The 114869-nt window shown below is 68.6% G+C and carries 98 protein-coding genes and 8 pseudogenes (2 of these 106 running past the window's edge); 59 read left to right on the forward strand and 47 right to left on the reverse strand.

Features of this window, described 5'->3' with window-relative positions:
- A protein-coding gene (locus OG219_RS43675; RefSeq protein ID WP_266836626.1) for a Ku protein crosses the window boundary here: on the reverse strand, window positions 1-570 show its 5' portion. Its footprint begins 300 nt before the window's first position; the window shows 570 of its 870 coding nt (coding positions 1-570); it begins with the start codon at window positions 568-570; its stop codon lies beyond the left edge, outside the window.
- A gap of 650 nt (window positions 571-1220) precedes the next feature.
- On the opposite strand from OG219_RS43675, the gene OG219_RS43680 reads away from it, so the two are divergent.
- From OG219_RS43680 to OG219_RS48215, 5 genes and pseudogenes are all read left to right on the forward strand, one after another.
- Window positions 1221-2036: an oxidoreductase gene (locus OG219_RS43680; protein WP_266836628.1), complete on the forward strand. Its 816-nt coding sequence runs from the start codon at window positions 1221-1223 to the stop codon at window positions 2034-2036.
- A gap of 74 nt (window positions 2037-2110) precedes the next feature.
- The gene (locus tag OG219_RS43685; protein WP_266836630.1) at window positions 2111-3022 is read left to right on the forward strand and encodes an alpha/beta hydrolase fold domain-containing protein; all 912 of its coding nucleotides are present in this window, start codon (window positions 2111-2113) and stop codon (window positions 3020-3022) included.
- Window positions 3023-3096: 74 nt separating this feature from the next.
- Window positions 3097-4110, forward strand: coding sequence for an NADP-dependent oxidoreductase (locus OG219_RS43690; protein WP_266836632.1), 1014 nt, complete (start codon window positions 3097-3099; stop codon window positions 4108-4110).
- Between the two features lie 128 nt (window positions 4111-4238).
- Window positions 4239-4829: a TetR/AcrR family transcriptional regulator gene (locus OG219_RS43695; RefSeq protein ID WP_266836634.1), complete on the forward strand. Its 591-nt coding sequence runs from the start codon at window positions 4239-4241 to the stop codon at window positions 4827-4829.
- Between the two features lie 379 nt (window positions 4830-5208).
- Window positions 5209-5405 (forward strand): annotated as a pseudogene (locus OG219_RS48215) (transposase); the annotation flags it as partial.
- Window positions 5406-5840: 435 nt separating this feature from the next.
- Here the strand turns inward: OG219_RS48215 and OG219_RS43705 are convergent.
- Window positions 5841-6248 (reverse strand): hypothetical protein, encoded by a 408-nt coding sequence (locus tag OG219_RS43705; protein ID WP_266836638.1) that lies wholly within the window; start codon window positions 6246-6248, stop codon window positions 5841-5843.
- A gap of 398 nt (window positions 6249-6646) precedes the next feature.
- Between OG219_RS43705 and OG219_RS43710 the strand changes: the two genes are divergently transcribed.
- The 3 genes from OG219_RS43710 to OG219_RS43720 all read left to right on the forward strand — a co-directional run bounded on the left by OG219_RS43710 (window position 6647) and on the right by OG219_RS43720 (window position 11981).
- Window positions 6647-6991 (forward strand): CU044_2847 family protein, encoded by a 345-nt coding sequence (locus tag OG219_RS43710; RefSeq protein WP_266837910.1) that lies wholly within the window; start codon window positions 6647-6649, stop codon window positions 6989-6991.
- Window positions 6975-11249: a trypsin-like peptidase domain-containing protein gene (locus tag OG219_RS43715; protein WP_266836640.1), complete on the forward strand. Its 4275-nt coding sequence runs from the start codon at window positions 6975-6977 to the stop codon at window positions 11247-11249. The genes OG219_RS43710 and OG219_RS43715 overlap by 17 nt, the downstream gene beginning before the upstream one ends.
- A gap of 519 nt (window positions 11250-11768) precedes the next feature.
- Complete coding sequence (locus OG219_RS43720) at window positions 11769-11981, forward strand: hypothetical protein (RefSeq protein WP_266836642.1); 213 nt, start codon at window positions 11769-11771, stop codon at window positions 11979-11981.
- A gap of 538 nt (window positions 11982-12519) precedes the next feature.
- Here the strand turns inward: OG219_RS43720 and OG219_RS43725 are convergent.
- Window positions 12520-12735: a DUF6243 family protein gene (locus tag OG219_RS43725; RefSeq protein ID WP_266836644.1), complete on the reverse strand. Its 216-nt coding sequence runs from the start codon at window positions 12733-12735 to the stop codon at window positions 12520-12522.
- A 626-nt stretch (window positions 12736-13361) separates the two neighbouring features.
- Window positions 13362-14210, reverse strand: coding sequence for a helix-turn-helix transcriptional regulator (locus tag OG219_RS43730; RefSeq protein WP_266836646.1), 849 nt, complete (start codon window positions 14208-14210; stop codon window positions 13362-13364).
- A 138-nt stretch (window positions 14211-14348) separates the two neighbouring features.
- On the opposite strand from OG219_RS43730, the gene OG219_RS43735 reads away from it, so the two are divergent.
- Window positions 14349-15128 carry an NAD(P)H-dependent oxidoreductase gene (locus OG219_RS43735; protein ID WP_266836647.1) on the forward strand — a complete coding sequence of 260 codons (780 nt, stop codon included), beginning with the start codon at window positions 14349-14351 and terminating at the stop codon, window positions 15126-15128.
- 299 nt (window positions 15129-15427) lie between these two features.
- Here the strand turns inward: OG219_RS43735 and OG219_RS43740 are convergent, their stop codons facing one another.
- Window positions 15428-18637 carry a S8 family serine peptidase gene (locus tag OG219_RS43740; protein ID WP_266836649.1) on the reverse strand — a complete coding sequence of 1070 codons (3210 nt, stop codon included), beginning with the start codon at window positions 18635-18637 and terminating at the stop codon, window positions 15428-15430.
- A gap of 643 nt (window positions 18638-19280) precedes the next feature.
- A complete protein-coding gene (locus tag OG219_RS43745) occupies window positions 19281-20027 on the reverse strand; it encodes a DUF1838 family protein (protein ID WP_266836651.1) in 747 nt (248 codons plus the stop codon).
- Between the two features lie 441 nt (window positions 20028-20468).
- Between OG219_RS43745 and OG219_RS43750 the strand changes: the two genes are divergently transcribed.
- Window positions 20469-20759: a hypothetical protein gene (locus OG219_RS43750; RefSeq protein WP_266836654.1), complete on the forward strand. Its 291-nt coding sequence runs from the start codon at window positions 20469-20471 to the stop codon at window positions 20757-20759.
- A gap of 180 nt (window positions 20760-20939) precedes the next feature.
- Here OG219_RS43750 and OG219_RS43755 read toward each other — a convergent pair whose 3' ends face one another.
- Window positions 20940-22220, reverse strand: coding sequence for a phospholipase D-like domain-containing protein (locus OG219_RS43755; protein WP_266836656.1), 1281 nt, complete (start codon window positions 22218-22220; stop codon window positions 20940-20942).
- Window positions 22221-22482: 262 nt separating this feature from the next.
- Between OG219_RS43755 and OG219_RS43760 the strand changes: the two genes are divergently transcribed.
- Complete coding sequence (locus OG219_RS43760) at window positions 22483-28911, forward strand: RHS repeat-associated core domain-containing protein (RefSeq protein ID WP_266836658.1); 6429 nt, start codon at window positions 22483-22485, stop codon at window positions 28909-28911.
- A gap of 97 nt (window positions 28912-29008) precedes the next feature.
- Window positions 29009-29536: a hypothetical protein gene (locus OG219_RS43765; protein WP_266836660.1), complete on the forward strand. Its 528-nt coding sequence runs from the start codon at window positions 29009-29011 to the stop codon at window positions 29534-29536.
- A 266-nt stretch (window positions 29537-29802) separates the two neighbouring features.
- Here OG219_RS43765 and OG219_RS43770 read toward each other — a convergent pair whose 3' ends face one another.
- Complete coding sequence (locus tag OG219_RS43770) at window positions 29803-30231, reverse strand: ester cyclase (protein WP_266836662.1); 429 nt, start codon at window positions 30229-30231, stop codon at window positions 29803-29805.
- Window positions 30232-30434: 203 nt separating this feature from the next.
- On the opposite strand from OG219_RS43770, the gene OG219_RS43775 reads away from it, so the two are divergent.
- From OG219_RS43775 to OG219_RS43785, 3 genes and pseudogenes are all read left to right on the forward strand, one after another.
- Window positions 30435-30968, forward strand: a complete 534-nt coding sequence (locus tag OG219_RS43775; RefSeq protein WP_323183372.1) for a MerR family transcriptional regulator — start codon at window positions 30435-30437, stop codon at window positions 30966-30968.
- Window positions 30969-30990: 22 nt separating this feature from the next.
- Window positions 30991-31929: a hypothetical protein gene (locus tag OG219_RS43780; RefSeq protein ID WP_266836664.1), complete on the forward strand. Its 939-nt coding sequence runs from the start codon at window positions 30991-30993 to the stop codon at window positions 31927-31929.
- A gap of 207 nt (window positions 31930-32136) precedes the next feature.
- Window positions 32137-32280: pseudogene (locus OG219_RS43785) on the forward strand (class I SAM-dependent methyltransferase); the annotation flags it as partial.
- Window positions 32281-32526: 246 nt separating this feature from the next.
- Here the strand turns inward: OG219_RS43785 and OG219_RS48310 are convergent.
- Window positions 32527-32691: pseudogene (locus OG219_RS48310) on the reverse strand (hypothetical protein); the annotation flags it as partial.
- Window positions 32692-32915: 224 nt separating this feature from the next.
- Between OG219_RS48310 and OG219_RS43790 the strand changes: the two are divergent.
- Window positions 32916-33812, forward strand: coding sequence for a helix-turn-helix transcriptional regulator (locus tag OG219_RS43790; protein WP_266836666.1), 897 nt, complete (start codon window positions 32916-32918; stop codon window positions 33810-33812).
- 23 nt (window positions 33813-33835) lie between these two features.
- On the forward strand, window positions 33836-34855 hold the full coding sequence (locus OG219_RS43795; RefSeq protein ID WP_266836668.1) for an aldo/keto reductase: 1020 nt from the start codon (window positions 33836-33838) through the stop codon (window positions 34853-34855).
- 262 nt (window positions 34856-35117) lie between these two features.
- Here OG219_RS43795 and OG219_RS43800 read toward each other — a convergent pair whose 3' ends face one another.
- The 3 genes from OG219_RS43800 to OG219_RS43810 form a co-directional block, all read right to left on the reverse strand.
- Window positions 35118-35444, reverse strand: a complete 327-nt coding sequence (locus OG219_RS43800) for a hypothetical protein (RefSeq protein WP_266836670.1) — start codon at window positions 35442-35444, stop codon at window positions 35118-35120.
- 153 nt (window positions 35445-35597) lie between these two features.
- Window positions 35598-36953: an aminomethyl transferase family protein gene (locus OG219_RS43805; protein ID WP_266836672.1), complete on the reverse strand. Its 1356-nt coding sequence runs from the start codon at window positions 36951-36953 to the stop codon at window positions 35598-35600.
- A 201-nt stretch (window positions 36954-37154) separates the two neighbouring features.
- Window positions 37155-38156 carry an Lrp/AsnC family transcriptional regulator gene (locus OG219_RS43810; RefSeq protein ID WP_266836674.1) on the reverse strand — a complete coding sequence of 334 codons (1002 nt, stop codon included), beginning with the start codon at window positions 38154-38156 and terminating at the stop codon, window positions 37155-37157.
- A 242-nt stretch (window positions 38157-38398) separates the two neighbouring features.
- On the opposite strand from OG219_RS43810, the gene OG219_RS43815 reads away from it, so the two are divergent.
- A complete protein-coding gene (locus OG219_RS43815) occupies window positions 38399-39982 on the forward strand; it encodes an MFS transporter (RefSeq protein WP_266837913.1) in 1584 nt (527 codons plus the stop codon).
- A 33-nt stretch (window positions 39983-40015) separates the two neighbouring features.
- Here the strand turns inward: OG219_RS43815 and OG219_RS43820 are convergent, their stop codons facing one another.
- Entirely contained in the window at window positions 40016-40942 is a 927-nt protein-coding gene (locus tag OG219_RS43820) for a LacI family DNA-binding transcriptional regulator (protein WP_266836676.1), read from the reverse strand.
- Between the two features lie 220 nt (window positions 40943-41162).
- Between OG219_RS43820 and OG219_RS43825 the strand changes: the two genes are divergently transcribed.
- Window positions 41163-42506, forward strand: a complete 1344-nt coding sequence (locus OG219_RS43825; protein WP_266836678.1) for an aminomethyl transferase family protein — start codon at window positions 41163-41165, stop codon at window positions 42504-42506.
- 84 nt (window positions 42507-42590) lie between these two features.
- Here the strand turns inward: OG219_RS43825 and OG219_RS43830 are convergent, their stop codons facing one another.
- From OG219_RS43830 to OG219_RS43865, 8 genes are all read right to left on the reverse strand, one after another.
- Window positions 42591-43631, reverse strand: a complete 1041-nt coding sequence (locus OG219_RS43830) for a chorismate-binding protein (protein WP_266836680.1) — start codon at window positions 43629-43631, stop codon at window positions 42591-42593.
- Window positions 43632-43690: 59 nt separating this feature from the next.
- Complete coding sequence (locus OG219_RS43835) at window positions 43691-44560, reverse strand: bifunctional 5,10-methylenetetrahydrofolate dehydrogenase/5,10-methenyltetrahydrofolate cyclohydrolase (RefSeq protein ID WP_266836682.1); 870 nt, start codon at window positions 44558-44560, stop codon at window positions 43691-43693.
- Between the two features lie 203 nt (window positions 44561-44763).
- On the reverse strand, window positions 44764-45669 hold the full coding sequence (gene purU, locus OG219_RS43840; RefSeq protein WP_266836684.1) for a formyltetrahydrofolate deformylase: 906 nt from the start codon (window positions 45667-45669) through the stop codon (window positions 44764-44766).
- Window positions 45666-46538: a methylenetetrahydrofolate reductase gene (locus tag OG219_RS43845; RefSeq protein WP_266836686.1), complete on the reverse strand. Its 873-nt coding sequence runs from the start codon at window positions 46536-46538 to the stop codon at window positions 45666-45668. The genes purU and OG219_RS43845 overlap by 4 nt, the downstream gene beginning before the upstream one ends.
- 144 nt (window positions 46539-46682) lie before the next feature.
- Entirely contained in the window at window positions 46683-48026 is a 1344-nt protein-coding gene (locus tag OG219_RS43850; protein WP_266836688.1) for an aminomethyl transferase family protein, read from the reverse strand.
- 165 nt (window positions 48027-48191) lie between these two features.
- A complete protein-coding gene (gene folP, locus OG219_RS43855) occupies window positions 48192-48998 on the reverse strand; it encodes a dihydropteroate synthase (RefSeq protein ID WP_323183373.1) in 807 nt (268 codons plus the stop codon).
- A gap of 178 nt (window positions 48999-49176) precedes the next feature.
- Entirely contained in the window at window positions 49177-50568 is a 1392-nt protein-coding gene (locus tag OG219_RS43860) for a TrkA family potassium uptake protein (protein WP_266836692.1), read from the reverse strand.
- A gap of 599 nt (window positions 50569-51167) precedes the next feature.
- The gene (locus tag OG219_RS43865; protein WP_266836695.1) at window positions 51168-52514 is read right to left on the reverse strand and encodes an aminomethyl transferase family protein; all 1347 of its coding nucleotides are present in this window, start codon (window positions 52512-52514) and stop codon (window positions 51168-51170) included.
- Between the two features lie 341 nt (window positions 52515-52855).
- Here OG219_RS43865 and OG219_RS43870 point away from each other — a divergent pair, with 341 nt between their 5' ends.
- Both OG219_RS43870 and OG219_RS43875 read left to right on the forward strand, forming a co-directional pair.
- Window positions 52856-53470, forward strand: coding sequence for a TetR/AcrR family transcriptional regulator (locus tag OG219_RS43870; protein ID WP_266837918.1), 615 nt, complete (start codon window positions 52856-52858; stop codon window positions 53468-53470).
- Window positions 53471-53646: 176 nt separating this feature from the next.
- Complete coding sequence (locus OG219_RS43875) at window positions 53647-54558, forward strand: LysR family transcriptional regulator (protein WP_266837920.1); 912 nt, start codon at window positions 53647-53649, stop codon at window positions 54556-54558.
- A gap of 398 nt (window positions 54559-54956) precedes the next feature.
- Here the strand turns inward: OG219_RS43875 and OG219_RS43880 are convergent.
- A pseudogene (locus OG219_RS43880) lies at window positions 54957-55112 on the reverse strand (IS256 family transposase); the annotation flags it as partial.
- On the opposite strand from OG219_RS43880, the gene OG219_RS43885 reads away from it, so the two are divergent.
- Window positions 55108-55239 (forward strand): hypothetical protein, encoded by a 132-nt coding sequence (locus OG219_RS43885; RefSeq protein WP_266838002.1) that lies wholly within the window; start codon window positions 55108-55110, stop codon window positions 55237-55239. The pseudogene OG219_RS43880 and the gene OG219_RS43885 overlap by 5 nt on opposite strands.
- Before the next feature lie 763 nt (window positions 55240-56002).
- Here the strand turns inward: OG219_RS43885 and OG219_RS43890 are convergent.
- From OG219_RS43890 to OG219_RS43900, 3 genes are all read right to left on the reverse strand, one after another.
- Window positions 56003-57106 (reverse strand): hypothetical protein, encoded by a 1104-nt coding sequence (locus OG219_RS43890; protein WP_266836699.1) that lies wholly within the window; start codon window positions 57104-57106, stop codon window positions 56003-56005.
- Between the two features lie 642 nt (window positions 57107-57748).
- The gene (locus OG219_RS43895) at window positions 57749-58867 is read right to left on the reverse strand and encodes a DUF4037 domain-containing protein (protein WP_266836701.1); all 1119 of its coding nucleotides are present in this window, start codon (window positions 58865-58867) and stop codon (window positions 57749-57751) included.
- Window positions 58868-58978: 111 nt separating this feature from the next.
- The gene (locus OG219_RS43900; RefSeq protein WP_266836709.1) at window positions 58979-60313 is read right to left on the reverse strand and encodes a cytochrome P450; all 1335 of its coding nucleotides are present in this window, start codon (window positions 60311-60313) and stop codon (window positions 58979-58981) included.
- Between the two features lie 278 nt (window positions 60314-60591).
- Between OG219_RS43900 and OG219_RS43905 the strand changes: the two genes are divergently transcribed.
- The 3 genes from OG219_RS43905 (at window position 60592) to OG219_RS43915 (ending at window position 62883) form a co-directional block, all read left to right on the forward strand.
- Window positions 60592-60999, forward strand: a complete 408-nt coding sequence (locus tag OG219_RS43905; protein WP_266836710.1) for a YciI family protein — start codon at window positions 60592-60594, stop codon at window positions 60997-60999.
- Between the two features lie 8 nt (window positions 61000-61007).
- Window positions 61008-62153, forward strand: coding sequence for an RNA polymerase sigma factor (locus OG219_RS43910; RefSeq protein ID WP_266836711.1), 1146 nt, complete (start codon window positions 61008-61010; stop codon window positions 62151-62153).
- Window positions 62154-62394: 241 nt separating this feature from the next.
- The gene (locus OG219_RS43915) at window positions 62395-62883 is read left to right on the forward strand and encodes a DUF4265 domain-containing protein (RefSeq protein ID WP_266837923.1); all 489 of its coding nucleotides are present in this window, start codon (window positions 62395-62397) and stop codon (window positions 62881-62883) included.
- A gap of 790 nt (window positions 62884-63673) precedes the next feature.
- Here OG219_RS43915 and OG219_RS43920 read toward each other — a convergent pair.
- Window positions 63674-64285 (reverse strand): DUF998 domain-containing protein, encoded by a 612-nt coding sequence (locus tag OG219_RS43920; protein WP_266836712.1) that lies wholly within the window; start codon window positions 64283-64285, stop codon window positions 63674-63676.
- Window positions 64286-64827: 542 nt separating this feature from the next.
- On the opposite strand from OG219_RS43920, the gene OG219_RS43925 reads away from it, so the two are divergent.
- On the forward strand, window positions 64828-65208 hold the full coding sequence (locus OG219_RS43925; protein WP_266836713.1) for a RidA family protein: 381 nt from the start codon (window positions 64828-64830) through the stop codon (window positions 65206-65208).
- 206 nt (window positions 65209-65414) lie between these two features.
- Here the strand turns inward: OG219_RS43925 and OG219_RS43930 are convergent, their stop codons facing one another.
- Window positions 65415-66263, reverse strand: a complete 849-nt coding sequence (locus OG219_RS43930) for a helix-turn-helix transcriptional regulator (protein ID WP_266836714.1) — start codon at window positions 66261-66263, stop codon at window positions 65415-65417.
- A gap of 193 nt (window positions 66264-66456) precedes the next feature.
- Here OG219_RS43930 and OG219_RS43935 point away from each other — a divergent pair, with 193 nt between their 5' ends.
- From OG219_RS43935 to OG219_RS43950, 4 genes are all read left to right on the forward strand, one after another.
- Complete coding sequence (locus OG219_RS43935; protein ID WP_266836715.1) at window positions 66457-67332, forward strand: helix-turn-helix transcriptional regulator; 876 nt, start codon at window positions 66457-66459, stop codon at window positions 67330-67332.
- A gap of 507 nt (window positions 67333-67839) precedes the next feature.
- Window positions 67840-68679 carry an SDR family NAD(P)-dependent oxidoreductase gene (locus OG219_RS43940; RefSeq protein ID WP_266836716.1) on the forward strand — a complete coding sequence of 280 codons (840 nt, stop codon included), beginning with the start codon at window positions 67840-67842 and terminating at the stop codon, window positions 68677-68679.
- Between the two features lie 42 nt (window positions 68680-68721).
- Window positions 68722-69504: an SDR family oxidoreductase gene (locus OG219_RS43945; protein ID WP_266836717.1), complete on the forward strand. Its 783-nt coding sequence runs from the start codon at window positions 68722-68724 to the stop codon at window positions 69502-69504.
- Between the two features lie 314 nt (window positions 69505-69818).
- Window positions 69819-70763 carry a hypothetical protein gene (locus OG219_RS43950; protein ID WP_266836718.1) on the forward strand — a complete coding sequence of 315 codons (945 nt, stop codon included), beginning with the start codon at window positions 69819-69821 and terminating at the stop codon, window positions 70761-70763.
- Between the two features lie 301 nt (window positions 70764-71064).
- On the opposite strand, the gene OG219_RS43955 is transcribed toward OG219_RS43950, so the two are convergent.
- Window positions 71065-72957: a S9 family peptidase gene (locus OG219_RS43955; protein ID WP_266836719.1), complete on the reverse strand. Its 1893-nt coding sequence runs from the start codon at window positions 72955-72957 to the stop codon at window positions 71065-71067.
- A 562-nt stretch (window positions 72958-73519) separates the two neighbouring features.
- Between OG219_RS43955 and OG219_RS43960 the strand changes: the two genes are divergently transcribed.
- A complete protein-coding gene (locus OG219_RS43960; protein WP_266836720.1) occupies window positions 73520-74173 on the forward strand; it encodes a GPP34 family phosphoprotein in 654 nt (217 codons plus the stop codon).
- Window positions 74174-74613: 440 nt separating this feature from the next.
- Here the strand turns inward: OG219_RS43960 and OG219_RS43965 are convergent, their stop codons facing one another.
- Entirely contained in the window at window positions 74614-74907 is a 294-nt protein-coding gene (locus OG219_RS43965; protein WP_266836722.1) for a hypothetical protein, read from the reverse strand.
- 349 nt (window positions 74908-75256) lie between these two features.
- Here OG219_RS43965 and OG219_RS43970 point away from each other — a divergent pair, with 349 nt between their 5' ends.
- On the forward strand, window positions 75257-75511 hold the full coding sequence (locus tag OG219_RS43970; RefSeq protein WP_143638266.1) for a hypothetical protein: 255 nt from the start codon (window positions 75257-75259) through the stop codon (window positions 75509-75511).
- Between the two features lie 320 nt (window positions 75512-75831).
- Here OG219_RS43970 and OG219_RS43975 read toward each other — a convergent pair.
- Window positions 75832-75972: pseudogene (locus OG219_RS43975) on the reverse strand (IS1380 family transposase); the annotation flags it as partial.
- 99 nt (window positions 75973-76071) lie between these two features.
- A complete protein-coding gene (locus OG219_RS43980; protein WP_266836724.1) occupies window positions 76072-77601 on the reverse strand; it encodes a glycosyltransferase family 39 protein in 1530 nt (509 codons plus the stop codon).
- 128 nt (window positions 77602-77729) lie between these two features.
- Here OG219_RS43980 and OG219_RS43985 point away from each other — a divergent pair, with 128 nt between their 5' ends.
- The 5 genes from OG219_RS43985 (at window position 77730) to OG219_RS44000 (ending at window position 81421) form a co-directional block, all read left to right on the forward strand.
- Window positions 77730-78410 carry a response regulator transcription factor gene (locus OG219_RS43985; protein WP_100599310.1) on the forward strand — a complete coding sequence of 227 codons (681 nt, stop codon included), beginning with the start codon at window positions 77730-77732 and terminating at the stop codon, window positions 78408-78410.
- Window positions 78397-79872 carry a cell wall metabolism sensor histidine kinase WalK gene (locus tag OG219_RS43990; RefSeq protein ID WP_266836728.1) on the forward strand — a complete coding sequence of 492 codons (1476 nt, stop codon included), beginning with the start codon at window positions 78397-78399 and terminating at the stop codon, window positions 79870-79872. The genes OG219_RS43985 and OG219_RS43990 overlap by 14 nt, the downstream gene beginning before the upstream one ends.
- 155 nt (window positions 79873-80027) lie before the next feature.
- Window positions 80028-80240, forward strand: coding sequence for a transposase family protein (locus tag OG219_RS48315; RefSeq protein ID WP_353962416.1), 213 nt, complete (start codon window positions 80028-80030; stop codon window positions 80238-80240).
- Between the two features lie 114 nt (window positions 80241-80354).
- A complete protein-coding gene (locus OG219_RS43995; protein ID WP_266836730.1) occupies window positions 80355-80621 on the forward strand; it encodes a hypothetical protein in 267 nt (88 codons plus the stop codon).
- A 92-nt stretch (window positions 80622-80713) separates the two neighbouring features.
- Window positions 80714-81421, forward strand: coding sequence for a TetR/AcrR family transcriptional regulator (locus OG219_RS44000; RefSeq protein ID WP_266836732.1), 708 nt, complete (start codon window positions 80714-80716; stop codon window positions 81419-81421).
- A 438-nt stretch (window positions 81422-81859) separates the two neighbouring features.
- Here the strand turns inward: OG219_RS44000 and OG219_RS44005 are convergent, their stop codons facing one another.
- From OG219_RS44005 to OG219_RS44025, 5 genes are all read right to left on the reverse strand, one after another.
- A complete protein-coding gene (locus OG219_RS44005) occupies window positions 81860-83299 on the reverse strand; it encodes an FAD-binding oxidoreductase (RefSeq protein ID WP_323183374.1) in 1440 nt (479 codons plus the stop codon).
- A 76-nt stretch (window positions 83300-83375) separates the two neighbouring features.
- Window positions 83376-84137, reverse strand: coding sequence for a MerR family transcriptional regulator (locus tag OG219_RS44010; protein ID WP_266836736.1), 762 nt, complete (start codon window positions 84135-84137; stop codon window positions 83376-83378).
- Window positions 84138-84171: 34 nt separating this feature from the next.
- Window positions 84172-84621, reverse strand: coding sequence for an HIT family protein (locus OG219_RS44015; RefSeq protein ID WP_266836738.1), 450 nt, complete (start codon window positions 84619-84621; stop codon window positions 84172-84174).
- A gap of 23 nt (window positions 84622-84644) precedes the next feature.
- Window positions 84645-86150: an amidase gene (locus OG219_RS44020; protein ID WP_266836740.1), complete on the reverse strand. Its 1506-nt coding sequence runs from the start codon at window positions 86148-86150 to the stop codon at window positions 84645-84647.
- A 738-nt stretch (window positions 86151-86888) separates the two neighbouring features.
- Window positions 86889-87245 carry a hypothetical protein gene (locus OG219_RS44025; RefSeq protein WP_266836742.1) on the reverse strand — a complete coding sequence of 119 codons (357 nt, stop codon included), beginning with the start codon at window positions 87243-87245 and terminating at the stop codon, window positions 86889-86891.
- A 598-nt stretch (window positions 87246-87843) separates the two neighbouring features.
- Between OG219_RS44025 and OG219_RS44030 the strand changes: the two genes are divergently transcribed.
- The 3 genes from OG219_RS44030 (at window position 87844) to OG219_RS44040 (ending at window position 90018) form a co-directional block, all read left to right on the forward strand.
- A complete protein-coding gene (locus tag OG219_RS44030) occupies window positions 87844-88407 on the forward strand; it encodes a GrpB family protein (RefSeq protein ID WP_266836744.1) in 564 nt (187 codons plus the stop codon).
- Between the two features lie 134 nt (window positions 88408-88541).
- A complete protein-coding gene (locus OG219_RS44035; protein ID WP_266836746.1) occupies window positions 88542-89057 on the forward strand; it encodes a transposase in 516 nt (171 codons plus the stop codon).
- A gap of 19 nt (window positions 89058-89076) precedes the next feature.
- On the forward strand, window positions 89077-90018 hold the full coding sequence (locus tag OG219_RS44040) for a transposase (RefSeq protein WP_266836748.1): 942 nt from the start codon (window positions 89077-89079) through the stop codon (window positions 90016-90018).
- 29 nt (window positions 90019-90047) lie between these two features.
- Here OG219_RS44040 and OG219_RS44045 read toward each other — a convergent pair whose 3' ends face one another.
- On the reverse strand, window positions 90048-90899 hold the full coding sequence (locus OG219_RS44045; RefSeq protein ID WP_266836750.1) for a thioesterase family protein: 852 nt from the start codon (window positions 90897-90899) through the stop codon (window positions 90048-90050).
- Window positions 90900-91379: 480 nt separating this feature from the next.
- Window positions 91380-91943 (reverse strand): transposase, encoded by a 564-nt coding sequence (locus tag OG219_RS44050; RefSeq protein WP_266837925.1) that lies wholly within the window; start codon window positions 91941-91943, stop codon window positions 91380-91382.
- A 42-nt stretch (window positions 91944-91985) separates the two neighbouring features.
- Here OG219_RS44050 and OG219_RS44055 point away from each other — a divergent pair, with 42 nt between their 5' ends.
- The 5 genes from OG219_RS44055 (at window position 91986) to OG219_RS44075 (ending at window position 95984) form a co-directional block, all read left to right on the forward strand.
- A complete protein-coding gene (locus tag OG219_RS44055; protein ID WP_266836752.1) occupies window positions 91986-92333 on the forward strand; it encodes a hypothetical protein in 348 nt (115 codons plus the stop codon).
- A gap of 158 nt (window positions 92334-92491) precedes the next feature.
- Window positions 92492-93169 carry a DUF3159 domain-containing protein gene (locus tag OG219_RS44060; RefSeq protein ID WP_266837928.1) on the forward strand — a complete coding sequence of 226 codons (678 nt, stop codon included), beginning with the start codon at window positions 92492-92494 and terminating at the stop codon, window positions 93167-93169.
- 25 nt (window positions 93170-93194) lie between these two features.
- The gene (locus OG219_RS44065; RefSeq protein WP_266836754.1) at window positions 93195-93326 is read left to right on the forward strand and encodes a hypothetical protein; all 132 of its coding nucleotides are present in this window, start codon (window positions 93195-93197) and stop codon (window positions 93324-93326) included.
- 108 nt (window positions 93327-93434) lie between these two features.
- The gene (locus OG219_RS44070; protein WP_266836756.1) at window positions 93435-94028 is read left to right on the forward strand and encodes a TetR/AcrR family transcriptional regulator; all 594 of its coding nucleotides are present in this window, start codon (window positions 93435-93437) and stop codon (window positions 94026-94028) included.
- 291 nt (window positions 94029-94319) lie between these two features.
- Window positions 94320-95984 (forward strand): MDR family MFS transporter, encoded by a 1665-nt coding sequence (locus OG219_RS44075; protein ID WP_266837930.1) that lies wholly within the window; start codon window positions 94320-94322, stop codon window positions 95982-95984.
- On the opposite strand, the pseudogene OG219_RS44080 reads toward OG219_RS44075, so the two are convergent.
- The 6 genes and pseudogenes from OG219_RS44080 to OG219_RS44105 form a co-directional block, all read right to left on the reverse strand.
- Window positions 95923-96245, reverse strand: a pseudogene (locus OG219_RS44080) (NADP-dependent oxidoreductase); the annotation flags it as partial. The gene OG219_RS44075 and the pseudogene OG219_RS44080 overlap by 62 nt on opposite strands.
- A 25-nt stretch (window positions 96246-96270) precedes the next feature.
- Window positions 96271-96618, reverse strand: coding sequence for a leucine zipper domain-containing protein (locus OG219_RS44085; protein ID WP_266836758.1), 348 nt, complete (start codon window positions 96616-96618; stop codon window positions 96271-96273).
- 135 nt (window positions 96619-96753) lie between these two features.
- Window positions 96754-97926, reverse strand: a complete 1173-nt coding sequence (locus OG219_RS44090; RefSeq protein ID WP_266836760.1) for an ABC transporter permease — start codon at window positions 97924-97926, stop codon at window positions 96754-96756.
- Window positions 97927-97937: 11 nt separating this feature from the next.
- Complete coding sequence (locus OG219_RS44095) at window positions 97938-98651, reverse strand: ABC transporter ATP-binding protein (RefSeq protein ID WP_266836762.1); 714 nt, start codon at window positions 98649-98651, stop codon at window positions 97938-97940.
- Window positions 98648-99865 carry an efflux RND transporter periplasmic adaptor subunit gene (locus OG219_RS44100; RefSeq protein WP_266836764.1) on the reverse strand — a complete coding sequence of 406 codons (1218 nt, stop codon included), beginning with the start codon at window positions 99863-99865 and terminating at the stop codon, window positions 98648-98650. The genes OG219_RS44095 and OG219_RS44100 overlap by 4 nt, the downstream gene beginning before the upstream one ends.
- A 14-nt stretch (window positions 99866-99879) precedes the next feature.
- Window positions 99880-100398 (reverse strand): hypothetical protein, encoded by a 519-nt coding sequence (locus OG219_RS44105; RefSeq protein ID WP_266836766.1) that lies wholly within the window; start codon window positions 100396-100398, stop codon window positions 99880-99882.
- A 130-nt stretch (window positions 100399-100528) separates the two neighbouring features.
- Here OG219_RS44105 and OG219_RS44110 point away from each other — a divergent pair, with 130 nt between their 5' ends.
- On the forward strand, window positions 100529-101185 hold the full coding sequence (locus OG219_RS44110; RefSeq protein ID WP_190072163.1) for a response regulator transcription factor: 657 nt from the start codon (window positions 100529-100531) through the stop codon (window positions 101183-101185).
- Entirely contained in the window at window positions 101182-102378 is a 1197-nt protein-coding gene (locus OG219_RS44115) for a HAMP domain-containing sensor histidine kinase (protein ID WP_266836768.1), read from the forward strand. The genes OG219_RS44110 and OG219_RS44115 overlap by 4 nt, the downstream gene beginning before the upstream one ends.
- A gap of 167 nt (window positions 102379-102545) precedes the next feature.
- On the opposite strand, the gene OG219_RS44120 is transcribed toward OG219_RS44115, so the two are convergent.
- A complete protein-coding gene (locus OG219_RS44120) occupies window positions 102546-102692 on the reverse strand; it encodes a hypothetical protein (protein ID WP_266836770.1) in 147 nt (48 codons plus the stop codon).
- Between the two features lie 960 nt (window positions 102693-103652).
- On the opposite strand from OG219_RS44120, the gene OG219_RS44125 reads away from it, so the two are divergent.
- The 4 genes and pseudogenes from OG219_RS44125 to OG219_RS44140 form a co-directional block, all read left to right on the forward strand.
- Window positions 103653-105206 carry an MFS transporter gene (locus OG219_RS44125; RefSeq protein ID WP_266836772.1) on the forward strand — a complete coding sequence of 518 codons (1554 nt, stop codon included), beginning with the start codon at window positions 103653-103655 and terminating at the stop codon, window positions 105204-105206.
- Window positions 105207-105260: 54 nt separating this feature from the next.
- The gene (locus OG219_RS44130) at window positions 105261-105758 is read left to right on the forward strand and encodes an FBP domain-containing protein (protein ID WP_266836774.1); all 498 of its coding nucleotides are present in this window, start codon (window positions 105261-105263) and stop codon (window positions 105756-105758) included.
- Window positions 105759-105866: 108 nt separating this feature from the next.
- Entirely contained in the window at window positions 105867-106292 is a 426-nt protein-coding gene (locus tag OG219_RS44135) for a hypothetical protein (RefSeq protein ID WP_266836776.1), read from the forward strand.
- 236 nt (window positions 106293-106528) lie between these two features.
- A pseudogene (locus OG219_RS44140) lies at window positions 106529-106924 on the forward strand (hypothetical protein); the annotation flags it as partial.
- Between the two features lie 241 nt (window positions 106925-107165).
- On the opposite strand, the gene OG219_RS44145 reads toward OG219_RS44140, so the two are convergent.
- A complete protein-coding gene (locus OG219_RS44145) occupies window positions 107166-107708 on the reverse strand; it encodes a TetR/AcrR family transcriptional regulator (RefSeq protein WP_266836778.1) in 543 nt (180 codons plus the stop codon).
- A 93-nt stretch (window positions 107709-107801) separates the two neighbouring features.
- Between OG219_RS44145 and OG219_RS44150 the strand changes: the two genes are divergently transcribed.
- From OG219_RS44150 to OG219_RS44165, 4 genes and pseudogenes are all read left to right on the forward strand, one after another.
- Entirely contained in the window at window positions 107802-108548 is a 747-nt protein-coding gene (locus OG219_RS44150; RefSeq protein ID WP_266836780.1) for an alpha/beta fold hydrolase, read from the forward strand.
- 12 nt (window positions 108549-108560) lie between these two features.
- A pseudogene (locus tag OG219_RS44155) lies at window positions 108561-108668 on the forward strand (amino acid ABC transporter ATP-binding protein); the annotation flags it as partial.
- Window positions 108669-108898: 230 nt separating this feature from the next.
- Window positions 108899-109417 carry a hypothetical protein gene (locus OG219_RS44160; protein ID WP_266836782.1) on the forward strand — a complete coding sequence of 173 codons (519 nt, stop codon included), beginning with the start codon at window positions 108899-108901 and terminating at the stop codon, window positions 109415-109417.
- A gap of 145 nt (window positions 109418-109562) precedes the next feature.
- Window positions 109563-109820 (forward strand): hypothetical protein, encoded by a 258-nt coding sequence (locus tag OG219_RS44165; RefSeq protein WP_266836784.1) that lies wholly within the window; start codon window positions 109563-109565, stop codon window positions 109818-109820.
- Window positions 109821-109871: 51 nt separating this feature from the next.
- Here OG219_RS44165 and OG219_RS44170 read toward each other — a convergent pair whose 3' ends face one another.
- Window positions 109872-110888, reverse strand: coding sequence for a hypothetical protein (locus OG219_RS44170; protein WP_266836785.1), 1017 nt, complete (start codon window positions 110886-110888; stop codon window positions 109872-109874).
- A 167-nt stretch (window positions 110889-111055) separates the two neighbouring features.
- Here OG219_RS44170 and OG219_RS44175 point away from each other — a divergent pair, with 167 nt between their 5' ends.
- The 4 genes from OG219_RS44175 to OG219_RS44190 form a co-directional block, all read left to right on the forward strand.
- The gene (locus OG219_RS44175) at window positions 111056-111361 is read left to right on the forward strand and encodes a hypothetical protein (protein WP_266836786.1); all 306 of its coding nucleotides are present in this window, start codon (window positions 111056-111058) and stop codon (window positions 111359-111361) included.
- Between the two features lie 221 nt (window positions 111362-111582).
- On the forward strand, window positions 111583-112254 hold the full coding sequence (locus OG219_RS44180) for a response regulator transcription factor (RefSeq protein WP_266836787.1): 672 nt from the start codon (window positions 111583-111585) through the stop codon (window positions 112252-112254).
- Window positions 112251-113561 carry a sensor histidine kinase KdpD gene (locus OG219_RS44185; protein ID WP_266836789.1) on the forward strand — a complete coding sequence of 437 codons (1311 nt, stop codon included), beginning with the start codon at window positions 112251-112253 and terminating at the stop codon, window positions 113559-113561. Before OG219_RS44180 ends, OG219_RS44185 begins: the two co-directional genes overlap by 4 nt.
- Window positions 113558-114869: the 5' portion of a glycoside hydrolase family 9 protein gene (locus OG219_RS44190; protein ID WP_266836791.1), read on the forward strand. 623 nt of this gene lie beyond the right edge of the window; 1312 of the gene's 1935 nt are visible here — the first part of the coding sequence; it begins with the start codon at window positions 113558-113560; its stop codon lies beyond the right edge, outside the window. The genes OG219_RS44185 and OG219_RS44190 overlap by 4 nt, the downstream gene beginning before the upstream one ends.

The following is a 114869-nucleotide window of genomic DNA, read 5'->3' on the forward strand; positions in this document are numbered from 1 at the left end:
TTCTTGGCCGCGGCCTTCTTCTTCGGCAGCTCGTGCACGGTCGGCGTCGCCGCTCTCGCCCCGAGGGGCCTTCGCTTTGGCCACGGACTCTTGGAGCGCCGCCATCAGATCGAGCACCTGCCCCTTCGCCTCCGCGGCCGTCGGCGCCACAGGCGGCTCCCTGTACTCCCGCTTCGCCTTGATGATCTCGGCGACAGCGTCCGTGTACCGGTCGGTGAACTCCTCGCCGACGAGGTCGTCGCGGGACAGGCGGTCGATGAGATGCTCCGCCTCGGCGATCTCTTCGGCAGTGAGCTCGACAGCCTCGGGGACCAGCTCGGCGGGGTTGCGGATCCCGTCGTCACACTTCATCCGCGTGCAGCACGATGACGCCGTCCCGCACCCGGAGCAGGCCGAGACGCTCTTGGACCAGGCGAACTTCGCCACGGCCACCTTGCTGCTCCGCTCCAAGGCCTGGACGAGCAGTACGTACGGCTTCGCTGCGACCTGCCCGTCGGGCTGGAGGTAGTAGCCCTCGCCGATCCGGATCGGGTCGATGCTTTCAGCCGGCACGAAGGCTTGGATCTCCATGGCCTTCGCTGTCGGCAGCACCACAGGTTGTTCGACGAACGGACAGCCTTTCCTGGACCGCTCGCCGCTGCAGCTTGACTTCAAGCGACGTGAGGCGTCTTACCAATCTCGCTCTGCGTGACCTCGCGATCCTCGACCGCACAGTACTTGCGGATGCGCACCCGCGACATGTCGTCGAGGTGGACCCGTCGCCGGGCTGTAACTGGCCCACCTTGACCAGTTCGCCTTAGATGCGATTCGCGCCGGTTCCCGGCTTCACGGAAAACGTGTCACGGCCCGGGACGAGTTGCAGGCGTTATTCGACGCCACGGACCGCCCGCAAGTCGCCGGACCACTCGTCCGCCGGCGTCGACCCTTCGTCGCGTACGGAGTGACGGCGTCAGCACGTGAAGCTGTGCGCGGCACGCCGGTGACCCGTCTCGCATCTCGTGCCGCCCGTCATCGGTGCAGCACGCGCCTTCTCCGCGTGCCCGGACAGGCAGTACCGGGCCGTATCGGTGACCTGCCGCCTTCGTCGCCCCCGTTCCCTCCCGCAACAAGCCGCAGGTTCCCGCGATCGCCGAAGCCGCTCCTTGCCATCCGCCCCGTCCCGCTATAGCCTTACGATCGTACGCTAAACGATCGTAATTCAATGACGTAGGGAGTCTGTGATGGCGACACATCGGCCGGTAGCACTCGTAACGGGGGCGTCATCAGGGATCGGTAACACAACCGCTCGCGCCCTTGTCACAGCCGGGTTCGAGGTGATCGGGACCGGACGAAACACCTCGGGACTCACCTCGCCCGCCGGTGTGACCTTCCTCGACCTCGACGTGACCAGCGACGAATCCGTCACCGCGGCCGTCCAGGAAGTGATCGAACGGTTCGGACGGATCGACGTCCTCGTCAACAACGCCGGTCTCGGCTCGGCCGGCGCCGCCGAAGAGAACTCCGTCGCCCAGGCCCAGAGCCTTTTCAACCTCAACTTCTTCGGTCTCGTCCGCATGACGAAGGCCGTCCTGCCGCACATGCGCGCCCAGGGGCGTGGACGCATCGTCAACCTCTCGTCCGTCCTCGGCGTCATCCCGCAGCCCTACATGGCCCTCTACGTCGCCGCGAAGCACGCCATCGAGGGCTACTCCGAGTCCCTGGACCACGAGGTCCGCGAGCACGGCGTCCGCGTCCTGCTCGTCGAGCCCGGCTATACCCGGACCGCCTTCGACGCCAATGCCGCGCAGCCCGACACCCCCCTGTCGCTGTATGCGGAGCGGCGGCGCGTCTTCGACGAAGTGGTCGCCGCGGCAATGAAGACCGGCGACGACCCCGCCGTCGTAGCCAAGGAGATCGTCACGGCAGCCACCGCCCCGAAGCCGAAGCTGCGCTACACCGCCGGGCCGCTCGCCTCACGCATCACCACCGCGCGACGCCTCGTCCCTGCCGGGATCTTCGACAAGCAGATCCGCAGATTCAACCGGATGCCCGGCTGACGTCGCACCCTGCCCATCGACCTGCAGTGCGCGCGAGAGGCGCGTTCAGCTCTGACCTGACAAGGAGCATCACCATGGGAATCAGCACGGAAGCACAGCAGTTCGCGCAGTTCCTCGAAGGCGTGCGCGCGAAGGCGTCGACACCGGGCCTCGACCTGGCCGTCGTCCGCGACATCGTCGACACACATGCTTCGGCATCGACCGAGCCGGAAGGCGTCACCTACGCCGACGTGGACGCGGACGGCGTCCCCGCCCTGTGGGCCATCCCTGAGGGCGCCGACCCCGACAAGGCGCTGCTCCACTTCCATTTCGGCGGATCGGTCGCCGCCTCGATCACATCGGACCGCAAGGCCGCCGGCCACATCGCCAAGGCGGCCGGAGCTCGCTCACTCGTCGTGGGCTTCCGTCTGGCGCCCGAGCACCCCCACCCGGCGCAGATCGACGACGCCGAGACCGCCTACCGGTGGCTGCTGGCACAGGGCTACGAGCCGCGGAACATCGGCAGCACCGGCCACTCCATCGGAGGCACCCTCGCCATCGCGCTGCCGCTGCGCCTGCTGGCCAAGGGCGAGGCAGCACCCGGGGCGATCATAAGTATCTCGCCGTGGACCGACCTCACCATCAGTAACTCGAAGGTGGACGAGAACGAGGAACTCGACAAGATGCTCAGCCGGGACATCCTCGAGCAGTTCCGAGCGGCTTGGCTGCAGGACCCCGGCGTGGACTTCACCGACCCCGGCATCAGCATCGTGAACGCCGACCTGACCGGCCTGCCGCCCACGGCCCTCCACTACGGCGAGTACGAGGCGCTTGCCGGCGAGGGCGCCGACTTCGGCCGTCGACTCGCCGACTTCAAGATCCTCTCCGAGGTCCGCCCGCTGCCCGAGGGCCAGCACTCGTTCATCCTGGGCGCGGGGCGCGTGCCCGAGGTGGACCGGGGGATCGAACAGATGGGTCAGTGGCTTCGACGGCACCTCGGCAGCTGATGTGGAAGCTGCCCGGACATGCGCATCGTCCGCCGAGAAGGCAACCGAGAAGATCACGCAAAGGGATGGCTGACATGAAGGCATTCGTCGTCGAGAAGTACGGCAAGGACGGCCTACGCGCCGCAGACGTTCCCGAACCCACCGTCGGCGACGGTGACGTCCTGGTCCGAGTGAGCGCCACCAGCATCAACCCGCTGGACAAAATGGTCCGCAACGGGGAGTTCAAACGACTCCTGAGGTACAAGCTTCCGTTCGTGCTCGGCCACGACGTCGCCGGCATCGTGACGCAGGTCGGGTCGGCCGTGCGCGACGTGGCCGTCGGCGACGAGGTCTATGCACGTCCCCGCGACCTGCGGATCGGAAGCTTCGCCGAGTTCATTGCGATCGACCAGGACGACGTCTCGCCCAAGCCGGAGTCACTCACCCTCCACGAGGCGGCCGCGGTGCCGCTGGTGGCCCTGGCCGCCTGGCAGATCCTCGTCGACCGCGCCCATGTGAAGCCGGGCCAGAAGGTGCTCATCCATGCCGGTGCCGGCGGCCTCGGATCGACGGCCATCCAGCTCGCCAAGCACCTCGGCGCCACGGTGGCGACGACCGCGAACACTGATTCCGAGAAGCTGGTCAAGAGCCTCGGCGCCGACATCGTCGTCGACTACACCAAGGAGGACTTCTCGCAGGTGCTGTCCGGCTACGACCTGGTGCTGGACTCACTGGGTGGAGTCAACCTCGAGAAGTCGCTGACCGTGCTGAAGCCCGGCGGCCTGGCCATCAGTGTCGTCGGCCCGCCGGACGCCGCGTTCGCCAGGCAGCTCGGCGCCCCATCCTTCCTGGGCCTGGTCATGAACGTGCTCAGTCGCAAGATCCGCAAGCAGACCAAGGCCCTGGGCGTGCGCTACGGGTTCTTCTTCATGCAGGCGAACGGCACCCAGCTGCGCGAGCTCGCCGCCCTCTACGACAACGGGCAACTCCGCCCGGTCATCGACCGAACGTTCCCCTTCGACCAGACGCTCGAAGCGATGGCGCACGTCGAGCAGGGCCGCACCACGGCCGGAAAGGTCGTGATCTCCATGACGCCCGACAACGATTGAATCGGGCCGGCCGCAGAGAAGGCGTGTCGGTACTCCAATACGCCGTCGGCACACCATTGGAGTACGTTCGCAATCCAATACGATGGCGAAGCGCGGGTGACCCTTCCGGCGCACAAAGGAGCAAGCGCGTGGCGCGTTACGGGAAAGAGCACAAGCAGGCGACGAGGCAGCGGATCATCGAGACCGCCGGCCGCCGGTTCAAGCGGGACGGTATCGACGGCTCGGGCATCTCGACGCTGATGGCGGACGCAGGCCTGACCAACGGCGCCTTCTACGCACACTTCGCATCCAAGGACGACCTCGTGGCCGCCGCGGTCGCGGACCAGTTGCGCGCCCAGTACGCGAACGTCATCGAGCAGGCGGCCCCCGGCATCGCCGGAGTCGAGCAGATCGTACGGTGGTATCTGTCGCCCCAGCACCGCGACAGTCCCGACGACGGCTGCCCCTCCGCGGCACTCCTTGATGAGATCGGGCGCTGCGCGGACGAGACCAAGCAGGCGTACACCGACGGCGTGCTCGCCGTCATCGACGGTATCGCCGCTCGCCTGGCGCCCGCCGATCCGCGCTCGGTGCACACAAAGCTCCTCAGCGTCTACGCCATGATGGTCGGAACGCTGCAGCTCTCCCGCGCCCTGGCCGACCGGCGACTCTCCGACGAACTCCTTGACGAGGGCATCCGCAACGCCCTCACTCTGCTCGGCGTACAGGAGTCCCGCTGACGCGCCGCAGCACCACCCGGCAGCCTCGACAAGCCGCTCCACACCACGCCCCCGGCCGAGCGTCTGCCGCTTCGGCGGGGCCTTGAACTCGGGTCCGGTCGAAGGCGATGTCAACCGGATCGCCAACGGCACCGCGAGCACGCGCGACCTTGCCGGACTCGACGACCTCGTACCTGTCGTGGCACAGGCCATCACACAACACACCGGGAACCTGCGCGACGAACTGACCCGCGTGCGGGACCTGACGACCTCATGCGTGGCACACCCAGCCGCCCCCGCGATCGGCCTGACCTCATTCGCCATGGTCTACCGGCAGGCCAGCGCCGCCGACGAGCTGGTACGGGCCGTACGTCTCGATTCCCGCGACATGGTGGGCGAGCCACGTGTTCCGCCCTACCTCCTCGACGGCCTCCCGGCGGAGTTGCTGGGACAGATGCAGTCGGACCGGGTAATGCGCAGGCCCGCCCGCGTCGGTGGATCTCGCCGCCCCAGGGCGGACGCCCGCCGAAGCACGGCAAGGAGTTCCGCTTCGCCAAGCCCGACACCTGGGGCGAGCCGGACGCGGCCACCACGCAGGGAGTTCTGCCCGGCCTGCGACGCGCACCGGCCCGCCGACCGCGCCTTCATCCGCTGGCACCGCGATGCCGACCGTGGCCCGGCGGCGCTCCCCCAGCTGTTCGAGGACTGGGAGACCGAAACCATGCACGCCCACGGCTGGGCCCGTGCCGAGCCTCCCACGGCTCCTGCCAGTCGGTCGGCCCCGCCCGGCCTCACACCATGCAGACGAGGCTGAACACGACGTCGTAGAAGTCTTCAAGACCCGCTGGCGGCCCTCACGGCATGGTGTGGCCGCCGATGGCCTTGCCATCGTCGCCGTACGCCAGCGGGCCCCGACCGCAGCCACGACGAAGCCCAGTGCCTCTTCATCGCCTCCAGTGCTCTCGACCGTGCCGCCATCACTCACCATCACGGCAGTGCTGGCCCACGTCTGTCTGTGGGAAACGGCCTCTCCTACCGCCTGTCCAGTTGCGTCATCAGCCCCTTCACACAGTGCTGCAACCCCTCCTGACGGGCCAGGGGATGCGTGTCGTTCTGCTCGGCGCTCATACCGCTCCTCCCCAATCTTTTCCTTGAGGTGAGGTTGGTGACCCAGCTGGTATCGCGTACGGGCGTCTGCACCCGTACCTCGGTGGCCGGAGCGCGCATCAGGCGCCAGCTGGTGCGCGCCGCGGTGACAGCGTGGACCGGGACGACGACGGCCCCAGCGCCGCCGGAGCTCCAGTTCACAGTTGGTCCGGCGATCACGGCTTGCAGATCGGTGGTGAGCCCGTGGGCGAAGCCGGTGATCCCGGGCAGCCGTGCGTCGCGGGCGGTGTCGGTCCAGTCCGGCAGGTCGGAGCCGGTGCGCCGGGCGAGCATCTGGGTGAAGTCCCGTACGAGATCGTGGGTTTGATCTAACTCGCGGCAGACATCAAAAACGGCCTCGAGCTGGGGTGGTTTTCGTGAGCGGCCGGGGCCGGTGCGTCGGGCCACTCCAGGGGGCTGCGGGCTCAGTCCCGCAGACCACCGGGGCGTCTTGGATCGGCCCCGATTCGTGAAGATCGCACCCCGCCAAGGTGAAGGGTCGTGCTGGGGGCCGCACCGATAGCACGACGGGGTGCCCGACGGCTCCTGTTTCGGGGGGAAGTCCCTCGGCCGGGCGGCATTGGGCGAACTGGCTTGAGATCGCGGAGCGTGAACGCCTGCAATATCACATACGTCTTGGATGGGGCGCAGCGGACTTGTGGGAGGAACGCAGGGTGGTGTGTGTGGGTGAAATGCTGCTGGATGACGGGCAGATCGTGCTGCTGGAGGTCGCAGAGAGCACTCCAGCTGGCGCTCAGCGTGTCTCCCGCGGGGCTGCTGTTGCCAGCGCGGCCGAAACTCTCCAGCAGGCGCTCGCCCGCGTCCGCCCCGCGCTTGGTGCGCTTCTGGACGGTGCCCGCACCCTGTCGAGACCTCCCGGATCGGTGACCGTCGAGTTCGGCATCACCCTCAGTGCCGAGGCGGGGGTCGTGGTGGCGCGTGGGTCAACCGAGGCCCACTTCACGGTGAGCATGCAGTGGGCGAATCCCGACGAGTCCGCCATCCCGGGGCAGCGTGACGGTGACCACCGTCCCTGATGACGAATTCCCGCAGGGTATTGCCCGGTTCTGGGATGCGGACGGGCAGGTCGTCGGCTGTGGCTTCCTGGTAGCGGAGCGGACGCTTGCCACCTGCGCGCATGTCGTGGCGAGCGCACTGGGCACAGACGAGAGCGACCCGGTCCGCCCGCCGGATGCGGTGATGGTCGACTTCCCCCTGCTGACCCCGCCCTCCGCACGCCTACCGGCAATGGTCTCCCGGTGGCAGCCGGTCGCGTCCGACGGGGGCGGCGACATCGCGCTGCTGACTCTGGAGGAAACCGTCGAGAAGACCGCTCCGGTCCGCTTCGCGGGCGGAACGGCCGTGTGGGACCACGCTTTCCGTGTCCTGGGCTTCCCCTCGCGCACGGATGACCACGGTGTGTGGGTGGACGGCCGGCTCCGCGCTCCGGTGGGCAAGGGCTGGACGTCGATGGAGGCCCGCCCGGACGGGCCTTCCGTCGGACGCGGTTTCAGCGGCGGTCCGGTCTGGGACACCGACCAGGGCGGGGTGGTCGGGATGACGGTGGCCGCCGAGACGGGAACGGGCGCAACCACGGCCTACCTGATCCCGGCGGCGTCCCTGCTCGGCCTCGACCCGAGTCTGTGCCCGTCCCCTTTCCGGGGCCTGGAGCCCTTCCGGGAGCAGGACGCGGACCTGTTCTTCGCGCGGCGGGAGGACAGTGAACGGATCACCCGGGCTGTTCGCCGGCAGCCGTTCGTCCCGGTGGCGGGAGCTTCAGGGGTAGGCAAGTCCTCACTGGTACGCGCGGGAGTACTACCGCTGCTAAGGGAGGCAGGATACTCGGTGACCGACTTCGTCGGCCAGCCGGGGGCCGAGCCGGTGGGAGTCCTACTCGCCACCCTGCGACACCAGTTCCCCAGGGCCGGGCTGCCCGAGGCGACCGGACCACGGCTCAGCCCGCAGGCCGCTGTCCTGACCGGCGCCCGCGTCCTGGACCACTGCGGGCCAGCCGGACACGTCGTCGTCCTCGACCAGTTCGAAGAGACGGTCGGCGCGCAACCGGCCCGTGCCCGTGAGCTCCTGGACACCCTCCTCACCATGGCCACCGCCCGCCACCAGGACGGCCGCCACTTCCGTGTCCTGACCACCCTCCGCTCGGCCTCCCTGGAAGACCTGGCGGCCGGCGGTGATGCCGAACGCCTCAGCGTCACCGTCCAGATGGTCGCGCCGATGACCCCCGCCCAACTCGGCGAGATCGTCCGCCGGCCGCTGCAAGCCGTCCCGGGTATCGAGTTCGAGGCGGGCCTCGCCGATCTCATCGTCACGGACGCGGGCACCGAGCCGGGCGCCCTGCCTCTGGTGGAGTTCGCCCTTGCCCAACTGTGGGAGAACCGCGAACACGGCCGGCTCACCCATGCCTCGTACCGCGAACTCGGCGGAGTGGAAGGAGCGCTGGCCGCGTATGCGGACCAGCAGCTGGCGGAGGTGTGCAAAGCGCCGGACGGTCCGGCAGAGAACGTGGCGCGCCGACTGTTCGAACAACTCGCGCTGCCCGACGGCGACCAGGGGTACGCCCGGGTGGCCCGCGCCTACACGGCGCTGCCGTCCGACCTGCGGGCGGCGGTACAGGCCATGGCCGCCACCCGGCTGCTGGTGATCGGCCGAGACAGCGCAGGCCGGGAGACGGTCGCCCTGGCGCACGAGTCCCTGGTGCGGCAGTGGCCGACGCTGCGGGCCTGGCTGAACGAGTCGAGAGCCTTCCGCGCCTGGCAGGAACGCCTGCGCCTGCGGCTGCGTGAGTGGGAGGACGGCGGACAGCACGCCGATCTGCTGCTGCGAGGACAGGAACTCGCCGCGGCCAGGGCACAGATGAAGGCGCGCTCGGGGGAACTGGACGCAGCGGAAGGCGAGTTCATCGACCGCAGCCGACGGCACCGGCGGCGCACGGCGCGCCGCGGGCGGGCCGGGGTGGCGTTGGTTGCCGTGCTGGCGGTGCTGGCGGGCCTGCTGGTCTTCGTCGTCCGGTGGGAGATCGGCCAGACCGAACGGCGTGAGCGGGAGGAGGCGGCGAACGCACTGGCGGACCGGTCGCTGGACCGGGCCGTCGCAGATCCGGTGGAGAGCGCCGCCCTGGCGGTGCTGGCGCATCGCACGGCACGCACGGACAAGACGAACCGGGCACTGCTGAGCGCCTATCCCGCGATGTCGATGGTGCGCAGTGTCCACGAGGGGTTCCTGGCGGGCCGGGTAGTGGCGCTGGCCGCCTCCGCGGACGGCGGCCGGGTGGCCCTGCTGGAGGAAGCCACCGACGGCGGCGTGCGGGGCTTCGTCGTGACCGGACTGGCGGCCGGGAAGCCAGTGAAGCAGCCAATCACCGGCTTGCCCGAGGACGTCGACGCCGTGGCGGTCAGTGACGACGGGACCCGGGTCGCGGTGGCGGGACCGGAGGGGCAGGGCATGGTCTGGAGCACGGACGCTCACAGCACACTGGACCGCTGGCCCGCCCGCGCAGGGGTGCTGGGCCGGGAGAACCTGGCGCTCGACTTCTCGGCGGACGGACAGCTGGTGCTGCACGCGACGAAGGTGAGAACGGACGGAACCTGCTCGGACAGCGCACCGGGGAAGGACGTACAGCTCCACGTTCGAGACACACAGACGGGGCGGGACGTGCGACTCCCGACCGGTCTCCTGCGGCCCGACATGTGCCTCACGGACGTCGCGCTGCCCGCGGGGCACCGGACGGACAACAGGCTGATCCTCCTCTCCGAAACGACAGACGACTACCCGTACCCCGCCACCGTGCGCGTCCATGCCCTGGACCCAGGCCAGGAGAGGCTGACGTGGGACGAGACCGGACTCGACTCCGTACTGGTCGGTGCCGGCGGCCGGACGCTCGGGATGCAGAGATCCACCGAGTTCGACGGCACGTACAGGGATCCCGCCACCGGCAGAAAGAGAGACACGGCGGGGGCCTACCGTGCGGAGGACCGCCGGGATCCGACGGGACGCTTCGTCGGGGACGACGCGGGGTTCGCCGTCCTGTGGCACGACACCGTCAGCGGAGCGGACCACGTGACGTTGGACCCCTTCCACCGCTCCGCCTTCTACGACACCGACGAGTGCCCCGAGAGCGCCGCGAACCTCGTGACGCGAAGCGCGCGGGGCAGCCCGGTGCTGCACACATGGTGCGGGCGGGACCTGCTGTCCCTCACCATGCGTCCGGCGCGGAGCCTGCCGAGCGCTCACTCGACGGCCCGCGCCGAGTTCGCGCCGTCCGGCAGGTCATGGGCCGTGCTGGGGAGCAGCACGGCCCATGACCTGCCGAAGCGCCAGGACACCGTCTCCGTCTTCACCGGCGAACGCCTCCGGGAACAGCAGGTCGCTCCCGGAAGCGTGGCGTTCTTCGAGTTCGACGGCTCGATCGTCCACAGCGCGGACGGACGGCGACTGGTCGTCTGGGGGGAACTGGGGTGGGTGCTCTACGAGGTGCGAGCCACCGGGCTGGAACCAGTGGCGCACCAATTGGAGGCTCCCGCCGACCCGGAGCCCGATCCCGTCGTCCGGGACGTACGCGCGCTCGGCGGGCAGGACTTCCTGCTCCTGGACAAACACGGTATCCGGCGGCTCCACGGGGACGGCCGGATGTCGTCCGCACACGCGCCCGAATGCGGCGAGCCCAACCCTCGCAGCGTCACCTACTGCCTCGCCGTCGCGGTGTCCCCCAAACAGGACGGCACAGCATGGGTACTGCGGCGAGACGGGACGCTGACCTCGTGGGACCCCGACGACGACGGCGTACGGCGGCACACTGTCACCGTCGGGCTGCCCGCGGACGGATTCAGGCCGCAGGGTCTGCGCTTCCGGGATGACGGGAACCGCCTCGCCGTGGTGGTCCGAGACTGGACGACCGTACTGAACCCCGTCAGCCGGCGGGTCGAGCACCGGATGCCCACCCCGCTCATGACGGGGATCGTCGCCTACGCCGGTAACGGGCACATGGTATTCGTCAAACTGGAGGGAAATGCCACGAACGTCGGGAACGTCGAGGTCTGGTCGGACGACGGCGCCGCGGCACTGGCCGATTTTGGAAAGTTCTGGACGAACGGCGCCTGGCGTTTCGCCCACGGCGCCCTCCACGCTGCCGGCCGCTGGGGCTCCTGGTCCTTCCCACTGGACGACGACACGCTCGTCACCCGCCTGTGCCGGGCCCTCGGCGACTACGACCCGCCACACCTCCACAAGGACGCTCGACCGAACTCCTACCGGGGCTCGCCCTGCGCAGACCGCCAATGAGGACAGTGTCCGGGTGCTCCAGCCTTCAACCACGACCGCTACTCCCCGGCGACCCTGTACCGGTCGGCTACCGGTGCCCCGTGTGCAGGCAGACCCACAGCGCCGAGAGCCAGGAGCGGCGCCGTGCCCGGCAGAGGTGGCGTTCATCGAGGACAAGCGCGCAGCTACTCGAACTGGTCGCAGGCGAGACGCCGGTGGCCGAGGCCGCCGCCGAGGTCGAAGTGTCCTCCACCTCTGCTTCCCTTGCGGCGGGGCTTGTCACGATCTCTGCGAGATCTGTCACCGGCCCTTCAGCGCCGACTATTGATGATGTTTGGGGTCAGCCCGCAACCGGCGGCCGCTGGGCCGTGAGCCTGCCGCATGCTGCTCTTCATCGCGCGCATCGGGGCATGGGGCCGGGCGCGGGTGCTGGCGCTTCCTCACACCCGAGACTTCGAACGCGGCGACTGATTCGCCAATTGCGAAGCAGTCGATCGCGCTCGTCCGCCGGGAGGGATACGGGTAGGTCGAGGAGGACACGTGCCGCGGACCGTGCCGCCGTCGAAGGTCGCTGCGGTGAAGGGCGGACTGCAGCCCGAGTCCATCGGTGACGTCATCACCCGGGCCGGCGAACGCGCCGGGATCGAGATCCGGCTCATCGGCCACAGCCTGCGCCTGGGGCTCGCCATGTCACCCGGCTCAAGGGCCACGACCAGATCGTCATCGCCAAGCAGGGAGACTCCGCTCTCATGAAGTCGTCCTACTTCGTCGGCGGCCCCGGTGGCCCCCGCCCGGCAGAACACGACACCCAGCGAAACGACCCGAACCGGAGAACCGTCCCACTGCGCGACGCAGCCTTGAGTGAGAGTGACCTGCGATAAAGCGGAGTTCGCGCGGCCGCCGGCCGGCTGGAGGTTCCGCGTCGGGCTGTCCATCGGAGTCGTTCTGACCAGCGGGTTTCGTGGTCCTCCCACAGAGGTGTCCACCAATGTTGTCGTGCGACTGTGTCCGCTTCCTCTCCCGCGACGCCGCCCCTGGTTGCGGTGTCGCCCGGGCTGGGCACGGGGAACGTGCTGAGCTGCTGGTACAGCTCGGGGCGGTGGCGGTGACGAGGCTGCCGAATCTGCGGCTGCCCCGGGTGGTCCGGTGAGACGCGGGGGGCCGGCAGAGAGCTGAGCGGGACCGGCCGCGCTCGGTGTGGGCAGCTGAGCCTCGATACGGCGGCAGGGCCCGGCCGCGCGTCGCGGTCCGGGCCCTGCCCCGTGCGTTGCCGCCCTGCGGCGGCGGTGCGTCAGCTCTGTGCGGTGTCGTCGCCCGCCTGCCCGGCGCCCTCAGCTGTGCCTGTCTTCTCGCGCATCTTGCGCACCAGCTCCGCCTTCTGGTCGGCTGCACCCTGGCGGTCGAGGTTGCGGTGCGGACCGTGGTTCTGCCGTTCGGCGCGGGACAGCTTCTTGCGCTGGCCGCCGCCCATGCCCACGGGGTTGTTGATGTTCTTGCTCACGGTCACGGGTTCTCCCGGTAATGATGTGAAGTGATCTACGGATTCATCGGTGGAGGACGGGCGGCGACGTCGAAAGACGTCAGCAGGGGCCCATCACGCGCTCACTCGTAAATCGGCGTCTGGAAGAACATGACAAAGACGTTACCCGGTTCCGTCGGCCCCGCAGACCAACCTGTTCGCCGCCCCGGCGTCGGCCGGGCCTTCAGCGAGCGCCCGGGGTCAGCTGTTTCCTTCCGGGAATCTCAGCACCGCCAGCACCCGCCGGTGGTCGCTACCCGCCCGGGGCAGGTCCAGATGGGCGTTGCTGGGCAGAGACAGGCCCGCTGACCTGCGGGGTGACAGGTGGCATTGCGACTCACAGCACGGAGGGTGCGGAGTTTCCGAAGGGCTGAGGCTGGCGCCGAGTTCGCGTCTCACTGATCTTGGCGAGACCGGTGCTTCCTGGACTGGGCTTTGCCAGGATGGCGAGGCGCTCTGTTCCAGGATTCGCAGTGAAGGTGGCAGTTTCCGGGCTGGTCCGACGGGAGCTGGGTGGTAGGAGACGAGTGTCACCAGCCGCAAAGTAGGCCGGGGACCGGAAAGCCGTCAGTGTTGAGGCATTCCCGGCGGTGGGTGGGCGTCGTTGAGTTGAGTTACTCGCGGACCTGAGCGTTCGCCGTGGAATGCGCGGCACCGCTGTCCGCGCCCAGGCCCGCGAGCAGGCGCAGCCCGTCCTCGGCGGGGCTGCCCGGGGGCGCGGACAGCACCAGTAGCTCCATGCCTGATTCGTTCGGCAGCGCGAAGTTTTCCTGGTGCAGTTCCAGCAGCCCTACCAGCGGGTGTCGGTACGCCTTGCGTCCATGTGTGCGGGCGCGCACGTCTGCGCGGGCCCAGAGGCGGCGGAAGCGCTCGCTGCCCATCGCCAGCTCGCCGATGAGCGTGGCCAGGCGGGGGTCCTCAGGGTATTTGCCGGCGGCCAGGCGCAGGTGCCCGACCACGTCGAGGGTGCATTTCTCCCAGTCCGCGTAGAGGCCGCGCTCGGCCTCCTCGAGGAAGATGTGCCGGGCGGTGTTCAGGCCCGGCATCGGCCGGCCGTAGAGGAGGACGGCGAGACGGTTCCCGGCGAGCACGTCCAGGCGGTGGTCCATGATCAGCGCGGGTGCGTCGGTGACCAGGTCGAGGACGCGCAGCAGCTCCGGCCGGACCTGCCCGCCCGGTGCCTTCGCGCGGCGGTGGCGTTGCCGGGAGAGCCGGTAGAGGTGCCCGCGTTCGGTCTCGTCGAGGCCGAGGACGCGGGCGAGCGCGTCGAGGACCTGCTCGGAGGGCTGGGTCGCGCGGCCCTGTTCCAGGCGTACGTAGTAGTCGACGCTGACTCCGGACAGGTGCGCGACCTCTTCGCGGCGCAGCCCTTCGACCCGGCGGCGGCTGTCGGTGGGGATGCCGGCGGCTCCCGGGTCGACCCGGGAACGCCGGGTCCGCAGGAAGCTCGCAAGGTCGTCCATGTCCCCAGTATGGCTTCGGTGTTGCCCGTGAAGGTGGCCCTGCCGATACCAGGAAGTCCCGGCCGACGGTAGAGGCGTCCCTGAACGCCGGGCGTCGCGGTGCCCAGTATCGAAGGCATCCGATCTGAAGGAGTTCCCATGAAGACGCTGATCGTCTACGCCCACCCGGAGCCGAAGTCGCTCAACAGCTCGCTGAAGGACCTCGCGGTGTCCACATTGGAGAGCGCCGGGCACGAGGTACGGGTGAGCGATTTGTACGCGATGAACTGGAAGGCGGTCGTGGACGCCGCGGACTACGGCCCCGACGCCTCAAGTCCGCTGAAGGTCGCCCTGGATTCGGGCCGGGCCTTCGACGCCGGGACGCTCACCCCGGATGTCCTCGCCGAGCAGGAGAAGCTGCTGTGGGCCGACACGATCATCTTCCAGTTCCCGCTGTGGTGGTACACGATGCCCGCGATCCTCAAAGGCTGGGTGGACCGGGTGTTCACCTACCACTTCGCGTACGGCGTCGGCGAGCACAGCGACATCAGGTACGGCGAGCGCTTCGGCGAGGGCACCCTGGCGGGCAGGAAGGCTCTGCTGTCGGTGACCGTCGGCGGCCCGCAGTCGCATTACGCCGCTCGCGGGATCAACGGCCCCATCGACGATCTGCTGTTCCCGATCCACCACGGCATCCTCTACTACCCGGGCATCGAGGTGCTGCCGCCGTTCGTGCTGTACGGCACCGACCGGTTGACCGGTGAGGACTACCCGGACGTCGCCAAGGCATGGGAGCAGCGCCTGCTCACCCTGGAGTCGACCGAGCCGATCGCGTTCCGGCGGCAGAACTTCGGGGACTACGAGATCCCCTCGCTGCACCTCAAGGGGGGACTGGAGCCCGCGGGCCGCACGGGTTTCGGGTTGCACGTGCGCGGCTGACCACCGGCCCGACACCCGCGGGTCATGCCGAAAGACGGCGTGCTGCTCAACTGACAGCTGGGGATGGTCTCGTCAGTGGGGCGAGGCGAACAGGCCGGTGGGAACGATGACTTCGGGGTAGGTGGCCATCTCGATCCGCTCTTCGGAGGGACGGTCGAGATCGCCGCACGCGTCCTCGTCCAGCACGCCGAGCCTGCGGTTCCAGCCTCTTGGAGCCAGGCCACCTCAAACCGGCCGCCGTCACGCCCGTACCCGGCCGATCCGCATGGCAGGCCGAGGCCGGCCATGCGGACGCGGGGTCACTTGGTGCGGTAGCCGTCGATGATCGTCTGGGTGAAGGTGTTGCCCTGACGGTCTCTCACCTTGGCGCGAAGGGAGACCGAGCCGCCCGCGGGAGGGTTGTCGACGGTGATCGCGCCGTGCCGTACGGCTGCCGGGTGCCAGGTCGTACCGCCGTCGTAGGACACGGACACCGTCAGTGAGGCGAGGTTGCGGCCGGCGGCCGAACCCTGGACGGTTACGGGCACCTTCTGCCGTACGCCGGCCGCCGCCGTGGAGTCCAGGGCGAGTTCGGGCGTGTAGCGCACCACGCTCGCCGGGACGGAGGCGGCAGCCGTCGTGTGGGCCGAGGTGAACTGCGCCTGCCAGGTGACCTTCGAGGTGACCGAGGCGATACCGGCCGCGGCGCGGCCGATGGTGGTCACCAGCCGGTAGTGCGCCTTGTCCGGCGGCAGTTCGAAGCTCGTGGCGTCGAGCGGGCCGCTCGCGGTGGCAAGGAGCTTGCCGTTGCGGTAGAGCGTGGTCGACGCCGACGCGGCGTCGTACAGACTGCCCCCCGCGTGCCCCGCTCCGTCGGTGAACGGTGCGATCGTCCCGGTGAGCGTGTCACCGGTCCTCACGAGCCCGCCGCCAGTGCCGATCGCCGGCCCGAACACACCGGAGTTGACCGTCTCGGTGAAGCTCGATCCGGCGGGGTAGATGCGGGCCGGGATCTCGTACTGGGCCTGGAGGCCGCCGTTGGTCGGGTTGATCTGCCGGGTGAGCGCCGCCCAGGAGTAGTCGCCCTGCACGTACACCGTCCGGGTGCTCGGCAGGTCGCTGTAGAAGCCGACGGACAAGCCGCCCGACCCAGGCAGCACGGTCCAGTTCACTCCCAGGGCGCCGGGGATCGAGGCTCCTTGGTGGAGCGTCAGTTTGGCGAGGTCGTCCTCGGTCACATGCTGGACGTGTCCGGTGTAGAAGGCGTCCGGGAGGGTGTGGGCGATGTGGTACTCGGTCGTGCCGTTGTACCAGTTCGAGGCGAGGTACGAGGTGACCTCCCCCGGCGGCGGCGGATCGCCGAACGTCCCGGTGCGGGCGCCTTGCAGACTGGAGGCCAGCCCGATGGCGGTGGAACTCTCGGCGCCGCCGGAGCGCACCACGGTCGACATGAGCGTGGAGTATCCGATGGCTTTCGGGTCCGGCAGGGTGACCTCGACGGGCCGTGTGTCGCGTGCGTCGAAGGCGAGGGTCATGTCGTGGTCGACCGTCACCTTCGGGGCGATGAGGGTGTCGATGCCGTCGTCGGCGAAGTAGCGCCCGGCGACGATGTAGTCACCGGCCGGAAGCTCCACGGTGGCGGTGCCGTCCGCGCCCCTGACAAGTTCGAACACGTCGCTGCCGATACCGGTGAACCATGCGGCCCAGCTGAAGTAGTCGGGCGGCAGGCCGTCGCGTCCGGTGGCCTTGACGGTGACTTCGTAGGTGTTCCCGGCCCGTTCGACACCGCCGACGCTGCGGATGGTCTGGCCGCCGCCGGTGGCCACCAGCGTCACGCTGTACGCGCCACTGGCGTCGCCGCCGACGCGGGTGTCCGCGGTCACGCCGACGCCGGCGGTGCCGCCCGCGGGGACGGTGATCTGGTCGGCCCCGAGCGTGAAGAGACCCTCGGGGACGGCAGCCCCGCCCGAGCCGGCGGTGGTGGCGCTCAGGTTCAGGGTGACCGGCTGGTCGCCGTAGTTGCGGTAGGTGACCGTGCGGGTCTGCGGCTCGTCGTCGGTGTGCGGCCACTCCACCTCGCCGAAGTTCAGCGAGCCGGGCTCGGCCACGACGGTCTGCGCGGTGGCCCGGGTCAGGTCGATCCGCCCCGTGCCCTGTTCGTAGGCGCTGTACCCGGCGGGCTTCGCCGATCCGGTCAGCAGGGCCTTGATCCGGCTGCCGCTCCAGTCCGCGTGCTTCTGCATGAGCAGGGCGGCCGCCCCAGTCACATGAGGTGTGGCCATGGAGGTGCCGTTGAGGGTGACGTACCCGGGGGCGGGGTGCGGGTCGCCCGGCAGGGTGCCCTCGGCGGAAGCCGCGGTGATGGAGACGCCGGGCGCGGTCACGTCCGGCTTGACGCCTCCGTCCATGCGCGGACCGCGCGAGGAGAAGTCGGCGAGCTGGTCGAGCTTGTCCACGGCGCCCACGGTCAGCGCGTCCTCCGCCACGCCCGGGGTCAACAGGGTTCCCGGGCCGGGGCCGCTGTTGCCCGCGGCGACGACGAACAGCGCCTGGTCGGACAGGGTGTCGACGGCCTCTTCGAGGGGGTCGGTGCCCGGGGCGTCGGTGCCTCCGAGGGAGAGGTTGACGACGTCGGCACCCTGCGCGACGGCCCATTCCATGCCGGCCACGATGCCGGACGTCAGGCCCGAGCCCCCGGTGTCGAGGACCTTGCCGTTGAGCAGCTGGGCGCCGGGTGCCACGCCCTTGTACTTGCCGTCGGAGCCCGCTCCGGTGCCGGCGGCGGTCGAGGCGACGTGCGTGCCGTGGCCGTTGTGGTCCCGGACGTCCGTGTCCCCCGAGAAGTTCGCTTCGGCGACGACCCGGCCGGCCAGGTCCGGGTGAGTGGAGTCGATACCGGTGTCCAGTACGGCGATCTTCACGCCGGTGCCGTCGAGTCCCGCCTCCCACAGGCCGGGGGCGCCGATCTGCGGCACGCTCACGTCGAGGGCGGCGGTCACCACCCGGTCCAGGCTCAAGTCCGCCACGCCGGGGGCGAGTTCGCTCGTGCCGTCCTCGGTATCGGTCAGCGCGGCCCAGACCGTCGTCGTCTCCTCGGGCGACACCACTACGGCCTCGGAGTCCACGGAGGTGAGCTCCCGGACCGGCGCGTCGGTGCCCGCGTGGAGCCGGCTGCGCGCCGCCGGGTTCTTCGCCGTGTACCGCACCAGCACGGGTGCGCCGCCGTCGGCGACGTCGCGGTACTCGGGCCGGCTCAGCTCGGCCACGTCGAACAGAGCCAGGTCGATCCTGCCCTCCGCGATCAGAACCTCGGCGTCGGCGGGGACGACGTAGGTGTGGTCGCCGGTACGGCTGATCTGAAGGGGTATGCCGGAGCGGCCCTCAGCCGGCGTCGCGCCGACGGCGTTGCCTTTCTGGTCCAGCAGGACGTGGTCGCCGGTGATCAGCGTGACCGTCTCATAAGCGGGCGCGGCGGGCGACGCCGCGCCCGCCGTCGGGGTGCCGGCCGCGGCGGCAGGGATTGTCGTCAACCCCGTCGACATGGCCGCCGTCAACAGAAGTGCCCCGGACCAGACCGAGGCATGGGTGAACCGTCTTCTTCGTCGTGATCCCAGCAATGTCGTACCTGTCTGCTAGTGGGGGTGTCTGCAGAGAGATGTGTGACGTCTGCGCCTTACAGAGGCCTGATTCTGTCAGGTACGTACCAAGTTCTCCATGGGCCGATCTGCCGGAAACAGGCTTGCGCTGGGCGCCCAACTGGCCTGCCCTTACAAGCAATTGACGACGCGACGGGAGACGGCCACATGTGGAATCTCATGTCCCAGTCGCAAGGGGAAGCTTCACTCAAGGACGACGCAGTCCGGCCCGCTCCCTGCAGGAAGCGGGCCGGACTGACACTCGGTCACCTTCGGGCTGGCACTTCGCAAGCGTTGCCTCAGCCTCCGAAGGGGACGTCATGACCGCACCGACGCGCAGACACACGCCGCCTGTCGACTGCGTGGGGTGTTCACGAGTGGGCGGGATCAGGCTCGGTTCCAACTTCTCCGTTGCCGGTTGTTCCGCGCGGGGGCTTGCTGAGGGTGTGAACTGCCGCAGTGGGCCGAAGTGGGCCTCAATCGGGTTGGCCCAGGAGGCATAGGGGGCCCGGGCGGCCGGGTGGCGGGGACCCGGCGCCTACTTCGGCGGGTTGAGCTTGCGGAAGTACGTCCAACTGGTCTCGTTCGGCTCGCTCCACTTCTCCGGAGCCTGGGCGAACTCCGGGTGGTGGTCGGCTATGTAGGCACGGGTCCGCTCGGGGACCTCCCCGTACGAGCCGAGCTTGCGGCCCCGGCAGTGGAAGGTGAGGCCGCCGGGCCGCTGACCGCGGGCCATCCACGGGAGCCAGGGGGACATCCGCGTCCACGACATGGTGGCCGGGACGCTGGGCGCCGGGCCGGCCAGGTCGGCGCGGTCGGCGAAGAACTGGAAGAGTTCCAGGGCCTTGTACGTGTCGCCGGCCGAGTGGACGGGGTACTGGGCCACCGGCAGCGGCGAGGGATAGGCAAGCGGGATCTCCAAACTGAAGCAGACCTGTCCGCCGAGCTCGGTCGTCGGGATCGGGAAGGGCCGCCACTTCTGGTTCGCCGGGTCGTTCCAGACGTGCACCACCGGCAGGTCCTGCCAGGTCTCCAGGATCTCTCGGCTGGCGGGGTCCAGGTAGAAGGCGGCTTCGCGGGTGAGCAGTTGGTAGGCGTCCGGGCCGGCTTCGGCATCCTGCACCAGACGGGCGACGTTGAGCCCTTCGAAGCCGAAGAGGCGCTGGTAGGACTCGTCAGGGGCCCAGGAGTACACGTCTCCGGACCACCAGTACGTGACCTCCTCGCCGTCGAGCGAGGCGCGGGTGCGGGCGAAGGAGCGGAGCAGTTCTGCAGGTATCGTCATACGGAGTACTCTGCGCGGCGCCCTCCTCGGTCGGGCGGGCGGCCCCAGCCGGAGCAGGAGCGGCCCTCGCCAACACACCCGCGTCAGCGCGGGCTGCCCACCACACCGCCCGGCCCTCCCAGGCCGACAGTTCCGCACGGTCCTCCCGGCCGGCCAGCTCCACCGGGCCGTGTTTCTCAAGGGTGGTGACGTTCTCCCGCTGCGTCGGGAGGACCTCCGTCAAACGGGAGCGCACACACCGCACTCATCGCTTCGGGCAGCCCTGGAGTGGGCTCTCCGACCGCCGCGGCACAGCGGTGAATGGCCTGTGCTCCTTGACGGATCGGACGAGGAACCCAACGCGGTCGGTGCGGCAGCACGAGATGGACGTATGGGCAGCCCAGCTGGCGACCTTGCGGCAGATGGTGATCGGCCAGGGCGCCGGTTCAGGGAGCCTCGCCGGTGAAGCGACGGCTCGTCAGGCCCGTCCAGCAGTTGCTGCGCGGCCGGGTATACGGCCAGGACCACGACGACCCACGCCAAGGCCCGCAATCCGGCCGCACCTATGTCGAACTGGTCGGCGGGCCGCTGGACGGCCTGCCGCTCGACATCACCGGCTGGAGGCCGGACGAGATCGACACCGGTGACGCCCTTCAGACGGACCTCGGGCAGTTCGGCCTCGGCGGCCGGGCGATGTACGACCCGCGCCCCGGCGCCCGGAGCCACTGGGACTGGTCCGGCGACACTCCCTGACTGCTGTCTGCTGACTGCCGACCGCGGCAGGAGAGCGCCTTCCTCGCCGATCACCTCGCGTACGACCGCTCCCTACGCACCGAACCGCCTGCTGCAGATCACCATGCGCACGGGTTGACGCATGCCGACCACCGGTCGGCATGCGTGCGTCCGGCATCCCCGGAAGTGACCGCGGTGTGCTCAGGCCGTCGGCACCGTGTCCTCGGGGGTGCTGGTGACGCCCTTGCAAGCGTTGCTGCTGTCGGAGGTGCCGGGGACCGCCGCGGCTTTCACCGCGGTGAAGTTGGTGACGTAGGCGTCGTGGGCGGTGTTGCTGTCGACCTTGAGGAGGCTCTCGTCGTTCTTGGTGAGCGCCGGGCCGGTGTAGTTGTGGCTGCCGGTCCACAGGACCTTCTGGCCGACCGTACCGTCGTACTTGCCCTCGATCAGCAGGTACTTGGAGTGGACGATGCGTGAGGCGGTACCCGCGTCGCCGTCGTCGTCCCAGTTGTAGCAGCGCAGCGCGGGGCCGCCGGAGGCGTGCAGGGTCTCCCAGGTGCCGCTGGCGGAGCCGGAGTCGGTGGTGGAGTAGACGATGTCGACGGTGCAGCCGTCCTTCTGCAGCGCGACCAGTTTCTGGGCGACCGCGAGGCGGGTGAGTTTGAACATCGCCACCCGCACCTTGGTGCTCTTGGTGGTTCCGCTCTCGGTGTAGGTGCACGTGACGTTGTCCAGCACGCCGGTGATCGTGTCGCCGGGCGCCGGATCGCTCGCGGGGCGCGGGAAGAAGTACACCTTGTAGGGGCTGCTGGTGGTGTAGCTGTACTGCCAGCTGTCCCAGTCCTTGCCCACCAGCTTGCCGAAGTAACTGCCGTACGCGGCGTAGAGGGTGGCGTTGCCGGGGATTACGTAGGCGTCGTTCCAGAACCTGCTGTAGCTGGACGGCGTCATGTTCGACGAGGTCTGCACCACGACGTTGTACGCCCCGTCGAGCTGCGAGAACAGCCAGAACTTGTTGTGGTTGATGGACGCGCCGAGTGAAGGGTCGCCCAGGCAGGACTTGTTGACGGGGCACAGCCCGACGAAGGAGTTCTGGGTGGTGTCCGTGCCGAGCGCGGCGGTGAGGATGCCGTAGGTGGCGTCGTTGGGGTTGTCGCTGACGGCGCTCTCGTCGAGCAGTAACTGGACAGCGACGCCACGGGTACGGGCGTCGGCGAGGGCCTGGGCCACCTCCGTGTCCCAGAAGTGGTAGACGGACGCCTTGATCGAGGAGCCTGCCGGTGACTGGCCTATGTAGTCGAGCAGTTGGGTGCGTATCGCCTGCTGTTCGGCCACGGTGCCGGTCGGGTTGTTGAAGACCGGGCCCGCGGTGACGGCGGCGGACGCACTGTCCGCCAGGCCGAGTTGGAGTCCCGCCGTGAGCGAGAGCGCGATGGCGACGGCTGCGGGACGGCTGGGTCTGTGGCGGAGTGCGAAATGCATCGGGGCCCCCTGGCAAGAGTTCGATCTGATACCTATTGATGCTTGATTTGCGGATGTTGCCAGAGAGAGCGCATGCCTGAACAGATCAGATCGATCAACTATCCAATAGATCCCTTTTAGCGATCTAGTCTGATCGTTTTACTCGTGGTTAGACTCCCGCTACTCGTGTCACGTGCGGAGTTCATCACTCCGCCATCTGGCATGCTCATGATCTTTCGACGGGGGTTGGTGAGCCGTGAAGCCTGGTCGACGAAGACTTGCCGTGGTGCTCGTGAAGGCGCTGCTGGCAGCGCTGTTAGTCGGGGTGTCCTTCGCGCCGACAGCGGCGCTCGCACTGCCGTCGGGCAAACGGCCCGACGTACCGGCCAGACCGCTCGGCGACGCTGTGCCGCAGCGGGTCGAAGCGGGAACGACGAAGACGCCGAGGGTGGTCTGGCCGAAGGCCGGAAAAGCCACCGTTCAAGTACCGGCCGCGGACGCCGCGCCCAGGGAGGTTCAACTCCCGGGCACGGACAAGTCCGCGGCCGTCGCCGTACGTGCCGCGAAGAGCCCGGCCCATGCCCTGGCCGTCGGGGGCCCCGGCCGGGTCTCGGTCGAGGTGCTGGACCGCGACGAGGTGAAGCCGTTCGGCGGCGTCGGTCTCGGCCTTCGGGTACGCCGCGCCGACGGCTCCGCCGGCGCCGGACCTGTCGAGGTCGGCATCGACTACTCCGGCTTCGCGGGCGCCTACGGCGGTGACTTCGCCGGCCGGCTGCAGCTGCTCCGGCTGCCCTCCTGCGCCGCCACCACCCCGCAGGTCCCGTCCTGTCGTCAGGGCACCGTGGTCGCCGCGGACAACGACATCGAGACGCAGACCCTCACCGCCACGGTCGACGCGGCACCGGACGCCGCGAACTCACTGCTCGCCGCCGAAGCGGTCACCTACGCGCTGGCCGGCGGGTCCTCCTCCGACCAGGGCGACTTCCGCGCCACCCCGACAAATCAGTCGGGCAAGTGGAACGTCTCCCTCGGCTCCGGCGCCTTCACCTACAACGTGCCGATCGAGGTGCCCAAGCCGCCCGTCGGCTCCGCGCCGGAACTGGCCCTGAACTACAACTCCCAGTCCATCGACGGCCGTACGTCGGCCTCCAACAACCAGGCCTCCTGGGCCGGCATGGGCTGGGACCTCAACGTCGGCTACATCGAGCGCAAGTACAAGAACTGCGTCGAGGACGGCCATGGCCCCGACCAGAACCAGCAGTGGGGCGACCTGTGCTGGGACTCGCCCAACTCCACCGACGACCCCAACGGCGCCGTCTACCAGATCACCCTCGGCGGCGAGAGCTCCGAGCTGATCCAGGACAACACCGGCACCGGCGCCTTCCACATGAAGGACGACAAAGGCTGGAAGATCCAGCACCTGAAGGGCAGCCCCAACAACGCGGACAACACCGACGAGTTCTGGGTCATCACCAAGCAGGACGGAACCCGCTACTACTTCGGCTGGGGCCGCTCCGAACGCGACACCGGCCTCGCCACCCGCTCGGTGCTCAGCGTGCCGGTGATCGGCGACGACGAGGGCGAACCCTGCTACGACGGCGGCCAGCCGACGTTCTGCAACCAGGCCTGGAAGTGGAGCCTGGACCGGATCGTCGACCCCAACGAGGTGGAGACCTCCTACTTCTACGACAAGGAGACCAACTACTACCGGTCGGTCGCGGCAAGCGACAAGGCCCGTAAGTACGACGCGAGTTCGTATCTCAAGCGGATCGAGTACGGCTGGTCGTCCCAGATCCCCGGCGCCCAGCTGCCCGCACAGGTTCTCTTCGAGCATCTGAACCGCTGCAAGGAGCGGACGGAGGAGCCCAACCCGCTGGACAACACCGCCGCGTCCTGTCCGACGATCGACTCCTCCCCGTCCTCCTACCCGGACGTCCCGACGGACCTCATCTGCGACGGCTCCTCCAACGACTACGCCTGCGCGGGCAAGACGTACTACCCGACCTTCTTCCAGCGCGACCTGCTCTGGGAGATCAAGACCCAGGTCCGGGACGACGACGCGTCCGGCTGGAACACCGTCATGCAGTACCAGATGCGGTACGCGATGATGAACCCCGAAGGCGAAGTGGGCAGCCAGCTCTGGCTCGACTACATCCAGCGTCGCGGCTACTCCGGCACCGACATCACCCTGCCCGCCATCAACTTCGACGGCGCCTGGCAGGACAACCTGGTCGGCTCCGGCACCCTCAACTTCCGCCGCGTCGAACAGGTCGTCACCGACACGGGTTCCACGATCGACGTGACGTACGGACACGCCACGGACGCTGACGGCACGGTCTCCCGCCAGTGCGACGAGTCCAGTCCACCGTCCCAGGCCAACAACGACTACGAGTGCTTCTGGCAGAAGTGGACGCCCGAGGGCGACACCACGCCACGCACCGGCTGGTTCAAGAAGTTCGTCGTCACCCAGGTCAAGGTCGACCCGGGCAGCTACGACGACGGTGTACCCACCATGACCACGACCTACGAGTACGACGGCGCACCAGGCTGGGCGTTCACCGCCAGCCCCCTGGTGAAGGACGAGGACGAGACCTGGTCCGACTGGCGCGGCTACGGCAAGGTCCTGGTGACGACGGGAGCCAATGCCAACCTCCACTCCACCTACCACTGGCTCTACCGCGGCCTCGACGGCGACCGCACGTCCAAGACCGACGCGTCCCAGACCCGTACTGCGAAGGTCACCGACTCCGAGGGCACCCAGTGGACGGACTCCGCCTGGCTGACCGGCCGGACCCTGGAGACCTCGACCCGCGACGACGTCGGCGCGTCGCAACGGCGCGAGTGGCACGAGTACTGGGTGCACAACACCGCGCAGTACACCGGCCTCCCGGACGCCCGCTTCGTCCGCGAGAAGAAGGTTCGCACCCTGGACAAGGCGTACGACTCCAGCGATGCGGACCTCTCCACCTGGCGTGAACACATCGTCGAGACCGAGTTCGACGACACCGAGGCCGCCTCCACCACCTTCGGTCTGCCGATGCGGGTCGACGACTGGGGCGAGAGCAACGTCTCGGACAACCACTGCACCGAGTACGGCCGCGCCTACAACACGGCTGACATGCCCGACGACTCCACCGGCACCATCCGCTGGATGGTCTACCAGGACGACGAACGGCATTACAACGTCGGCTGCACCACCGTCCAGAGCGACAAGACGGCCGGCACACCCTTCGTACACCTGGACCGGCGGACCGCCACGTACTACGACGGCTCGACGACATGGGACGGCAACAACACGGCGCTGGTGGACGGCAACGCCACCGAGGCCCGCGTCTACACCGACGCGGATGTGGCCAACGCCCGTGTCACCAAGACCAACTTCGACGACGCCGGTCGCGTGGTGAAGACGTTCGACGGGAAGAACAACGCGACCTCCACGACCTACAACCCGGCGACGTCCTGGCCCGTCAACGGCGTGGTCACCACGACCCCGGACCCGGACGGCACCGGCGCGGGCACGGCGCTGACCTCCACGGCCTACTACTCGCGCTTCTGGGGCGAGGCCTGGAAGACCATCGACGCCAACGGCAACACCACCCAGGTCACCTTCGACGGTGTCGGCCGGACCTCCAAGGTCTTCAAGCCGACCGAAACCGCCAACTACCCCGACGGCACCGCGTCGATGACCTTCGACTACCTGCTGCCAATGCAGAGCGCCACTGCGTCCATTCCCTACCAGGCCACGGGCGCACCGCTGAAGGCCACGACGAAGTCGCTGCAGAGCGGGACGACTTACGCGAGCTCCTACGGCTGGGCCGACGGACTGGGCCGCACCCTGGAACTCCAGGCCCCCGCGCCTTCCGGCACCGGCATGACGGTCTCCGTCATGCGCTACGACTCCTCCGGAAACGTGGCGGGCACCTCGCAGGAGTTCTACAACTCCGCCGCCGCCGGCTCGAAGGTGGTCAACCCGGCCTACACCGCCATCCCGTCCTACACGGACCTCCAGGTGGACTGGGCGGGGCGGACCACGCTGAGCCAGAACCAGGTCAACGGTAGCCCGCAGGCCGCCGGCAAGGTCACCACCAGCTACGGCGGCGTGGACCTGACCACTGTCACTCCGGCGGTCGGCCAGCCCGTGGAGAGCTACACCGACGTCTACGGGCAGACGACGAAGGTCGTCGAGCACGTGGGCGCCCAGTCGAACGCCACGACGTACGAGTACACGCGCAGCGGCGGGCTGAAGTACGTCCACGACGCCAACGGCAACTCCACGCACTACACGTACAACTTCGTGGGTGACCGTCTGACCACCGAGGACCTCGACAGCGGAGCCTCCTCCGCCACCTACGACGCGAACGGCGACGTGGCCACCGTCAAGGACGGCAACTCCACGGTCCTGACCTACGCCTACGACGCTCTCCGGCGACCGACCACGGTGTCGCAGGGCAGCACGGTGCTCACCAGGACAACGTACGACAACGACAACGGCACCGCGGTCCCCGGAGCCAAGGGCCAGGTCACGTCCACGGTCTCGTACGACACCGCGGGCAACGCCTACACGGGCAAAGTCACCTCGTACGACGCGCGGGGCCGGGCCACGGCGAAGACCGTGACCGTCCCGAACGCCGGTGACGGCGCCGGGCTGAACGGCACGTACACCTTCGAGTACGGCTACGACCTGGCCGACCACATGACGTCGGTGAAATATCCGGCCATCGGCGGACTGCCCGACGAGACCGTCACCACCGCCTACTCCGGCCAGGGGCGCCTGACCAAGGTGTCCAGCGGTCTGACCACCTACCTCAGCGGGGTCGGCTACGACGACTACGGCCGGACCATTTCCCGCTCGCTCGGGGTCTCCGGCACCGACACCAGCATGACCCGGACCCTGACCTACGACGACGCCAATGGCACGGGCTGGCTCAAGAACGTCACTACCAGCACGCTGACCGGCGGAACCACGACGAAGATCCAGGACGACACCTACACCCGGAACAACAACGGCGACACCACGGCACTGCGCGAGAACACCACCGGGCAGCAGCAGTGCTTCACCTACGACGACCTGCGCAGGCTCACCGGCGCCTGGACCCAGGCGGCCACCGCCTGCGGCACCACACCGGCCTCGGACTTCGCCGGTGCCGACCCGTACCAGGAGCAGTACGCCTACGACAAGATGGGCAACCTCCAGTCGCTGACCGAGAAGACCTCGGCGACGACCGCGGCGGCCACCCACGACTACCACTACCCGGGCTACAGCGCGGACGAGTCCACCTACACGGCGGACACCGCCCGCCCGCACGCGGTCACCAGCGTGGTCACCGGAGCGAGCACCGACAGCTACGGCTACGACGGTGCCGGACAGATGACGACCCGCACGGTGGGCGGGGTCTCCTCGACGCTCGCCTGGTCGCCGCTGCACCGGGTCACTTCGGTGAAGTCCGGCAGCAACACCACGTCGTACGTCTATGACGCGGGAGGCAACGTGCTGCTGCGCAACGCGCCCACGGAGAAGGTGCTCTACGTCGAGGGCCACGAGATACACAAGGCGGGCAGCGCCGCTGCCCAGGCCAGCCGCTTCTACGCGGCCGAGAGCACCAGCCTCGCGGTCCGCACCGCCGACACCACCACCACCAACGGCAAGCTGACCTGGCTGCTCAGTGACAATCAGGCTTCCACTCAGCTCATGGTCGCGGCCGTGGGCGGCACCGTCACCCGCCGCCGCTACAAGCCGTTCGGCAAGCAGCGGGGAACCACGGGGAACCTGCCGGGCACGGTGGACCGCGGCTACGTCGGACAGCCCGAGGACGACTCCACCGGTCTTTCGATGCTGGGTGCGCGCATGTACGACCCGGGCCTCGCCCGCTTCCTGAGCCCGGACGAGCTGAACAAGCCGTACTCCCCGCAGGAGGCCAACGCCTACAGCTACGCCGCCAACAACCCCATCGCGTACAGCGACCCGAGCGGTCTGGAGATCGGCTCCCGGCCCAACTCATGCCAGTACTCCCTCGCGAACTGCAGCAAGAAGACACAGAAAGAGGTCGGTTACAACCCGAAGACCGGGGTGACGGACTACAAGAAGGGCACGCTGTGGGGCGGCTCGATCGTGAAGAACGAGAAGGGGAAGCCATCGACGACGTACAAGCTCCCCGTGCCGGTCTACAACTGGCTCAAGGAGGACCTCGGCTATAGGGGCACCCGCAGTATGGGCAAGAGTGAGGTGGACGCCTGGATAGGTGCCATGGGCGACGACAAGGAGCTCAAGGACCTACGGATGGCCGCTTCGGGATTCGCCGACTGTCTCTCGAAAGAGTTGGCCTCGGACGCGGGCTGCATGAAGGCGATCAAGGGCGCCTACAAGAAGCAGCTGGAAAAGGACGAGGACAAGAGCGCCTGGGACAAGTTCACCGGGTTCATGGCGGACAACGCCGGCGCGATGGTCGGCGTCGCCACCGTGGGGATATGCGCATTCGTCGCAACTCCGGTCGCTGCCGCGGGATGCGGCGTAGTCGGCGGGGTGGTCGCGGGTGTGGTCGACAACTACTTCGACGACGAGGCAGACCACTCAGCCGGCGGATATGTAGTGGCGGGCGGGACGGCCGCGGTCTTCACTCTGGCGGGCGTCGGAGTACAGAGAATGGGCACACGGTACGCAGCACGGCTCGCCAGCAACAACAATCTCTTCAACCTCGGCCGCCGATCCCCTTGATGACGGGGGCGGGGTAGAAAGAACACGCTGTGACCGGTGTGCGGGTGGCCGAGGCTGGACCACCCGCACACCGGCTCGGTTACGGAGGAATCGGTCAGTGGGCTCGCTGAAGCAGACGTTCTTCAAGATCGACCGGCGTTTCGGAGGAGCCGAACCGCCGCCCAGGGCACAGGTGTTCCTCGCCCGACACTCCCTGGGCACGGCATGCGTCGTCGGCGTCTTCTTCTGGCTGCTGTTCGCCGGGGTGCTGTCCGCGTTCGGCGACGTCTGGCTGCTGTTCCAGTCGTTCCTGTGCGGGCTCGGCATGGGACTGTTCGTGTGGCTCCTCTGCCGGTTCGAGAGCAGACGCCAGGCCCACTACGCGCGCTCGGGAGGATTCCGATGGAACCCTCCCGAGCCTCCCGCAAAGGGGGAAGACCGGCCGCCCGTATGGCTCGAAGGTCTGCAGTGGATCTGCGTCTGGGCGATTTCCACGGTGCTCCTGTGGCTGGCGGGCCAACTCAGTGATCCCCCCATCAGTTGGCAGAGGAGCGCGGTCTTCGCTGGCGTATTCGCCATGATGAGTTGGGTCGCCCGGCTCACCAGGGAGCGCAAGCGCCGCCGCGCATCGCGTGACGGCAGCTGAGCCGGCGCTGCCCCGCCCGGTCTGACCCACCTAGGCCGTGTTGCTAAAGGAAGCTGGTGAGCCGGGTGCGCCCCAGACCTCGTTCGGCCCGAGGGACTGAGCTGTGCCCGACCGACCTCAGATTGTCTGCATCTGCGGCTCTACCCGGTTCGTGGACGAGATGAGCGCGGCGAACCGTGATCTGACCTTCGCAGGTGTCATCAGCGGCCCGTTCGCTGTCACGTCGCCGTTCGGGCGCCGGGCCACTTTCAGGAGCGGACGCCGGCTCAGTGACCGGCCGGGGTGGGCGAGATCTGCTGCATGAGGCTCATCAGGTCCGGTGCGACCCACTCCTCGGCGATCTGGTCACCCTCGAAACGGTAGACCTCGACGCTCCGGTAGCTGACCTGGCGGCCGGTCGCCTCGAACTGCAGGAACTCGCCCTGGTGCGTGGCCTGGAAGTGGACCAGCACCGTCACCTTGTCGCCGACGCCGAACATGTCCTGAACGTTGATCTTCAAGTCGGGGAAGGCGTCCTTCATGATCTTCGTGCCGTGATGCCAGACCTCACGGCCGTGCAGCGGGTCGGGGGCTCCGGGGACGTTGGCGATGAAGTTCTCGGTCAGCATCTGCGCGGCCTCGTCGAACTCGCCGCTCTCCACGAGCTGGTACGCAGTACGCATCAAGGCCATGTTCTTCTCGACAGTGGTGGTCATCTCAAGGTCCTCTCAGGGATCGTCCCGCGAGCTCGATGATGCTCCGGGCCGGATGACACTCAGTGAAAACCATGACGCTGCGTAAAGGTCAAATGGCCGCGGGCACTCCTCCGGGAGCCTCCACCGCAGTTGCGCCAGTTGCGCCACCAGGCTGGCCAGGCCGCCCTTGACCTTGTCGCTACGTCATGGTTTGTACTGCACTCATGCGAATCGGCGAGATCGCCGCCCTCGTCGGGGTCACCCCGCGGGCCGTGCGGCACCACCACCATCTCGGGCTGCTGCCCGAGCCCGAGCTCGAGCTCGACGAGGTGCGGGACGTCCTCGCGGACGACCAGGTACGAGAGCTGGTGGAGGTGCTGGAGGAACCGGACGAAGGTCTCGCACGGCAGGAGACATTCCTGCGGGAGCAGCGGGCGCGGCTGGGCCCGCTGCTCGCCGAGGCACTGGCAGGCCGGCTCGACGCCGTGGTCCCTGAAGAGGATCGAGGCCGGCTCATGGCATCGCTCCACGGAATGAAACAGCACGCGGTCGACGTGTACGGCCTGCTGGATGCCCTCGCGGACGCCGAGCCGGACGACCCGAAGGTGGCCCGTGCCGCGGCCGCACTGGCCGCCTTCCTCCCCGACGACCTGGCAGCGCATTTCCCTGACAGGAGTGCCGGAGCCCTGGCGGACGGCATCTTCGCAGACCTGGCGCCCGCCCAGTCAGCGGCCATCACCGTGCGATGGAACTCGTGACCGAAGAACAGGAAGGACCGTCATGACGACGCCGGAACACCAACCGTCTGTGTCCCGGACCACCGCCCCCGTCCGCGGGCCGGTGCTCCGGAAGCTGCGCAGCATCGCGTTGGGCACCCAGCTCGTGCTCGCCGCCTGTCTGATCAGTGGAGTGCAGATACCAGGTGCTGTCCTGCTCGGCGGCAAGCTGCTCCTTCTGGCGCTCATCGGCACCGAGGCACACCTCTGGCTACGGCTGCGGCGGCACGGATTGTCCCGGCGGGAGGCGCTCAAGCAGCTCGCGCCCGAGCCCGTACTGCGCTTCGTCCTGCACGAACTGCGGATCATGGCGAGCCTGCTCCGGTGGGCCACCCGCCGTCAGCACGGGGTCAACGGCGCCGACGCGGTCTTCACACACGGCCGCGACCAGGCCGCCATGATGTACGGCCTCACGTTCGCGTGCGTCATCGAGACCGCCGTCGTGTCGTTCCTACTCGCGGACTGGCCCGTCGTTCACAGCCTCTTCCTGGTCGTGGACGTCTACACCGTCCTCTTCGTCCTCGGCATGCACGCGGCCTCCGTCACACGACCGCACGTCCTTGTCGACGGCACCCTGCGCATCCGGCAGGCAGCCCACGTCGACTTCCCCGTGCCGCTCGACCAGATTGCCTCCATCCGACGCGAGACGCTGTTCACCCACAGCAAGAAGGACAGCGAGCTGAACATGCCGATCGGCTCGCAGACCTCCATCACCCTCGAACTGACGGAACCGCTCAACGTGCCGAAGTTCCTCGGCGCCCCCCGCCTCGTACAGGTGATCAGGCTTCACGCGGACGACTCTAAGTCCCTGTACGACGCCGTCGAGCAGGCACGAACCGCACCCGAGCCCGCCCCAGGCACCCCGAAACCATCCCCATCGACGGCCAGGAACACCAGCTCAAAGACGGGGAGTTGCTCACCAACCAGTGCAGGCGTGGACTGATCACCGCTGTTTGCGACTGGTGACACGGTTCTACCGACACCCCAACTCGGCTGCGGAGCACAGCCGGGTTTCGGACGTCCGATGATCGATGCCGGAAGCCTGTACCTGATCCTGGCCGCCATTGATCAGGTGTGGGTTGGCGTCGACACCTGGGGTTGTTGTCGCGGTGGTGGTGTTTTGCCAAACTCTGCGTGCAAGGGTGACCACGAGTTCGATGCTGTGGTCGGCAACTTCGTTCTCAACCAAGTCGGACGGCCCCGGGAAGCTCTGAGGGAACTGCGCCGCGTGACGCGTCCCGGCGGACGGATAGCCGTCACCATCTGGGCGGTACCCGCGGCCGCCGGACAGGCCGCGAAGATCGGGCAGATCGTGACGAGTCAGAATCCGATGGTCATCGCCGAGAGACTGGCGGCCGCAGCACCAACTTCGTGGCATTGGCTCCCGTTCCGCCTCCGTGTCGATCGGCGTGCTCGCGAAGTGCTGCCCGAAGTGCTGGATTGGGTGTTCTGGTCCAGGAACGTCGTGCGGACCACGCAGGGTTGAGGTCTGCCCGAAGTCAAGGACGCGCCACGTACGGCCGACCGCTGCGGGACCAGCAGCGTTGACGACGCTCACCGTGTCCTGACGCGAAACCACCGGGGCGTCCAGAGGGGTGATCAGCTTGTACTTCGATGCGGAGTCGTCGACGTACGCCTCGCCTTCCAAGTGCAGGACGATCCCCGGATCACCGTTCGGGAAGATCCCGCCGTGACCTTCGTAGATGACGGGCGGACCAGGCTCTGCGTCTCAGGGTGAGGGACCGGCGTTCGACCCGGTCCTCGGCTCTTTTCAAGGAAACGCCGCGTATGCGCATGGGTGGGAGTCACTGATCTTCCAGGTACTGCCAGTACCTCGCAGGTCCACTCCGACGGACTTACGGTGAAGGTCAAAGCAGGACCGTCCCGCCGGGACGCGATGACCTGCGGAGCGATTTCAGGGATCCGACCATGGCAGACACAGACAAGAAGAGCGCGGCCGCCGAGGTCCGCGAGTTCCTGAGCACCCGGCGTGCCCGGATCACCCCCGAGCAGGCCGGGCTGCCGGTCTACGGCGGCAACCGGCGTGTTGCGGGCCTACGCCGCGAGGAGGTCGCGCTGCTCGCGGGCATGAGCGTCGACTACTACGTACGCCTTGAGCGCGGGAACCTCTCCGGCGCCTCGGACTCGGTACTGGAATCCCTTGCGCACGCGCTGCAGCTGGACGAGGCCGAGCGCACTCACCTGTACGACCTGGCCCGCGCGGCGACACCGTCGGGCAGGCGCCCCACGGTGACGGCATCCCGGGTGCGGCCCACGATCTTGCGCCTGCTCGACTCGATGACCGATGTGCCAGCGTACGTGCGCAACGCGCGCTTCGACATCCTGGCCGCGAACACGCTGGGGAGGGCGTTGTACGCTCCCGTCTTCGACTCGCCGCTGTTCGCCCAGCGTGGCCCGGTCAACAGCGCCCGCTTCCTGTTCCTGGACCCTGCGAGCAAAGACTTCTGGGTCGACTGGGACAAGGGCGCAGACGATGCGGTCGCGTTCCTGCACATCGAGACGGGCCGGGCACCCCACGACAAGGCGCTGACCGATCTGATCGGGGAACTGACGACCAAGAGCGGCGACTTCGCCCGCCGATGGGCCCGCCACGACGTGAAGTTCCACCGTTCCGGAGTGAAGAACCTGCACCACCCGCTGGTCGGTGATCTCGCCCTGCCCTACGAGGCGATGGAACTGCCCGCCGACCCCGGTCTTCGCCTCAACTTCTACACGCCCGAACCGGACTCCCCGGCGCGGGAGGCCCTGGGCCTCCTCGCCAGTTGGGCGAGCACCGGGACCGTCGTCCCGACCGCGAACGACTAAGCACATCCAAGGAGATCCCCTTCATGCAGTACCGACCGCTCGGCCGCACCGGTGTCCAGGTCAGCCCGCTCTGCCTGGGTGCGATGATGTTCGGCCCCTGGGGTAACGAGGACGAGGCCGACTCGATCCGGATCATCCACCGTGCCCTGGACGCGGGCATCAACTTCGTCGACACCGCGGACGTGTACTCCGCCGGCGTTTCGGAGGAGATCGTCGGCAAGGCCCTCAAGGACCGCCGCGAGGCCGTTTTCCTGGCGACCAAGTTCTTCATGCCGATGGACCAGGAAGACCCCAACCAGCGAGGCGGCTCACGGCGCTGGATCATCCGCGAGGTCGAGAACTCCCTGCGTCGGCTCGGCACCGATCACATCGACCTGTACCAGGTCCACCGCCCCAGTCCCGACACGGACGTCGCCGAGACCCTCGGCGCCCTCTCCGACCTCGTGCACCAGGGCAAGATCCGCTACATCGGCTCCTCGTCCTACTCCGGCTCCCAGATCGTCGAGGCCCAGTGGACCTCGCGGGAGCGCCACCTGGAACGGTTCGTGACGGAGCAGCCGCCGTACTCCATCCTGGTCCGCGGCATCGAGGAGGACGTCCTGCCTACCGTGCGCCGCCACGGCATGGGCACCCTCACCTACAGCCCGCTCTCCGGCGGCTGGCTCTCCGGCCGCTACCGCAAGAACGCCACCGAGGGTCCCGCCTCCGCGGCACGCCCGCAGGCCCGCTTCGACATGAGCACCCCCGCCAACCAGCGCAAGCTCGACGCCGTCGAACAGCTCGCGCTACTGGCGGAGAAAGCGGGCCTCACGCTGATCGAACTGGCCGTCGCCTTCGTCATCAACCACCCCGGCGTCACCTCGGCGATCATCGGACCGCGGACCATGGACCAACTGGAGACGTTCCTGCCCGCCGCCGACGTCACGCTGTCGTCCGACGTGCTCGACGTCATCGACGAGATCGTCGCACCCGGCGTCACGGTCAACCCGGTCGACAACAGCTACGGCGACTTCGACCTGCGCGCCGACCAGCGACGCCGCTGACGCGCCCCAAAGTGGCCGGTCACGCCGGGCCAGCCGCACCGCCTTACGCGACCACGGCAGGCACCTCCGGCATCCTGACGCACCGGCCAGGCCAGCGGCCACACGGAGGTCCCGGTCCCCGTCAGATCGTGGTGCGCGCGCACGCGGTGGCGCTCAGCAACGCCGACGCCGCCATGCTTGCCGCTGCCGACCCCACCACGGGCGGCAGCGGCAAGGAATACCAGGCCGGCTACGCATTCGCCCCCGCCTGTTTGCAGCCGTATCAGGCGGTCGACTGGGCCGCCCTGCAGGTGGGACTGCTCGCCAACGCCGCGCGTACATCGACCACCGGATCGGTGATTCCGACCTGCGCCCGGCCGTCATGGCCGAGGATCTGCGCGTCCCCTTGCGAACGCTGCAGGATGTCTTCGCAGAGCGCGGTGAGACGATCTGGGGTTACATCAAGTCTCTGCTGCTGGCGCGGTGTTACGCCGAGCTGGAGCGGAGCCGCGGTCGTACGGTCGCCGAGATCGCGTTCGCCTTCGGGTTCACCAGCGCCAGCGACTTCAAGCGACTTCAGTCGTGCGTTCCGCGAACGGTACGGGGTCACACAGAGCGAGGTACGCGCCGTGACCGCTACCGTCCGGGCCCCGTCTGCGGGCGTAGCCCTCCTACTTGGTGCCCGCGGCAGCGGTATGTACGTGAACCGAGGCCCGCTGTCACACGGGCCGCCGTCCCGTCCGCGGAGCGCACTGCTCGAGCGTCACAGCGTGGACACGTCGGTTCGCCGCCGGTCCGGCTTGAAGGGCAGCTCGGTCACCGTGGCCCTGATCTCCCGCTGCGCGGTCCCCGGCCTGCCCCACAGCACCACCAGGTCGGTCCCCGGCGCCGCGTAGGCCTGATCGAGCACGCAGAGGGAGATGGTCGACCGAAGGTTCACACTCACCGTGCGGCCCGTGGAGACGCCCACGCGCTGTCCGCCGACGAGGATCTGGTCGAAGACGGGGCCACGGCCGCGCGGGAGTTCCATCGGGTCGGGCACGTCACCCGGGCCGAAGGGCGCGGTGAGGATGGCGGCGATGTCCTCGGCGTTCCAGCGCAGGCCGGTGAGCGTCCGCTGCGGCTCGCCCTTGGCGGCGTCGGAGGCCAGCGCGTCGCGGCCCAGGAAGTCCCTGTCGGGGACGCCCTTGCGGAAGCCCCAGCCGAGCTCGGCCGGCTTGCGGAAGTAGTCCGTGATGCCGTTCTCCGGTACGAAGCTGCCGCCGGGCGTTCCCCTCCTGAACTGCGTCGGCGCGCCGGGCGTGAGGATGGACGCGGGCAGGTAGTCGAGACCGTTCGTGGCGATACCCGCCTCGATGTGCTGGACCGGCTGGGACCTGAGGCCCAACTGGCGGATCCCGAACTGCCCGCCGGTCTCGACGGTGGCCGACCAGATCTCGTTGGCGTGTCCGGCGGGGCCGTGCAGTTCGTAGCCGAGTTCTCCCGAGATGCCCGTACGCAGGACCCGCACGGGGATGCCGTCGATCCGGGACATGCGGCTGCGGCTGAAGGCGATGTCGCGCAGGCTCTCGCCCGTCAGCTTCTCCAGCGTGTCCAAGGCCGCCGGGCCCTGGATGCCGAAGATGAAGCGGTCGGGGCTGACGTCCTGCACCTCCGCGTCCCAACTCCCCTGACCCAGCTGCCACATCAGCCAGTCCCCGCTGCCCGCCGTGTACAGGAACTCCTCCTCGTCGAGGCGGCACACGATGCCCTCGGAGGCCACCCAGCCGTTCTCGTCGAGCTGGACGTGGTGCTTGATCTGCCCGTGCTCGAAGCGTGACAGGTCCCTCATGCCCAGCCAGGCGAGGAAGTCCAGCGCCTCCCGTCCTCTGACGACGACCTTGTGCAGGCTGGACCAGTCGCCGAGGTAGCAGGAGGTGACGTGCGCGGCGCACTCCTCGATCCAGTTCGTGTATTCGAGAGGCAGCAGGGTCTGGGCGAAGTGGCCGAATCCGCCCATGGCGTTGCTCTCGTCCTGGGCCGCCGCGGCCGGGCTGAAGAGCGCCGGCCGCTGGGCGATGAAGGGGGCGTCCTTCGACCGCTGGACCGCTTCGTACGTGCTTCGTTGCACCTCGGCCATGTCCACGGGTGATCCTCCTGCTCATGGGCTCTTTCGACTTCCGCCCTGGCCAGGCATGGGGACACGGGTGAGGGCGAAAGGATCAAAACCGTCTGCGTCATGCGGTTGCTTCTTCGTTCGTCCGGTCACGAAGCGGCAACTAGATCGGTTAAGCGGGACCGTAGCAGAGGATTTCGGCGGCGGCGACAGCCGCGACAGAGATCATTTCCACGGGGTGGCGGAGCGTACGAGGCGGCCGTGGGCGATCAGTGAAGCGGCTTGTTTCAGGCGGCGGACCCTGATGCTGACCTCGTAGGCGTCGATGCCGGGGATGGCGGCCACGCGCGTCGTGAGGTAGCCGTAGAAGTCCTCCGGCGTACGGCAGACCACGATGGCCATCACGTTGTGCGGGCCGCTGGTGGCGCCGGCGAAGGCGACCTCCCGGTGGCCCGCCAGTTCCTCGCCGACGCGCTCCAGGAAGGCCGGGGCGACCCGCAGCCACAAGGTGGCGTTGAGGTGGAAACCAAGCCGTTCCGGCAGCAGATCCACGGCATAGGTGAGCGTGCCGGCCTCTTCGAGTACCGCCAGGCGGCGCGCTACGCGGGCCTTGGACCAGCCGGTGATCTCCGCGAGCCCAGTGTGTGTCGCGCGGCCGTCCTCGGCGAGGGCGTCCAGCATCGGGCGGTCCTCGTCCGTGGGCTGCAGCAGACGGCTCGCGCGCTCCGAAGGCTGCTCGCCCAGCAGTTCTTCGACCTGCGCGGGGGTGAGCGCGTCGCCGTATCCGGTCCAGTCCGCGTTGCCGGGACCTCCGAAGGGGTGGAGCAGGAGATCGATCCTGACGTCGAGCACGGAGGTCGACTTGGGCAGCTGGCGCAGTAGAACGTCGTCACGCTGCAGGTCCACGGGCGAGCTGATGATGCAGATGATCTCCGACCCCCCGGACGCCAGGGCGGCAAAGGCGATGTCCGGCCGACGGGCGAGGGAGTCGGCCAGCGGGCCCACGCGATCCGGTCGGCAGCGAATGCGGGCCACCCACTGGGCCCGCCCGTACACGGCGGGATCGACGAGACCGGCCACCCGCACCACACCTCTGCGGTACAGGGCCTGATACCGGCGGGCCGCTGTCTGTTCCGATACGTCGGCCAGCTCACCAAGACGCCGGAAGGAGATCCGGGGCGCGCACCGAAGGGAGTGGAGGATTTTCCTGTCAATGGAATCCAGCATGCGGGAATCGTCACACAGTCTGGGATTCCGCTGCGGGTTTATCGCCATTGGATGCCTTCGATGCATGTACGTGGCCCGCCCGGAACCACACTGATGCGGGTGCGGCAGGGCTCCGTGCCCGCCGCCTTCTGCCGATGACGAACGATGACGAACGGCGCACTCAGCGCCACGAGGGAGATCTTCCGTTGAACCCCACCCCTGAGGTGAAGGGTCCGTCCCGCCATCGGGTCATCACGCTCGTGATGGCCTGCATGGGTGTGTTCATCGCCTATCTGCCGGTCACGATGGTGTCCGTCAGCCTTCCCGCCATCCAGCAGGCGCTGGACGCCTCGACCGCCGAGCTCTCGTGGGTCCAGGACGCCTTCGTCCTGCCCATGGCCGCGCTGATCCTGACCGCGGGTGTCTTCGGGGACGCGCACGGCCGCAGGAAGGTGTTCCTGGCGGGGCTGGCGCTGTGTGCCGTCGGAGCCGGTGTCTCCCTGACCGCCATGTCCGTAGAGGTCCTGTGGGCGGGGCAGGCCCTCGCCGGCCTGGGGTCGGCCGCACTGCTGCCCACCACTCTCGCCCTGATCAGCCAGACCGCCTCGGACTACCGAGAGCGGGCCCGGTTCATCGGGTTCTGGGCGATGTCGCTGTTGGCCGCGCTGTCCGCGGGTCCCCTCATCGCCGGCGGGATTCTCCAGCACGCGAGCTGGCGGTGGATCTACCTGGTGCCCGTCCCCGTTGCGCTTGTCTCCCTGGTGGTCGCCGTATGGCTGCTGCCCGCGACTCCTTCCGTGCAGGGACGCCGACTCGACTGGCCCGGCCAGATCACGGCAGCGGTGGCGATCACCGCTCTGGTGTACGGCGTGATCGAAGGAGGTGCCGGCTCGTTCTCGGACACCCCGGTGGTCGCCGCGCTGATGGTGGGCGTGGCGAGCCTGATCGCCTTCGTCCTGGTCGAACGTCGTAGCGCCGACGCGATGCTGGATGTGACGCTGTTCCGCAGTCCCGGGTTCACCGCCACCGCGCTGATCGCCATGATCAGCTTTCTCGCACTGATCGGCTTCTTCTTCGTCTTCAGTCTTTACCAGGGGTCGGTGCAGCAGCTCACCACGCTCCAGGCCGCCTGCCGGCTCTTCGTCATACCCCTGGCCGCGATGGTTGTCAGCGGTTTCGCGGGGCGTCTGATGCACCGGGTGTCTCCGCGGGTGATGATCGCCGGTGGTCTCCTCGTGGTCACCGCCTCGCTGCTGCTGATGACGAGTCTCGACGCCGACACCCCCTTCGCCGACGTCACTTGGCGACTGGTCGTCCTGGGACTGGGCATGGGCTGCGTGATCACGCCGATGACAGCCGTGGCCGTCGCCTCCGTGCCGCCTCGGCAGGCCGGTATGGCAGCGGCCGGCAACAACGCCTTTCGGCAGGTCGGCAGCGCCCTGGGACCGGCCGTGCTGGGCGTCCTGCTGACCGCACGGGCCCTCGACGCGCTTCCCGGCCACCTCGCCACCGCCGGGCTGACGCAGGCCCAGCGCGCGGGCATCACCGAGACAGCCCGGGCTGACGGCCTGAGCGCGGTCGCGGAGATGAACCTCGGTGCCGCTTCCGGGCGCGTCTACGGTGCCCTGAGCGCCTCCATGATCGACGGCATGCGCCTGTGCCTGCTGGTGGCGGCGGCACTGACCCTCCTGGCCGCGGTGTGCGCGCTCCTGCTGCTGCCCCGGCCACGGCGGAACCCGGTCGGCGGCGGAAGCGGAACCGGGCCGGGCGAGGTGGCAGGCTCCCCGACCACCACTCCCGAGGTCGTCGGAGCACGCCAGGGCGCAGCCCTCACGGAACAGGCGTAGCGGACACCGCTCGATGACGAGCCCGCACGACGGTTACGCCGACGCGCGGGCCACGATCCGGCCGGGCACGGGGGCCAGTCCCTCAGTGTCGATGCCGAGGGCGCTTCGGGCGGCGATCCGTCCGAGGATCTCGGCGTCGATGTGCACGGTGGTGAGCGCCGGCGTGGACAGCGAGCCGTACTCGATTTCGTCGAAGCCCATCACCGCCACGTCCTCGGGCACGTGCACCCCGAGGTCGCGCAGGGCTGTCAGGCTGCGAAGCGCGATGTCGTCGTCGAAGGCGGCCAGGGCGGTCACGTCCGGGTGCGCCGCCAGAAACGTCTCGACGGCGGCAGCGCCGACCTCCCGTGGCCGCGGCACGACGAGGAGTTCCAGGGGCGGGAGCCCGAGCCGCCGGGCGGCCTCCCGGGCGAATCCGAGGCGGGCCTCGGTGAGAGGGAAGTCGTGGTCCGGCATGGCCATCGCGATGCGGGTGTGCCCGCGTTCGGCGAGGTAGCCGATCTGCAGGGCGGCGTTGGCGGCGAACCCGTTCTCCCAGTCCTCCTCGCTCGGCGCGTGTCCCTGCATGTAGACCTCGCCGAGCCGGAACACCGCCCGCGGCACGATCGCGTCGAGGATCTTCTGCGTGGCCTCCGGCGCCGAGTGCCCGTGCCGGACGAGAAGAACGTGGTCGTGCTCGGCGAGTTCCTCGTCCAGGCCCCGGACGTAGCTGCGGGAGAAGTTGCCCTCCATGCCCCAGTCCACGTTGAGCACGACGATGCGCGAAGACCCCTCGCGCAGGGCGCGGGCGATGCCGTGCGGGACGTAGCCCAGGTCGCCCGCAGCCGCCAGAACCCGCTCCCGGGTCGCCGCGGAGATCGTCTGCCGAGGGTCGTCGTTCAGCACGAAGCTCACCGTCGCCCGCGACACGCCGGACACCTTGGCCACGTCGCTCAACGTCACCCGGCCAGAACGGCCCATACCGGCACACTCCTTCTCCGACGGACTGGGCGCCCCCGCTCGCGAACGGTGCCAAGAAAATGGCGTCCGACCTCTAGAACGATTAAGCGCAGAGGGCTAGCCTACGCGACTAGATCGTTCCAGTTCCTGCCTCTACCCACTCCATATCTGTCACTAGATCGATTCAGCTTGCCGGGACGCAGGCTCGTCGACGTGAAGCATGCGAGAGGAGCGATGCCCCATGGCGGCACCGAGTCTTCAGGACGGTATCGACCGGGCGGGATCCGCCGTCGAACTGCTGTGGAAGCCCGATGCCGAGCCGTGGCTGCCGGAGGGCCTCGATGACGAGTACGCGGGGTGGCGCCGGGAGCAGGCCGCCTGGCGTTCGGGCGTGGCCTTTCTGGATCTCTCCCATCACATGTCCGACACCTTCATCGAAGGGCCCGACGCCGTCCGCCTGCTGGAGTCGGTGAGCGCCAACGACTACGCGCGCTTCGAGATCGGCCAGGCCAAGCAGTTCGTGCCGGTGGCAGGCGACGGCAACATCGTCACGGACGGCATCCTCATGCGCACGGCCGAGGCCGGCTTCGTCCTCAGTGGCATTCCCGCCGCGCAGAACTGGGTCAAGTACCACGCGGAGAAGGGCGGTTACGACGTCGCGTTCGTCACCGACCCCGAAGCCCGCTGGCGTCAGGGCCGCGACGCCCGGCTCTTCCGCTACCAGGTCCAGGGCCCACTGGCCGCGGAGCTCGTCGAGAACGCCTTCGGCGGCCCCCTGCCCGAGGTCAAGTTCTTCCACTCGGCGCCGGTGGCCCTCCGCCACGCACGTTTCCGGGCGCTGCGGCACGGCATGGCGGGTCAGGCGGGGTACGAGTTCATCGGCGACTGGCAGGACGCCGCCCTGGTGCGGGACTCCCTCATGGCTGCCGGTGAGCCGCTCGGCCTGGTCCGTGTGGGCGCGCTGGCCTACCCCACCGCCAGCATGGGCAGCGGCTGGATCCCCACCCCGACACCCGCGATCTACACCGACCCGGAGCTCGCCGACTACCGCGCCTACGTCGGTCTGTTCACGTACGAGGGCCAGAACCCCCTGCACGGCAGCTTCTATTCGGAGCGGATCGAGGACTACTACACCTCGCCCTACGAGCTGGGCTACGGCAGGTCCATCTCCTTCCGCCACGACTTCATCGGCCGGGACGCCCTGCTCAAGGCGAAGGAGGAGATCACGCGGACCCGGGTGACCCTGGTCTTCGACGCCGAGGACGTGCGCAGGGTCATCGGGGGCGGCGAGGACCCCGGCTATGTGCACAGCTATGCCCGCAACCGCGTGGAGACCGCCTCCGGTGAGCCGGCCGGCGTCACCTTCCAGACCGATCCGGTCGACCACGTGGGCACGCTCCTCTCACTCGCCCTGGTGGACAGCGAGTTCGCGGCGCCAGGGACCGAGGTGTCCGTGGTCTGGGGCCGGCACCCCGGACCGGGCACCCCGGCCGACGCCGACCTCGGCTTCCCCCGCGTCCGCGCGACCGTCCATCCGGCGCCGTACGACGATCACGCCCGTCGGCGCTACCGCCGCAACGCCTGAGCCACAAGCCACTCCCCCAGTGCGCGGCCCGCTCGCTGCCTCCCCCCAGTGCGCGGGCCGCGCCCCTGCGGGCATCGCCATCCGTCAGGCGTCGCAGCGGTCTGCGGAAACGTCCGCTGACGCGATGGCCAGCAGCCGACGCGCCTTCAGCTCGGTTTCCTGCCACTCACGCTCCGGCTCCGAGCCCCAGGTGATGCCCGCTCCCGTACCGAACTTCAGCAGCCCCTCGGCTCGGTCGATCCAGAACGTGCGGATGCCGACCGCCAGTTCACCGCAGCCGCGGTCGGCGTCGACCCAGCCGATTCCCCCGCAGTACGGCCCGCGAGGTGAGGTCTCCAGGGCCCCGATGATCCGCAGGGCGCTCTCCTTGGGTGCCCCGGTGACCGATCCCGGCGGGAACGTCGCCGCCAGCAGCTCGGGCCACCCCACGCCGTCGCGCAGTCGCCCCGACACCGTGGACACGAGGTGGACGAGTCCCGGGTGCTTCTCCACCGCGCACAGGTCGGGCACGTTCACGGAACCCGGGACGCAGACACGGCCGAGGTCGTTGCGGACCAGGTCGACGATCATCACGTTCTCCGCGTGGTCCTTCTCCAGCAGGTCCGCCTCGGTGCGGCCGGTTCCCTTGATGGGGCCCGAGGTGACCTTTCCGCCGTCGCGGCGGAGGAAGAGTTCCGGGGAGGCGGTGGCCACCTCCACGCCGTGGCGCGGGGTACGGATGACTCCGGCGTACGGCGCCGGATTGTGCCGTGCCAGCAGTCCGGCCAGTGCCTCGACGTCGGCGCCCTCGTCGATGGGAGCGGACAGGACCCGGCAGAGGTTGGCCTGGTAGACCTCACCTGCGGCGATGTGCTCGCGGATGCGGCGCACTCCGCTCGTGTACGCGATGCGGTCGAGCGAGGTGGTCCATGCGTCGGCTCGGGGTCCGCGCCACGGGGCCGTGGGGACGTGGCGGTCTTCGGTCCGCCGTACGTCGCGGAAGCGGGCGCAGGTCAGGCGGCCCTCGAAGTCGGCCGCCACGGCCCAGAAGCCCTCGGACTCCAGGGCCGAGGGATCGCTGGTGACGTCGGCGAGACCGGTGGCGACGTGTCCGCCGAGCAGGGCCATGGGAGGGAGTTGGTCCATGCCGCGCCTCCTGTGTGGTGCGGTATCGGCAGAACAGAGGTGCTCCTGGAAGGAAGCGGCTACGCCGCAACTGCCTCGCGTTCGGCGTCCCATTGGGCGGCGCGCAGGGTGTTGACCATGAGCATGGCGATGGTCATGGGGCCCACGCCGCCGGGGACGGGGGTGATGCGGTCGGCGATGCCGTCGAGTTCGGCGGAGCGGACGTCGCCGGTCAGTCCCGAGGGTGTTCGGTGGATACCGACGTCGATGACGACCGCTCCGGGACTGACGTGTTCGGGGCCGATGAGCCCGCGCACGCCGGTGGCGACCACGACGATGTCGGCGGGTCGGGTGACCGCCGCGAGGTCGGTGGTGAACTCGTGGGCCACGGACACGGTTGCCCCGCGCCGCAGCAGCAGCTGAGTCAGGGGTTTCCCGACGAGTTCGCCCCAGCCCACGACGGCGACGCGGGCGCCCTGGAGGGGAACACGCTCGGCGTCGAGCAGTTCGATGACTCCGCTGGGCGTGCAGGGGCGCAGCCCCGGCTCGCCGCGGGCGAGGAGGCCGAGGCTGGCGGTGGTGAGGCCGTCGACGTCCTTGGTGACGGGGATACGGTCGATCAGCGCGGCCGCGTCCAGGTGCCGGGGCAGCGGGAGTTGGAGCAGGATGCCGGAGACCCCCGGCTCGGCAGCCAATTCGTCGATGACGGCGGCCACGTCGTCATGGGTCGCGTGCTCGGGCAGATGGCGATGGAAGTCGTGCATTCCGGCTTCCTTGATGGCGCGCCGTTTCGCCGCGACGTACACGGCGCTGGCCGGGTCGTCGCCGACGAGGATGGTCGCGAGGCCGGGGATTCTCCCCGAACCCGTGGCCAAGGCCACGGCGACCTCCTCGGCGACCTGTGCGCGGATCCGCTGGGCGATCCTGGTGCCGTCGATCGTGGTTGTCATGGTGGCGAACCGCTTTCTTGTCGTGAGGAACGATTCGCCCGGGTGAGAGGTGTGCTGCGTGCGGTCGGCGTGACCGCGGCTGTACGGCGCCATGACGGGACCGGCCGCTGGTCGTCGCAACCAGGCGGCACGGTCACAGGGGTGGCGCACGACAAGACCTGTCCCTGCACCGGGCGGTTTGCGTGCCGGAGAGCAGTCCTCCGTCAGGCGAAGACGATGGTGTGGTTGCCGTCGCGGATGACCCGGTCCTCGGCGTGCCACAGCACGGCGCGGGAGAGCACGGCGCGTTCCACGTCGGCGCCGCGGCGGGTGAGGTCGGTCGAGGAGTGGGCGTGGGTGACGCGGACGACGTCCTGTTCGATGATCGGGCCCTCGTCCAGGTCCTCCGTGACGTAGTGGGCGGTGGCTCCCACCAGCTTCACGCCCCGCTCCTTGGCCTTCGCATAGGGACCGGCGCCGATGAAGGCCGGCAGGAAGGAGTGGTGGATGTTGATGACCGGTACGCCGACGTTCTCGATGAAGTCGCCGGAGAGGATCTGCATGTAGCGGGCGAGGACGACGAAGTCGACGTTGCCCTTCAGCAGCCGCAGGTGTTCGGCCTCGGCGGCGGACTTGTCGGCGCCCTGACAGGGGACATGGAAGAAGGGGATGCCGAAGCTGCGTACTTCCTCGGCCACGTCGGGGTGATTGGAGATCACCATGGAGACGGTGACGGGGAGTTGGCCCTGCCGGTGGCGCCACAGCAGGTCGAGCAGACAGTGGTCGGACTTCGAGGCAAAGATCGCGACCCGCTTGGGCACCGACATGTCCCGCAGCGTGTAGTTGAGGCCGAACACGTCCACCAGGCGCTTGTCGAGGTCGGCCCGCAGCGCCGGCAGCGCTGCCCGGAGAGCGTCGAGGCCGAAGACGGTCCGCTGGAAGAAGGCGCCACCCTGCGGGTTGTCCGAGTACTGGTCAAGGGAGACGATGTTCGCGCCGTGATCGCTGAGGACCGACGTCACAGCCGCGACGATGCCCGTGGCGTCGGCACCCTGCACGATCAGCGACGCCTGCTGGGCAGGGGGCTTGCCCGTGGCGGTGCGGGCCGGGGCGTCTTGGGTGAGGGTCATGCGAGGCTTTCCTTCCGGAAACGGGCGGCCCAGTCGGAGGTGGCCTTGAGCCCGCCGAACGTATAGAAGTGGATCTTCAACTCGCCGTGGCGGGCGGGGTCGTAGGCCGCGGCGAGGTCGCGCAGGAAACGGTCGGGACCCGCGGTGCCCATCAGGTTCGTGATCGAGAACCCGTATTTCCTGACGACGGACGCGCTGGTCCCGACGCCGAAGCGAGCCGCGTACGACATGAGGCGGCGCACTCCGGCCGGGCCGGGCACCCCGATCCTGATCGGGAGGCCGATGCCCCGGCCGCGGACACCTTCCACCCAGGTGAGCACCGGGTCGACGTCGAACCCGAACTGCGTGATGACACCGCCCTCCAGGGGCTGGGCTGTGAGCGCCAGGTGCTTGTCCCGCAGTGCGGACCAGAGTGTGTCGCCATCGATCTCCGGGTGGCCTTCGGGGTATCCGGTGATGCCGACGTGCTGAACGCCGTACTCCTGCAGGAGCCCCGTGTCGATCAGGGACAGGGCGTCGTCGTAGGGGCCCTCGGGGTGTGCCGGATCTCCCCCGATGAGGAACACGTTGTCGGACGTGCCGTCCGCGTGCAGACCGGCCAGGAACCGCTCGAAGTCGTCGCGCGAGCCGAGGCGGCGGGCGGATATGTGCGGCACGGGCACGAAGCCGAGCCGTTTGACCGCGCGGGCCGCCGCCAGGCGCATCTCCAGGTCCTCGTTGCCGAGGAAGGTGACGTTGATACGGGTGCCCTGGGGAATGGTGTCGCGGGCTTCTTCCAGCTTGGGGATGTCCTTGCCGGTCATCTCCAGGGAGAAGTCCTCAAGGAGCGATGTGCCGACCGCTGTTCGTGCCGTGCTCGCGGGATTCATCGTCTTTCCTCTCTCTTTCTCGTCTGCGAGGGCTGCGTCCTTCAGGCCCCCGAAACACCGCCGGGCCCGGAGGAGGACGGGCCGGCGACGCGGGGTCGCGTCGCACGGCACGTGGGGCCAAGCGGTTTCGTGCGGGTGGTGGCGTCAGCGGTCGCGGCGGTAGAAGGTGCGCGCGTGCTCGTTGAACGGGGAGGGCTGGACGGTGGCACGGATACGGGGGAAGCCGAGGTCGGCCTCGGGGTCCGTACCGGAACCGGGGTGCTCGCCCCAGACCACCGTCACCTCGGTGCCCGCGACGGCGTGCTCGGAGTCGATCAGGGTCTGCGCCAGCACGGTCCCCACCGGGTCGATCGACGCGCTCTGCATCGTGACGCCGACCAGACCGGCGGCGGTCTCGACCCGGTGGCGGGCGTAGCTGAGCACGAAGCCGGGGTCCTGGCCCTCGCCGATGACCGTGCGTACGTCGTCGGGGTCGAGGACGAGGGTGACCTTGGTGCGGCGTATCTCGCCCTTGGCCTTCTCCAGGGCGTCGCGGCCCACGAAGTCGTGGTTGAAGGAGATCATCTTCCCGTAGCCGAGTTCGTACGGGGAGACGTAGTAGTCCTCGATGTTCTCGGAGAAGTAGCTGCCGTTCAGCGGGCGCTTGCCCTCGATGCCGAACAGGGCCAAGTGCCGCCGGTAGTCGAGCAGTTCGGGGTCGGTGTAGATGCCGGGCACCGGCGAGGGGATCCAGCCGCTCTCCACGCTGGGCGTGGCGTAGGCGAGGGCGCCGACCTGGATCAGGCCGAGCGGCTCGCCGACCTTGAGGAACGTTTCGTGGACGTACGCGGCGTGCTCCCAGGGGCCGATGAACTCGAAGCCGGCCTGGCCGGCCATGCCGTGGCGCAGGGCACGGAGGGGGCGACCGTCGAGGGTGACCGCGGTGGAGTGGAAGAACTTGGTCTCCGGCAGGGGCCCGCCGAAGGCACGCTCGACGAGCTCCGCGGCCAGGGGGCCCTGGATCTGGTAGCGGAACAGCTTCGGGTCACCGCCGCCGGGCCGGAAGGCGGAGGAGGGGTCGGTGACGAAGCCGACGTCGTAGCCGCCCTTCTCCGCGTGGTACTGCACCCAGTGCTGTGCGGCCGGGATCCCGCTGAGCAGGTACTTGTTCTCGCCCTCGCGGGCGAGGATCCCGTCGGTGACGATGTGGCCGTGGCGGGTGACCGGCACGTACTGCTTGGCCTGCCCGATCGCGAACTTCTCGAAGTTGTTGACACCGTGGTCGGCCAACACCCGCGTCGCGTCCGGCCCTTCGATCCACATGTCGAACATGTGGTGCGAGAGGTTGAGCAGAGCCACGCCCTCGTGCCACGCGGCCTGCTCCTGACGCCAGCCGCTGTATTCCGGCTCGACGACCTCCGGGGTCCACGGCTTGGCGCCGGGCTGCCACAGCAGCTGCATCGGCGAGCCGGCCTTGTCGATGCCGTCCTGGAGGGAAGGGGTTGCCATGTCGGCTCCTTTTCGTAGCTGTCTGTCCCGTGAAAGCTAGATCGATCTAGTTGATGCCAGTGGTGCGCCAACATCCCTGAGATGTCGGCGAATCGGCGAACTAAAACGATCTAGCGAAAGCTAGCAGGGTGACCCCGCTGGGGCGAAGCTCAGGTTTCGCAATCATTACGTGCGATCGACGCTCTCGACGTAGGCGGCCGCCATGCGTACCGCGTCGAGGCTCGTGCGGACGTCGTGCACACGAACGCAGAAGGCGCCGCCGACGGCGGCGAGCGCGGAGACGGCGGCCGTCGCCGCGTCACGTTCCGCGGGAGGTACCTCACCGGCACCCCGCTCCACGAGGGCCGCCCCGATGAACCGCTTCCTCGACGCGCCGATCAGCAAGGGGTAACCCAGCGTCCGCAGCCTCTCCAGCCCGGCCAGGAGAGCCCAGTCATGCTCGGGACGTTTGGCGAAGCCGAGCCCCGGGTCGAGGACGATGCGGGCCGGATCGACCCCCGCCTCCGCCAACCGCCAAAGGCAAGCACCGAGTTCGGTCATGACCTCGGCCACGACGTCGCCGTAGTCGGCACGGCGGTCCATCTCGCGGCTGGGGGCGCGCCAGTGCATGGCGACGTACGGAACGCCGGCTGCGGCGACGGCCCGCGCCATACCCCGGTCGGCCAAGCCGCCACTGACATCGTTGATGAGGCCCGCCCCCGCCTCGACCGCGGCGCGGGCCACGGGCGCGTGCATGGTGTCGATGCTCACGCACACCCCGGCACGGGCGAGTTCACGCACCACCGGCACGGTCCGCGCCAGTTCCTCGTCGAGGCACACCGGGCGCGCTCCCGGCCGGGTGGACTCGCCGCCCACGTCGACGATGTCCGCGCCCTGGGCGGCGAGCTCCAGCCCGCGGTCGATCGCGTGTCGCGTGTCCGCGTACACGCCACCGTCGGAGAAGGAGTCAGGCGTGACATTCAGGATGCCCATCACCAGGCAACGGCCCCTCCGGGGCAGCCCTTCCGGTGGTGCGGGCGATCTCGGCCGCCCGAGGGCGGGGCTTTCCATGGTTGGCATCAGCGACAACCTCCTAGATCCCGCGTCCCGCCGCGGAAAAGGAATGCTAAATCGATCTGTCCGGGATGTTACATGGCGGAGCTTAATCGTTCTAGCCCTCGGATGACACAGCCTTCGGAAGCAGCCGTACGGTGTCCGCGAACCGAGTGGGCGGATGCGTGCAGCGGGCCTCGTCCGGCGGCGCACTGCGGGGGAAGCTGCCGTCGGGACTGTGCAGGTAGACGTGTTCCTGGTGCGCGACCACGCCGACCACCGGCTCTCCCAGGAGGCGGGCGACGACGTAGGCGGCCGCCATGCCGGTGACGTCCCTGACGGTCCCCATGGGCAGCAGGGAGCGGGTCTCGGCGATGGCCTCGTGTTCACCTGCCCTGATGAGCACGCGGGTGTGTGCGGCGACCCCGTGCGCGGCGATGGCGACGGCGATGTTGTCGAGGTCGTCGGACCCTACAGCGGCGAGGGCGCGGGCGTGCCGCAGACGCAGTCGCTCCAGCATGTGGCGGTCGCCGCCGTTGCCGGTCATGACGGGCACCCCCAGGCTGCGCGCCAGTCGCGCCGTGGAGGTTTGCGGGTCACGTTCGACGCCGACGACGGGAACGCCCAGGCGCCGCAGTTCGACGCAGAGCCGCATGCCCACCTGCCCCATGCCGACCACGATGACGTGGCCGGAGCGCGGCAACGTCCGCGGTCCGACCAGGCCGATCAGTCTGGGGCCGAGCATCCGCTCCACCACCCCGGCGGTGAACAGCGCGGTGAAGGCGACGGTGCCCAGCATCGCGAGGGCCGACAGCACCTGGTATCCGTGGGCGTCGGCGGGAGCCACCGCCGGGCCGACGCCCGCGACCACCCGCGCCGCGTCGAAGAACGCCTCCGCCGGAGGGTGACCGTGCCCGACCAGCCAAGCCCAGTCACCGGCCAGGACGGCGAGCACGGCGAGCATGCCCACGATGAGCAGGCGGGTGCCCGCGTCGTGCGGCCGCAGTTGGCGCAGGGCCCAGCCCGCCCGGTGCCGCCACCGCGGCCGCGGCTTTCCGTGCCAGTCCTCGGTGCACAAGGTGTCCCGGTTCTCGCGGACGGCTCGGATCCGTTCCCCCTGCCACTGCACCGCAACAACGTCGGGGTCCAGGCACGGGCCGGCCAGCGAGGGCGCCACCAAGTCCGCGGGCGAGGTGACTTCGCACTGCGGCAGCAGGCGGCTCAGTTCGTCGGCGACGGTGCGGTCGAAGACGGTGACGACCAACGGTGTCGTGGGCGAGAGGTGGGCGACGGCGAGGGCGTAGCGCAGCGCGGCCACGTCGTCGTGCAGGAGGACGGCCACGCCGTTCGGCCGCCTGCCCATCGCGGTGCGGAGGTCCTCGTCACGGGGCCGCGCGAGGTGTTCGATCGTGTGCGGGCCGGTGTGCAGCGTGGCGCACACGCGGCCGGCGAGATGGGTCTCGCCGATCACGACGAAGTGATGGGTGGTTGTGAGGCGTGCCGAGTTCATGGTCACGGTCCTGGCGTCCTGCCGTGAGAGGGCATGGGAGAGAGCCTCGCCGTACTGGAGCCGGTCGCGAGTCGCGTCGGTGTGCCGGTCGCGGTGTCCGCCGGTCGCAGGCGGTAATGAGGGCACGGGCTGCTGCCGGGGCGAGGTTGTTCGGTCACTCCTGCGGTAGGGCGATGGTAAGGGCGTAGGACGCGCACCGGGCGAAAGCTAACGTTGCGGGCCGAACAGGACGTTGAGCAGGTGTCCGCCAGGAACGCTCCGACGGGTACCTGTTCCAGGCGGCCGGGATGCAGACACGACCGGCAGCATCGATCAGTGCCTGTACGAGTACGGAGGCGGAGTCACGGGCCGTGGGCACCAGGCCGATCCACTCCGTAGGGACCACGCAGACGGCGCGCCCCAGCGCGGGCACGCCGAAGCGGCGCGGCCAGGTTCGCGGCACAGCGCTCCCCCCGGGGCTCGCTCCGACAAGCCCGAGCCGGAAGGTTGCGACACTCCCCACGCAGCGGCGATGGCGTTCACCGCATAGTGGAACCAACGTGACGGCCGTGGGCCCCCGTGCAGACGAGCGCGGGGACCTCACGCCGTGACGGATGCCGTCAGCGCTTGTCGCTCGCGAAGGGCCTGCGGGAGATGGTGGCGCGGATGGTGGTCTGGGCGTGGCGCTCGACCGTCGGGTTGGCGGAGCCGCCGTCCGGTTCGCCCCAGATGAGGTCGACCTCGCGCCCGTAGCCCAGTTCGTCCGCGTCGATCATGCAGACGGAGATCCAGCCGCGGACGTTGGACGAGTAGCTGCACAGGGTCGACACCCCGATCAGCCGGCCGTCGCTCTCGACGCGGTCGAACTGCGAGGCCGAGTAGAACGCGGCCGGCGTGTCGATGTACTTGAAGCGCCGGTCACCCTGCTCGTACATGCTCGCGAAGACGCGGGCCACGTCGTCGCGGTGCCAGGACAGCCACGCCTTCTTGCGGTGCTTGCGCCCACGCATCCCCTCCAGGGCCTCGCGGCCGATGAAGTCGTGGTCGAACTTGAGGACATGGCCGTAGCCGAGGTCGTAGGGCGTGACGTAGTAGTCGTCCACCTGGTCCGGGGCGAAGCTGCCGCCGACGGAGAGGTTCGCCTCGAAGGTGCGCGCGCCGAGCCACTCACGGTACGGCCGCATGCTCTCGCCCGAGTAGACCGCGGGCACGGTGGACGCGATCCATCCCGACTCCGTGGCCACCGAGGCGTAGGCGCGGCCGCCGACCTGGCGCATCCCGTAGGGCTCGCCCGCCTCAAGGAGCGTGTCGCGGATGCCTTCGATGTCGGCGTACGGCCCGAAGAACTCCAGGCCGGGGAAGCCCGACATACGGTGGTTGAGGGCGGTGACCTCGTACTTGCCGACGTGGAAGCGGTCCATGCTGAAGAAGGGGATGTCCGGCATGGGGCCGCCGTTGACCTCCTCGAAGATGCGGGCCGCGTGGGGGCCCTGCAGCTGGAGTCGGTAGAACTCGCGGCCGTTCGGGTTCTGCGCGGTGCGCTCGTCACGGCGCAGGGTGACGTCGTAGCCGCCGGTCTCGGCATGGAACTGCACCCAGTTGAGGGCCGGCGGACGTCCGACGAGGCGGACCAGGTTGTCGGCGAGGCAGAACAGGATGCAGTCGCCGATCTGGTAGCCGTCGTGGTTGACCGCGATGAACTGCTTGGCCTGCATCGGCCCGAAGCCCGCGAAGCTGTTCGCGCCGAGCTCCGATAGGAGGCGGTAGCAGTCGGGGCCCTCCACCGTGATGTCGGTCATGTGGTGGGAGAGGTCCATCAGCGCTGCGGTCTTGCGCCAACTCTCCTGCTCGTCACGCCAGTTGGTGAACTCGGCCCGGATCGGGAAGGGATACGCCCCCGACCGGCCGCCGCGCATCAGCCCCAGCGGGCCTCCGGCAGCGCGTATCTGATCGTCAAGGTGTGCCATTGCTTCCTCCATGTCCTGTCGGCATGTCATGCCGACGCGGCTGCGGGTGCTTCAACAGCGGGTGGGAAAGGGGGGTGCGGAGGCACCCTGGCCGGCGCTCGGGCAGATGCTGCCGGGTGTCGGCGCGGCCGGGTGGGTGTCCGTTCGGTGAACGTCTTCGGCTCGACGTACGCATGCGGCATGGGCTGGGATATGCCCCAGCCGTCAGCGGTACTGTACGGTACAGTACTGTTCGGTCGCGCGGATACACAAGAGACGTTGCGCGGACAGTCGAAGCCAGCCGGGAACAAGCGTGCCCGCCTGCACAGGAAGCGGCTTATACGATGTCGACCGTGCAGAGGATGAGGGCGGCGGACCGGCGGAAACTGATCCTGAGCGCCGCGGGTGAGCTGTTCATCGCCCGGGGTTACTCAGGCGTCACCATGGAGGACGTCCTCGCGGAGGTCGGCGGCTCGAAGGCGACGCTGTACCGCCACTTCGCCGACAAGGCCGAGCTGTTCCAGGCCGCGGTGGAAGCCCTCTGCGACGAATGGTCCAAGCCCGTGCACACCTTCACCCCACCCGACGCCGATCTCGCCGCCACACTCACGGCCCTCGGCGGGCACTTCGCCGCCCTGGTCCTCACCCCGCAGGCCATCGCCCTGCACCGCCTGGTCACTGCTGAAGCCGAACGCATGCCGGAGGTCGGCCGCGCCTTCTTCGAACACGGCCCCTCCGCCGGCCAGGGCGTTCTGGCCAAGTACCTGCGTCAGGCCCGCGACACCGGTGAGATCGACGTGACCGACCCCGTCCGCGCCGCGGCACAGCTGTACCAGGCCATGCTGGGCGACGCCCAGATGCGGCTGCTGACGAACTCCCCGCACAAGCCCGGCGACGACGAGGTCCGGGAGAGCATCTCCGATGCGGTCCGGGTGTTCCTGCACGGCGCGACGACATCGCGCGGCAACGCGTCGTAACCACGTAATCACTCACCGCCCAGGGCATTCGCGACTCTCGCAAGAAGCCGAGCACCTCTGTTACCGTCGAAGCGGATCGAACTAGATCGTTCTAGTTGAGTAGGTGCTCGCGCACCTTGTACCCCATGTCCACACGGCCGGAGGGACGCCCGAGCCGTGGCCGGCTGGAGGACTTCATGGACCGCATGCTTCTGATGCGCAGCTTCGTCACCGTCGCGCAACTCGGCAGTTTCAGCGGAGCCGCCCGAGCCCTGAGCTCGTCCGGCTCCCTCGTCTCACGCCATGTGGCGGAACTGGAGCGGCAGCTCGGTGTCCACCTCGTCAATCGCACGTCCCGCTCCATCAGCCTGACCGAACCGGGTCTGCGCTACTCCGAGTTCGCCGCCCGCATCCTCGCCGAGGTCGAGGCGGAGGAGGCTCTCATCGGGCACCTGCACGACCGGGCGGAAGGCTCCCTGAGCGTCGTCTGCCCCAAGTGGATCGGAAGCCTGGACGTCGGGGACGCCATCGCCGCTTTCGCCGCCGCCCATCCCAAGATCGCCGTGCGGTTCGAACTGGGAGGACTGTCGGAACGTACCTACGACTTCCTGGACGGTGGTTTCGACGTGGCCCTCCACACCCGGGACCTGCGGGACTCGCGGGTCCACCTCAGGAAGATCGCGTCGCTCCCCTTTACCCTGTGCGCGTCCGAGGGGTACGTGAAACGACACGGCTTCCTCGACCATCCCGGCGAACTGGCCGAACATGACTGCCTGCTGCACGTGAACGAGCCCGTGTGGCGACTCGGGCACGGATCCACCTCCAGCCTGCACAAGATCCGCAACGTGGCGTTCTCCTCGAACTCGTACATCGCCCTGCAGAAAGCCGCCGTCCAGGGCCGGGGCATCGCCCTCCTCCCCCAGCGCTCCGCCTACGAGGAGCTGCTCTCCGGAGCACTCCAGGTCCAGCTCCCCGAAGTCCCCATCCCCGACCGCCCGCTGTACGCGATCTACGGCCCCGGCCAGACCGTGCCGCGAAAGGTCGTCATCCTGCTCGAATTCCTCACGCGCTGGTTCAAGGAGAACCCCATTCCCGCGATCGGAAGGTGAGGAAGCGCGACCCGGCACATCGACACCAGCGACTTCTACGGCCCCGCCGTCGTCAGCGAACTCTTTCACCGGTCCGGGCGGCGTATTGGTGTTGCCGCATACAGCCCTGATGGCACACGGCCAGGCATGACGTTTGCCCTGCCCGGAACTGGCGGGGGGTGACAGGTCAGATGGGTACGGGCTTCCTTCTCAAGCATCCAAGCCCCTGGGCCAGCAGACCTCCGGAATGCAGGACGGTTCTGCCAGAGGATCCCTTTGCAACTGTCCCCACAACAATCAACCTGCTACCCGAGTACACAGCCGGTACTGGCATCGCATATCCGCGTTGCCCGTCGGCGGACAGAGGTCACGTCCGCTGGAGCCATGTATTGACGGCCACCGGTGATCCAGTTTTGAGGCTATGCGGTGAGTTCGGTCGGGAGTGCGGGATCTTCTGTTTCTGACTCGATCGGGTGGAGGCGGGTCTTGGCCAGGAGTTCCCGGCCCATGTAGCGGCGGGCTTCGGTCCATTCGTCGTTCTGCTCGGTCAGCACCGCGCCGACCAGCCGCATGACAGTCGTCGAGCGCCGTGCGCACCACGGGCGGAAGGACCTGCCCGTCATCCGGACCGTTTCCGGCCTCGACTTCGACCGCTTCCTCGACGTGGTGACCACTGTGCTCAGCAGCGATCCAACCGCCTGACCGCGGACCCACGAGCTCCAAGTCCGGCGGCAACGACTCGAGTTCGTGTGAATCACCGGGCTCGACGCCTCGTTGAGGATGCGGCTCTGGCGCAGGCCTGCCACCGTCGCCCTGCTGGCAAGGAACGCTCGCGCCATGGTGATGCAGACAGCCATCCGGGCGGGGTGAGGCCACTCGGCTGCCGCCGTGTCATCGGGGCCGGTCGGTCCCCACGATGCCTGCCTCGTAGGCGATGATGACGGCTTGGACAGATGCAGCGCCATTCGGCCAAGGAACCCGGTCCCTTGACGCGGCCTCGTCGCACGGGTCGGCGCACCACCCGGCCATTTCGGCGTTGAACCGGTTGAAGAAAAGGTGGGCGTTGAAGCCGGACCGGGGTCCGGCGGTGATCTGATCCCTGGCGTCGTTCGTGCGGTCGTAATTCCTACGGGCAGTCCGCGCCGCCCGCCGCCCGCCCCGATGTGATTGAGCCGCTCTGCCACGACCCGGACGTGTGGACGCGCAAGGCGGCGGCCCACGACCCGTGCCTGCCGCGCCCACGGCTCCTCGATTCCCTCGCCCTGCCCGAACTGACCTCCAGCGCGAGTGCCAACCCTCCCTTCCCGCAGGTGAGATGGCCGTGGTCATGCACGAGGCCGGGGTGCCCGCATGACAACGGGCGCCCGGAGCAACGTAGCCGGGGTTCTTGCGCCCGATCTGCACCTGCAGCAGCACGGTCACCGGATAGGTCGGAGATTGGGTGTCGGCGCCTTCTCCCAGGTGTCTAGAAGAGGCGGGCGCGTACGTGCTGCGGGAGGTTCTCGAGGATCTCGCGCAGCCACAATCTGTGGACGACTGGTAGCCGGACCAGGGTGTGTTGGAACGCTCCCGGGTCGGCCCGGAACAGGTGACGGGGGCGCGGCGCGGGCGGGTCATCCCGCAGGACGCCGTCGGGCATGCCGCCCGACGCGGGGACGGGCAGGTACGGCTCGGGGAAGGCCAGCGACAGCCACACCCCGAACGGCAGCGGCACCGGGTATGCCGAGGCGGCCGGCCCTGCCGGGGTCCAGGTCTTCCCCGTCTGCGGATGGGTCGGCACGAGGAGGATGTCAGCCTCTGTGTCGGGTACGGCCCGTCCCGGTCCGGCTATGACGGCGCACCGCGCCGGCGGACCTGCCGGCAGCAGGGCGTCGAGGGCGCGTTGGAACACTTCCGCTATCAGTCCGTCCGGGACAGTCACCGGTCGGCCTTCCGAGGCCGCCAGCAGGTGGGCGAGCGCCCGGCCGGCAGCAGCCTCCCACTGCGGACTCCAGGACCACCAGTGGTTCAGCCCCAGCCGCGATCCCCACGTGGCGATCGGCTCGAACGGGGGCGTGCCCTTCCCCTCCGCCATCAGTTCCGCCCAGGAGAGCGGTGCGGCGTTGCCGACGAGGCGGCGGCGCACGGCGTTTGGGGCGAGCCACACAGCCTGCCAGAGTGAGCAGTCGTCGATCCGGGTCGCCACAGGCAGGCCGCACGTCTCGCAGGCCATGTTGGGGCCGTCGGCCCCGTCCAGGCCGCAGCAGCAACCGCCGCCTCCCTTCTCTGGGATCAGCACAGTGCCGCGGGCATCTCCGGGCGCGATGACGATCGCGCCGGGCGCGCCGTCGGACAGGGCGTAGACCGGCGCATAGATGCCGCGGGCCGCCGCCTCGCCCGGATCGGTCTCCTCCCACGTCCGCCATGGCGGCCCCCAGGGCTCCGGCTCCACGGCAAACGTGCCCGACTCCATGAGCACCGGGAGCTGAATCCCGTTCCCGTACCTCTGATGGACGTGGACCGGCAGGGCGACTTGGGACAGCCGGGTGGTCAGTCTGGCGCCACACCCCGCACACACGAAAACGAGCAAATCTCCTCCGCTTGGGAAACAGGGGCATCGTCGCGCCTCGGCGGCAGCCGGCCAACATGTTTTTTCGTCCACCGCGCGGCCGGAGTGCCGCCACGGCGTGGAGCATCAGCTCCAGCTCGGACGAGTGTCGGCTGTCGCCCAAGTCAGCAAGGAGCGGCGTCGGACAGGCCGACGAGTTCCATCAGCCGGACGGAGTCGGCGCCGATGGGCGGGCCGGTGTCGTCGACGGAGGTATTGCGCGTGACGAAAAGGTGAGGGTGGAACCGTCGGGCCGGCGTCGGTGCCGCCGGACGCGGCGCGGCATCCGCGCTTGCCTCAACCGCCGACGTGGCCATCGCCTGGTGACTTGGTCAGCGGTGACGTACAGCACGTTGCGCCGACCGCGTGGGCAGGAATCTCAAGTTCCCGTCCACGCCAAGGTCTTGAACCCGCACGAAGTGCCACTATGCGCTTGCCTGCACTCTCCATGGGCTTCGGCTTCCACCTCCAACATTCCGTCAAGTGGACGGTGATCGCGGACGGGGGGGACGCTGAACGTAGTTGTCGGGAAGGCGATCGTGATCTCCCTGGGGGCCGCCGGGGACCGGCAAGACCGACCTCGCCACCGCGCTCGGCATCCGGGCCTGGCATGCACGGCCTCGGTCACAGCCGTTCCGGCAGCGGCTTCCTCATCAAGTCGCTGACCGCACGCGTGGTTTCCGGCCGGGTCAGCACATCCGTGTTGTCGACGAACTGGTCCACCGCGCCGACTGTCGGCAGGTCGCGGAGGGTGGGGTCGGTGATGCGGGCGGTCAGGGCCTTGGTGAAGCGCTCGGCGCGTAGGACCTGGAAGGGTCTGGAGTGGTAGGGGCGCGTTGCCGGGTCGACGCGGTCGGTCAGGTGGAGCTGGTTGTGTACGCCGGCGACGATCTCATAGCTGTGTGCAAGGTGCCGTTCGCGGGTGTGCCAGTCCGGGGCCGCGAGGACGGCGGTGAGAACGGGTGTGAGGCGGGGAGCTGCGTGGGTGCGGGCGAAGGCGCTGCCGAGCCACTTCCCGTACGGCGGGTAGCGGCGGTCCATAAGGAGGCACAGCCGCATCAGGTCGCGGACGAGGCGGGCGGCGACGACGGCTGAGCCGAGTTCGTCGCCCACTTCCCCGCAGCGGCCGACGAACGCCTCTTCCTGGGAGATGCGCTGCCACTGGCAAGCCAGGACGTGGAGGAAGACGTCGTGCGGATACCAGCGGAGGGTGTGACGTAGGGGACCGAGTTCGTGCAAGCCGTCGTGGAAGACAGCGCCGCCGGTGACCTCGCCGAGAAGCTGGGTGGGGGTGGCCAGCCAGTCCGACGGGGTGATGCCCTGCGACGGGTCGAAGCCGAGGACGTCGGTGAACCAGGCGGCGCGATGGGTGACTTCGATGCGGTGGTGGACCGGTCCGTCGGTGGCTTCCATGACGCGGATGTCCCCGTCGCCGGTGGGCGCGAAGTGGGTGGGGTAGCCCGCGAAGGTCTTCGGGAGGTGTTCGGCGAGCAGGTGCCTGATGCGCCCGCCGTGCCGTGAGACGTCCCGGCGACGGAGGAAGAGCTGCACGCGCGGGCCCCATTCGTGGTCCGCCGAGCGCGGGGTGTCGAAGCCGAGGACCTCGGAACCACTCCCCAGACGAGCGGCGGAATGCGGGATTCCGGGGGCGGCTTCCTCAAGGAGGGGGCGTACGGCATCTGTGTAGAAACGGCGGGAGAGTTCGAGACCCGGTATGAAAGTTGGCATATTCGTGGAGCTCATGCTCGTGACTCTTCCCGTTCTGCACATGATCGTGCGAGGTACTTTCACGTCGTTGTGCATCCTCAAGTGGCGCAAGCGCCCCGCACGTTGCTGCCCGTCCGCCGACCCGCTTCAGGTGAGGGGCTGCAGTCGCAGGGTCGCGGGCGTGGGGCCGTCGGGGCGGACGGTGATGCCGTACACCGCCTTCGTGGGGGTGGAGGAGAAGGCCAGGGAGTGGGCCGGCAGCAGGTGTTCGAGCAGGACGGTCGATTCCCGGAGGGCGAATTGCAGACCGAGGCAGGCTCGGGGACCGATACCGAAGGGGAAGTAGGCGCCCGGGTGGGTGGGTCGGCGGTCCGGGGTGGTGAAGCGCCTGGGGTCGAAGTGCTCCGGGTCCGGCCACAGTTCGGGATCGCGGTGCGTGAGGTACGGGCAGACCAGGATGTCGGTGCCCGCCTCGACGGCGTAGCCGACAAGGGTGTCGTCCTCGGTGGCGTGGCGGGGCAGGATCCAGGCGGACGGGTAGAGCCGGAGCGTCTCGTGGACCAGGGCCTGGACGGCTTGGCGGCGTTGCGGTGAGCCTTCGACACCGGCGGTGAGAGCTTGTTCGCGGGCTGCGGGGTTCCGGTCGAGGAGCAAGTAGAGCCAGGTCAGGGTGGTGGCGGTGGTTTCGTGCCCGGCCACGAGCAACGTGACCAGCTCGTCGCGGATCAGCCGGTCGGTGTACTCGGGACGCTCGGTGGCGGCGTCGATCAGGACGTGCAGCAGACCGGGGCCGTCGAGGCCTGCCGCCCCGCTGCGAGCGGCCTCGATGGCATGCCGCGCGACCGTATCGATTCGGGCGAGATCGGCGGCAACGGCGTCCTGGGCGTCGGTGACATCCGCGGGCAGAGTCGGAAGGGCGGTCGCCACGGCTGCCACGGCGGCCAGTTCGCGCTCGGTCCCGTCATCGAGGGGGTGCCCGGTGAGGGAGCGCCAGATGGCGTCCAGGGCGAAGCGGCGCATCTCCTGCCCGACATCGAGGGTCTGTCCGGTGCGGGCGTACTCGGCCCAGCGCCCGGCGGTGGTCCGGGCAGCACCGGTGATCCTCTGTTCGTAGCGGCGCATCCCGGTAACGGTGAACTGGGACTGCAACAAGCGGCGTTGCCGCTTCCACGCCGCGCCGGTAGCGCAGAGGACGCCGTCGCCGAGCAGCACACGGGCGCGGTGCGAGCGCTTGACGTACCGATCCGGGTGCTGGGCGAGTACGTGCTGGACCGCCTGCGGGTCGGTGACGAGAACGGTGGGGGCCGGCCCGAGGCGGAATGCGGCGATGCCGCCGAACCCCTCGCGTACCTGGGTCAGCAGCTCGACCAGTTCGCCTCCCCCCGAGTGCCACCGCTCCACGAGCCCGGGTTCGGCTTCGGGAATCGGCCGACCCGTTCCCGGAAGGTACGGAAGGGAGCCGGGACCGGCTTCGGTGTCCATGTTGCTTCTCCTGGTCAACCGCTGGGCTTGGCCGTAACGGAGCGTCGGCACCACGGACTGTACGGGAGCAGGCACATCTGGTGACAGTCGGTTCCGCGTCCCCGCCCTCGCGCCACGCCGCGAACCGGACACCGCGGGACGGCTCACAGAGGCTCACACGGGCGCATCCACAAGAGGCACAGAAATATTTGGACGGTGATGTCGAGAACCCGTGGCCGGCTCCGTCCCTGCAGTGAACGCGACCACAATGGGTCGCACCAGTACCGAGGAGAAACACCATGGCCAAGTACCTGCTTCTCAAGCACTACCGCGGCGCCCCGGCTCCGGCCAACGACGTGCCGATGGACCAGTGGACGCCGGAGGAGATCTCGGCCCACATGCAGTACATGCAGGACTTCGCGGACCGGCTCGAGAAGACCGGCGAGTTCGTCGACGGTCAGGCGCTCGCCCCCGAGGGAACGTGGGTCCGGTACGACGGCGAGGGCCGCCCGCCGGTCACCGACGGACCGTTCGCCGAGACCAAGGACCTCATCGCCGGCTGGATGGTGATCGATGTCGACACGTACGACCGCGCCGTCGAGCTGGCCGGAGAACTGTCCGCCGCCCCCGGCGCGGGTGGCAAGCCGATCCACGAGTGGCTGGAACTGCGCCCGTTCTATGGCGTGCAGCCCACCATCACGGAGTGACCTCTCAGATGAACGAGCTCGCTCTCCGGAGCCTCACACCGAGCGTGCTCGGAATCCTCGTCCGCCGCGGAGCAGACTTCGCGGCGGCCGAGGATGCCGTACAGGACGCCCTGGTCGAGGCGGTCCGCGTGTGGCCGGCCGACCCTCCGCGGGATGCGAAGGGCTGGCTGGTCACCGCCGCCTGGCGCAAGTTCCTCGACGCGACCCGGGCGGACACCGCGCGCCGCCGGCGTGAGGATCGTATCGACGAGGAGCCGGCGCCCGGTCCCGCGCCCGCGGTGGACGACACGCTCCAGCTCTACTTCCTGTGCGCCCACCCGTCGCTGACGCCGTCGTCGGCGGTCGCGCTCACGCTGCGCGCCGTCGGCGGGCTGACCACGCGCCAGATCGCCCAGGCCTACCTGGTGCCCGAGGCGACCATGGCGCAGCGCATCAGCCGGGCCAAGCGCACCGTCTCCGGGGTGCGGTTCGATCAGCCCGGCGACGTCGCCACCGTGCTGCGCGTCCTCTACCTGGTCTTCAACGAGGGCTACTCCGGCGACGTAGACCTCGCGGCCGAGGCCATCCGGCTCACCCGGCAGCTCGCGGCCGCCATCGACCACCCCGAGGTGGCGGGGCTGCTCGCCCTCATGCTGCTCCATCACGCCCGGCGCGCCGCCCGGACCGCGCCCGACGGCAGCCTGGTGCCCCTCGCCGAGCAGGACCGCTCCCGGTGGGACACGAAGTCGATCGCCGAGGGCGTCGAGATCCTGCAGGCGGCCCTTGCCCGCGACCGGCTGGGCGAGTTCCAGGCCCAGGCCGCCATCGCGGCACTCCACGCCGACGCGCTCGCCGCCGAGGAGACCGACTGGGTGCAGATCGTCGAGTGGTACGACGAGCTCGCGCGCCTCACCGACAGCCCGGTCGTCCGGCTCAACCGCGCGGTGGCCGTCGGCGAGGCCGACGGACCGCGCGCCGGCTTGGCGGCACTCGCCGCACTGGACGTCTCGCTCCCCCGCCACACCGCGGTGGCGGCGTACCTCCACGAGCGCGACGGTGACCTGGACACGGCGGCGCGGCTGTACGCCGAAGCGGCCCAGAAGGCACCCAACCTCGCCGAGCGCGACCACCTGACGCGCCAGGCCGCCCGGCTCAACGCCCGCGAATGTCGCTGACACGTCGCGCTCGCGCGCCGGGCGAGCGGTGAAGTCCGCAAGACCGCGGACATACGACAGACCGGGGCGACCGGAGAGCTGCCTCTCGCCCACGATGGCCTATCGGCTCCGCGTCCCGCCGGTCTCGGATGAGGCGGCCGGTGGTCTTGTCGTGGTGGCCGAGGACGTCCGCGACGACGAGGCCGGGCAGCTTGATCGCCCGACTCGGACCCGATGCCGGGGCAGTGTTGCCGGTCGGCGCATGATGACCGGCATGGAGAGCGCGGTCGAGAAAATCAAGGTCTGGTTCCGGTTTGTCCCTCGTGAGGGGTGGTTCCCGCAGGACACCGAGGGGCTGTGGGCGACGAGACTCAGTGATGACACGGCCAGTGTGCAGAACGCCCCCTTCCTTCAGGACGGGGTGGCCGAAGGCGATGTGGTGCGGTACCGGACCGACTCCGACGGCCTCCACTGGGCCGTCGGGCGGGTCAGTTCCACCGGCAACTGCACGATCCGTGTGGTGCCTGTGCCCACCGGCCCCCTAGGACGCAGTCCGCAGGCGGTACATCAGCGCCTTTCGGCATTCAACCTTGGCGGCGAGGTCTTCAGTGAGGACTTCCCCATGGTGGCCTTCACTGTGCCGGCGGGCGCGGACTTCGCCGGGATCAAGGTCCTTCTGACGCAGGGCCAAGCGGAAGGTTGGTGGCATTACGAGGTCGGGTGTGGCACCGACGAGTGGTGGAACGCCTGAGCTTGCCTCTCTACCTCTGATCTCGAAGCGAGACGATGCTCAGGAACTTCAGGGTCACGTTCCTCAGCTCCGCGCGGTGCGCGGCCAACTCCTGTGTCTCGAGCTGCCGGGCACTCGCGCGCGGCACCAGATACTGGCCGAACATCGACCCACCCGCGCCGAGCGCGACACCTGCCAGCGACAACAGTGCCGACCCCAAGGTTCCCCAAGAATCCCATGGCAGGAGTCCCCCAACTCGCCGCGCGAGAGAGACGGGCTGCCCACGGACCGCCTACCGGGGGGGACAGTTACGGGACTGGTCGGGATCAGCTGTCCGCCTTCCGCGCAACAGTGATCGTCAACTCCGTCGCCTGGCGCCGGCCTTCAACCCTTCTTCCAGAACGCCATCAACTCCGCGAGAGCCCTGATGATCTCCGGGCGTTCGGAGGCCTCCGCCCGACGCAGGCTGATGACAAGCGCCAGAAGGATCATGGCCACGAAGAGGCCGACAACGTAAAGAAAATCTGTGGAGCGGCTACAGCCACTTGCTCCAACACGGCCCACATGCCGCCTCCCGGGACGGTTTGGCCGCTGACCCCGAGAGAACTCCGCTGGGCGCGAAGATCCCAACGAAGGCAGGCGGACGCCTGTCATGACGCAGCGCCCGCCAACTGCGCTCCCCGGATGGCCGGGGGTGCACAACGACAACGTGTCTATCTGGCCTGAGAGTTGAGGGGAGCCGACGCTCGGAGCGATGCTCACCGTCGTACGCACCGGTGAACACGCCCGCTGGTCCTCCGGGGCCTGTCAGTCAGGCGGCCTTAATGGCGAGGCAGATTCCCACGGTGACGAACCAGAGGTTGGTACTGACGAGGAAGGCCCTCTCGAACAGGCCGAAGATCGTCCGCAGCCGCGGGAGCAGGGTCACGATCAGGAGCACGAGCGACACCAGGGCGATCCATCGGAGAGCGGACAGCAGCCCGTCCGCGGACTGCCAGGGCGACACTGATGTCAGCCGGGGCGTCATCCCGGAAATGGCCGCGTAGGTGAACGCGAAGGCGGCGATGGCGAAAAGGTAGTGGAGGCGTCCGGTGCGGGTGAGTTTCTCGCCCTCAAGGTCGGTACGGAAGAGGGCCATACCCAGGCGCGTGGCCGGCACCAGGTAGAGGAAGACGAGCTGGCTCACGGCCAGCGGCGGGGCGCCCGGGTCGAGAGTGAGCCCGATCGCCAGGAACAAGACGCCCAGCGAGGACACCAACAGCCCGACGCGGAACAACGAGCCGTACTGGCCCACGGCATAGTCACTGACGGCGTGCCGGATGGGGTGATAGCCCGTCGGCAGCACATGGAGTGCGACGAAGATGCCCAGATATCCGATGAGCCCGACCAGGCCGAGGATCGCGAAGAAGAGTGCACTAGACATGATTCGGCCACCTTTTCACGCCATGCTGTGACCTTCACCCGGCGGCGCGCGCCATTCCCTCAAGCGGCTCCGGAGGCATCCCGCTCTGGTGGTGCAAGTCGCGGTGACCGGATTCGGCGGGCAGGTGTCCGCGGGTTCTGACAACACCTCAGTGCTCGCAGTGGGAGCATCGACGTGCACGGCCCTGTGAGGGGGCGATGGGTGCCACCGAAGTCAACGGTCGATCTGTACGCGGCGATACGCCGTGTTGCCCGGGCAGGTTGTCACATCGGGTGTCCATGCGCGGGCACGGGGTGGGTTTCCGCGCGGTCGAGGCCGCGATGGATGCGGTGTGGCCAGCGCAAGCGAAGAAACCGCAGGCACGCCGGACCCGGCGGGCCGACACGGCTGGAACCGTTTAAGCAGCTGATCGACCCGATGCCACGGGCGGACCTGGATGCGCAGCGCAAGCAACACCACGCCGTCGAGCGGAACTTCGAGCGGTCGGCGGCCGAGGATTGCGGTCAAGCCGAGCAGACACCTACCGGACAGGAGCCCACTCAATGCCCCGAAAGGTCATCTCCACCCCCGAAGCGCCGGAGTACCCCAGCTACAGCCAGGCGGTCAAGGTCGGCAACACGATCTACGTTGCCGGAACAGTCGGTGTCGACGTGGCAACCGGTGAACTCGCGGGGCCCACGATCCGGGAGCAGACCCGCCAGTCGTTGCTCAACTGCCAGGCGATCCTGCGCGCCGGGGGCGCCGAACTGAGCGACGCCGTCATGGTCCACACCCTGCTCATGCGACCGGATGACGCCGACGGTGTCATCGAGGTCTTCGACGAGTTCTTCCCCGACGTGCGGCCACCTCGCTGCGTGAGCAAGCTGGGTGTCGACCGGCCGGGGATCCTGGTGTCGATCGCCCTCGTGGCCGTCACGGACTGAGCCTTCCACGCCCTGACGGCCTCCAGCAGGAAGAGGCCGTAGGGGGTCACGAGGCTCCTGTCGGCAACCCTGCACTCGATGTTGGCGAAGCGTTCGGCCACGAGCGGTGCCTGGACATCCTCACCGGACTTGAGTGTCGGCAGGCGGACACACCGCTATGAAGGCCGCGGTTTTCCTGGGTGCGAGAGGGCCAGTCTCGACCTGAGTTACATGCCGGCGTTCGCCTGGGCCTGCTTCGGCTCGGCGGCCATGGACCTCAGCGTCTCGAAGGCGGCCGCGGTCGGGCTGGCCGGTTCGGCTTGGTAGACCACCAGTTGCTGATGTGGGGCGCCATTGACGGTGAAGGCGGCGAAGTTGATGTGCAGGTCGCCGACTTCGGGATGCTTGAGGTGCTTGCCTTCCTGGGACTTGCTCTTGACGTCGTGCAGTTGCCAGATCCCGGCGAACTCTTCGCTGTCCGTGGACAGTTCGGCGACCACTTCGGCGATACGGGCCGATTCGGGATCGTGGCCGTAGGCGGCCCTGAGTTCGGCGACGCAGGAATGTGCTGCTCGCTCCCATTCCTGGTAGAACTCGCGCCCCGCCGGGTCGACGAACACGTTGCGGGCGAGGTTGTCGAACCCTTCGAATCCACTATGGAGCGCCGTGGCAAGGGAGTTGCCCGCCAGGATGTCGAGGGCAGGGCCGAGGACGAAGGCCGGGGTGTGTTCCCAGCCGTCCATCAGCTGCAGCAACTGGGGGCTGACGTCCGCCTCACCCCTGTCGTGCGGGCGCTGCGAGGGGGCGAGGCAGAGGCGGTTCAGGTGGTCGGAGGCTTCGGCGTCCAGCTTCAGCGCCTGTGCCACGGCCTCCAGTACCTGGGGGGACGGACTGTTCTCGCGCCCCTGCTCCAGCCTGATGTAGTAGTCGGAGCTGACTCCGGCGAGCATCGCGACTTCCTCCCGGCGCAGTCCGGGCACCCGGCGTCGGCCGTATTCGGGCAGACCGACGTCCTGGGGCTTGAGGGCCTCGCGGCGGGCCCGGAGGAAATCTCCCAAAGGGGTCCCATTGCTCATGCGGCAAGACTAGATGCTTTTCGGCCGACGAGAAGGTCCGGTCGTGCACAAATGCACCAGGTTCCACACCCTTCACACAGCGTGATGCGCCGTCGGTCGATCACCTGCGTCACCCGGGGAGCCGTAATCCTGGGTGCAATGCACCCACTGTCGGCAGAACTTTTCCGGGCGTTTTCCGCCTAGCCTCGGCAGCATGGACTACGACACGCGCCTTGACCCAGTTGAAGGGCTGGGTCAGTTCCTCCGCTCGTGCAGGGAGCGGCTCAGCCCCGCGGCTGCAGGGCTGCCCAGCGCCGGCCGCCGAAGGGTGCCGGGCTTGCGGCGTGACGAGGTAGCGGCGCTCGCCGGTGTCAGCCTGAGCTACTACAGCCGGCTCGAGCAGGGCCGGGAACTCAGCCCCTCACTCCGGGTACTGGAGGGCATGGCCCGTGTGCTGCAACTCGGCGAGGAGGAGAAGCGTGAACTCTTCCGGCTGGCCCGGCCTGCGGGCCGCCGTACGAAGTCGCCCTTCCGGGTCGAGCGTGTCCGCCCGCACCTGCGGCAGCTGATCGAAAGCTGGACCAGGACGCCGGCCTTCATCATCGGCCACGCCCAGGACCTGTTGGCGACCAACGCGTTGGCCGATGCCCTCTACCGCGACTTCGCGCAGCACGACAACGTGCTGCGCATGCTCTTCCTGGACCCCGCGGCGAAGACCTTCTACCGGAACGCGGAGCGGGCCAAGAATCGTGCGGTCGCCGATCTTCAGCAGACCGCCGCGAGCACCCCCGAGGATCCCCGCATCCTGCAGCTCGTCGGCGAACTGTCGGTGCGCAGCGGCGAGTTCCGCTCCCTGTGGGCACGCGAGTACACCCGCGTGCCGCCCTACGAGGTCAAGCAGATGTACCACTCCGCCGTGGGGGACCTGGAGTTGCGGCACGAGGCTCTCAACATCCGCAGCGCTCCGGGACAGCAGCTCGTCATCCTGCAGGCCGAGCCGGGCTCGCCCTCCGCCGACGGCCTGGCGCTGCTGGGCTCCATCAGCGCGCCTGAGGTACCTCACCAGCAGGATCCTGCCCACGGCGCCTGAGCGCGGGCGGAACAAGCGAGCTGTTACCGCGCATCCCTCTCGACGGAATTCAGAATTCGGTCCATGAGGTCGCCGAAAAGATGCGTTTCGTCGGCTGTCAGCGGATCGAAACCAAGCTTCCGTACGTATTCCGCGTGTTTGGGTGCGGCAGCCTCGATCACTTGCCTGCCCGCTTATCCATGCGGCTGATCTGGTGGACAGGCGGCTGCGTTCCCAGCCGACCTCGGCTCCGAGGTCCCTCGCCCGCTGCACGCCGTCGCCGGATTCCGACAATGGCGCCAGGAGGGCGTAGTCCGCCGCCGAGAGGCTCGAACCCTGCTACAACTGCTGGTCCTGGGCCCGCTGGAGCTCGCATCGCAGCCTCCGGCACTTCGCCCAGACATCGGCTTCCTGGGTGTGGGACTCCCAGGAAGAGCGCAGCCTTCATAGCGCTGTAGCCGACGGGCACACTCGAATACGTCAAGAGGAAATCCCCGAAAAGGGGAAGCGACGAAAGAGGTTTTTCCCATGGCTACGTGGTTTGTCACTGGCGCCTCCCGCGGAATCGGTGCTGAAATCGCCCGCGCCGCCCTCGCAGGCGGTAACAATGTCGTGGTCGCCGTACGAAACCCGGAGCGTGTTCCGGACGATCTGAAGAACTCCGGCAAGGTGTTCGCGGTCGCCCTGGACGTCACGGACAACGACAGCATCCCGCAGGCCGTCGAGGCCGCCGTGGACCGGTTCGGCGGCATCGACGTCCTGGTCAACAACGCCGGCCGCGGCCTGCTCGGCGCGTTGGAGGAGATCACCGACGCGGAGGCCCGGTCACTGTTCGACCTCAATGTCTTCGGCCTGATCAATGTCACGCGCGCCGTGCTGCCCGTCATGCGCAAGCAGGGGTCCGGCAGGCTGGTGCACATCGGCTCCCGTTCGGGTTTCGAGGGCGAGCCCGGCGTCAGCCTGTACTCCGCGTCGAAGTTCGCGGTCGCCGGCATCAGTGAAGCGCTCTCCGCCGAGATGGCGCCGTTCGGTGTCCAGTCGATGGTGGTCGAACCGGGCGTCTTCCGCACCGACTTCCTCGACGCCAGTTCCCTGTCGGTCGCCGCGAACCGCATCGCCGACTACGACGACACTCCCGCCCACGTCACGCTGGACTGGATCGACCGGGCGAACCACGCGCAGCTCGGCGACCCCGTCAAGGGCGCCGCCCTCATCGTCGAGGTCGCTTCCACCGAGAAGCTGCCCACGCACCTCTACCTCGGGCGGGACACCCTGGAGCGGCTCGAGGTCAAGTACCAGCAGGTGCAGGACGACCTCGCCCCGTGGCGCGAGAAGTCCGCCGCCACCGCGCACAGCGACGCCGCCTGACACACCGCCAGTAACCGTTCCCAGCAAAGAGATCGAGGATTTGTGATGTCTGCTGCTCTGCTCACCGGCACTCCCCTGGCCGGACGTGTCGCTGTCGTCTCCGGCGCCTCCAGCGGCATGGGTGCCGTCACCGCTGAACGCCTCGCCGAACTCGGCGCCACCGTGGTCGTACTGGCTCGGCGCAAGGAGCGCCTCGACAGCCTGGTCAAGAACATCGAGGCCGCCGGCGGCACCGCGCTCGCCCTGGCCGTCGACGTCACCGACCGCGCCGCCGTCCAGACCGTCGCCGACCAGGTCGCCGACCGCTTCGGCAAGGCCGACCTCGTGTTCAACAACGCCGGCGTCCAGCTCGTCTCGGGGATCGAGGAGCTCAAGGTCGACGAATGGCAGCGCCAGATCGACCTCAACATCAGCGGCCTGATGAACGTCATCGCCGCGTTCCTTCCCCACCTGACGGACTCCGCCGCCCAGGGCAAGTCCGCCGACCTGATCAACACCTCGTCCATCGCGGCCACCCGGATCCTGGAGAAGTTCTCCATCTACTCCGGCACCAAGGCCTACATCAGCCACCTCACCCGGCTGCTCCGCGTCGAGCTCGGCCGCAAGATGGTCCGCGTCGCCACCATCGAGCCCGGCATGGTCGACACCGAACTCCCCGACCACGTCACCGACCCCGACGCCTCCAAACTGATGGCCGACCTCATCCACGACATCGACGTCCTCCAGAGCGCCGACATCGCCGAGACCGTCGCCTTCATGGCCGCCGTCCCCCGCCACGTCAACCTCACCGAGATCACCATCCTGCCCACCGCCCAGGCCATCTGAAGTCCGTACCGTCATGGCGGGGGAGGAACAGCCGATCGCTGTTCCTCCCCCGCCATGACGGTATTTGTCATCGGACAGATATCGGCCTCGGCAACTCGTGGAAAAGACCAGGTCAAAGCCTGTTTTTCGCCTCACGATCCCTGGTGCGGGCGCCGAGAGCGTCAAACGAGCGTCATGACCAACAGCCTTCCCGCCTCTTCGGGCGGAACGGGCTGCCACGGCCGAATCGCCTGCACGAGTTCACTGCCGCTCGCTCCGGACGCAAGCTCATGCATCATGACCCACGCCACCTTTCCCATCGCCACAATGGAGTCATGCCCTCCAGCCCGCAGAGCCCCGCACCCACACGGAGACCCTGGAACGGCCCTCATCGTCTCGTTCGTGCCACGCTCAAGGCCCTCGGCCGGCCCCAGAGCCTGATCGACACCCGGGGCAGACCGGAAGTTATCCCGCTGTACCTGTCACGGCCTCTCGCCGACCGGGCCTTGCGGATCCACGCGCTCCTGACCGAGGCCGAGAGCCGCGGCTACACGGTGAAGACTCAGACCGACCTGCAGCGTGCTGAAGCCGTGCACACGCTGGCGATCGTGATCCGGGGCCGGGCCTTTCCTCTCGTCCTCACCGAGCGGACGGCCAAGGTCCCGCGCGAGCCGACCCCGCAGGAGCTCCGCCGGCAGGAGTACAGCCCGTGGACCCGCGTGCCCAAGTACGACGAGGAGTTCATCGGACGCCTTGCTCTCGGTGCACCTGCCGGGAACTGGTATCAGCATTCGTACTTCTACAGCGACGGTGCGCGGTGGACGCTGGAGTCGCGGCTGGGACACCTCCTGCAGGATCTCGAACGCCTCGCGGCGGAAGCCGAACGCCGGGAGCGGGAGAAGGAATTGCGCGAGGCAGAGCAGCGGCGGCGCTGGTATGCGGCCGTCGCCCTGGCCCGCGAGCAGCAGGTCGAGCAGCACCGGGCGAGAGTTCTGACCGGGCAGACGCGGGCATGCCGGCAGGCCGCCGAGATCCGCGCCTTCTGCCAGGCCGCCCGCGCCCGAGCCGGCGACACTCCGGTCGCGACGGACGAGGCGGACTGGCTGGAGTGGGCCGAGGCGTATGCGGAACAACTCGACCCGTTCCAGGGTCCGTTGCGCGCCCCGCCGGATCCAACGGCCGCGCGAGGGTCCTTACCCCATACGGCGTGGACGATCTCGGCGGTGGTGACATGGCGCCCGCGCCGCGACGGCAGCGCCGCCAGCACTACACGCTGCTGATGCGAGCCGAGGGTCAGCTCCTCCTCGCCCCGCCATATCCGGGGTTGCCCCCGGCGAAGCGCAGGGAGGCTTCGGTAGCTTGCCCACATCTTGGCTATGGCTGCGCGGGCTCCGTTCCGGTTCGCTGTGTTTCCCTCAGGCGCTCGCGCCTCGCGCTTCCCCGCCGCCGCTTCCCGCAACACCTCCGCAGCCGCTGGACAGAGCATCCGCTACTGGCGGCCGCCGAGAATGCGGCCTCCGGGCTGCGGGTCCTCACGGATTTCCTTACGCCGACCGCCTGCCGCCACGGTCCGGACGACGGTTACGTAGCGGCCCGGCCGGGTCCGAGATGCTCGTCCAAGAAACGCTCCACGGCGCGGTACACAGCGATCAAGTTCTCCGGGTTCTCGATGGAGTGCCCTTCGTCCGCCATGAGTATGTACTCGACGGGGACCCCACGTGCCCGGAGAGCCTGGACCATGTTGTCGGATTCTGCCTGCGCTACCCGGGCGTCGTTGGCGCCCTGGGCGATGAGCAGCGGTGTACGGACCTGGTCCACCCGGCTGATCGGTGAGCGGGCCAGCATGTCGGCCTCCTGCTGCGGATCCGCGGGGTCGCCGACCCAGCGAAACCAGTTGGCGGCAAGGGCCGGCCGGACGAATTCCGGCTGGTTGCGCAGGAAGTTGGCGAGGTCAGAGACCCCGAAGATGTCCACCGCAGCGGCGAAGACATCGGGCGTGAAGGTGACTCCGACCAGTGCCGCATAGCCACCGTAGGAGCCGCCCAAGATCGCCACCCGGTCCGGGTCCGCGTATCCCTGCTGGATGGCCCAGTTCACACCGTCGATCAGGTCGTCGTGCATTTTGCCGGCCAGCTCCCCGACGCCGGCCTTCATGAACGACTTGCCGTACCCCGTGGAGCTGCGGAAGTTCACCTGAAGCACCGCGTAGCCCCGGTTGGCCAGCAGTTGGACGAGAGGGTTGAACCCCCAGCTGTCTCGGTCCCAGGGACCACCGTGCACAAGCAGGACCAGCGGCAGCCGGTGCGGCTCTGCCCCGATTGGCAGTGTCAGGTGGGAGGGGAGCGCGAGACCGTCCCGAGCGGTGATCGTCACCGGTGTCATCGGTGCCAGCTGCTCGGAATCCAGGTGACCAAGGGGCCGGAACAGTAGGCGACTCTCGCCCGAGGAGTGGTCGTAGAAGTATGTGGCCCCGGGATCGCGGTCGTGGGTGAAGCTGACGACCCACCGCTGCTCGCTCTCGTCGGACGAGATGTGGGCCAGGTCGCCATCGGACAGATTCCTCAGGTTCTCCAAGACCTCGGCGAAGTGCGGGTCCAGTGCGTTGATCACCAGTCGTTCCCCGAGGTAGCGAACTCCGATGAGCTCGCCGGTACGTCGGCTGAAGATGAGCGGCGAGGGCAGTGCGGGAAAGACACGGGCTCGTGTGTCCAGGTCGTACTGCGGGTGGGAGTCGACCTCCGTCTCCTCGCCGGTTTCTGCATCCAGCCGGGCCAGGCGGAGTCTGTCCGAGCCCCGGTTCGAACCGAAGAGAACGCCGTCGGCATCGGCGGTGACCTCCAGCGGATAGATGCCCAGCGGATAGTCCTCACCCTCGAACTGCGCGATGTGGCACAACGTCTGCGTGGCCTCGTTCCAGCGCGAGAACCGTAGGTCGCCCTGTTCGGTGACGTCACTGGTGAAGGGGCCTTTGCTGCCGCCATAGAAAAGGGTGGTGGCAGCGCCTCCGGTGTTCTCTGCGAGGGTCCGCAGGTCACCGGTGGCGATGTCCAGCTCAAAGAGGTCGAACGTGGCGGGATTCCGGCTGTTCGAGGAGAACACCGCCTTCCCCGGCCGCCCGGCGGGCAGCTTCAGATCCATGATGCGTGCGCCGGGAAAGGGGGTGAGGTCGGTAGCCGCTGCGTCCGGATCTTCGAGATCGACGCGATACAGGTGCCGGTTCTCGTCACCTCCCTGGTCACGGGTATAGAGCAGCCACCTCGGATCGTCGGTCCAGTGGTAGCTCAGCAGGTTGCGGTCCTCGGAGGTGACCCGCCGCGCGTCCCCGGGCGCGTCGACACTCTCGATCCACAGGTTCAGGTGGTTTCCCCAAGGAGCCAGGTACGCGATCTTGGTGCCGTCCGGCGAGAGGGAGGCTCTCGAACGGACGGGAGGGGCAAAGAACTCCTCGACGCTGATCGGCTTCGGCAGTGCCATGTGGGTCCTTCCTGTGGCTGTCTCCGGACAGCGAGTGATGAGGCCCTGATGATGGTCGGCAAGGGCTCTGAGTGGGTCCGCAGCCTGGAGCCGGTCACCGTTCAGCGATCGAAGGCTGTCACTTAATGACAGTGTCACTAAGTGACAGCAATGGCAAGTGCGCCGCATGTCCAGCCGCTGCGGGCCGCCGATTGAAGCCCCACCCCCCCTGGGTGACCGCTCGACTGACAGTGAACTCGTGGCGCAGGTCACATGCGTGAGGGGTGGGCAACGCTGTCACTAAGTGTCAATATTACAGTTAGTGACACAATGGCGAGGTCGCGCAAGATGGACTTCGGGAGAGTTGACGGCCATGAAGATCACGAGCTTCCTGCTGTGAGCCGATGACCGTGGCGCGGATTCGTGGCGCCTTCGAGCGGCTGCAGTCCCGTCGAGTCAGGAAAAGCGCTACGCCGACAGGTCGACGGCCGAGGTCGGCGAACCCAATATGCCGTCAACGGCCCTTGTAGATCGCGCCATTTAGTAGGAACTGGTCCTGTTGCCACGTATTCAAGGAGTTCACATGGATCTCACGCTTCCGCAGCAGATCTACCTGTGTGCCTACGCCTTCAAGAAGAACAAGTTTCCGGCTACTCTTCTGCAGTTCCGCGGGCAGCGGCTGCGTGCTGCCGCCCTGACCGAGCTAGTCCTTGCGGGACAGGCAGAGACCGACGGACGCCGGGTTCGCGTACTTGGAGACCAATCACCGACGGATCCGTTTCTTGCCTCTGTGTGGGAAGAGCTGCACGCGAGGCCGAAAAAGTGGATGGCACTGGTGCACAACACCGCGCACAAGGCAGAGAAACCGGTCGAAAACCAGCTGACGGCTGCTGGGATTATCGAAAAGAAGACCGGCCTCACCTTGAGTCTGCTTGGAGGGAGCAAAGTTGTCTTGCGGCGGGAAGAGGAGGCCCGAGCTGTGCAGCAAGCATTGCGCACGCGGGTCACCACCACTCCCGACCCGTCCACCCTGCCCCTGGCGCAAGTGGCACTGCCGGTGATCGCCCTGGAGAGCGACGCGACCATGGGGGTCGTACTGAACCGTTCCGAGCGCCGCAAACACAAGGATACGCTTGAGGAACTCGCCAAGAAATTCGATCGAGAAATACCGGGTCTGCGCAAAGCCCTGTCAAACTCGGTGCTTTCCAGTCGGTCTGTCGGCGGCGGATGGAGCTGAGCAGGACAAACCTAAAAATGCGCACGTCCGCAGAATGCGAGCCGAAGTAAAATCGAGCGACATCAAGGCCGGTGCTGGAGACTCTGGTTGCCGCGTTCGCCGCATGGTGGCCGATGGAGCCAAGTGCCGAGCTCACGTCCACCCCTTGGGCTCCGGTTGATCATCGTCGGCGCCACAGTCGTTGTGACGAGTGGCGACGGAGAAGAAATCGCGCCACGGCAAGACAAACACCGCAAGGGAACACCGCCGTACCCGGACCGCGTCCCGTACACCCCACAAATACCGTCCGCGACCGGTGAATTCGCCACCGGTGAGCGGGAACCCATCACGCCGCAGCGAGCTTTCCTGGCCGACGTCACCGGAACCGCAACCGTCCATCTCGTACTCCCGGCGGGCCGCCTTGCGCTGCACCCGGGACGGTCGGGGCGCCCTGGGGGCCGTCAAACGGCTTGGCAGTGCACGGCGGGAGCGGCGGTGGAGTGGCCCACTCGGCGTCGTCCAGCTCGGTCACGCGGAGGAACTCGGCGAACTTGCCCGGCGTATCGAACGTGACGACTGCCCGTGGCAGATGTGGCCTGATGGTCGGCCGCGCTGTGGTCGGGCATGAGGTCGACCACAGCGGTGCCGTGACCACCGCCGTTGCCCTTGGCCTCGGCGACCCGCAGCCCGTCGTAGGTCGCTTCCCGCTGGAGACCGCCCTGCAGTTCGCAGGCGTCGGCGAGGCCCTGCACCATGGACTTCACGTTGGACAGACCCGCGCATCGAGCAGTCCTTGCTCACGGTCCCCAGCCCCATCCGTTCAGGTGACGGCAGATCACCTACCAACCCTTACCGCCTTCTTGTGGCCCGTGGACTCTCTCGAGTGCGGTCAAGGTCTGCTGCCACGGCCTCAGCGTAGACACTTTGCTGTGACTCAGGCCACTCCGCCGAGAATGGCCATTGAAGTCACTAAATGACAAACTGGCGCTCAGTGTCATTCCGCGAGTGGCATGTCGAGCAAGACACGCTGCAAGCCGCAGAGGCACCACGCACGGATCCCGGGTGCTTTACCGAGGGACAGTGCAGCCAACAGAAGGAGAGCTCATGAAGTCGTGGCGTTCCCGCATCACCGTCGGCCTCGCCGTCGGCGCCGCAGCGATAGCAGTCCCGCTGACCGCCACCAGCGCAGTCGCCGTCCCCCCACCCGGCAGCGGCTGGCACGTGGCTGGCGGTATGACGTATGACTCGAAGAGGCAGTGCGAGGCTGAGGAGCTGCCGAACGCCCAGCACAACGGGTATGACGAGGTGTGGTGCGACGGTCCGGGTGGTCGCGCCGAGTACACCGTCTGGGTGCGCTGACCGCTTCGCAAGGGGCAGAAGAGGCGGCCACCCTGGCGTGCTGCGCAGGGTGGCCGCTCCCGTTGTCTCACCAACAGCCCGGCCGTCTCCTGCCGTTCGGGCCGCAGGCTCTGAGTGGGGCCCGTGTTCGGTCGCCAGCTTCGGTTGCCGCCCCATTCGTCGTCGCGGTGCGTGTGCGGGCACGCAGGCGGCCCGCTCGTCGCATCGGGTGGGCGCCGGTTGCCACGGTCCCGTCGGTGGCTCTGCTGCTCGTCGGGGTTCGAGGAGATCGACATCGCCGACATCCCCGACGTCCCGGATCTTCCCCGGGCTGTTTTCGGTCAGCCTGGGTCCTGGAACGTGCCGAGCCGACTGATCGTGTCGATGATCTCGTCCGTCCATGGCCAGTGGCGGGCGCATCGCAGGTGCCGTTGGCGTGCGGTCGCGATGAGTTGGGCAGCGGCGGAGAACAGCCGCAGCCTCCCACAGCAGCAGCGACCGGCAAGCCGAGGTCCGTCCGTGGCTTCCGGGGCGAGACAGCGTGACGGCGATGGTGCCGGCCGGGCCGGCACCAGTCGCGGTTACCTCATCACCCCACCACTCGCACCCGGGCTGTTGGATCCAGGACCGGCCTTCGGAGACGGGTCGTGGTCTCGGACATAGACCGTGACTCGCGCCCCGTTGACACGGGTTGTTCCGTACTCGCGGAAGTGGCGCCGCAGGGTGCTCGTTTTCGCTTCCTCCTGCGGGTTGGCCGGCGAGTGCACACCCACCGCGCGGACCGCGACGATCCGGTCGAATTCCAGCATGCGTGCCGCTATTTCCTGGGCGGGAAGCTCGACACCTGCCAGTGTGTTCGACGAAACGGGATCCTGTGCCAGGGCCAGATCTGTCAGAAAACGGGTGTCCTCGGGGTTGGCCGCGGTCAAGATCCGGTGCTGGCCGGCGAGATAGAGCAGCCCGTCGCCGGGACGGCCTTCCTTGCGTACGGCGGCGCCGATGGCGGTGACGTCATTGCTCCGGCTCTGGGGCGTCCTCAGCGAAAGGCTCGGCGGGACGAGCGCGGCCAGTACGGCAACCGCCGCGATCCACGCGTAGCGGGAAGACCGCTGCCGCCGGAGGAAGTAATCCATGCAGGCGCCCAGCAGCAAGGCGATTCCGAGATTGCTGTAGACCACATACCGGTCGACGAAAAGGGGCTTGACCAGTGAGGCGATCAGCAGCAGAAGGCCCGGAAGCACAAGAATCGGCACAGCCAGCGCGGAAAGCCGAACAGGCCCCCTCACCCCCAGGGGTGCTCGGGCACACACCATGCCCACGACCGCCACCACCAGGAAATAACGAAGCCGCACCGGTCCGCCGATCCAGGACACCTGCTCCGACTGCCCCGCACTGTAGATCGCCAGCGGCAACAGCCCGGCCACGACGCCCGCGGCAGCCACACTCCACGCTCTCAGCACCGGTCGTGGAAGACGGGAGACGACCAGTGTGACGCCGTGTGCGACCAGGGCGAGGACCGCGAGCTCATGGAGCAGACAGGCCAGCAGCATGGTGGAGCCATAAACCGCCCACCGCCACCGGGCGCGATGCGGGACGCTGGCCACGAGCGCATAGGTGGCCCAGGTGACCAGGGCACAGACCATGGCGTACGAGCGGCCTTCCTGCGCGTACTTCTGTACCTGGGGAAGGAGCGGAAACACCAGCCCGGCCAGCAGCCCGGCACGGGGTCCCGCCAGGCGTAGCGCCAGAAGCCCGACTCCGCTCGCCGCCACGGCCATCGCCAGCACGGACGGCAGCCGCAACGTCAGCAGCCCTCCGCCGAAGAGACCGAAGATCTCATGCATCACGGCGTAGTAGAGGGCATGGACCAGATCAATATGCTGGGCGGTGAGCCATATCTGCGAAAGATCGCGGTGCGCGAGCTGATAGGTGACGGACTCGTCCCCCCACATGGTGTTCTTCCTACGGATACCCCAGAGCCCCAGAGCGATGGTCAGCGCCAGGGGCGCGATGACGACAAGGGTCTTGGCCGGGCCCGGTGATCGTCGACGGGCGGGTACGGGAGGGGAAACCGCCCTGGCGACGGCGGGGACACGTTCATCAACGGACATCGGCGAAAGGGCCTTTCAGCAGTGGCGAAGACACCGCGCCAGCGTGCCCGGACCTCGTTGACCGGAGGCTGATCCAACCTGACCGGCCGATCAGGAAGGCGGGCCGGCGCTGTGCGAAGCTGCACCGCATGCGCATCCTGGTGGTCGAAGACGAGGTGGACCTTGCCCACACCCTGCACACCGGTCTGACCGCCGAGGGCTACAGCGTCGACCTCGCCCATGACGGCCGGCAGGGACTGTGGATGGCCCGGACCGGCGAATACGCCCTTGTCGTACTGGACTTGATGCTGCCCGGACTCAACGGCTACAAGGTCTGCGCCCAGCTGCGCCGGGAGGGCAACGCGACTCCCATCCTGGTACTCACCGCCAAGGACGGGGAGTGGGATCAGGCAGAGGCCCTGGACACGGGGGCCGACGACTACCTGGCCAAGCCCTTCTCCTACGTGGTGCTCGTCGCACGGCTGCGAGCCCTGGTCAGACGAGCGGCCACGGTCGCACCGCCCGTCCTTGCCGTGGGCGACCTCTCGTTGGATGTCGCCGGCCGGGTCTGCCGTCGGGCCGGGGCCCGGGTGGAACTCACGCCCAGGGAGTTCGCCGTGCTGGAGCTGCTGGCCCGCCGGGCGGGCCAGGCGGTCTCCAAAACGGATCTGCTCTATCACGCGTGGCCCGACGAAGCCCTGGATCCCAACCTGGTGGAGGCACGGGTCAGCGCATTGCGCAAGAAGGTGGACACCGCGTTCGGCCGACGGTCCCTGCAGACCGTACGGGGTACCGGCTACCGTCTGGTGGACGACCGTGAACGCGACTGAGCCGCGACGCCGCTGGTGGCCGCGTTCGGTACGAGCCCGCACTGCTCTGGCCGCCGCCTCGGCCGCCGTTGTCATCCTGGTCGGCATCGGCTGGTGGCTGCACCACGACGTGTACCGCCAGGGCACGCAGATCGCCGAAGGACAAGCCGAGCAACAGCTCTGGGCTCTTGTCGATCAGCTGAACGAGGGTGTGGTTCCCGCTCGCAGAGGCACTGTGCTGCCGTACGAGGTCGTCGCGACCGGCCGACGCAACGCTGTCGCCTACGGCGGAGGCATGGCCGCCTTCGATCCCGGCACCCGCCATGTGCTGCCCGCCCCATCGGAGGCCAGGGAGCCCGGAAGCTTGACGATCCTTCCCCTCCGCATACCGGTGCGCGACTCCAACTCAAGGGACAGATTCGACATGGCTGGCAGGACCTACACGGTCATGTTCGCCGATATCAGCGCCGATGAACTCAGCAGTGACAGAGTCGCCGCTCTGGGCGTCTCCGCCGACGCCCACCTGCGGGTCTATGTGGTGGTGCTCCCGAACACAGCCAAGGCAATCGCCAAGACCACCGACCTCCTGCTGCTGCGGGCCGGGCTCGTCGGCCTCGTACTGATCGCCGCTGTCACCTACTTCGCCGTCCGCATCGCGCTGCGGCCGGTCGAAGCCATCCGTGTCCTCACCGCCTCGGTCACCGCGAGCGACCCTCGCGAACGTGTCACCGTCCCCGCCACGGGACACGAGATCACCGCCCTGGCCACCACCATCAACACCACCCTCCAGCGCCTCGACGACGCCGCCGCCCAGCAACGCCGCTTCGTCGCGGACGCCGCCCACGAACTACGCAGCCCCCTCACCACGCTGCTGGCCAGCCTGGAAGTCGCGCTCGCCTACCCGGAACGCACCGACTGGCCCGCCGCGGCCACCACCGCCGCACGACAGACCCGCCGCCTCCAGGCCCTCGCCGAAGACCTACTGCTCCTCGCCCGCCTCGACACCCGCACCTCCATGGCCGGCCCCGAAACCGTCGGCCTGGCAGCCCTCGCCTCCCGGCTGACCGAGCAATACCCGCTCGCCGAACGGCCGTTGACCCTCACCTGCGACAGCACCGCCCCCGCACACGTACACGGAAACCCCGACGAATACGAACGGCTGCTGCGCAACCTCATCGACAACGCCGTCCGCCACGCCGCACACCGCATCCAGATCACGGTCCGGAACCAGGACGCCTGGGTCGTCCTCACCGTGCACGACGACGGACCGGGCGTGCCCACCGAGGACGCCGAGCGCATCTTCGAACGCTTCGTCCGGCTCGACGACGCCCGCTCCCGCGACCACGGCGGCACCGGCCTGGGCCTCGCCATCGCCCGCGACCTGGCCCACCGCCACCGAGGCACCCTCACCCTCACCCCCCGGACCCTCGGAGCATGCTTCCAGCTACGCCTTCCCCGAGCCCCCACCCCGGCCGAGGAATGACGCGCGCTTCACCACGGCAGCCCTTCGGAACCGGAAGACCACCGGATGACCACGCCCACCGCCACTGCCGCAGAAACGATCGTCCACTTCACCCGCCACCTGGCTGAGCCCGGCCGCTGTGGACCTCCACCGCCCAACCCGCGCGCGGCTCGGAGATCACCGGCTGCAAGAAGCCCAAGGACAAGAAGCTCCCGCCCGCGAAGAAGCAGGTCAACCAGCTGATCGGCGCAGAACGAGCCGTCTGCGAACACGCCTTCGCACACCTGAAGAACTGGCGCGTACTGACCCGGCTTCGCCTCGACCTGAAGTGGGCCACCCGGCTCGTCCGCGCGCTGATGGTCCTCAACTGGCACGAGATCGCCCGCTGACCGACGATCTTCACCGCAGACAGCCGCCGCCGACCAGCACGAGCATGACCTCACCCACCCATGCCACCCCCGTGACCTGCACGTTCAAGATGAACACAACTCAATGACCTGGTCATGCGTGGGGCCGAACTGCCGCGGCCCTCGTTCAAGCGGGAGGAGAAGCGCAAGGGCGAGGGCCTGCTCAAGTCGGTACGGCAGCTGATCGAGTCCGTGAACGACACCCTCAAGGGGCAGTTGGACCTGGAACAGCACGGCGGACGGACCTTCGAAGGCGTCGCCATCCGCGTCGCCCAGCGCATCCTCGCCATGGCCGCCGCTATCTGGCGCAACCACAAGACCGGCGCCCCGAGCACGCGGTCACTGGTCGCATTCCATCACTGAATACATCGGACCTATTCGTCTAGCTGGCGTGCAGCGTCACTTAATGTCAATATGGCACTGAGTGAGCGCGATGGTGAAAGGGGGGTGGAAGGGTGGCCGACGCCGTGGTACCGACCGAACGCAGCCGTGGCGGGATGAGTGAGCAGCGCCGCCGTCGTGTACGTCTGGAGATCTCGCGGGAGGCGGCACGCCTGTTCTGGGCGCAGGGCGTCGACGGCACGAGCGGTGACCAGATCGCCGAGGCGGTGGGCCTGTCGACCCGCACCATCTGGCGTCATTTCCGGAGCAAGGAGAGCTGCGCGGAGCCGATCGTTGCGCAGAGCGTGGAGTGGGAACTGGCCACTTTGCGCAGTTGGCCGCTGCACCGCTCTTTGGAGGAGCACTTCGCCACGGAGGCGAAGCGGTTGGTCAGCGAGATCAGCCCTTCGGAGCAGGCCGATGCCGGGCTGGGCGTCAAGATGATTCGATTGGCCGAGACCGAACCGGCCCTGCGTACGGCCTGGCTGATGGCCTGCGACCAGGTGGAACACGAACTGGCAGCGGTCATCGCGACTCGCCTCGGGCTCAAGCCCGACGACCTACAGGTACGTCTGCACGCCGCGGCCGCCGCGGCCGCCCTGCGAGTCATCAACGAGTACGTCGGAGCCGGCCTTCTTGACGGCACCGATCCGCGGAAGCTCGGTGACGAGAGTTTCGCTTTCATTGCGGACGCTGTCCGCACGGCCACCGGGGGCGCCGTGGGCGACCCGGTCCAGGTCGAGGAGGCGCCTGACGAGGGCGCCGCCGATCGACAGGAGTAGGCGGTGCCCCCTGAGCGGCACACTCCGATGGGCTCAGCCACGGAGGCAGGAAGGGACACGCCCGCCGCTGCACGTACTGTGTACGCCGCTCAACCGCCGATCTCCCAGGGCACGACAACGCCGTAGCGCCCATCTGAACTCTGTGGCCCAGGGTGCTATTTCGGCCAGTCCGGCGAAGACCCCGGCTCTGCATCCCGGATACAGCGGCCGGTGGCGCCTGACCCTGCCCGGCGCCCTGGACCCGGGGAGGCGCTTCTCCCCTGGCAACGAACAGGACCTTCTCCAAGCCCTACCGTCCCAGTTCAGAGGCGCTCCCCGGCTATCTGATCACCCGTCGGACGGCCCCCTTGGTGAAAGCCCGAGGTCAACGTGGCCCATGTCCGACGACCCGATGCCGTTCTCCGGAGGGACCCCCCCCGGATGCTCCGGTTCCACGCTTCACACGGGCCTGGAACCGGCGTCGGCACTCCCGCTGGGGAGCGGCGTGGCGGCGAAGACGGAGTCCGGGTCGACCGCAGACTTCACGGCGAGCAAACGCTCGGTGTTCGGCCCGTAGGACTCCGCGACCTGGTCGGGAGTCTCCGGCCCCAGGAAGTTCACGTAGCCACCCGGCAACGAGAACGGCTCAAGCGCCGCGTGCAACGCTTCCAGCCAGTGCAGGTGCGGGGACCTACCATCGCCGGCTCCTGCGTTGCCCTTGCTTTCGCCCTCCCACAGTGAGATCAGCTCGACCATCAGGTGCGGTTCGCGTCGGCCGAAAGCCGTCGAGCCAAGGGGCAGACGGGCGGCGGCACCATGGAACTGATGCCACACGATCGCGGAGAACGGTGAGGTGAACTCCTGGGCAGCCCGGTCCAGGACGGTCGCGATGGAGCCGGAGATGCTCTGGACGGTGCGCGTGCGAATCGCGCCCATCCGCCCGGGTGGAAACATGGCGTCCGTCGCGGCCAACGCCGCGGAACGGGCGACCGGTCCAATCTCGGCCAGCACGGCTGTACCGAGTCTGGCCAGGGCACGCACCGGCCCGTTCTCGGCGTTCCCCACCTCGATGTCCCCCGACCAGGTCGGCGCGACGTACACCGTCGGCTTCCCGTCCGGGCCGGGAAGGAACCCCACGTCCACCGTCAGCTCATCCGGACAGTCCTGAAGGATCCCACCGAGGTCGGCGAGAACGTCGGCGCTCTGGACGATCGGGTACAGGATGGTGCCCGACACGACTGTCGGCACGGGGTGCAGACGGATCCGCGCCGAGGTCACGACACCGAAGTTGCCGCCGCCGCCCCGCAACGCCCAGAAGAGGTCCGGATGATGGTCGGCGTCGGTGTGCACTCGTGAACCGTCGGCCAGGACGACTTCGGCGCCGAGCAGGTTGTCGGCCGCGAGCCCGAACTGCCCGATCAGGGGGCCGTATCCGCCGCCGAGCGTGAGGCCGACCATGCCGACGGCGCCCGCCGTTCCGGTGACCGCCGTCAGACCCGCCCGCTCGGCAGCGGATACGACGTCGGACGAGAGCGCCCCGCCACCTACCGTCGCGAAACGGCGGCCGATGTCGACCTGAACTCCCCGCATGTCAGTCAGATCGAGAACCAGTCCGCCGGGACGGAACGCCCGCCCCCAGAAGTCATGACCCCCGCCGCGTACCGAGATCGGCACCCCATGGTTGCGAGACGCGCGTATCGCGGCCTGCACGTCAGCGGTGGTCGCGCACCGCACGACGACAGCAGGACGGACATCGACCGCTGCGTTGAACAACGCCACTGCTTTTGCGTACTCCGGCCCGTTGGTGAGCACACGGCCCGCAGGGATTCTGGACCGCAGCTCAGCCAGCAAGGCAGTGCTGACTGCGTAAGGGGCATCTGCATGGGCATGGGACTGCATTGTCACTCCTGCGTGTCGCTCATGGGTGCGGCCGTCGACGGCGACGGCGACGGCATGGCGCCGGAGACCGGCGCGGTCAACGAAGTTCGGTAGCGTTCCGCCCCGGTCGGAGCTGGGTGGGCTCGTCCACGATCACGTGGGTCCGGTGCAGAACGTCGAGCTGTGCCGGGTTGTACAGCTCACGCAGGACCGTCTCCATGGTCTCTCGAACGAATTTCTCGCCCCTCGGGTTGTCCGTGTACAGATCGGGCAGGTCCGGGTGGTCCTGCCGCAGCCGGCGCAGGTAGGGCACCATCCGCTCCACGAGGTCTTGGCGGATGTGCTCGCCTGCGTCGGCGGGCAGTTCGCCGAACTCCCGATTGATCGGGTGAGCAGGCAGATTGCGTACCAGTGCACCGTAGGCCTGCAGCTGTTCCCCGTTCATCAACCGGGTCATGACCAGCAGGAACGAGCGGTCGGTCTCGGACAGCACCGTTGCTTCGCCGGGCGTGAGTTCCGTCGGCAGGTCGGCCGGGGCACGCAGGTCGATCAGTGCCGCGAGTTCGAGCCGGGCCCGCTGCAGCCGTTCGATGGTCGCGGCCAGCTCCGCGTCGAGCGTGCGCAGTGCCTGCCCGGGGTGCTCACCCTCGTCCACCGTCTCCGCGATCTGGTTCAGCGAGAACCCGAGATCGACCAGACGCTTGACCCGCAGCAGGCGGACCAGGTGCGGCACGCCGTACTGCTTGTAGCCGTTGGCGTGACGCTCGGGCTCCGCCAGCAGCCCGACCTCGTGGTAGTGCCGTACCGCCCGCAGGCTGGTGCCGGCAAGCTCGGCGATCTCCCGAGTACTCCAGCTCATGGTTCTCACCCAACACGGTGCCGCTACGGCACAGTCAAGTCCTGTCTCTGACTCCGGGGTCAAAGTCCCGTGCCTGTTCATAACCGAGTTCCAGCAGGGCGGCACGGAGCTTTGCCGCTGCTTCAGCCAAAGCTGACGGATCCTCCTCCTGCTTGACATTGCTGAAATCAAAGTCGGACATGTCCCAGACCGGCGCGACGTGTATATGCAAATGCGGCACCTCGAAGCCTGCGATGACGAGGCCGGCACGCGGAGCGTTCCAAGCCCGCTGCACCCCTTGCCCCACGGCCTGGGCTACCTCGAAGCAACGCGCCAGAAGGGTCCCGTCAGCGTCCGTCCACTGGTCGACCTCACGCCGCGGCACAACAAGAGTGTGACCAGGCCGCAACGGAGCGATGGACAGAAAAGCGACGATTTCCGGATCCTGCCAGACGAAGTGTCCGGGCAGCTCGCCGACGATAATGCGTGAGAACACAGTAGTCATACGTGAAATTGTCCTCAGAGACGTCAGGCCGCGGACGGCGAAGCGGGCAACGACGGCCAGAGATGCGCCCACGGCCGCGCCCGCTCCAACTGCGCGGCCAGTGCCAGCAGCTCGGGCTCCGAACCCGGGCGCCCGACGAACTGGATGCCGAGCGGCAGCCCACTCGACATCCGGTAGAGCGGCACCGACGACGCCGGGCGCCCGGTCACGTTCGCCAGCTGGGTGAAGGGCGCGGGCTCAAGGTTCGCGACGGCCAGTTTCTCGACGAGGTTCATCCGGCCCAGCACACCGCCGATCCGGGCAGCCAGGAGCCCCCTTGCGGCGAGCCGGACCGGCAAGGCGAGATCGAACTCGCCGATCGGCCAAGCCGGCCGGGCCATGGTCGGGGTGAGCAGCAAGTCGTAGCGCTCGTGGAACGCGGCCAGCGCCCGGGTGTGCTGGTGCCAGCGGGACTGCGTGGCCAGATACTCCGGCGCCGAAAGGCTCCGGCCGATCGCAGCCATCATTTGGGTCTCGATCTCGAAGTCGTCCTCGCCGCAGCCGGTGAACTCCCGTGCGGCCGTGACCTCGGCGGCGACCATCGCGAACCAGGTCGTGAGGAAGTCGGTGGCCAGGCGCTGCCCGTCGATGGCCGGGGCGGATTCCTCCACGACGTGTCCGAGTCCGGTGAGCAACTCCCCCGCGTCCCGAACCGCAGCGGCGGCCTGCGGATCAACCGGTCCGCCAAGCGGGGACACCGTGGTCAGCCCGATCCGCAGCGGGCGTGGATCGTCGACGACGGCGTCGGCGTACGGACGCTCCGCCGGAGCCGCCCGGTACGGGCCCTCCGGTGCGGAGCCGGCCAGGACGTCGAGCATCGCGGCGGAGTCACGGACCGTGCGCGACAGCACGCCCTGCACCGCGGCGCCGTGGAAGACCTCGTCGACCTCTGGCCCGGACGGGACGACGCCCCGCCCCGGCTTGAGCCCGAACAGCCCGCAGGCCGCAGCCGGAATCCGGATGGAGCCCCCGCCGTCGTTCCCGCCCGCGACCGGGACGATTCCGGCCGCGACGGCCGCCGCGGACCCGCCGGAGCTGCCACCGGGCGTCCGCGACGGATCCCAGGGGTTGCGGGTCGGGCCCCCCGCGACCGGCTCAGTTATCGCGCGGGCGCCGAATTCAGGGGTCGCGGTCCGGCCGAACACGACCAGACCGGCGTCGAGCCAACTCTGTACCACCGTGGACGTCTCCGGGCGCGGGAAGCGCGCCAGCGATCGATTCCCACTGCCGGTCGGAACCCCGGCGAGGTGCTGGCCCAAGTCTTTGATCAGGAACGGGACGCCGGCGAACGGGCCTGCCAGCGGACTGCGAGCGCGGGCACGGGCATCGTCGTCGAGTCGGTGGCGGATAGCGTTGATCGTCGGCTCGACGGCGTCGGCACGGGCAATCGCCGCCTCGAGCACTTCAACCGGGCTCACCGCCCCGGACTTCACCAGCTCGGCCAGCCCGACGGCATCGTGCTCCCGGTACTCATCCCAAGTGATACCCATACGAGTGCTCCCATCAGAGCGATAAGGTGCCCGGTCCGCGGCACGTCCAACGTCACGACACCTCGGCCATCGGCGTCCCGGCCACGACCTTGCGCAGGTCTCGGCCGGCCGGTCACGACCGCGTCAGACGCTGCGTAGCGATGTTGATCAGCCCCAATCTGAGTCAACACTGTGCCGCGACGGCACACTCAAGCTCATGGATACCGGGGTCACACCACGCCGAGTTCTGGGCGCAGCACCGGACGCGGGCACGCGATGAAGCTCAGGCTGACCGGAGGCAGAAGGGGTGTCCGGCTGCCGGGCCGGCGTAGGCCCGTCCGCCTTCTTGCTATGCCGGGTTGACGCCGTCAGTGGGCTGCGGTTGACGCGCGCCGTTTCGCGCGGTCTGGCCTTCCCGACCCGACCTGGCGCCTGACCCTCACCGTCGTCCGCGACGTACTCGCACGGGTCCTCGGACATCGGCGTCCGACGACCCGCACCCGCGCAACCTCGACCTCTACGGAAAGTCGGCGGCGAACTGAGCGAGACGGCTGGCGCGGGACAGGTCAACAGCTTCGGGGCCTCTTCCTCTGCTCTGAGGAGCGTGGCGACCGCTTCGGTGCGCAGGCCGGCCTGCTTCTCGCTGATGGTCCGTGGTGAAGAGGTGGGCGCGGCGCTCGCGTGGGAGGTCGGCGAGGGCGGCACCGGGGATGCCCTCCGCGACTCATGTCGAAAGCGGACTGCCCTATCGGCGCAGCGTCAACTCACCACGCTCGTAGATCCATCCCCACTGAGGAGGGTGCGCAGCCGGCGAGCTACGTCGGTGGTGCTGTGCCCGTCCCACACAGGCGCCGTCTCTACCTCGGGCACGTCACCGAACAACGACCAGCTATTGGCTCGGTAGTGATTGCTGACCTGCCCCGTGGGGAGCTGGGCCACAACTATGAACCAGCCGCCTCCGAAGCATGGTTCACCGTCGTGGTGCTTCCATGAGCGGACGACGGGATACCTGGCGGCCAGCCACGCCCGAACTGCGTGTGCGTGGTAGAGCAGCCTGAATTCGTACAGCTCGTCGAAGGTGTGGAACCCGTCGGAGATGCTGCCGGTGTCTGTCATTACTGGCTCCAGATTGTGTAGAGCCCGCGGCGCGGGCTTCGCCGCTAACACGCGGCGGGTATTGCCCACCTTGCCGGGCACCTCGACAGCCTGGCCGGGCTGAAATGGTCAGCCCGAAAACGTAGCTCAGGCCAGACTTCATTGCAATCGTTGTCTGCCGAAAGCCGCTCGAGTGAGGACCCGGGATAGCGGCGGCAGACTCAGGGACCCGCCCGCAGATGGGGTTCTTGTGTACTGCACTCACAGCAGGGACGCCGACATCGATAGCCCCGGGGCCGACAAAGTGTCCGCAGTGATGACGGAGGGGCAGCCGCTCATCCGAGGGGCCAACAGTCCTCTGGCCCGCCTCAGGTGCCTGTTGGTTCGCGCGCCGCAATCCATGCCGCTGAGCAAGGACAACTGTGCCTGGGCCGAACATGTCGCGCTGCACGTAGAATCGACCCTTTCCGGTTCGAGCAGGAACGTGTCGCCTCTCTCGGCGCGACGCAGGTCCCGATCCGCCGAACCTGCGTGACGACGGCGAGGCTCGACGAAGCCGCCAACCGCAGCCCCCTTCGATCTGGGTGGTGAACTGGCGCAAGACGTAAAGGATGTGTTGGTGATGAACAGCAGCAAGCCTCGTCGGCCGGACGTCACGACGGTCGAGATCATCGGTGGTCCAGAAGCGCTCGAGGTCGGCCTTGGTAGCTATGACGCCCGGTGGGCGGAGGTCTACCTGCATCACCGGCGGCGGATCCTTGACGCGTTGGCGGCAGTGGACGTCGATGTCGAGCACATTGGATCGACTTCGGTTCCAGGTCTTGCCGCCAAACCGATTGTTGACATCGTCGTCGCGGTGGCCGACATCACAGCAGAGGAGGACTACCTCGACGGGCTGTTGGCCGCAGGTTACGAACTGCGGGTTCGCGAGCCAGGACATCGGCTCGTGCGTACGCCGACTCGCGACGTTCACGTGCACGTATATGAACGAGGGGACGCAGCGGTGCACGAGTACCTTCTCTTCCGTGACCACTTGCGCACCAATGCAGACGATCGCGCCCTGTACGAGAGTGTCAAACGAGCTCTGCTCAGCCAGCAGTGGAACGACATGAACGACTACGCCGACGCCAAGAACGACGTCATCTTCGCGATCAAGACTCGAGCCAGGGCAACTCGCCAATGACGCGGGATGGCGTCACGGGTTTGTGAGCTGTGAATCTGTTCGACTGGCGACGCCTACCGGTGGTTTGTTGAAGGCGGGTTCGAGCGGGAGTAGGCCGTGAGTGGAGGCGTCAACTACGGTCTGGGGAGCCCGAGATGACGAAGCGGCTGCCGTGTCCGCCTGCACCGGGTCCGCTGGAAGCGTACGCCGTCCTTTTCGATGATCTCTTCGGGACGCCGGCGCAGCGGCGGGGCTTTCGCGAGTTCCTGGCCGGGCTGTTGTTGCCGCGGGAACGCCACAAGACACTGACATGCCTGGCCGGCACGGAGCCCGTGGTGGGTGCCCAGCATGCGGCGGTGCAGCGCCTGCAGTTCTTCCTGTCCGAGTCAACCTGGGACGGCGAGCAGATCAATGCCCGCCGCCTGCAGTTGTTGCTGGCCGACCCGGCCACGGCACCGCATGACGGCGGGGTGCTTGTCATCGACGATTCCGGGGATCGCAAGGACGGCGGTGCGACCGCCCATGTGGGCAAGCAGTACCTCGGCTCGGTTGGGAAGATCGACCGCGGCGTGGTCACGGTGACCACCTGCTGGGCCGACGAACGCCTCTGCTACCCGCTGCATGCCGTGCCCTACACCCCCGCCCACCACTTTCACGCACGGGAAGAATGACCCGGCCTTCCGCACCAAGTTGCAGATCGGGGCCACCCTGGCTACCGCGGCGACGACAGCGGGCGTCAAGTTCCGTGCGGTCGTCGCCGACTGCGCCTGCGGCGACCACAACACCTTCCGCGCTGAACTGTCCGACGCCCGCCTGCCGTTCGTGATGGCCCTCAAACGCGGCCACGGTGCCTGGCAGTACAAGGACGCCTTCCGGCCCGTCGATGCCGCTCGCAAGCTGGCCTGGTATGGCCCTGAACAGAGCGGCGACTGGCAGCCTGTGACCCGCACCTTCCGCAACGGACGCACCACGACCTGGTGGGCCGCCGACGCCCGGCTGGGCTGGCGGGGACCCGACGGCGTGATCCGGCTCGTGGTGGCCACAACCGACCCGGCCACCCTGCCCGAGACGTCCACCTGGTACCTGGCCACCAACCTGCCCCGGACCGGATCACCCCGCACGGCACACAGCCGCCACCCGGCCGCCGATCTCACCGAAGTGGTACGGCTCTACGGCCTGCGGCACTGGGTCGAGCAAAGCTACAAACAAGTCAAGGACGAACTCGGCTGGGCCGACTTCCAGGCCCGCTCCGACACCGCGATCCGCCGCCACCAGACCCTCGTGAACTGCGCGTTCAGCTTCTGCTGGAACACCTGGTTCACCCCCAACCCACCCCCGCCCGCTCCGGTCGGCCCACCACCCGAGCCTGACGCGCCGCCAGGACGGGCAGAGAGGGGGAGAACTCGGGCCCCAGCAGCCCCGAACGGCCTGCTGGCCCCAGGCCATCCGCGCCGTCCGTGGCTGGCTGATGCCCTGGGCCACACTGCAACGCTACTGGCGGGCCTGGACGACCAATCCCCCGCCCACAGCACTACAGGAACTGATCAACACCGTCGGCATCGGCAGACCCAGCATCGGAGCATTCCTCCGCAGGCGCGGATCGGGCCCAGTGGCGCCGCAATGCCGGGATGAACCTGGGCCTGTCCCCGAGAGGACTGTGGTCAGTCCGCCGTCGGGGCCGCCTTCAGGGCTTCGGAGGTCAGTTCGCCGCGTGGGCCGACGGCGTCGGCCACGCTCAGGCAGGTGCTGTCGTGGAAGATACCGAGTTCGTAGTGCACGGAGTCGGCGTCGACGGAGCGGACCGTTAGCCCGATCTCGTAGTCGCCCGGGTAGGTCACCTCACCGAGATACTGGATCTGGTATGACGAAGGGGGCAGATCTGGCACCGAGCCCGCACCACTTGTCCCAATCGAGTGCGAGGTGAAGGTGGCGACGGCCTCGTCGTACCAAGTGGTCAATGCGATGAAGTTGACGTGCTGGTTGGAGTCGACGTCACCGATCCGGGAACGCAGCGTGGCCCAGTGCGAGTAGTTGGCACGTTGCAGGCGTTCAGGGCGTGGACGGGCAGCTGCCGACGTAGCTGTCTCCGGTAGCTGCATCTCGTCGAGATCGGCGATCAGCTCGTCCGGAAGCTGGAGCGGCCCCGAGTTGTCGGCCAGCACGACGGTGGCGTCGCCACTGCCCACATGCTTGCCGTCGACCATGATCGCCTGTTCGAAGGTGAATGAGGAGTGCCCGATCCGGCGAACGCCGGTGTGCACTTGCACGTGGATACCGGTCGGGCCGGCCGGAGCAAGCCGGTTGACCCGTTGGCCGACGAGCAAGATCTGGTGCGGCCCGAAATCACCCTTACCAATGAGGCGTTCGAAGCGGTGCAGCCGCAGCCGGATCCGGGCGTCTTCCAGCCAGCGCGCCATGCCGATTGTGCTTGCCGAGCCGTTTCGACCAAGGTCGGCCTGTCGCACCCGGACATCGATCTGGATACCGAGCCTCTGACGGTCAGGAGTGTTCATGCATGATCACCTTAGAGCAGCGTCAACTTCGCTGCCAGGTCGGACAGGACGTACCACACGACCAGGTCCAGTTACTCCAAGCCGCACCGCGACTGTGCGCAGCACCGACGATCTTGCCTTTGCCAACGCGCCACCAGCTCCGTCAAGCTCGGCCGGCATTCCTCCAAACACGTCATCTCCATGTCCCGGTACTCCAGTCAGAAATCGTTGCCTGAGCTGGTTCTTCTTCGGTAGTGGCAGCGGCGGGCTACGGCTTGGTGTCGTCTGCGCCAGAGGGACCAGTTCAGGGCGTGTGTAACGGGTCCGAGGCGGGGTGTGGGCGGGGCAGCAGAGCGTCCAGGAGTCGGCGGACTTCTGGGGTGAAGTGAATGGTGCTGTAAGGGTGCTGTTCGGTGCGTAGGCGAGGTAGTGGGCGATCTCGTCCGGTCGGGCCGGGCTGCCGCGGGCCAGCATCCACCGCTGACGGTGGGACGGTCACCGTCAAAGACATCGATCACCGGCAGACGGGCTGCTGCCCAGTCGTAGGTACGCGGGCCTTTTGGCACCGTCGCCGCAGGAACGTCGTTCCCATGCCTCGTCGGGAGCGCCGGCGATGGCCTGGCCGATACGGCCGAAGGGAGCGTGCAGTTGCTGGGACTTCAACACGGCCAGGACGTAGCCGACACCGGCTTCCTCCGGAGTGCGGCGCATGGGCCATTCCTGTCCGTAGGCGCAGTCGCCCGTCGCCCGGGCGATGGGGAGTGGTGAAGCAAGAACCCGAAGGATCATCGCGCGGGCCAGTTCTCCCTTCGTCGCGAAGCCACGACTGTCAGGGACTTTCGCCGCCCGGTACAGGTCCGCCTCCGCAGTCCAGGACCTGGGCAGGTAAAGCTTCCGGTCCACCAGAGCCCTTTCTCTTGAGGAGGCATACGCGACGAAGACCCCGATCTGGCAGGACACCTGCTCGCGGCAATGATCGTGAGCCGCGACGGGGCCGGTCTCACCCAAAGAGGGTGCGCGGGTCAGCTTCGACGCCGTCGAGGGCTCGCGTGAGCGGAGCGGCATCGGGGGTTCGAGCCATCGGACCACTCCTCCCTGATTCAGACGATGCCGACATCGCCTGGTCTGCCCACGCGTGAAAAGCACGTCGAGATCCGGCTCTCCCACACAGAGATCACCGAGCTGATCGCCCCTCGCACCGACGCCCCGCCAGGAAGGCTTCGGACAGCGAGCGGCGGAGTGTGGCTGCACCGTGGCAGGCCCATCAGCCACGGCTCGAACGCCACGCATCCGACCACGAGCTGGTCGGCGCGCCGCGCGGGAGCCGGTCAACCTGAGGTTTGGTTCGGCGGCATCGCGCTGTTCGATCCGTTCACCACCGCGGGATGCGGGACACCTCCCGAGGGGCCGATCAGCGTCAACGCCGTGATCGCCGCACCGTCGTACGGACCCTGATCGCCACCTGATGACGGGCGACTCGCTGAGCGGGGGTTTCGCCGAGGCGTGACTCAGGTCACGTCGCGCGAGGTGGCTTCGTTCGTCACTAGATGTCAAGCTGTCACTTAGTGACGCAGAATTTCACCCCCAAGACGAACCCGGAAGAGCTGATCACCATGCAGACCACCAGTCCCCAGGAGGCGGCGACCGACATGCAGGCGGCAGACCAACGGAAGAAGAAGTCGGCGCTCGAACAGGCGGGCGGCACGAAGGGGGTCATCTACTCGGCGCTGCCCGCCCTGGTGTTCGTCGTCGCCAACAACGCCGGTGGACTCAAGGTGGGCATCCTCGCCGCCCTGCTCGTCGCCTTGGGCATCGCGGTGCAGCGGCTGATGCGCAAGGAGTCGATCCAGCCCGCGCTCGGCGGCATGTTCGGCGTGGCGATCGCCGCCGGCATCTCCTGGTACACGGGATCCGCCAAGGACTTCTTCCTCATCGGCATCTGGCTGAGTCTGGCCGGCGCCGTCGCCTTCGTCCTCTCCGTGGTGCTGCGCTGGCCCCTGGCCGGCCTGATCTGGAACTCGACGACCGGCAAGGGCACCGTCTGGCGGGCGGACAAGCGTTCGCGGTTCTACTACGACATCGCCACCCTGGTGCTGGCCGCCATCTTCGGCGCCCGGTTCGCCGTCCAGCAGTACCTCTACCAGGCCGACGAGGTCGGCTCCCTGGGCTTCGCCAAGATCGCCATGGGCTACCCGCTCCTCGCCGTCGGCTTCCTGGCCGTCGCCTGGGCCGCCCGGGCCTCCGACAAGCGGCTGAAGGCCGTGGGGCTGCTGCTCGCCAAGCGCGGCTGACCGACGCCCTCTCCGCTCTCCGTCCGTGCCAGACGGGCCACACGGCCCGTCCGGCACACGTGTCCCGCACCGTCGCCGCGAGCCCAAGGCCCAGCACTTCCTGGCCTTCGTCGGCATAGCCGCAGCGCTCGTCGGTTACCGCCGCCCCACCAACTGAACGACGTCTGAGCGGCGTTGTCCCATGGATGAATGACGAGGTGAACCCATACAGGTGAGCAATCGCGTCGGACCTGGGACGAGCGAGCAACGGCGCTGCCGGATCCGGTTGGAGATCTCTCGAGAGGCGTCGCGTCTCTTCTGGGAGCAGGGCGTTGCCGCGACCAGCGGCGACCAGATCGGCGAAGCAGCGGGCCTGTCGACGCGCACCATCTGGCGCCACTTCCGGAGCAAAGAGAGCTGCGCCGAACCGATCATCTTGCATGGCGTCGAATGGGAGATGGCCGCCCTGCGACGCTGGAAACCCGAACTCTCCCTCGATGACCATCTCGCCGACGAGATGAGCAGGCATGCCCGCGACGCCGACGGGGCGGAGCGCACCGACGACGCGCTCGCGATGAAGATGATCGCGCTCAGCAACAGGGAGCCCGCACTCCGCACGGCCTGGCTAATGGCCTGTGACCAGGTGGAACACGAACTGGCCGGGAGCATCGCCGGTCGACTTGACCTACCGGCCGACGACATCAGGGTGCAGGTGTACGCGGCGGCCGCCTCGGGCGCCCTACGGATCGTCAACGAGACGATCGGCGATGCCCTGCTCGGCGGTGCCGACGTGGGGCAATTCGCACACGCGCACCGGCTCCTGGCCCAGGCTGTTCGCAACGCCACGGGAGGCGCCATGGGGGACGCGACTACGACCTGAGGTCCGTACGCGACGACACCGTCAGGTCGCAATAAACACTGTCAAATAAGTGTCAGGCTCGGCATTTTGTCTGATCCGGCCGCCCGCGCTGTTCGCGCGATGTGACACAGGCCCGGCCCGGTGGCAGGTGGATCCACCCGCACCGGATCGGATGCCGCCCTCGTTTGCGGTCCTTCGGTGCATCGCCGTCAGGTGGCGATCTGTGCCCATGAGTACGCCGCCTGTTCTCCTTGATTGGAAGAGTCAGTGGCTAGCGAAGTTTCCCCTGAGAAGAGGCCGGAAGCGGTGACGATGCCGCCCCGGCAGGTGCTTCAGGCGGTTTCCGGTCTGGTGGCCGGTTTGTTCGTCGCCATCCTCGCCGGAACCGTGGTGGCCAACGCGCTGCCCCGGATCACCGCCGAGTTGGGGGCGAGCCAATCCTCGTACACCTGGGTGATCATCGCGGAGCTGCTGGCCATGACGGCCACCGTTCCGTTGTGGGGCAAGCTGTCCGACCTCTACAGCAAAAAGCTGCTCCTCCAGATGTCGCTGGGCCTGTTCGTGGTCGGCTCGCTCGTGGCCGGGTTCTCCCAGGGTGTCGGCATGCTGATCTTCAGCCGGGTGGTGCAGGGCGTGGGGGCAGGCGGACTCACTGCACTGACGCAGGTCGTGATGGCGGCCGTCATCCCCCCGCGGAAGCTGGGCAGGTACTCCGGCGTCTTCGGCGCCGTCTTCTCCGGGGCCACCGTGGCCGGCCCGCTGATCGGCGGCCTCCTGGTGGACACCTCCTGGCTCGGCTGGCGATGGTGCTTCTTCATCGGCGTGCCCTTCGCACTCCTTGCCATCGCGCTGCTGCAGCGCACACTGCACCTTCCGCACGTCCGCCGCGATGTGAAGATCGACTGGCTCGGTGCCCTCCTGATCGTCGCCGGTGTCAGCGCGCTGCTCATCTGGGTCTCGATGGCGGGCAGCACGTTCGACTGGTTCTCCTGGCAGACGGCCGCCCTGGTCGGTGGCGGCACGCTGCTGCTGGCGGCGGCCGTCCGGGTCGAGTCCCGGGCCGCCGAGCCGATCATCCCGCTGAGCATCTTCCGTAACCGCACCGTGGCGCTGACCAGCCTGGCCTCCCTGCTGGTCGGCGTCGGCCTCTTCGGCGGCACCGTCTTCCTCTCGCAGTTCTTCCAGGTAGCCATGGGCAAGTCGCCCACGACCGCCGGTCTGATGAGTCTGCCGCTGATCCTGGGATCGCTCGCCGCCTCCACGTTCGCCGGCCACCGGATCAGCGCGACCGGCAGGTGGAAGCGGTACCTCGTGGCAGGCACCGTCCTTATGACCGCCGGCCTCGCCCTGCTGTCCACCATCGGATCCCACACGCCCTTCGTTCTGCTGAGCGTCTACATGGCCGTCCTGGGGACCGGCGTCGGCATGCTGACGCAGAACCTGGTCCTCGCCGCGCAGAACGACGTGCCCGCCGACACTCTGGGCAGCGCGACCGCCGTCCTGTCCTTCTCGCGCAGCATGGGCGGGACCGTGGGCACCAGCGTCCTCGGGGCGGTCCTCGCCCACCGCGTCGCCACCGAACTGGCCGCCGGCCGCACGGCGGGAGGTGACACGCCGGGAGGCGGAGCCGGGCACAGTGTCCCCGACGTGATGACCCTGCCCGCGCCCTTGCGCGCGCTCGTGGAGAACGCCTACGGCATCGCCACCGCAGAACTCTTCTTCTGGGCCACCCCGTTCGCCCTGCTGGCGCTGATCGCCGTCCTGCTCATCAAGGAGAAGCCGCTCAAGACGACCACCAGCACGGAGCGACTCGCCGAGGAGAGCGCCATCGCCGCCGGCGGCCGCGCCCTCCCGACCCCCGCCGACACCCCCCGTGCCGACCTCGCCGAGGCGTCGACCAGAGGCAGTGGAGGGTGCCCAGGCGCCACCCGCCTGCTTGGTCGGCGACCGTCGCGACGCACGTCGGGTCGCCCGTGATCGCGACGAGGTCGACCAGCGAGCCGGAGCCGCAGTGTCGAGTGTCAGGTCGACGCAGTGCGGAGCGAGAGCGGTGAGGCGCTCTGCGAGGCCGGAGCCTGGGGCCGCAGGTGGTGGGAACGGCGCCGAGAGAGGTGGGGAGTGGTTGCGTTCACTGGCTGTCCCTATCACGGCGGCACCTTGTGCTACAGCGATCTCGACTGCCGCGCTCCCCACGCCTCCCTCGACACCCTCGACACCCTCGACGAGAAGGGTGCGCCCCGCAGGTCGAGGTCGCGCAGTCCGTTTAGGCCGCGACACACGAGGATGCGGTGGCCGGCACCACGGTGACGACGTGCAGCCGCTCAAGTTCTGCGGCGAGCCGGGCAGGCCCGTACTTGGTCTGCCGCCGCAGCGCTTCCACCAGGTCGGCGATGCCCTCGCTGGTGCGCGTACGGCCGGCAGACGGTCGGGAGGAGTGGTCGAGCAGGCCGTCCTCGCCGTGTGTCCGCCATCGGGCATACCACTTCGCCAGGCAGCGACGCGAGATCCCGGCTTCCAACGCGATGTGCGCGATAGGGCGTCCAGCGTCGACGCGTAGGCACAAGCGGAGACGCCCTTCCGGGGTGAGGGGCGCGTTCGCGTGCACAGTCATGACCCCACCGCGTGCCGCAGCTCGTGCTGCGGCACGCGGGCCTCCGTTCGTATCGAGCAGGATCATCGAGCAGCCCCGGAGTGGGACGGGCACGACGCGATCGGGCATCCAGACCTTGGACGTGCCCGCCTGGGATCAGGCCCCGGACAGCGCCTCCGTCGGGGGCAGCCGGGACGCCCGTACGGCGGGGTACAGGCCGGCCAGGGCCCCGATGGCGAGGGTGGCGAGCAGGCCGCCTGCCATCGCCCAGGCCGGGACGACCGCCGGCCAGCCCTGCGCGACGGCGTACGCGGTGGTGACGCCCACCCCGATGACGACTCCGGCGATCCCGCCGAGTCCTGCCAACAGCTGGGATTCCGCGAGGAATTGGGTGCGGATGTCGCCTCGCCGTGCGCCGAGGGCGCGGCGCAGGCCGATCTCGGCGCGGCGTTCCAGGACGGAGATGACCATGGTGTTGGCCACGCCGACCCCGCCGACAAGGAGCGCAACGCCGCCGAGGCCGAGCATCAGGCCCGTGAAGGCTTTGTCGGTGGCGCCCTTGGCGGCGAGGGCGTCCGAGGGGCGGCTGATGGTCACTTCGGTGGGAGCCTCGGGGTTGACGGTGGCGGCGAGGACGTCGCGTACGGACGTGACCGCGCTGTCTGCGGTGCGGACGTAGATTGTCGTGGGGTGTCCGTCGAAGTCCAGGTACCGCTTGGCGGCGTCCCAGCCGACGAGCGCGCTGTCGTTCAGCTCGGGTGCCAGGAGCGCCTCATCGAGGATGCCGACCACGCTGAACCACTGACCGCCGAGCCAGACCCGGGTGTCCGGGCCGACTTCCCCGATACCCAGGCGGTCGGCGGCGCCGCTGCCGAGTACGACGGCCGGGTACTTGGCGGTGGCGGCGTTGAGCCAGTTGCCGCGGGCGAGAGAGCCGCCGACGGTGTCCAGGAGGTCGAGGCGGGCGGCCTTGACGTTGATGCTGCCGGTCTCGGCGGCCGGGATGTGGTCGTTGCGATAGACGTACGCCGTCACCTTGCCGGTGCCGGTTGCGGACTCGACCGGGGCGATCCGGCCCGCCATGTCGATGGAACGCTCGGGGAGTTTGGCCTCGCCGCCGGTGAAGGTGCGGCCGGGGGACGCGGTGAGGAGGTTGGTGCCCAGGCGGTCGAGAGTGCGCTGCAGTTCGGCGTGGCTGGAGGTGGAGATGCCCACCACGCCGATCATCGCCGCGATGCCGATGGCGATGCCGAGCGCGGAGAGGAAGACCCGCAGCGGGCGGGCGCGCAGCCCGGAGGCGCCGACGCGTACGACGTCGCGGGTGCTCATGCGGGAGACCTTCAGCACGCGGACACCGCCTGAACGTCGCCCTGCGCGTTCTGGGCGGAGTCGTGCACGATGCGCCCGTCGCGAACGTGGACCTGGCGGGGCAGCGAAGCCGCGATCTCCCGGTCATGGGTGATGATCACGACGGTGGTGCCGTCGGCGTTCAGGGCGCGCAGCAGGTTCATCACGGTGGTGCCGGAGTGGGAGTCCAGGGCGCCGGTCGGCTCGTCCGCGAGGAGCAGGCTCGGCCCGCCGACCAGGGCGCGGGCGATCGCGACGCGCTGCTTCTCCCCGCCGGACAGCTCGTGCGGCCGGTGGTACACCCGGTGGCCCAGGCTGACCCGCTCCAGGGCGCTGCGGGCCACGCGGCGGCGTTCCGCGAGCGGGATGCCCGCGTACAGCAGGCCCTCGGCGACGTTGTCGAGGGCCCGTACGCCCGCGGTGAGGTGGAAGTGCTGGAAGATGAAGCCGATGCTGAGCGCGCGCAGCGCGGACAGCTCCCGGTCGCCCAGGCCGGCGATGTCGTGGCCGTCGACGGTGACGGTGCCGCTGCTGGGCCGGTCCAGGCTGCCGATCATGTTGAGCAGGGTCGACTTGCCCGACCCGGAGGGCCCGACGATGGCGACCAGCTCGCCGCGGCGGATGTCGAGGGAGACGCCGTCGAGGGCGGTGACGCCGCCGGCGTACGAGCGGGTGATGTGGTCGAGGCGTACGACGTTGTGGTTCATCGCGGTACCCCGACCTTGTCGCCCGCCTTCAGGCCGGCGCCGGTGATCTCGACCCGGCCGTTCGCGAACATGCCGGTCTCCACCGCGACCGTGCTGCTGACGGAGCCCTTGACGACCTGGACGCCGTATCCGCCCTCCGACAGCGCGAGGAGCGCGGAGATGGGCACGGTCAGCACGTTCTTCTTCTCCGCGGAGGTGATCTCCACATCGACGGGCGCGCCGTCGTAGTTGCCGAGCTTTCCCCTGTCCTTCTTGTCGATCTGGACGGTGACCTTGATGACGGTCTTGCCGTCGCCCTCTCCCGGAGCGCCGTCCCCGCCTTCAGTGCTGGCGACCTTGCCGACGGAGGTGATGGTCCCGGCCGCGTGTGCACCGTCGGGCAGGACGACGGTGACCTTGTCGCCACGGCGGACGAGTTTCTGCTTCTTCGCGTCGAGGTCGATGGCGACAAGCCGGCTGGTGCCGGTGTACGTCAGCACGGGTGAGCCGGGCTGGAGTATCTGGCCCTTCTTCACCTCCTGGCCGGTGACGCGTATCTCACCGTCGGCAACGACCAGGTCCGCGGGCTTGACCGTGCCCGTCTGTGGCACTCCGAGGTGCTTCTGCCAGCGCTTGACGGCCGCCGCGGTCTTGTCGGAGTACTCCTCGTCGGCGGTGAAGCCGGTGTAACCGAGGGCGGCCAGGGCCCGTTCCACCTCGGCGACGTCGGGGCCTTTCGTGCCGGCGCGCAGTTCGCGGTAGAGAGGTGTGTCGCCGTAGATCAGGGGGATGGGCCGCCCGTCGGCCTTGAGCGCGTTCTGGCCCTGCTCGATGGTGGCACCGAGCTTCGGCAGCCAGATCACGGTGCCCGACGCGCCGCTGGTCAGGGGCTGCTTGTCGCCGTAGCCGAGGCTGCCGGTGACGGTGTCCTGCTGGGCGAGGTCGGAGCGGGTCACCAGTGCGGTCGCCGGCGGCAGACCGCTGCCCTTTTCGGACTTCTCGCCGTTGCCGCCGCCGAAGCCGTACGCCGCCACGCCGGCCCCGCTGAGGACGACCGCGAGGGCGATCCATGCGGCGGTGGTGCGGGCGCGGCGGCGACGCGGTGGGGCGTACCGCGGGCCGTCTGGTGACCTGCCCGCCGAGGCCCCTGACGGATCCTTTACCGGGTCCGTTTGAGAGGGAAACCGGTGCATCCGGGTCGTCTCGTCGCCGGTGGATTCGGGTATGTGCGTCATGTCGGTCTCGCCCGTCACCGCTGGGCCGCGGGGTTGACGTCCTTGCACTTCTCCGCAGCCGCCTGCAGCTTGTCCATGTTCTTCATGGCGTCCTCGTTGAGCGGCAGGCCTCCCGTCTCCGGGTCGGGATCCGGGGCGTCATACCCGTTGGCCCGCAGGCACTTGACGTATTCGCGCGCCTGCTCAAGCTGCTTTGCGTCAGGTTTCGGTGCCTGCTGCACGTCCTGCGCGGTGGGCGCGAACTCCTTGCACGCCGCGAGCGCGGCCTGCACCTCCTCCGGCGACGCGGTCTGCGTGGGCGCGTCCTCGCCGGCCTTCCCGCTCCCCGGCGCCACGCCCCGCTCGGCCAGGCAGGCGTTGTACTTCTTGGTCTTCTCCGCGGGCGTGAGCTGCTGCCCGCCCCCCTTCTTGTCGCCGCCGGCCGACGCGACGTCGTCGTTCCCGCCGGTACCGCCCCCGCAGGCGGCCAGGCTCAGGCTCAGCAGCGGTATGGCTGCCAGCAGCCCCCAGTTGGTGCGCGAAATGGTACGCATGCGCTCGGCAGTCCCTTCTGTGCCGAGTCTCTCCCGGCGTCGGGGACCAGTAGAGGCGGGGCCCGGTATCCCCTCCGTAACCGCAGGCGGTTACGTCCTGGTTATCCCGGCCTCTGGCACTCTGGGGATCATGAGAGTGCTGATCGCCGAGGACGAGCGGATGCTGGCCGACGCCGTCGCCGAAGGGCTGCGTGAGGAGGCGTTCGCCGTCGACGTCGTGCACGACGGGGATTCCGCTCTGGAACGCCTTTCCGTGAACGACTACGACGTGCTCCTCCTGGACCGCGATCTGCCCGTCGTACACGGCGACGAGGTGTGCCGGGCCGTCGTCGAATCCGGCGGCCGCACCCGCATCCTCATGGTCACCGCCGCCTCCGATGTGCCCTCCCGCATCGAGGGCCTCGCCATCGGAGCCGACGACTACCTCACCAAACCCTTCGCCTTCGAGGAGCTCGTCGCCCGCGTCCACGCCCTGGCCCGCCGCGCCCAGCCCGCGGGCCCGCCCACCTACGAACGGGCCGGCCTGCGGGTGGAGACGGCCCGCCGCGAGGTCTACCGCGACGGACACTACGTATCCCTCGCACGCAAGGAATTCGCCGTCCTGCTGGAACTACTGCGGGCGGACGGCGCGGTCGTCTCGGCCGAGGAACTCCTGGAGCGGGCCTGGGACGAGCACATCGATCCGTTCACCAACGTCGTCCGCGTGACCGTGATGAAACTGCGCAAGAAACTCGGGCCGCCGCCGGTCATCCAGACCGTCCCGGGCTCGGGGTACCAGATCCCATGAGGCTCACCTCGCGGCTGCCGCGTCTCCCCATCCGCGTCCGGCTCACGCTCCTGTACGGCGCCCTGTTCATGGCCTGCGGCGTGATCCTGCTCGGCGTGACCTATCTGCTGCTCGACGCGGGACTGAACGACCGGTTCGACGGCGTGGCCCTGCAGATCACCAAGGAGGGCGGGATCGCCCCGGTACCCGAAGCGTCCGCCCACAGCCTCCCGTCGGAGCCCGCCGCCGGACTGGCCGGCAGTCCCGAGCTACGCGAACTCCAGGACCGCTACCGGGCCGCGACCCTGCAGTCCCTGCTCCGCCAAGGCGCCCTCGCCCTGGGCGTGCTCACCGTCGTCGCCACGCTGTTCGGCTACCTGATGGCCGGCCGCGTGCTGCGTCCCCTCAACCGCATCTCCCAGACCGCGCGCCGCATCACCTCCCGCGGCGACCTCAGTGAGCGGCTGGCCTTCACCGGCCCCCGCGACGAGGTCACCGAGCTCGCCGACACCTTCGACTCGATGATGGGGCGCCTGGAGAAGTCCTTCCAGGACCAGCAGCGCTTCATCGCGGACGCCTCCCACGAACTGCGCACGCCCCTCGCCATCAACCGGACCCTCGTCGAGGTGGCCCTGCGCCGCAAGACCGCAACCGAAGACACCAAACGCCTCGGCACCTCACTACTCGCCGTCAACGAACGCAACGAAAGACTGATCAACGGCCTCCTCGCGCTGGCCAAGGGCGAGACAGAGGTCGCCAACCGGACACCCGTCGACCTCACCGAACTCGCCCGTCACACCGCCGAGTTGCACCAGTCACAGGCAGCCGAAGCAGGTATCGGCCTCCGGCTCGACACCATGCCCGCCACCACCTCGGGCAACGCCGTGATGCTGGAGCGCATCATCCACAACCTGCTTGAGAACGCCATTCGCTACAACGAACCGAACGGCTGGGTCCGCCTCACCACCCGCACCACCCCGCACGGCGCCGCAACCCTCACGGTCGAGAACACCGGCCCCGTGGTCGCCCGCCAGGACATCGAGGCGCTGTTCCAGCCTTTCCGCCGCCTGGGAGCGGACCGCACCGACTCCGAGCGGGGCTCGGGCCTCGGCCTGGCGATCGTACGAGCCATCGCGCGCTCCCACGACGGCGATGTGACCGCGGCCCCCCGGGAACGCGGCGGGCTTATGGTCACCACCACCCTCCCAAGGTGAGAGGCCCCTGCGCGAAGGGCTCTTCCTCCGGTGCCTCGGGCGCACCCCCGACGAGCTCAAGTGCTTTGCGCTGCGCCGGAGTCGGGTGCGCCGGGAGGTACAGGTACCAGACACCACGCCATCAACCTCATGAGATGGCACACCCTGGACGAATAGGTCCGATGTATTCAGTGATGGAATGCGACCAGCGACCGCGTGCTCGGGGCGCCGGTCTTGTGGTTGCGCCGGATAGCGGCGGCCATGGCGAGGATGCGCTGGACGATACGGACAGCGACGCCCTCGAAGGTCCGTCCGCCGTGCTGCTCCAGGTCCAACTGCCCCTTGAGGGTCGCGTTCGTCGAGTTTCGGGTTCGCCAACGCCCAAGGATCGCTCCCGAGCCCACCGAAGCTGACGTCGAGGTCGTCGACGTCCTGTCTGACGACGTCGCCCCAGAGGAACGCCGCGCTCTGGTCGAGCGAGAGCAGCAGGACTACTCGGCACCTGGGTCGTGCTGGACATCAAGCCCCGCGGCGGCCAGGCCGCATACGTGCCGGGGCTGCACCAGCAGCTGTCAGACATCGTCAACGGCTTCCCGCGCGTACTCCCGGCTCGGGGTTGACGCCACCTCTTCCCCCAGGGACTTCCACCCCCAAGCGATCACCCATGCTGGGCGCGCACACGGAAGGGGTTTGATGACGGCCGTCGTCAAACCCCTTCCGTGTGCGCGGGCGGTCGGCAATTCCGGTCGCGCGGTGGCGTCGATGGGATAACCTGTCCGGGATTTCGAGCGGCAGGTTCTCTGCCGCCCCGCTCGACGCGCTCGGCGTCGACACGCACCGCGTGCCCTGCCCGGAAGGAGGCGAGAGACATGGACCGTGCCGAATGCGTTGCGGCCATAGTTGCCTCCGGCCGTGTGCCCTCCCTCCTCTGCGGCGCGCGGTAACTCTTCCCCCTTCTTGCTTCTTGTCTTCGGCATCTTCCTGAGATGCCGCGTCACGAGATGTCCTGGCCTGCACGGTTCGTCGCCGCGCGGCCTGCGGGGGCGCGTGCCCGAAGACGGGCCCTTCTTTTGCTGGTCACCGTGATCTCGGCACTCTCCGCCTCACGATCAGCAAGAGCGCCGGCGTGAGTGACACGCAGCTGGTGAGGCAGGCCCCGGGTGCTGTCCGCGGTTCCCGCTGCCCCATCGCCATGCCGTGTCCCCGTGCTGCGTACACCGGCCCGTCGTCACCACTGCGACCGTCCCTGGCCGGCTGTCTCGACAGCACTTCGACACGAAATGTGCGTAATCGCCATGAGCAAGAAACATCCCGGAGGGGAATCCCTCCCGTCCGCCCCTTCCACGGCCACCGACCGTTCCCCGGGCCGCGAGGTTCCCGCCGCGACTCCGACTCCGCCTCCGGCACCGGATCCGAAGCGCTGGTGGGCGCTGGCCGTCATCTCCCTCGCCCAGCTGATGGTGATCCTTGACGGCACCATCGTGAACATCGCGCTGCCCTCCGCCCAGCACGCTCTCGGCATGTCGGACGCCGACCGGCAGTGGGTGATCACCGCCTACACGCTGGCCTTCGGCGGGCTGCTGCTGCTCGGCGGCCGGATCGCCGATCTGGTGGGCCGCAAGCGCACCTTCGTCATCGGCCTGGCCGGGTTCGCCGCGGCCTCCGCGCTGGGCGGCGCGGCGGCCGGTCCCGGGATGCTGTTCGCGGCGCGGGCCCTGCAAGGTGCGTTCGCGGCGGTCCTGGCGCCCTCGGCCCTGTCGCTGCTGACGACGACGTTCACCGACCCCAAGGAGCGGGCCAGGGCGTTCGGGGTCTACGGTGCGCTGGCCGGCGGCGGCAGCGCGGTCGGGCTGATCGTGGGCGGTCTGCTGACCGAGTACCTGAACTGGCGCTGGTCCCTGTACGTCAACGTGCCCATCGCGCTGGCCGCCCTGCTCGGCGCACCGGCCTTCCTGCGCGACCGCTCCGGCCGCCGGGGCGGGCACCTGGACGTGCCGGGCGCGCTGCTGGGCTGCGGCGGGCTCGTCGCCCTCGTGTACGGCTTCAGCGAGGCCGAACCTCGCGGCTGGACCAGCCCGTCGGTGCTCACGCTACTCATGGCCGGCGTGATCTTGCTCGCCGCCTTCGTGTGGTGGCAGAGCCGCGCGGCGAGCCCGCTGCTGCCGCTGCGCATCGTCAAGGACCGTGTCCGGGCCGGATCGCTCGCGACGATGGGCTTGGCCACCATCGGCATGTTCGGCGTCTTCCTGTTCCTGACGTACTACCTGCAGGTCGTCCTCGGCTACCCGCCGGTGCGGACGGGCCTGGCCTTCGTGCCGATTTCGGCCGGCATCGTCATCGGCGCGACCCAGATCGCGGCCCGCCTGCTGCCACGCACGGCGCCGCGCACCTTGATGTCGTCCGGCATGGTTCTGGCCGCCGCCGGCATGGTGCTGCTCAGCAGCCTGACCGTGCATGCGCAGTACGTCCCGCACGTGCTGCCCGCCCTGCTGCTGCTCGGTCTGGGCATGGGCCTGACCTTCATGCCGGTCTACGCGACGGCCACCGCCGGCGTGCCCGCGCAGGACGCCGGTGTGGCCTCGGCTGTCCTCAACACCGTTCAGCAGATGGGCGCTTCGCTGGGCACTGTACTGCTCAACACCATCGCCACCGGCGCCACCAGCCGTTACGTCCACTCGCACGTGCACGATCCGGGCCACGGCGGCGCGACCCTCGACGAAGGCCTGGTGCACGGCTTCTCCGTCGCCTACTGGTGCTCGGCGGGCGTCCTGCTGCTCGCCGCCCTCGTCGCGGGCGTCACCGTACGGCACAAGACGCCGAAGCATGCCGGAAACGACGCACCGGCCTAGCGAGCCGGGGTCGTGTCCCGCCGCCGTCCACCTCACCCCTCGAAGGATCCCTCCATGAAACCCCTGACCGAGCACGACATCCGTACCTCGTTCGTCAACTGCTCGAAGGGCGAGGCCAAACGCCTCCCCCTGCCCAAGAACCTGGCAGACCTCGACCACTGGGACGACCTGGACTTCCTGGGCTGGTTCGATCTGTCCGCGCCCGATCGCAGGTATCTCGTCGTCGAACGCGCCGATGAACTCGTCGGCCTGTCCCTGCGCTCCGCTTCCGGCAACCGCGGCTTCCAGCGCCGCAGCCTGTGCTCGCTGTGCCTGACCACGCATCCCGGCAGCGGCGTCTCCCTCACGACCGCCCCCAAGGCAGGCCCGGCCGGCCGCGGAGGCAACTCGGTGGGCCTCTACATCTGCGCCGACCTGGACTGCTCGTTGTACGTACGGGGCAGGAAGAAGGCGGCACCGGGCGGGCGCATGGAAGAGTCCCTCACTGTCGAGCAGCAGATCGAGCGCCTGCGCGGCAACCTCGACGCGTTCGTGGAGCGGGTCTTCCACTGAGGCCGACAGGGGCTCGACGGCCATCGTCGCCGAGCCCCTGTCCACTCCTTGAACCGCCGTCTCCTCGCGGCTCCTCCGGTCCTACGCGCCGGACGCACGCCGACCGGGATGCCGATCCTGTGGGTGCTGGCGAACCCGAAACTCGACGAACGCGAAGTGCTCCAGGCCATGTTCGACGTCGATGAAAACCTGGTCGCCGACCGGCCCGGACTGCTGATCATCGCGGACGAGGGCTTCGCCTCCAAGGAGTCCGAGAACGACCTGGTCATGCGTGGGGCCGAACTGCCGCGGCCCTCGTTCAAGCGGGGGAAGAAGCGCAAGGGCGAGGGCCTGCTCAAGTCGGTACGGCAGCTGATCGAGTCCGTGAACGACACCCTCAAGGGACAGTTGGACCTGGAACAGCACGGCGGACGGACCTTCGAAGGCGTCGCCATCCGTGTCACCCAGCGCATCCTCGCCATGGCCGCCGCTATCTGGCGCAACCACACGACCGGCACCCCGAGCACGCGGTCACTGGTCGCATTCCATCACTGAATACATCGGACCTATTCGTCTAGTGCGCGCGCCTTCGGCGCGTGCAGCCTCGGCCTGCGCCCGCCTCGATTCGGACTCAAACGCATCCATTTGCAATATCTGTCACTTAGTGACATTGTCACTAAGTGACAGAATGCCCGCCGTGCGGCGGCCTTTGCCGCTCGCTGTGCAAGGCCGACCTGCGCAGCGAGTGATCCCCTTCCGAGCCCACCCCTACCCGAGCTCCGGAGTACCGCATGAGGAAACGACCAGCCGCCACCGCCGCAGCCCTGCTCACGGCCTGCGCTCTGACCTGCGGCCTCATAGGGGCCGCCGTCGCCGCGCCGGACCAGGCAACCGACGGCGGCCGAACAGGGGGGACGACCGTCGCCACTGCTACCGATTCGATCACGCACGAGGAGAACGAGCGGGTGCCGGAAGGGGCGCGCTGGACCCAGCACTACTTCCCCTCCTCGGACGGCTCCAAGACCGAGCTGCACGCCGATGTTCTGCTTCCGGAGAAGCTCCCCGCGGGCGCGAAGGTGCCTGTCATCATGTCGGCCGGTGCGTACTTCGGCCACTCGGGGGAGATGGAGGTCGAGGAGGAGCACGCCGGCCCCTCGGAGCGCTTCCGGGACCTCATCGAGGGCTCTCACATCTGACGGTCGCGCTGGCCAATGTTCACGAACAGTCGCCATCTTCCGCGCTTGGGCGCGCGTGCCAACGGTCCGTGCGCCCGAGCGGCAACCGGCGACTGGTGGGCATCCGATAAGCCCTCCGTGCTCCGAAGCGCCTTCGCGTCCGCATCAAGGTGGGCGGCATGACGAGCGGCACGATGCAGCCTCCGGCCCAACGTCCGAGTTCGGGCCCAGCCCGCGCCCAGAGCCCCGGTCGTCAGAGGGTGGGTGCGAGGCCAGCCCGGAGGATGTCTAGGTAGTTGTCGATCGCGGCCCCCTGCCGCTCGGCCGGGTGCTCGCTGACGGCGTGGATCAGGCCGCACAGGAGCTTGAGCAGGTTTTCGCCGGTGAGGGCAGGGGCAGGGCGGATGCGTGCGAGCAGGTGGGAGGTGACTTCGACCAGCTCTCCCTTGGCCCGGTGCAGAGAGTCCGTCTCGTCGGACCCGGTGATCAGAACGTCGGTGAGGCCCGGTCGCGCCAGGGCGGTCAGGAGTGCCGTGCGTAGGAAGTCAATGAGTGCCTTGGCGGGATCGGGGTATCCGTCGGCTACGGTCGCGGCATCGATGAGCTCTCGGACCGCCTCTTCCAGGACGGACTCCCGCATGGCCCGCTGCGTGGGGAAGACCCGATAGACCGTCCCGACCCCCACACCCGCCCTGCGCGCGAGCTCGTTGAGGGTGAGCGCAGTCTCCCCGCCGATGACGGCGCCGCGAGCCTCATCGAAGATCCTCTGCCTGTTGCGTGCGGCATCTGACCTCATGATCCCTCCTTCGCACACCTATGTGGATAACCTATCAGGTGAGTGCTACGGTGAAGTGGATAACCAATCCACTTCACTTCGTCAGGAGCGGTCATGGCCGTTGTGTTCATCCATGGAGTACCGGAGACGCCCTCCGTCTGGAACGACCTCCGGGGGCGGATCGACCGCCCCGCAACGACCCTGCGGCTGCCCGGATTCGGCAGCCCTCGCCCGGCTCACCTGGACGGCAAGGAGGCGTACGCCGTCTGGCTGGCGAACGAGCTGCGCGCCCTCGGTGAGCCCGTCGATCTCGTGGGCCACGACTGGGGCGCGCATCTGGTGATGCGGATCGTCTCCGCCTACGACGTTCCGGTACGCAGCTGGGTGTCCGACGTCGCACACGGCTGGCACCCCGATTATCAGTGGCACGAGGCGGCCACCCTCTTCCAGAAGACCCCGGAGGGCGAGGAGCTGCTCGCGTCGCTGCGCACCCAGACCCCCGGCAGCCCCAGCTTCGGCGACTTCCTCCGCCCCCGGGGGATGAGCGCCGAACTGGCGGCAGAAGTCGACACCATCCACGACGAGGAGATGAGCACGGCCATCCTGACGCTCTACCGCTCGGCCTGGCCCAACTTCCACACCGACTGGGGCAAGGACTTCGACCGCCCCGCTCCCGCGCCGGGACTCGTCCTGATCCCGACCGGCGACCCTATGGCACAGCCCGCGATGGACCTGGACATGGCCGCGCGAACCGGAGCACAGGCAGTGGAACTGGACCACCTCACCCACTACTGGATGCTCCAGGACCCTGACCGGGGCGCGGAGGTACTCAACCGATTCTGGGACTCCCTGCCCGCATGACATCCGGTACCGGTGGGCGACGTCCTCGCGGTGATGAGGTCGCTTGCACGTGAGGGCATGGCCATGATGGCGGTGACTCGCAAGATGTTCATTGCCCGGGAGGTGGCCGGTCGGGCCGTTGTCACGGACGTCGGCGGCGTCCGCCATACACAGGACCGGCACCCGGTCCGGGAACCCTTGCAAGGAAGGCTCCCGGCGACGCCGCAAGGCTGAGTCCAAGCCGGACGCCTTCCGCTCGGCCTGTGCCCTGATGCTTCCGCAGCCGGGGCAGGCTGCGTAACCGGTTGTCCGTTGCCCAGTCCGCCCGAGCCGGACAACACCCGCCGACCTGGCGGCATCACCGACCGCGTTTGATCCGTCACCGATTGGCGCGCTACAGCGACGGTGCGCGGTGGACGCTGGAGTCGCGGCTGGGACACCTCCTGCAGGATCTCGAACGCCTCGCGGCGGAAGCCGAACGCCGGGAGCGGGAGAAGGAATTGCGCGAGACAGAGCAGCCGCGCTGGTATGCGGCCGTCGCCCAGGCACGCGAGCAGCAGGTCGAGCAGCACCGGGCGAGAGTTCTGACCGGGCAGACGCGGGCCTGGCGGCAGGCCGCCGAGATCCGCGCCTTCTGCCAGGCCGCCCGCGCCCGAACCGGCGACACACCGGTTGCGACGGACGAGGCGGACTGGCTGGAGTGGGCCGAAGCGTATACGGAACAACTCAACCCGCTCCAGAGCCCGTTGCGCACTCCGCCGGATCCACCGGCCGCGCGGGAGGTGCTGCGCGAGTTGGCGAAGGTGGATGCCTACGCCTACCCGTGGCCGTTCGACGCCGACGGCCGCTGGACGCCTCCCGAGGACCCGCGAACCAACCGGCTCCAGTGATCCGGGCCCCGCCCCGCTCGTAAATGGCTTCGCCCTGTCCACGAGGGACAGGGCGAAGGAACGTTCATGCGGTGATGGTGAGCGGGGCTTCCATACGCTCCCAGGCTCCGAGGACGGCCCGGCTGCGGGGGCGTATTACTGGTACATGCAGCAGGTGATGCCCGATCACGCCGGCTCGATGCGGTGGGACTCGCTGATGCACTACCTGGGCCCGGACACTCCGGTGAAGAACAGCACCGGCGGTACGTGGACGTCGGACAACAGCCGCAACGTCGTGTGTGGCACCAGCTCCGCCTGGAGCGTGCACCCTTCCGATGCCTCGGTGGGGTCGGTCGACTGTGACGAGTACGCGATGGCCTCCACGCACGAGTCCGGCGGCTACCCGAAGAGCGTCAGCGTGTGAAAGCCGGAAGGTGGGCCAGCCCGCAGGGCTGGCCCACCTTGTCGTACGTGGTCAGCCGGTCCAGGGTTGCCACCGGTCTTCCTGTGCCGGGTCGATACTGCTGAGCCACACCAGCGCCCCGTCGACCAAGCCGGGCTTGTCCCCCGTGGCCAGGGCCGGGGCTTCGAGCATGTCGGCAGCCTCTTCCAGGTAGGTCACCAGGGTGTTGAGTGATTCACCGGGGCCTTCGTTGTAGCGGGACCACCGGCCCAGGTAACCGGTCTCGGCGTCCAGGTACAAGCCCGAGGTGCTGTCAGCCGGGCCCAACGCGACAACCGGAATCCGGGATGCCCTCCACACAGTGATCCGCTCGTCCTCGGGGCGGGCGGTGTTGAAGGTGTCCTCCTGGGCCTGGGCGTCCATCTTCAGCCGGTAGGCGGCGGCCACGGCGTCCAGGGTCATCAGAGCCCTATTGCCCGGAAGGCATCCCCAGCCATTACCCCCGTCGTCGCCCGAGGTCAGCAGCCACAGGACGTGCAGCTCGACGGGTATCCGGATGCCGAAGTCGCCTTCCAGTGCAGCGATGGCGGCGGGGCTGGCGCCGGCGCGGAGTGCAGCGTAGGAGTCGGGGGCGTTGCGCTTCAGCCAGCCGGTGATGCGCCGCCAGGCATCGGCGACCTCCCGCACGGTGACCGCGGCGATGGCAGGGTCGGCGGGCTGGTCCTGGTCCCGGCCCTGCGCCTGCTCCTGCTCCTGCTCCTGCTCCTGCTCCTGCTCCTGCTCCTGCTCCTGGTCATGGGCGTCCGTGGAGGGCTCAGGGGAGGGAGCCGCCCTCAGAAACCGGATCTCGATCCGGTCCGGCTCGCGAATGTAGCCGACGGACAGGTCGGGGCAGTCCTCGAACATGTCGCCGTCAACCGTCACGTTCAGAATGCCGGGCAGCCCCGAGGGCCGGCCCATGTCAGGGTCGTCGGCCAGCTGGCCGGCCAGGGCCTTCAGCGCGTAGGGAACGATTGCACCGAGCTGGGCGGCGATGTCGCGTACGTCCGGCTGGATTTCGACCTTCACAGCCTGGTGCTCCTTGCTCATCGGATGAAGGGTGGGTGCCCCTCACACAGTAGGACGCCCGCGCTCACGGGCAGATGCTGCTTGCGCGTCCTGCCGTGCGGAGGCGGGTCAGGCGGTTGTGGGGTCTCCTGCGGGCGGCGCTGATCCCGGGTCGGCGATCCGGGCTTCGAGGTCGGCGACACGGCGTCTTGGAAGCGGAGATTGGAGCGGGCTGCCTTGAGGCGCTCGTCAAAGGTGCGGTTCTCGGCGGTGAGCTGGCGGGCACGCTGCTTGAGGGTGGTGTTCTCAGCGGTGATCCGTGGGATGGCTTACTCGGTCCACTCAGCTTCCACGTCACGGATCTGACCGAGGAGTTCGCCGATGCGGGTGCGCTGGGTGAGGACCTCAGAGTGGGCAGTCTTGAGGGCGGCCTCGGCGTTGAGTACGCGTTCGCGTCAGTTCGCGTCGCGATCGCCGTGCAGGCTGGGGCGGTCGACAACGCGGAGCGGCCGTAGAGGCGCTTGCCGACCCGCCACGGCTCACCGAGCGGCATCCGGACCTCGGCGCCGGCACGCACCTGAGCCCGAGGAGCAGTCCGTGACTGTCCTCTCCATCGCTGACTACAAGAAGGCCTTGGGGCTCGCAGAATGACAGCCGATCTCTTCTCCCTCGTGAAGCAGTTGGGAGCCCCACCCTGTGGCCAATGAGTGGCCGAGGAGCCGTCTAAGCTCCGGGAATGCGCGTATTGGTCTTGGAGGACGACCCCGAACTGGGGCCGGTCGTCGCTGCTCAGCTGCGTGGTGCGGGGTTCGCGGTGGACCTCTCGCGGACGCTGGCCGAGACGGATCTCAAGCTCTCCGTCAACAGCTACGACTGTGTCGTGGCCGACCGCTCGGTTCCGGACGGTGACTCGCTCACGCTGCTCGCGGCACAGCGGCGGACTGGGTCGGCACTGCCCTTTCTCCTGCTGACGGCGCTGGACGCGGTGAGCGACCGGGTGGCCGGCTTCGAGCACGGGGCGGACGACTACCTGGTCAAGCCTTTTGCTTTCGCCGAACTGGTCGTGCGGGTGCGTGCGTTGTGCCGCAGGGAGCAGCCCGCGCGGCTGCCGGTCCTGCGGGCGGGTGATCTGGAGGTCGATCTGCCAAGGCGCCGGGTGACCAGGGCCGGGGTGCTGCTCAGCCTGTCCGCCAAGGAGTTCGCGGTCCTTGAGCTGCTGATGCTGCGCGCGGGCGAGGTGGTGACGCGCACCGAGCTGATCGAGAGCTGCTGGGACGAGGCGAGTGAGCCGATGTCCAACGTGGTCGACGTCCTGATCGGCCAGCTGCGACGGCGGCTCGGGCCGCCCGATCCGATCGGGACGGTGCGCGGCGTCGGCTACCGGCTGGGCGACGAGGCGCAGGCGTGATCCGCCGGGACAAGGCGTCCTCCCTCTCCCCCGCCGTGGCCCGGCTGCGGCGCACCCGCCGGTTGATGACCCTCCTGTTCGCCTCGACGACCGCCGCCTGTCTCGTCGTACTCGCCACCGTCGCCGTCCGTATCGATGCCGGATCCCGGCGCTCCGGCCTCGACCACGAGGCCGGAAGCCGCGCCGTCGGCCTGTCGCGGGCGGTCTGGTTCGATGAGGGGACGCTGCATCTGGAGCCGCTGGGTGAGGACGAACTCGCGCAGGGTGCACAGGTGTTGGCTGTCCTGTACGCAGCGCCGGGAGAGTCGCCGTCCGTGCGGAACGTCGTTCCCGCGCGTTCGGCGCTGCCTGATCAGGACCGGCTCGACGGTGTCTGGCAGAGCGTCCTGGAGGAGCAGGACACCGTCCTCGTCAGCGCCCCTTCCGTGAACGGCGGGCGGCTGAGGTGGGCGGCCGCTCCGGTCTGGGACGGTGACCGGATCGGTGCGGCCTTGCTGGTGGGCACGGAGCTGGCGCGCAGCGAACATGATCACGAGGTCCTCGTTCGCTGGCTGGCGCTCGGCTGCACGGCTCTGGTCTGCTGCGCGGCGGCCGTCGGTCATCTGCTGTCGGGCCGGGCCATGCGGCCCGCTCTGCGCGGGCTGGGGCAGCAGGAGCAGTTCCTCGCCGAAGCGGCGCACGAGCTGCGGACGCCGCTGGCGACGTTGCGGCTCGTGGTGGAGCGGGGTGGTTCTTCCGACGAGACCCTACGACTGGTGGACCGGCTGAGCCGACTGGTCACCGGGCTGCTCGCCAGGGCCCGTTTGGAGGCCGGTGCGCAGCGGGCCGAGCTGGTGCCTCTGCGCCTCGATCAGCTGGTGGAGACCACGGTCGATGAGCTGCCGGAGCATGCGAGCGTCACGGTGAGCTCCGAGCCGGTGGTGGTGCTCGGGGATCCTGACCTGCTGGCCCAGGCGGTACGGAACCTGGTGGAGAACGCCCAACGGCACGGTGGCCCGGCCGGGTCGCCGGTGGAGGTCTCCGTCGCACCGGGACTCGTGACGGTCCGCGACCATGGGGCGGGCGTGCCGCTCGCCGACCGGGAGCGAGTCTTCGCCCGGGGTGTCACCGGGGGTTCCGGAACCTCCACGGGAACGGGGGCGGGGCTCGCCATCGTCCGCTGGGTCGCCGAGCTGCATCACGGCACCGCTCGCCTCGCGGACGCGCCCGGAGGAGGCTTGATCGCCGAGCTCCGGCTGCCGACGCACATGGCCCACGCGTCGTCCTCATCCTCATCTCATGAAGGCCCCGGCACCGTGGGCGCATGAACTCATTGCGCAACCCTCGGCTGCTGGTCGGCACCGCCGCGGGACTTGGCATCCTGCTCCTCGCCGTGAACCTGCACGGTCTACCCTTCGGCGGCGGCACCACGCCCTCCTCGACCGAGGTCGCCATCCGGGTCGACCAGGTCGGCTATGTGCGTGGCGAGGCGAAGCAGGCCTACGTCATGGGGCCCTCGGCGGCTCTCGCGGGAGCACGCTTCCAGGTCGTCGATGCCAAGGACAAGGTCGTCACGGCGGGGCGGCTCGGAGCCGTCACCGGCCGCTGGAACGCCAAGTACCCCTCGGTGCGCACCGCCGACCTCTCCGCGCTGAACACCCCCGGCACCTACCGCATCGTCCTGACCGGCACCGCGGCCGGCCGCTCCCCCGCCTTCCGGATAGCCGACGCCGACGAGCTGATGACCCCGCTCGTCCGGGACAACGTCCGCTTCCTGCAGGCGCAGCGCGACGGAGCCGACATGCTGCCCGGCGCCCTGCAGCACGGGCCTTCGCATCTTGCCGACGAGGATGCGACCGTCTACGCCGAGCCGGAGTACGACGAGGAGGGCAACGAATTGCTCGACGAGCGGCTGGCCCCGACCGGTGACCGGGTCGACGTGTCGGGCGGCTGGTTCGACGCGGGGGATTTCCTCAAGTTCACCGCCACCACCTCCTACTCGGTCGCCGAACTCCTGCTCGCCCAGCGCGACTTGCCGGACATGGAGGAACTCTCCGCCGAGTCCTCGCACGGGCTGGACTGGATCGACAAGATGTGGGACGGGGACAGCGAGACCCTCTACGCGCAGGTCGGCATCGGCGCGGGCAACGACGCCGTACGGACGGATCACGACGTGTGGCGGCTACCGGAGGCCGACGACCGACTCGATGTGTCCCCCGGTGACCCGGACTACACGATCAAGCACCGGCCGGTCTTCCGTGCGGCCGACCCGGGCGAGGCGATCAGCCCCAATCTGGCGGGCCGGGTGGCCGCGGTGTTCGCCCTCGCCGCACAGCGCGCGGCCGGCACGGACCCGGAGGAGGCCCAGGGCTGGCTGGACAAGGCGGCCGCCGTCTACGACCTGGCCGACACCGCCCACGACCCCGACAAGCCGCTCGTCACCGCGTTCCCGGGCGCCTTCTATCCCGAGGACTCATGGCAGGACGACATGGAGTTCGGCGGCGCCGAACTGGCCCTGGCCGCACGGGAACTCGGGGACGACCGGGAGAGCGACTGGGCCGACGCCGCGGCCGGCTGGGCCAGGGCTTATCTGGACTCCGACGTCAAGGGCACGCTCAACGTCGCGGACGTCAGCG

This window comes from Streptomyces sp. NBC_00038 (assembly GCF_026343635.1).
Taxonomy (GTDB): domain Bacteria; phylum Actinomycetota; class Actinomycetes; order Streptomycetales; family Streptomycetaceae; genus Streptomyces.

Bases quoted from the DNA above. Each gene is read 5' to 3' on its own strand.
- OG219_RS44150 (WP_266836780.1), top strand. From the start codon at position 107,802: ATGGCCGTTGTGTTCATCCATGGAGTACCGGAGACGCCCTCCGTCTGG.
- OG219_RS44050 (WP_266837925.1), bottom strand. From the start codon at position 91,943: ATGCCGCTCCGCTCACGCGAGCCCTCGACGGCGTCGAAGCTGACCCGC.
- OG219_RS44110 (WP_190072163.1), top strand. From the start codon at position 100,529: ATGAGAGTGCTGATCGCCGAGGACGAGCGGATGCTGGCCGACGCCGTC.
- OG219_RS43775 (WP_323183372.1), top strand. From the start codon at position 30,435: ATGCGAATCGGCGAGATCGCCGCCCTCGTCGGGGTCACCCCGCGGGCC.
- folP (WP_323183373.1), bottom strand. From the start codon at position 48,998: ATGGGCATCCTGAATGTCACGCCTGACTCCTTCTCCGACGGTGGCGTG.
- OG219_RS44020 (WP_266836740.1), bottom strand. From the start codon at position 86,150: ATGGGTATCACTTGGGATGAGTACCGGGAGCACGATGCCGTCGGGCTG.
- OG219_RS43950 (WP_266836718.1), top strand. From the start codon at position 69,819: ATGCCCTCCAGCCCGCAGAGCCCCGCACCCACACGGAGACCCTGGAAC.
- OG219_RS43735 (WP_266836647.1), top strand. From the start codon at position 14,349: ATGAAGACGCTGATCGTCTACGCCCACCCGGAGCCGAAGTCGCTCAAC.
- OG219_RS44170 (WP_266836785.1), bottom strand. From the start codon at position 110,888: ATGAGCAAGGAGCACCAGGCTGTGAAGGTCGAAATCCAGCCGGACGTA.
- OG219_RS43930 (WP_266836714.1), bottom strand. From the start codon at position 66,263: ATGAGCAATGGGACCCCTTTGGGAGATTTCCTCCGGGCCCGCCGCGAG.
- OG219_RS43730 (WP_266836646.1), bottom strand. From the start codon at position 14,210: ATGGACGACCTTGCGAGCTTCCTGCGGACCCGGCGTTCCCGGGTCGAC.
- OG219_RS44015 (WP_266836738.1), bottom strand. From the start codon at position 84,621: ATGACTACTGTGTTCTCACGCATTATCGTCGGCGAGCTGCCCGGACAC.
- OG219_RS43790 (WP_266836666.1), top strand. From the start codon at position 32,916: ATGGCAGACACAGACAAGAAGAGCGCGGCCGCCGAGGTCCGCGAGTTC.
- OG219_RS43905 (WP_266836710.1), top strand. From the start codon at position 60,592: ATGGCCAAGTACCTGCTTCTCAAGCACTACCGCGGCGCCCCGGCTCCG.
- OG219_RS43685 (WP_266836630.1), top strand. From the start codon at position 2,111: ATGGGAATCAGCACGGAAGCACAGCAGTTCGCGCAGTTCCTCGAAGGC.
- OG219_RS44105 (WP_266836766.1), bottom strand. From the start codon at position 100,398: ATGCGTACCATTTCGCGCACCAACTGGGGGCTGCTGGCAGCCATACCG.
- OG219_RS43770 (WP_266836662.1), bottom strand. From the start codon at position 30,231: ATGACCACCACTGTCGAGAAGAACATGGCCTTGATGCGTACTGCGTAC.
- OG219_RS44045 (WP_266836750.1), bottom strand. From the start codon at position 90,899: ATGAACACTCCTGACCGTCAGAGGCTCGGTATCCAGATCGATGTCCGG.
- OG219_RS44145 (WP_266836778.1), bottom strand. From the start codon at position 107,708: ATGAGGTCAGATGCCGCACGCAACAGGCAGAGGATCTTCGATGAGGCT.
- OG219_RS43900 (WP_266836709.1), bottom strand. From the start codon at position 60,313: ATGGACACCGAAGCCGGTCCCGGCTCCCTTCCGTACCTTCCGGGAACG.
- OG219_RS43960 (WP_266836720.1), top strand. From the start codon at position 73,520: ATGGATCTCACGCTTCCGCAGCAGATCTACCTGTGTGCCTACGCCTTC.
- OG219_RS43965 (WP_266836722.1), bottom strand. From the start codon at position 74,907: ATGGTGCAGGGCCTCGCCGACGCCTGCGAACTGCAGGGCGGTCTCCAG.
- OG219_RS43885 (WP_266838002.1), top strand. From the start codon at position 55,108: ATGACAGTCGTCGAGCGCCGTGCGCACCACGGGCGGAAGGACCTGCCC.
- OG219_RS43835 (WP_266836682.1), bottom strand. From the start codon at position 44,560: ATGACAACCACGATCGACGGCACCAGGATCGCCCAGCGGATCCGCGCA.
- OG219_RS43690 (WP_266836632.1), top strand. From the start codon at position 3,097: ATGAAGGCATTCGTCGTCGAGAAGTACGGCAAGGACGGCCTACGCGCC.
- OG219_RS44085 (WP_266836758.1), bottom strand. From the start codon at position 96,618: ATGACTGTGCACGCGAACGCGCCCCTCACCCCGGAAGGGCGTCTCCGC.
- OG219_RS43860 (WP_266836692.1), bottom strand. From the start codon at position 50,568: ATGAACTCGGCACGCCTCACAACCACCCATCACTTCGTCGTGATCGGC.
- OG219_RS43915 (WP_266837923.1), top strand. From the start codon at position 62,395: ATGATGACCGGCATGGAGAGCGCGGTCGAGAAAATCAAGGTCTGGTTC.
- OG219_RS44075 (WP_266837930.1), top strand. From the start codon at position 94,320: ATGCCGCCCCGGCAGGTGCTTCAGGCGGTTTCCGGTCTGGTGGCCGGT.
- OG219_RS43925 (WP_266836713.1), top strand. From the start codon at position 64,828: ATGCCCCGAAAGGTCATCTCCACCCCCGAAGCGCCGGAGTACCCCAGC.
- OG219_RS43955 (WP_266836719.1), bottom strand. From the start codon at position 72,957: ATGGCACTGCCGAAGCCGATCAGCGTCGAGGAGTTCTTTGCCCCTCCC.
- purU (WP_266836684.1), bottom strand. From the start codon at position 45,669: ATGACCCTCACCCAAGACGCCCCGGCCCGCACCGCCACGGGCAAGCCC.
- OG219_RS44060 (WP_266837928.1), top strand. From the start codon at position 92,492: ATGCAGACCACCAGTCCCCAGGAGGCGGCGACCGACATGCAGGCGGCA.
- OG219_RS43780 (WP_266836664.1), top strand. From the start codon at position 30,991: ATGACGACGCCGGAACACCAACCGTCTGTGTCCCGGACCACCGCCCCC.
- OG219_RS43940 (WP_266836716.1), top strand. From the start codon at position 67,840: ATGGCTACGTGGTTTGTCACTGGCGCCTCCCGCGGAATCGGTGCTGAA.
- OG219_RS43805 (WP_266836672.1), bottom strand. From the start codon at position 36,953: ATGGCCGAGGTGCAACGAAGCACGTACGAAGCGGTCCAGCGGTCGAAG.
- OG219_RS43895 (WP_266836701.1), bottom strand. From the start codon at position 58,867: ATGAGCTCCACGAATATGCCAACTTTCATACCGGGTCTCGAACTCTCC.
- OG219_RS44010 (WP_266836736.1), bottom strand. From the start codon at position 84,137: ATGAGCTGGAGTACTCGGGAGATCGCCGAGCTTGCCGGCACCAGCCTG.
- OG219_RS43910 (WP_266836711.1), top strand. From the start codon at position 61,008: ATGAACGAGCTCGCTCTCCGGAGCCTCACACCGAGCGTGCTCGGAATC.
- OG219_RS44125 (WP_266836772.1), top strand. From the start codon at position 103,653: ATGAGCAAGAAACATCCCGGAGGGGAATCCCTCCCGTCCGCCCCTTCC.
- OG219_RS43980 (WP_266836724.1), bottom strand. From the start codon at position 77,601: ATGTCCGTTGATGAACGTGTCCCCGCCGTCGCCAGGGCGGTTTCCCCT.
- OG219_RS44035 (WP_266836746.1), top strand. From the start codon at position 88,542: ATGACGAAGCGGCTGCCGTGTCCGCCTGCACCGGGTCCGCTGGAAGCG.
- OG219_RS44090 (WP_266836760.1), bottom strand. From the start codon at position 97,926: ATGAGCACCCGCGACGTCGTACGCGTCGGCGCCTCCGGGCTGCGCGCC.
- OG219_RS43865 (WP_266836695.1), bottom strand. From the start codon at position 52,514: ATGGCACACCTTGACGATCAGATACGCGCTGCCGGAGGCCCGCTGGGG.
- OG219_RS43815 (WP_266837913.1), top strand. From the start codon at position 38,399: ATGGCCTGCATGGGTGTGTTCATCGCCTATCTGCCGGTCACGATGGTG.
- OG219_RS43795 (WP_266836668.1), top strand. From the start codon at position 33,836: ATGCAGTACCGACCGCTCGGCCGCACCGGTGTCCAGGTCAGCCCGCTC.
- OG219_RS43755 (WP_266836656.1), bottom strand. From the start codon at position 22,220: ATGCATTTCGCACTCCGCCACAGACCCAGCCGTCCCGCAGCCGTCGCC.
- OG219_RS44130 (WP_266836774.1), top strand. From the start codon at position 105,261: ATGAAACCCCTGACCGAGCACGACATCCGTACCTCGTTCGTCAACTGC.
- OG219_RS43850 (WP_266836688.1), bottom strand. From the start codon at position 48,026: ATGGCAACCCCTTCCCTCCAGGACGGCATCGACAAGGCCGGCTCGCCG.
- OG219_RS43825 (WP_266836678.1), top strand. From the start codon at position 41,163: ATGGCGGCACCGAGTCTTCAGGACGGTATCGACCGGGCGGGATCCGCC.
- OG219_RS44180 (WP_266836787.1), top strand. From the start codon at position 111,583: ATGCGCGTATTGGTCTTGGAGGACGACCCCGAACTGGGGCCGGTCGTC.
- OG219_RS43705 (WP_266836638.1), bottom strand. From the start codon at position 6,248: ATGCTCGCCCGGCGCACCGGCTCCGACCTGCCGGACTGGACCGACACC.
- OG219_RS43995 (WP_266836730.1), top strand. From the start codon at position 80,355: ATGCGTGGGGCCGAACTGCCGCGGCCCTCGTTCAAGCGGGAGGAGAAG.
- OG219_RS43970 (WP_143638266.1), top strand. From the start codon at position 75,257: ATGAAGTCGTGGCGTTCCCGCATCACCGTCGGCCTCGCCGTCGGCGCC.
- OG219_RS44165 (WP_266836784.1), top strand. From the start codon at position 109,563: ATGCAGCAGGTGATGCCCGATCACGCCGGCTCGATGCGGTGGGACTCG.
- OG219_RS43680 (WP_266836628.1), top strand. From the start codon at position 1,221: ATGGCGACACATCGGCCGGTAGCACTCGTAACGGGGGCGTCATCAGGG.
- OG219_RS44135 (WP_266836776.1), top strand. From the start codon at position 105,867: ATGCCGATCCTGTGGGTGCTGGCGAACCCGAAACTCGACGAACGCGAA.
- OG219_RS43875 (WP_266837920.1), top strand. From the start codon at position 53,647: ATGGACCGCATGCTTCTGATGCGCAGCTTCGTCACCGTCGCGCAACTC.
- OG219_RS43985 (WP_100599310.1), top strand. From the start codon at position 77,730: ATGCGCATCCTGGTGGTCGAAGACGAGGTGGACCTTGCCCACACCCTG.
- OG219_RS43870 (WP_266837918.1), top strand. From the start codon at position 52,856: ATGAGGGCGGCGGACCGGCGGAAACTGATCCTGAGCGCCGCGGGTGAG.
- OG219_RS44025 (WP_266836742.1), bottom strand. From the start codon at position 87,245: ATGACAGACACCGGCAGCATCTCCGACGGGTTCCACACCTTCGACGAG.
- OG219_RS43820 (WP_266836676.1), bottom strand. From the start codon at position 40,942: ATGGGCCGTTCTGGCCGGGTGACGTTGAGCGACGTGGCCAAGGTGTCC.
- OG219_RS44100 (WP_266836764.1), bottom strand. From the start codon at position 99,865: ATGACGCACATACCCGAATCCACCGGCGACGAGACGACCCGGATGCAC.
- OG219_RS44115 (WP_266836768.1), top strand. From the start codon at position 101,182: ATGAGGCTCACCTCGCGGCTGCCGCGTCTCCCCATCCGCGTCCGGCTC.
- OG219_RS44095 (WP_266836762.1), bottom strand. From the start codon at position 98,651: ATGAACCACAACGTCGTACGCCTCGACCACATCACCCGCTCGTACGCC.
- OG219_RS43845 (WP_266836686.1), bottom strand. From the start codon at position 46,538: ATGAATCCCGCGAGCACGGCACGAACAGCGGTCGGCACATCGCTCCTT.
- OG219_RS43830 (WP_266836680.1), bottom strand. From the start codon at position 43,631: ATGGACCAACTCCCTCCCATGGCCCTGCTCGGCGGACACGTCGCCACC.
- OG219_RS43710 (WP_266837910.1), top strand. From the start codon at position 6,647: ATGCTGCTGGATGACGGGCAGATCGTGCTGCTGGAGGTCGCAGAGAGC.
- OG219_RS44005 (WP_323183374.1), bottom strand. From the start codon at position 83,299: ATGCAGTCCCATGCCCATGCAGATGCCCCTTACGCAGTCAGCACTGCC.
- OG219_RS43920 (WP_266836712.1), bottom strand. From the start codon at position 64,285: ATGTCTAGTGCACTCTTCTTCGCGATCCTCGGCCTGGTCGGGCTCATC.
- OG219_RS44055 (WP_266836752.1), top strand. From the start codon at position 91,986: ATGCCGACATCGCCTGGTCTGCCCACGCGTGAAAAGCACGTCGAGATC.
- OG219_RS43935 (WP_266836715.1), top strand. From the start codon at position 66,457: ATGGACTACGACACGCGCCTTGACCCAGTTGAAGGGCTGGGTCAGTTC.
- OG219_RS43810 (WP_266836674.1), bottom strand. From the start codon at position 38,156: ATGCTGGATTCCATTGACAGGAAAATCCTCCACTCCCTTCGGTGCGCG.
- OG219_RS43745 (WP_266836651.1), bottom strand. From the start codon at position 20,027: ATGACGATACCTGCAGAACTGCTCCGCTCCTTCGCCCGCACCCGCGCC.